This is a genomic window from Kribbella sp. NPDC104740, from assembly GCF_055583505.1.
The window spans coordinates 693456-804336 of record NZ_JBVJNV010000002.1; the positions used below are offsets into that span (position 1 = coordinate 693456).

Here is a 110881-nt window from a genome sequence, read left to right on the forward strand (position 1 = left end):
GGGGTAGGATATACGCCGACCCGCGACGTCCTGTTTTTAGCTCACACCCCCCAACCCCACCGGCCCAGGGCGCTCTGGGGGGGGGGGGGGGGGAACCCCCCCCCCCCCCCCCCCCCCCCCTCGCCGTCTGCAGCCGTCCAGAGCAACCGGCTGAATCCAGGAACGACCTGTCAGATGTCCAGGTCCCACGGAAAACCGTAGTCCCCCTGACCGGACACCGTCGCGTCACGATCGAGAACACGCCAAGCCTCGACAGGCCCGGAGGAGTCAGGGAAGACCTCGAGGGCCATTCCGGCGGACCACCGCACGATCAATGCCCCGCCGCTCGAGATCTGCACCTCCGACACCAGCCCGTCGAGACGTCCGAGGATGTCGTTCACGATCACCGCGGCCGAGTCGAAGATCGTCCGGAACTCGTCGAACGCCGCTGTCCCGGCCCCGCGTTGAGGGAACTTCATGTCAGCCGACCCAAGCAGGATCTTCTCGTCGTGGAGAAGCCTGAACGGGCACTGGGCGTGAATCGCCAACCGCTGCCCCTGCGAGCCGGTCAGTTCGACGATCCCCATGGTCAGGGCCCGGCCGACTGAACCGACGTTCGCCCCGATCAGCATCGCCCGGATCTCGTCGCGCTTTCTCTCAGCATCCACCACAGAGCCCTTACCTACGCGATGACGTGCAGGAGCACCTTACGTTGACGGGCCGCCTTCTATCGTGGTGCGGGTGGAGGAGCTCGATCGGATCACCGCGGAGATCGCGAGGCATCGCGCGGAGTTGCACAGGTTGACGTTGGCCTGGGTGGATGAGCAGATCGATCGGGAGGAGCACGATCGGCGTGCTGCTGGGCCGAAGGCCGCGCTCGGGCGGCTGCACGCAGAGCGCGTCGAGCTCCACGCGACAGCGCCGGAGACCGAGGTGGAGCTTGATGCGCTCATCGCTGATGTACGCGTGTGCCGGCAGGAGGCGATCGAGCGTCGGGAGCGGCTTCGGGAGTCGGAGCAGTCTGTGGCTGACGAGATCGATGGGTACACGCTGCGGCTGGAGGAGCTGACCAGGCGTGGGACGTTCGAGGATCCGTTGGTGGTGTGGGCGGATTGCCGGTACTGCCGGCATCGGATCAGGCGGCCGGCTGAGGATGACGGGCCTTGGGTGCATTGTGATGTCTACGGCAGGCCGCTGCCGGTGAATGGTGCGAGGGGGTGCCGGGCTGCCTCCTTCGATCGGGATGGGGATTGGAACGACGCACTGCCTCGTACCAAGACCGCTGCACCGGCGAGAGGGACCGTCACCCAGGTCGTGCCCCGCGGGTAGGTCGCCTGGATCAGGGGAGGTCGGGAGCAGGTCGACAAGGAACAGTCTCGTCGGGGGTACGGCGAGGAGGCGGGATGAATCGCGGGCTGTTGAACTCGTTGAGCGGGGTCGAGCGCCGGCTGATGGACGAGACCGAGCCGGAAGCTCTCAAGGCGCTCGACGAGGACGAGCTGCTGGAGCTGCATCAGCGCGTACGACGGGCTCGGACGAAGTACGTGAAGAACTACCGGCGGGCAGCCGGAGCCGCGGTGGCGCCGGCGGGTGGGCGTGGGATGGCTTATCCGGCGAACCAGCGCGATCGGGACAAGGCGGAGTTGTTCGAGGGGGCGTTGGCGCGGGTGAGCCGGGAGGTCGCGGCGGCGGCGAGCCGGGCGTCGATGGAGTTGCGGAGTGAACGGCTGGCAGCCGCGCGGGGTGGACAGACAGCAGCTGGAAAGGCGACAGCTGGAGCAAAGCTGGAGAGCATGCCGCCGAAGACTGCGGCGAGAAAAACAGTGAAGACCACCGGTGGCCTGAAGAAGGACGCTTCCTCCCGCGCCGCCGGCGCCCGCCGGCAAGCCAGGAAAGACGCCCGCTGACGTCACCCGATTCAGGGGATCCCCAGCACCACCCGGCCATGCTTGCCTGCACTGGTGAAGAGGGGCAGACTCGCGCGCGCACTCGTCGTCGGTGCCGCCCTGGTGACCGTCGGCGGGGCGTACGCCGTACTGGCGCCGGACAACGCGTCCGGTGCCGACGGACCGCAGTCGGACCAGATCGAGCAGGGGCGCCGCCTCTTCGCCGTCAGCTGTGCGAGCTGTCACGGCCTCAACGCCGAGGGCGGGACCAACGGCGAGGGCCGCGACACCGGTCCGTCGCTGATCGGTGTCGGCGCGGCCGCGGTCGACTTCCAGGTCAGCACCGGCCGGATGCCCGCGGCCCAGCCCGGTGCCCAGATCCCCCGCAAGCCGCCGGTCTTCACCGTCGACGAGATCAACGCCTTGGCGGCGTACGTCGCCTCGCTCGCGCCCGGCCCGGCCGTCCCCGCGGAGGAGTCGTACGACATCAGCAAGGCGACGCAGGAGGAGGTGGTCCGCGGCGGCGAGCTGTTCCGCACCAACTGCACGGCCTGCCACAACTTCGCGGGCCGCGGTGGCGCGCTCCCGAACGGCCGGTACGCGCCGACGCTGATGACGTCGACGCCGCGCAACATCTACCAGGCGATGCTGACCGGCCCGCAGCAGATGCCGGTGTTCTCCGACCACGTCCTGCTCCCCGAGGACAAGCGCGCGATCATCGCGTACGTCGTGGCGCTGCAGGAGCGCGACGATCCGGGTGGGTTCGGTCTCGGCCGGCTCGGCCCGGTCTCCGAGGGTCTGTGGGGCTGGATCGTCGGGATCGGTTCGCTGGTCGCGGTCGCGGTCTGGATCGGCGCGAAGGTGCCGCGCGTGCACCGCGGCACGAAGGACGACTGACTCGAACGCTTGCCCAAGACCGACCCCCGCGAACCCCTGCCGCAATGGTCACGGACCCGTTAGTGTCGTATCCCGGAACGTGGAGGACGGCAACGACGACGGGCACGCCCACCCAGGGGGTGATGCGCGTGGCGGGTCCAGCACAACGGCAACCACGGCAACAGCAGCACCCCCAGCGAGCCGGGAACCTCCCGCGCCCGCCACTGACACTCGTCTCCCGGGAGCGTCTGCACGCGGCCCTCGATCTCGGGGTCCGCTCGGCGCTGACCGTCCTGGTCGCACCGGCCGGGACCGGGAAGACCGTCCTGCTGTCGGACTGGGTCACTCGCCGGCAGCGCGCCGGGGAGCCGGTCGTCTGGGTCTCGGGGCAGACACCGGAGACCCTCGCGAGCGCTCTGGACAGCGAGGTACCGGTCGTCATCGACGACGCACACCTGCTACCCGCCGCCGACGTCGCCGAGATCTCCAGCGTGCTGCAGCAGTCGCCGCACGCGGTCCGCCTGCTCCTGGCCACCCGCTACGACCTCGCGCTGCCCGTGGCCGAGCTGGAGATCCGCGGCATGGCGCTGACGCTGCGCTCCCGCGACCTGCGGTTCAACGACGCCGAAGCGACCGCGCTGGTCCGGGCGCACGCCGAGAGCGCGACCGCCGACGACATCATGGTGTTCCAGGAACGTACGGCGGGCTGGGCCGCCGCCCTGGTCCTCGCCGCCCGGACGCTGCAGGCCTCCGGCGACGCCGTCTGGCCGCTGGTCAACCAGCGCCCGGTGCTGGACCTCCTGCTCGGTGAAACCCTCAGCACACTCGACGAGCCGGTCCAGACGATGCTGCTGAGCACCTTCGGCGCGACGTCGCTGACCGAGCACCTGGCCACCGTACTCAGCGGCGACGCCGAGGCCGGTCCGATGCTCGCCGATCTGGCCGGCAACGGCCTCCTGGTCACGGCGTACGTCGACGGCCCCGGCAGCGACCCGCACTACCAGTACCACCCGCTACTGGTGGAGCTGCTCCGCCGGCGGATCGCATCCAGCGACGAGGACAAGGGGCTCGTCGTCGAGGCCCAGCACCGCTCAGCGGTCTACCACGAGAACCGCGGCGACCACGTCAACGCCCTGCGCAGCGCGGTCGGCACCGACGACGCGGCGCTGATCGGCCGGATCCTGCTCCGGCACGGCCCCGCGATCCTGTCCGCCGGCGAGTCCACGCTCGTCGAGACCGCCTTCGAAGCCCTGCCACCCCTGTACGTCGGCCAGCACCCACACCTGCTCGGCGTCCGCGGCCTGCTCCGCCGCGTCACCGGGTACGTCGACGGCGCGGTCCTCGACGCGGCCGCGGGCGACGCCCAGCTCAGCAAGATCGACCCGGCGGACCCGGACGACGACGCGCTCGCGGCGGACGTCGTCCTGCTCCGGCTGTGGGAGTCCCGCTACGGCTGGTACGACGTCGACGTGGCGATCGCCCGCGCGCGATCGCTGCTCACCAAGGCCGTCCTCGGCCCCGAGCGCCTGACCTGGCTGCTGATCGAGCTCGCCGCCGCCGAGACCTGGGCCAACAACCTCGACGGCGCGCTCAGTGATCTCGACGAGGCCCTCGTCAGCGCCCGGATGGCCGCCCACCAGCAGCTCATCGCCGGCGCCCTCGCCCACCGCGCGATCGTGCTGTACGCGCGCGGCCAGGTCCAGAACGCGGCCCGCTCGGCGCAGGGCGCCCTCGACGCCGGTGGCAGCCGTGGCCTTCCTGAGGAGTACGCCGCCCGCGCGCACGTCGTACTGGGGTTCGCCGCCCTGCACGAGCTCGATCCCGACGCCGCCTGGCAGCACCACCAGACGGAGACCAAGGTCGCGGAGTCCGACACCGTCGTCTGCGCGCTGCGATCGATGTTGCGGGCCTCACTGCTGATGGAGGCCGGCCGTCTCGACGAGGCACTCACCGAGCTGACCACCGACCCGGCGTCGGCCGGTCCCCTCCCGGCCTTCCTCTCCCGCGACCTCGCGCTGCTGCGCATCCAGCTGGCCGACCTCGTCGGTGACCTGCCCGTGGTCGAGACCCAGGCCGGCGTCCTCGAACGCAACGGCCATTCGGCCGAGGCCGAGCTGATCCGGGCGATGGTGTCGATCGTGCACGGCGACGTCCAGGCCACCTTGGCGCTGATCGACCGCGTGCTCGACCAGCCGGACCTCTATCTCCCGCTGGCGGCCGCGGCCGCGTCGTTCCGTACGGTGCTGCTGGCCAGGACCGGCGACGAATCAGCGGCCGACGCCGCGCTGGTAGACACCCTGAACCGCGTGACACCGCAGCACCTCCTCCATGCCGTCGTCTCGATCAGCCACGAGCCGACGTTCCTCGACCGCCTCCGCCGGCACGTGACCGGCCCGAACCCGCACCCGTTCGCAGCGGTCGCCCTGGAGAAGCTGGCCGGCGACCCCGCGGGCTGGGCCGACGTCGGCGGGACCACCCTGCTCGCTCGAACGAGGCCCGACGCCCACCGCCCGCTCCCCCGCCGGCTCGAGGCCGTCATCAACGGCGCCCGGATCCAGCTCACCGCGCGCGAGGCCGACGTGCTCGACGAGCTCGCCCTCGGCAGCTCGTACACCGAGATCGCCCAGGCCCTGTTCATCACCGAGAACACGGTCAAGACGCACCTGATGTCGCTGTACCGCAAGCTCGGCGTCGAGAAGCGGTCCGCGGCGCTGCGGGTCGGCCGGACCGCCGGGCTGCTCTAGCCCTCCCCCGTACCGGGTGACCGGTACGCCGCCGTCCGAGGTCACCTTGTTCGGAGGAGGCCCGCCGCCACCGGGGTTGATGGGATGAGGCGTTCTGCAGAGGAGGAACCCACCATGACCCATCTGGTAGTGCTCGGGCTGGACAGCCGTGAGGACGCCGAACGCGTGATTCAACTGACCGAGGACCTGGCCAAGCAGCAGTTGCTGCAGCGCGACGACGCCGCGATCGCCTACAAGGACGCCAAGGGCAAGGTCCGGATCGAGCAGACGATCGCCCTGACCGGCCCGGCCGCGGCCAGCGGCGCGTTGTGGGGCACGGTGATCGGGCTGATCTTCCTGAACCCGATCGCCGGCCTGGCGGTCGGCGCCGCCACCGGCGCGGTGGCCGGGAAGCTCACCGACGTCGGTATCAACGACGACCTCATCAAGCAGGTCGGCAGCCAGCTGCAGGAGGGCAAGGCCGCGGTGTTCCTGCTGGCCCGGTCGGCGACCGTCGACCGCGTCGTGGACGCGCTGAAGCCGTTCAGCCCGACGATCATCCAGACGAACCTGACCAAGGAGCGCGAGGAAGAGCTCATCCAGGCTCTGCAGAGCTGAGGTCCGGCCGGAGGAGGTTTCGTGAACACCACCAAGGACGACTTCGACCCGATCCCGTCGACCCGCTTCCAGGCCACCGTCGGGGTCGGGTCACTGGAGCAGGCGCAGACCGAGGCCGACGCGCTCGCCGTGCCGGTCGGTGCGGACGGCGAGCCGGCCGCGGAGCTCGGAGCCGACCGGGCCGCGCTGGCCTCGGCCGGTTTCACCGGCCGGCGCGGCGAGTCGCTCGTGCAGCCGCGCAGCGAAGGACCGGTCCGGGTCGCGATCGGGACCGGTGCCGGCGAGGTCGACCTCGCGCTGGTCCGGGACCTGGCGGCCGACTTCGCCCGGGCCGTGCCCTGGCACCGGCGGCTGGCGATCGAGGTGCCGCCGCAGCTGCGCGGCGTCTCGGTCGCCGACTTCGCGCAGGCCGTCACCGAAGGCGTCCTGCTCGCCCGCTGGCGCTACTTCCTCGGCAAGGACGCCGACAAACCGACGCTGGAGTCCCTGCTCGTGGTGGCCTCCGACGAGGACTCGGACGAGGCACGGCAAGGCGTCGAGCGCGGCCGGATCGTCGCGGCGGCGTGCAGCCTGGGTCGTGACCTGGCCAACTGTCCCGCCACGACGCTGTCCGCCGTACGGATGGCCGAGATCGCCGTCGAGGTCGGTACGGCGGCCGGCCTCGAGGTCGAGGTCTACGACAAGGACCAGCTGGTCGCGATGGGCTGCGGCGGTCTGCTCGGTGTCAACCGCGGCAGCGTGCAGCCGCCACGGATGGTCCGGCTGCGCTACACGCCCGACCGGCCGACCGGCCGGATCGCGCTGATCGGCAAGGGGATCATGTACGACTCCGGCGGCATCAGCCTGAAGCCGAGCGACGAGTCGCACGCCCAGATGAAGAACGACATGACCGGCGCGGCGACCGTGCTGGCGTCGATGACCGCCCTGCGCGACCTCGGCTGTACGGCGGCCGTCACGGGCTACCTGATGTGCACCGACAACATGCCGTCCGGGTCGGCGATGATGCTCGGCGACGTACTGCGGATGCGCAACGGTACGACGGTCGAGGTGCTCAACACCGACGCCGAGGGCCGCCTGGTGATGGCCGACGGCCTGGCCCTGGCGACCGAGGAACCGGTCGACGCGATCGTCGACATCGCGACCCTGACCGGCGCCTGCCTGCGTACGTTCGGGGTCGAGATCGCCGGCGTGATGGGCAACGACGCGACCGTCGTCGACCAGCTGCGTCAAGCCGGCGAGGTCGTGGACGAACCGGTCTGGGAGCTCCCGCTGCACCGGTCGTACCGCAAGCAGCTCGACTCCCCGATCGCCGACATGACCAACATGGGCGGCGTGAACGCGGGCTCGATCACCGCCGCGCTGTTCCTCGAGGAGTTCGTCGACGGCAAGCCCTGGGCGCACCTCGACATCGCCGGCACCGCGCAGCTGCCCGAGGCCCGGAGCTGGCGCAACAAGGGCGCCACCGGGTTCGGCACCCGGTTGCTGATCGAGTTCGCCCGTTCGTTCGCGACACCGTCATGAACGCCAAGACCGTCGGTGACAAGCCGGTCAAGGCCGGCGGGATGCAGCGCGTCCTGGACGGGATCGAGCGGGTCGGCAACAAGGTCCCGCACCCGGCGCTGATCTTCCTCGGCCTGATCGTGATCGTCATCGTGACGTCGCAGATCCTGTCCTGGGCGGGCACCAGCGTGACCACCGAGGTCGCCGAACCCGCGACCGTCCAGGTCGCGCCGGAGTACCCGCAGGGCACCAGCGTCGCGGGCAACGACGCTCCGCCGGCCCCGCCGGTCCCGGACTTCGAGGTCCGCGAGGAGACGATCACCGCCGAGAGCCTGCTCGACGGCGACGGCATCCGGTTCATGTTCACCACCGCCGTGCAGAACTTCAACGACTTCGGCGTGGTCGCGGTGATCCTGGTCGCGATGATCGGCGTCGGCGTGGCCGAGGAGGCCGGGCTGATCGCGGCGCTGATCCGCAAGATGGTGAAGGTGGCGCCGAAGGGCGCGATCACGTTCATCATCGTGCTGCTCGGCGGCATCTCCAGCGTCGCCTCGGACGCCGGCTACCTGGTCCTGATCCCGCTCGGCGCCGCCGCGTTCGTCTCCCTCGGCCGGCACCCGCTGGCCGGGATCGCGGCCGCGTACGCCGGCGTCAGCGCGGCCTTCTTCGTCAACGTGCTGATCACCCCGGCCGACGGCATCATCACCGAGGTCACCAACGAGACCGTCGCGCTGGTCGCGCCCGACGTGCACCTCAACGTCACCCACAACTTCTTCTTCAGCATCGCCTCGACGATCTTCTGCGCGATCGTGATGACGATCGTCACCGAGCGCGTGCTCGAACCACGGCTCGGCCGCTACGACCCCGCCGAGGCACCGCCGGACGCGCCCGCCGACCACGTGCCGACCGAGGAGGAGATGGCGCTGGAGTCGCGCGGGCTGCGGTTCTCGGTCTACTACCTGCTGGTCGCGGTGGCGATCGTGTCGGCGCTGACGTTCATCCCGGACGCGCCGCTGCGCAACCCCGAGACCGGCGAGATCTTCGGGTCGTCCCCGTTCATGAGCAGCCTGCTGTTCATCATCTCGATGCTGTTCCTGGCCGCGGGCCTCGGCTACGGCCGCGGCGCGAAATCGCTGACCGGCAGCACCAACGTGATCAACGCGATCGTGAAGACCTTCAACGGGCTCGGCGGCCTGATCTTCCTGATGCTGCTGATCGCCCAGTTCATCGCCTACTTCAACTACACCAACATCTCGACGCTGGCCGCGACCGGCCTGGCCGACCTGCTGGAGCGGGCCGACATCGGCGCGCTGCCGCTGCTGATCGGGTTCATCGTGCTGGTCGTCGTGATCGACCTGATCATGCCCGGCGTGATCCCGAAGTGGGCGATCCTGGCCCCGATCTTCGTGCCGCTGTTCTACCGGCTCGGGATCGCGCCGCAGACCGTCGTCGCGGCGTACCGGGTCGGGGACGGTCCGGTGAACGTGATCACCCCGCTGATGGTCTACCTGCCGTTCATCGTGCTGGTCTGCCAGAAGTACCGCAAGAAGGCCGGGCTCGGCACGGTGGTCTCGATGATGCTGCCGTACACGCTGGTGGTCCTGGTCGCCTGGGCGCTGTTCTACGTGGTCTGGTACCTGACCGGGATCCCGTGGGGGCCGTCCTCCCCGGTGCATCTCGGCTAGGCCCGCGCCATGGATGACGGCACGGTGAGCCTGATCATCCTCGGGCTCACCGTCGTGGCGTTCGTCGCGAACCGGCTGCCGGTCGAGGTGGTCGCGGTGCTCACCGCGCTCGCGCTCTGGATCACCGGCGTGCTCGACTTCACCACCGTGCTGGCCGGGTTCGGGGACCCGGTCGTCATCTTCATCGCGACCCTGTTCGTGGTCAGCGAGGGCGTCGACTCGACCGGCGTGACGGTCTGGGCGGGACAGCAGATCGTCAAACACGCCGGTACGACGCGCGGCCGGCTCCTGGTCGCCGTGACCGCGCTGTCGGCCGTGCTCTCGGCGCTGATCACGCTGAACGGCGCGGTGGCGGCGCTGCTGCCGCTGGTGGTGATGCTCGCCGTCCGGATCGGTCAGCCGCCGTCGCGGATGCTGATGCCGCTCACCTTCGCGGGCAGCGCCGGGTCGCTGCTGATGCTCACCGGTACGCCGGTCAACATCATCGTCTCCGACGCCGCGAACGACGCGGGCGCCGGCCCGTTCCCGTTCTTCTCCTTCGCCGTGGTCGGCGTCCCGCTGGTGGTGGGCACGATCGCGATCTCGGTGCTGCTCGGCCCGAAGCTGCTCCCGGCGGCCCGGCCGGCCAACCCCGCGGCCGACCTCGCCGTGCACGCGACCACGCTGCACGCCCACTACACGCTGCCCGAGCGCCTGCACCGGCTGCAGGTCCGCGACGTCTCGCCGCTGCTCGGCCGGGTGCCGCACGACGTCGACCTCACGTCGTACCCGGACGTGGTGATCGTCGGGATCCAGGACGGCCAGGGCCGGCCGCGCGCGGACGCGGCGATCGACGTCGGCGACGTGCTGGTGGTCACCGGTCCGGCCGACCAGGTCGCCGGGCTGACCACCGAGTCGTTGCTCGCAGCAACCTCCGTGCCGATGGACGGGCTGATCACCCGCGACGCCGGGGTCGTCGAGGTGGTGATCCCGCCCCGGTCGTCGATGGTCGGCGAGACGGTCTTCCCCGGGATGCACCGGGCGCACGACCTGGTCGTGATCGCCGTGCAGCGGATGGGCAAGGACCGCGGCCGCCGGTCCACCCAGCTGGCCGAGGGCGACGCGCTGCTCGTCTACGGTCCCTGGCCCGAGCTCGACGAGCTGACCCGGGACCGCGACGTCCTGCTCGTCGACGCCCCCGAGCTGGTCCGCCGCCAAGCGGTCCCCTGGGGCCCGAAGGCGTCGGTGGCCGTCACCGTGCTCGTCGCGATGGTCGTGCTGCTCGCGACCGGCGCCGTCCCGCCCGCGATGGCCGGGGTGCTCGCCGCGACCGCGATGGTGCTGACGAAGGTCGTCACGCCAGGCCAGGCCTACCGGGCGATCTCCTGGCAGATCGTCGTCCTGATCGGCGCGCTGATCCCGTTGTCGGGCGCGATCCGGTCCAGCGGCGGCGCCGACCGGATCGCCGACCTGATCGTCGACGCGGTCGGGCCGGGCCGTCCGTACCTGCTGCTGCTGGCCTTGTTCGTGCTCACCGCCGCGCTCGGCCAGATGGTCAGCAACACCGCGACCGTGCTGATCGTCGCGCCGATCGCGGTCGCGGCCGCGCAGGGCACCGGGACGTCGGTGCAGCCGGTGCTGATGCTGGTCGCCGTCGCGGGCGCGGCCTCGCTGCTGACCCCGATCTCGACCCCGGCGAACATGATGATCATGAGCCCGGCCGGCTACCGGTTCGGCGACTACTGGAAGCTCGGGCTGGTGGTGCTCGCCTGGTGGTTGCTGACGGCAATCGTCATCGTCCCGCTGGTCTGGCCGTTCTGATGCCGCCGGACCGCTTCGTGTCGACGGGCGGCCTGCCCGGGGTCGCGACCGTCGGCGAGCTGGTCGAGACGGCGTACCGGCTCTTCGGTACGACGGACGCCGGCGAGCTGTCGGCGGTCTACCCGGCGCTGACCCGCGCCGACCCGAACAGCTTCGGGATCTGCGTCGCGGCGATCGACGGCCGGCTGTACGAGGTGGGTGACTCCCGGCGGGCGTTCACGATCATGAGCGTCGCCAAGCCGTTCGTGTTCGCGCTGGTCTGCCAGGCCGTCGGTGTGGACGCCGTCCGAGCGCTGGTGGGCGTGAACGCGACCGGGCTCGCGTTCAACTCGGTCCAGGCGGTCGAGCGGTCGAACGCCGGGCGGACCAACCCGATGGTGAACCCCGGGGCGATCGCCACGACCAGCCTGACGCCGGGCGCGAGCCTGGACGATCGGTGGCGGTTGCTGCTCGACGGTCTCAACCGCTTCGCCGGGCGGCCGCTCGCGCTCGACGCCGAGGTGCTCGCGTCGGCGCTCGCCACCAACCACCGCAACCGCGCGCTGGCCGCGCTGCTGAAGAGCGTCGACGGGCTGGCTGGTGACACCGACGAGGCCGTCGAGCTGTACACCCGGCAGAGCTGCCTGAGCGTCACCGCGACCGACCTGGCGATGATGGGCGCGACGCTGGCCGACGGCGGCGTCTGCCCGATCACGCAGGAGCGGGTGGTCGACCCGGAGATCGCCCGGGTGACGCTGGCGGTGATGACGATCGCGGGTCTGTACGAGACGTCGGGCGACTGGCTGCTCGACGTCGGGATCCCGGGGAAGAGCGGGATCGGCGGCGGGATCGTGACGGTCTCGCCGGGCAAGGGCGCGCTGGCGACGTACGGGCCGCGGCTCGACGAGGCGGGCAACAGTGTGCAGGGGATCCTGACCGCGCGGTACTTGTCGCGACATCTCGGGCTGGACCTGCTGGCGTCGCAGCCGGTTGCTCCGGCTTAGGGAGCCCCGAGCGTCAGCATGGCGTTGGACGGCGCACCACCCCGTACGAAGGTCAGCTCGATCGTCTCCCCGACCTGACGGGTCAGCGTCGCGACGACGATCTGCTCGCTGCTCGTCGCGGGCTCGTTGTCGATCCGCGTGATGATGTCGCCCGCCTTCAGCCCTGCCTTCGCGGCCGGTCCCCCGGCGTCGACAGCGAGCACGAACAACCCGGTCGGAGCCCCCGACGCCTTCGCGACCGCGGGCGGGATCTCCTGCACCTGCAGCCCAGTCGTCGGGTGTCCCGGCCGACCGGTCTTGATCAGCGAGTCCGCGATCGGCTTCGCGAGGTCGACCGGGATCGCGAAGCCCAGCCCCACGCTGCCGCCACCGCCGACCCCGGCCTCGTTCGGCACGGTCGCGATCGCCGCGTTGACCCCGACCAGCTTGCCGGAGCAGTCGACCAGCGCGCCGCCGCTGTTGCCCGGGTTGATCGCCGCGTCGGTCTGGATCGCGCCGATCAGGTGGTGCGTGACCCCGTCGCCCGGCACCGGCACGTACCGGTCCAGCGCACTGACGATGCCCGACGTGACAGTGCTGGCCAGTCCGAGCGGAGCGCCCAGCGCGACCACCGGCTGGCCGATCTTCAGCGCGGCCGACGAGCCGAAGCCGATCAGCGGGTAGTCCTTGGCGGCGTCGGCTGCCTTCAGTACGGCGAGGTCGGTGCTCGGATCGCGCCCGACGATCACGGCGTCGGAGCTGCGGCCGTCGCTGTACTGGACACTCACCGCGCCGCCCGCGCCAGCGGCGACGGAGATGACGTGGTCGTTGGTGAGGACGTAGCCGCCTTCGGTGATGATCTGCCCCGACCCGGTCCCGGCCTGGGCACCGCGGCGGGCCGAGATCGTGACGATCGACGGGAGCACCTGGTCGGCGACCGGTACGGCGGCACACATCGCGGTGTCCGCATCGGCCGCCGCCGGAGTCGACGCGTTGCCGCTGTCGTCCCGTACGGCGACGAAGACCAGGGCGGTGATCACCGCGCCGACGACCGCAGCCGCAGCCGCGATCGGCACCAGCGGGTTCCAGGAGCGGCGTGCCGCCGGCGGTTCGGGCTGGACCATCTCGGCCTCCTCCGGTCCGGTCAGGAGCCTGCGCGCACGCTCCCGTCGCCATCCCGAGAATAGGTTCGGCGACTGCCCGGCAGCTCCCCTGATCCGGGTGAATCCGGCCGCGGTTCGGCGCGGTCGAAGGACAGGTAGACGACCGCGGCCGCCGCGATCGGCATCGCCAGCGCGAACAGCACCGACGAGGCGAGGTTGATCAGCCCCGGTGCCAGGTCGGTGCCCAGCAGCAGGACGATCCCGGCGATCGGTCCGGCCGCCAGTGCGAGCCCGACGACGATCGCGAGCGGACCGGCGGTGCGCCACCAGCGGCCCTTCACGAGCAGGCGGCTGCCTCTGAGCGCCGTCCGGCCGTTGCATCGTTCGGCGATCACGATCGGGATCGCGAACGCACGGCTCGCCGCGTAGTAGATCGCCAGCGGGATCGTCGCGACGAAGACCGTCAGCACGGTGATCACGACGAAGTACTGCACGGCCGCGCATGTCAACGGTCGCCAGTGCGCGGCCACGACCTGCAGCGCGCGCGACACCGTCATCGGCCGGCCGCGGTCGAGCTGGTCGAGGGTCGCCGTCACGGCCGCCAGCAGGACGACGTACGTCGCGACCGTGAGCAGCGTGATGACGAGCGCGGTCAGCGACGCCCAGAAGCCGGTCGCGTTCTCGGTGGGGGCACCGAGGTCGGTCGGGGCGTCACGTCGCGCGACCTGCAGCTCGGCGAGGACGAGCGTCAGCAGACTCAGTACGACGAACGCCGCGGCGAAGCCCGCGAACAGCCGCGGTCGTCGCCGGAACAGCTGCAAGGCCGCGACCACCGTCTGGCCCCACGCTCGATGCGTGCGGGCCGGGAGCGGATCGGCGTTGGTCCAGCGGGTGCGGCTGGCGGCGTACCAGATCAGTACGACGACCGCGGCGAGGATCAGGCCGAGCAACCAGGTGCGGTCGAGGGTCTCGCGCAGCAGGTTCGACCCGGTCGCGACGGCGGCGCAGAACGCGTTCGTGCTGTTCGGGCCGAGCAGTGTTCCGGCCGGGACCGTGCTGCTGTCGTCGCGCCAGCTCGCCTCGGCGTCCTGGATCGGCGCGGTCCACGAGGTCTTCATGTTCGGGCCGGTGGGTCCGTCGAAGAAGGATCGTTGCCGTTCGCCCCAGCGTCCTTCGAACGCCAGCCACGGGTACTGACGCAGGTAGTCGGCGCGCTCCATCGGGACGTAGGCGACGCGGGGGCGCAGCTCGGTGGCCGGGTTCGTCGTGTCGTCGCAGCCGAGCCCCTCGGAGCCGCGGCCGAGGTAGAGGCGGCGGCCGTACTTGTTCGCGTGCGAGCCGGCCGCGGGGTAGACGACCGGGTGGGTGGAGTCGACGAGCTCGAGCTTGTCGTCACCCCAGCGGGCGCGTTCGGCGCCGCCGTGCTGGCTGTAGCCGACGGCGGTCGGTTCGGTGCTGAGCGCGGCCTGCGGAGTGGCCGCGTCGAAGACCAGCCGGATCGACTCCCAGTCGCCTTCGTGGGTGTTGTTGTAGTCGTTGAACACGTAGAAGAACCAGTACTCCAGGGAGAGCTGGCCGGGGAACGCCGAGTCGGAGACGACGTGGGCGTAGACGGTCGACGGGTGGGCGGCGTTGATCCGGGCCGACCACTCGGCGTACGAGCATCCGGGGCGGAGCGGGTCGCCGGGGAAATCGAGGAAGTGGCCGGGGAAGCCGTGACCGAGGTCGGCAGCCTCGGGCTGCGGTTTGACCAGGTCGGGTGGTCGCCATGGTCCGCGGAGCGCGACCTGCTGGTCGCCGAGCACGGCCTCGACGTCGGTGGGCTGGAACTGCTCGCCGTCGGCACAGCGCGAGGAATCGCCTTGGAGCTTGACGACCGGCGCGTAGCGCTCGGCCAGCTGCTGTGCGGCGGCGTCGGCCGGAGGATCTGCGGCCTGGGCAGGTGTGGTCAGCAACAGTACGGCCGGCAAGCTGCACGCGATCGCTGCCAGTGCTCTCTTCCAAGCCGTCATGCCCACAGGATGTGCTCGCCCGCGCACTCCCCACACCATCCGCCTCCGGCCTGATCGGCGCCGGCCAGGTCACCCGATTCGGGTGATCCGCCCGCTCCCGGCGGCACCGCAGGATCTGGGTGTTCCGCGGATTCCGTTGGGAGGCCCGATGCCGGAGCAGGAGCCTGTGCTCGGCCCGATCGACCTGCTGGTCGTCGAGGTCCCCGCGTCCGGCCCCGGCCCCCGCGGGCTGGCCGCGCTGCTCCGCCTCGCCGAGGCCGACCACGTCCGCATCCTCGACCTCGAGATCGTGCACAAGGCCGCCGACGGCACCCTCGCGCTCGCCGTACCGGACACCGACGCGATGCCGGAGCTGACCCCGTTCGCCGGCTGCTCGTCCGGTCTGCTGGGCGCCGACGACCTGCGCGAGGCCGGCGACTTCGTCTCCCCCGGCCGCTCGGCGATCGTCGTGATCTACGAGAACGAGTGGGTCGTCGCGATGGAGAGCGCGCTGCGCGAGGAAGGCGCGCGTCTGGTCGCCGCCGGCCGGATCCCGGCCGCGGACATCGAGGCGGCGCTCGGTGAAGGCTGGGAGAAACCGTGAGCCTGTTCAGGAGCGCGGCCCGGACCGCCGTCATCGCCGGTACGGCGGCCCGCGTGCACAACCGCGTCGCCGCCCGTCAGCAGGGCAAGTGGGCGGCCTCGACCGTCGCCCCGCCGCCGACGGTCGCGAAGGACCGCTCCGGCGTCCTCGCGCAGCTCCGCGAGCTCGGCAGCCTGCGCGACGACGGCATCCTCAGCGACGCCGAGTTCGAGGCCGAGAAGGCGCGGATCCTCGACACCGCCTAGGCCGTCGACCGCCGCCACCACATCACCGTCAGCAGACCGACCACCACCGGAACGACCTGGACGGCGACCCGCCAGACCAGCAAACCGGCCACGAGATCGGTCGCGTCCAGCGCGGTGTGGTCCGCCACGAACGCGGCGTACGTCGCGTCGAGCACGCCGGCGCCCATCAGCGGCAGCCCGGTCAGCGGGTAAGCGACCATGAAGCTGCAGACCATGACGAGAACCGTCCGCCCGTCCAGTTGCACCCCGACGAACGCCAGGCACAGCACGAGCACGCCAGCCTCGACAGCGACCAGCAGCACCTGACTCAGTACGGCGAGCCACCCGCGCTCGCTCATCCGCCCGGCGCTGTGCGACTGGAACGAGACCAGCCGCTCCTCCCACACCTCGGGGCCCTGGCTGGACGGCCGCACCCGGCGAAACATCCGCCCGAGCAGGCGTCCGATCGTTGCCGCGGTCCGTTCGGCGCGCAACGCGTACAGCAGCCCGACGAGCAGCACCAGCGCGCCCGCGCCGAACAGCAGCCCCGACCAGGCGAACGGCGGGTAGAACTCCAGCGCCGCCCAGAAGATCACGAAGCCGAACGCGGGCGCGGCCAGCCGTACGACGTAGAAGAGCGTCGTCGCGAGGGTCAGCCCGGACGCGGCGTCCGTGGTGTCGATCCCCCACGACCGCAGCATCGCGAGCCGGATCACCACATCGCCCGGCGACGGCGCGATGGTCGCGACCGCCGCCGCGGCGACGTCGCTGACCATCGCGCGGACGTAGCCCAGACCGGCGATCAGCAGCGCGAGCGGTGCCGCGAGGACCGCCCGCCGACAGAGCATCGAGACCAGCAGCACACCGACCTGCCACAGGCTCAGGTGCGTGAGCGCGTAGCCGACCTCGCTCCAGTCGACGCCCCGGATCAGCCGCAGCAGCAGCCAGCCGACCACGACGACGAGCAGCACCCGGCCGACCCGCAGCACTGGCTTCGGGACCTTGGCCCGGTGCGCCGGTGTCGACGTCTCGGCCATCTGCCCAGCCTGTCGCTCCGGCGCCCGCTCACCCTCCCCCGATCCGGGCGACCGGTCCGGCGTCCGGAGGCGTCGCCCAGGAAGGGTGATGCCCCGCGGACCCGCGGGCCGCACAGTCGTTGCGAGGGGTCGTGAAAGGGGCGTCCCATGGGCCACTACGTCATCCGGGTGAAGGGCACCCTGTCGCGGGACCTGACCGCCGCGTTCCCGTCGCTCAGCGTGGACCGGGAGCCGGCGCAGACCGTGCTGCACGGGTACCTGGACGACCAGGCGGCGCTGGCCGGCATCCTCAACCACCTGGACATGCTGGGGATCAACATCCTCGAGGTGCTGCAGGTCCCGCCGACCCAGCCCCCGAACGGCTCCTGAGGTGTGGCCGGTCGCCGGAGCGGTCTTCCCGCAGGCGATGGCGATCGCGCTGAGCCCGGTGCCGCTGGTCTGCATCGTGCTGGTGCTGATGTCGGACCGGCCGGTCCGCGCGGGGCTCGCGTTCACCGCCGGCTGGTTCGGCGCGCTGACGGTCGCGACCGGGCTGGTCGCCTGGCTGACCGATGGGGTCGCGGACGACAACGCGGAGGCGACCCGGGACGGCGTCGACGTACTGCAGCTGGTGGTCGGGCTCGTGTTCGCCGTACTGGCGGTGCGGTACTGGCGTACGCGGCCCGCGCCTGACGCTCCCCCGCCGCGGCCGGCGATCGTCGACCGGATTCCGGCGTTGTCGGCGCCGGCTCTGGTGCTCGCCGGCGCGGGGGCGGCGCTCGCGAACCTGAAGAACGTGCCGCTGGTGCTGAGCGCGGGCAGCTCGCTGGGCTCGGCCGCGCTCGGCACGGGGTCGCTGATCGCCGCGGTCGTGGTGTTCGTCGTCGTCGCGTCGTCGACGATCCTCGTGCCGTTGGCTGCGGTCGCTGTCGCCGGAGCGCGCCGCTCGGCTCCGACGCTCAAGTTGCTGGAGAGCTGGCTGCTCGGCAACCTCACCACGATCACCGTCATCGTGCTCACCGTCCTCGCCACCACTCTGATCGGCCGCTCGCTGGATCTGTTCCGGTAGCCGGTACTCGGTGCTACTGTGTACTGGTACTCGGTGCCACCGAGTACCAGAGAGGACCGCGATGGACGACCTGACCGAGATGCTGAAGGGCACCCTCGAGGGCTGTGTGCTGGAGATCATCGGCACCGAGGAGACCTACGGCTACGCGATCACCCGGCAGCTGAACGAGCTCGGCTTCGCCGACGTCGTCGAGGGCACGGTGTACACGATCCTGCTCCGGCTGGAGCGCAACCGGCTGGTCCAGGTCACCAAACGGCCGTCCGCGCAGGGACCGCCGCGCAAGTTCTACGCGCTCAACGCGGCCGGCCGCGCCGAGCTCGCGACCTTCTGGGGAAAGTGGGACTACGTGACCGCACGGATCGAGAAACTGAGGGAGGGGACGCGATGACGACGTTCTGGGAGACCATCACCGGCAGCGACCTGACCCGGGACTGGAAGGCGTACGAGGTCCGTGCGGCCGCGCTGCCGAACGCGTACCGGGCCGCCTGGGAGGAGATCAAGGCGCACCTGTTCGGCTACTCCGACTTCACCGGGCGCAACCTGATGCCGATCTTCGACAGCGCGCTCGGCCTGCTCGAGGAGTCGGCCGCCGAGGGGCAGACCATCTACCAGGTCGTCGGCGACGACATCGTCGGCCTCAGCGCTGCCCTGGCCGGCGGGGCCGGCGCCCGCACCTACCGCGACCGCTGGCGCGACCAGCTGAACAAGAACGTCGCGAAGAAGCTCGCCAAGCTAGGAGACTGACGTGGGCATCCAGGACATCGTCGAGGGCAAGAAGCAGTGGCGCGCGCACGTCGCCCGGATCAAGGCGCTCCCGCCGGACTACCGGATCGTGTACCAGGAGATGCAGCGCTACATCTTCAAGGTCGGTCCGGTCGACCTGACCGACGGCACCCTCCTGAACGGCATCGCCGACTTCTTCGAGGAGGGCGCCGCCAGCGGCCGTGGCGTGATCGAACTGATCGGCCCCGACGTCGCCGCCTTCTGCGACGGCCTGCTGAAGGACCACCCGACGTACGCCGAGCAGTACCAGCAGTCCCTCCACGATCAGTGACCGTGGGCCAGCAGACTCTCGGCGGTCTCGGCGATGGTCTGCTCGATCGGGCGTGGTTTCCAGCCGAGCAGGCGTTCGGCCTTGGCGCTCGTGGCGTCGAAGTCCTGACCGAGTTGCGGCCGGAGGGCGCGCAGCTGCGGATTGAAGTGACTCATGACGCGGGCCAAGGGCAACGGGATCTCCCGGGTCGGCGCCTTCGCGGCACGCTCGCCGAGCCGCTCGCGCAGGATGCGGCCGACCTCGGCGGTGCGCAGGCTCGGACCGGCTGAAGCGAGCCAGCGTTCGCCGGCCGCCTTCGGGTCGGTCATCACGCGCAGGTGCAGCTCGGCGACGTCACGGACGTCGACCCAGCTGGTGCCGAACGGCGGGCAAACGGGCAACGCGCCGTCGAGCATCTGCCGGACCACCCGCAGCGAGGGCGGGTCGTCCGGCCCGAGCACCGGGCCGAGCACGGCGACCGGGTGCACGGCCGTCAGTTCGAGCCCGCGGCCTTCGGTGCGGACGAACTCCCAGGCCGCCCGCTCGGCGAGCGTCTTCGACTTCTGGTACGGCGCGATGTCGGCCTCGACGTTCGTCCAGTCCTCCTCGGTGAACGGCGTCGCCCGCTTCGGGTGCCCGTAGCCGACGGCGCCGAACGCACTGGTCAGCACGACCCGCTTCACCCCGGCCGCGCGCGCCGCCCGGAGCACTCGCAGCACGCCGTCCCGCGCGGCAGCGACCATCGACGCCTCGTCGACCGGGCCGTTCCGGAGCGTCGGCGACGCGACGTGCAGCACGTACTCGCACCCGTCGACCGCCGCCGGCCACCCGTCGTCGCTCTCCAGATCGGCCCGTACGACGCCCAGCCGCGCGTCGTCGAACTCCGTTGCCGCATGCAACCGCTCGCGGAGCGCGGCCTCGCGCTCGAGACTCCGGACGGTGGTGCGCACGTCGTACCCGCTCTGCAGCAGCGCGAGCACGCACCAGCTGCCGATGAACCCCGACCCTCCGGTGACCAGCACCGTCGCCGCGCTCACGCGAGCACCGTCCCGGGAACCCGCCGCCGGATCGAGCCGACCTTGATGTCGTGCATGACACTCCTCTAAGCTATATGGAGAACTCTCCAGATACGTTAGTGGAGAACTCTCCACTTAGCAAGACGAGGTCTCTTCATGGTTCGTTCCGACGCCCGCGAGAACCGGGCCCGCATCCTCGCGGCCGCCCGCGAGGCCTTCACCGAGGACGGTGCGCCGTCGATGAACCAGGTCGCGCAGCGCGCCGGCGTCGGCGCGGGCACGCTCTACCGCAACTTCCCGACCCGGGAGGCGCTGGTGCTGGCCGTCTACCAGGACGAGGTCGAACGCATCGTCGGCGCGGTCCCGGAGCTGCTCGCCGGCCGCCCGCCGCTGGAGGCGCTGCGGCAGTGGACGCTCGTCCTCGTCGAAGCGATGCGCCGCAAGCACGGCCTCGGCGACGCCCTCAGCCCGAGCGCGCACCAGACGATCACCGAGCAGACCTACGGCCCGGTCATCGCCGCGATCACCGAGCTGTTCGAGGCCGGGAAGAAGACCGGCACGATCCGCGAGGACGCCGAGCCGGGCGACTTCCTTCAGCTCACCGGCGCGCTGTGGCGCGCCGCGAACAGTCCCGTCGACCGGGCGCCGCACATGCTCGCGTTGATCCTCGACGGTCTACGGCCCCGGTAGCCGCGGGCCACTGCTGGAGATGTACGTCGCGGTCGGCGCGCCGGTGTGTGGTGAGGTCTCGACCGCGGCGTTGACGGCGTACACGCCGTGGATCAGCTCGGCGGTGAGGATCTCGGTCGGGGTGCCGGTCGCGGCGACCCGGCCGTCGGCGAGGACGACGAGGCGGTCGCAGAAGCGGGCGGCCAGGTTGAGGTCGTGCAGTGCGGTGACGACGGTCAGGTCGAGGCCGCGGAGCAGGGTGAGCATGTCCAGCTGGAAGCGGATGTCGAGGTGGTTGGTCGGCTCGTCCAGGACGATGACCTCCGGGTCCTGCGCGAGGGCGCGGGCCAGTTGCACCCGTTGACGCTCGCCGCCGGACAGGGTCTGCCAGGAGCGGTCGCGGAAGCGCTGCAGTCCGGTGACGGTCAGCGCGGTGTCGATCGCGGCCTGGTCGGCTCTGCTGATGGGCGCGAAGGTTCCGCGGTACGGCGTACGCCCCAACGCGACGGTCTCGTCGACGGTGATGTCCGAGTGCACCTCCGGCGACTGCTCGACGATCGCCAGCCGCCGGGCGACCGTACGGCGGCCGAGAGCACGGAGCGGTTGCCCGCCGAGCAGCACACTCCCCCGGTCCGGCCCGCGGAGCCCGGCGAGGATCCGGAGCAGCGAGGTCTTCCCGGCGCCGTTCGGGCCGAGGACGCCGAGGATCTCGCCGGTTCGCGCCTCGACGTCGACGCCGTCGAGGACGCGGTGGCCGCCGGTGGACCACTCGATGCCGCGGGCAATGATCATCGACGGGCCGCCTTCCGGAGGACGAGGGCGAAGACCGGAGCACCGATCAGCGCCGTGATCACGCCGACCGGGACCTCACGCGGCGAGAACGCGGTCCGCGCGAAGGTGTCGACCCAGATCAGGAAGATCGCGCCGCCGAGGCCGGTCAGCGGGAGCAGCAGGCGATGGGTGCCGCCGGCCAGCAGTCGCACGACGTGCGGGACCAGCAGCCCGATGAACCCGATCGCTCCGGACGCCGCGACGGCGGCCGCGGTGATCACCGCGGTGAGGACCATCAGCGCGACCCGCACCTTGGCGACGTCGATCCCCAGCGACGCCGCGGTGTCCCAGCCGAAGACGAACGCGTCCAGCGCCGGGGCGAAGAACAGGCAGCAGAGCACGCCGACCAGGATCACCACAGCGGCGACCGTCAGGGACGGCCAGCGGGCGCCGCCGAGCGAGCCGAGGAGCCAGTACGTGAACGCCCGCGTCGCGTCCGCGTCGCCGTCGAGCATCAGGATCAGCGATGTCGCCGCGGAGAAGAACTGCGACACCAGGACACCGGTCAGCACCACGCGCGCCGGGTTCGACACCCCGCCGATCAGCGCCAGGACGATCCCGAACGCGACCAGCGCGCCCGCGAACGCGCCCGTCGACAGCGTGACCGCACCGGAGCCGAGGCCGAGGATCATCACCGACACCGCACCGGTCGACGCCCCCGACGAGACGCCGAGCAGGTACGGCTCGGCGAGCGGGTTGCGGGTGATCGACTGCAGTACAGCGCCGCAGACGGAGAGCCCGAGACCGATCACCCCCGCGAGCAGCACGCGCGGCAGCCGGGACTCCCAGATCAACGCGTCGATCAGCGGTGACACCGGCGCCGCACCACGCAGGCCCAGGTGCCGGAGGATGATGCCGACGACGTCGGCGGCGCCGATGTTCGCCGTACCCACGAACGACGCGGCGATGATCGAGACAACGAGGACGACACCGAACGATCCGACGAGTACCACCGGGCGGACGACTCTCATCGGCGCGCGAACACCACCACGTCGTCGTAGTACCGCCAGATCGTCCCCGTCTCGGCGAAGCCGGCCGTCCGCAGTGCCTGCAGGTGCAGCTCGAGCGGCGCGTGCGGCGTCGGCGGACGGTCCGCGAACCGCCGCTCCCGCTCGGCCAGCCGCGCACCGAGCTCAGGTACGCCGACGGCGTCGGCCCACCACTCGTCCCACGTCTGCGCACCGGCCGCCCGCGCCAGCCGCTGCGTCCGCTCGTCGTCCGCCGCAGCCGCCTCGGTCAGGAACGGCTGCGCGACCGCGTCGTACCGGAGGTGATCGGCGTTCATGAACACCCCACCCGCCGGCAGGATCTCCCCCACGACGCCGTACAAGCCAACCAACTCGGCGGGTTCGAGCCAGTGCAGAGCCGTCGACGACACGACGACATCCACGCCGCCAGCAGGCAACCCCGCCTCCCACCCGGCCGCCGCAAGATCAGCGTCGACCGCGGTGAACCGCTCCCCCAGCGAAGCCTCCGCCAACGTCAGCAGCACCGGGTCGTAGTCCACCCCGATCACCCGCGCCTGAGGAAACCGCTCCAGCACCCGCCCACCCAGACTCCCCGGACCGCACGCGAGATCGAGCACGGTCAGCTGATCACCACCCAACCGAGCGATCACGTCGAGCATCACCGCGAACCGCTCCTCGCGATACGTGATGTACGCCGCCTGCTGCGCGTCCCACCGCCGGACCAGCTCCGCGATCATCGCTTCAGCTCCACGAGCCCCTGCGCGACCGCCGAGATCGCCTCGACGCTGTGGATCGACGGATCCATCGCCTGCCCGGGCACCACGATGAACCGGTCGTTGCGCACGGCATCCAACTTCGAGGTCAGCGGATCGCGCTTCAGGAACGCGATCTTCTCCTTCGCCGTGTCCCCCGGGTACCCGCGGGTCAGATCGGCCAGCACGATCACGTCCGGGTTCCGCGCCGCGATCTCGTCCCAGCTCACCTCGGGCCACTTCGTCGAGGCGTCGTCGAACAGGTTCGACGCCCCGAGCATCTCGGTCACCGTCTGCGGCAACCCACCCGGCCCAGCCACGGACGGCGTCGCCGAGGACGCGGCCGTCGAGTAGAACCACACCAGCCGAGGCTTCCCCTGGACCTGCTTGGCCAGCTCCAGCCCCTTGTCGATCACGGCCTGCTGCTCGGCCACCAACCGGTCGCCGGCCGCCGGCACGTCGAAGATCCGCGCGATCGTCCGGATCTCGTCGAACAGCATCGAGAACTTCGCGCCCCCGGCCACCGACGCGTGGTACGTGCAGTCGAACTCGGTCAGGTACGTCGGCACCCCGAGCTTCTGCAGCTCACCGCGCTCCCCCGCGTTCTGCGCGGTCAGGAACGACGCGAACGACGAGTACACGAAGTCCGGCTGCGCAGCCAGCAGCGTCTCGTGCTTCAGCAACCCCTTGCTGAGCAGCGGAACCGCCCGGTACGCCGCCTCCAGATCGGCCGGCACCGGATCGGTCTCGTACGCCGTACCGACCAGCCGCTGACCCAGCCCGAGCCGCAGCAGGATCTCGGTCGCCGACTGGTTCAGCGACACCGCACGCTGAGGCGCGTGCGAGATGGTCGTCTTCGTCCCGCAGTTGTCGTACGTGATCGGGTAAGCCGCCGAGGCGGCCTGCGGAGCGGCGCCGTCCGCGGCAGCCGACCCGCACCCGGCCACCCCGAGTAGCATCGCGATCACTACGGTAATGGTTTTCGTTTTCACTAGCGCACTGTAACAGCACTCAGCTTCGACGGATGCCGCGCCAGCGGCGTCACCCGGATCGTCATGAACGCAAACAGCGGCAGGCTGGTCAAAAGCTCGTGCAGCTCGTCGTTCGACCCGACGTCGAAGATGCTGAAGTTCGCGTACTCACCCGCGATCCGCCACAGCTCGGGCCAGGCACCGGACGCCTGGATCTCCAGCGCCCGCGCCTTCTCGCGCGCCACCAGGTCCGCCCGCACCTCCGGATCCAGGCCGTGCGGGATCGCCACATCCATCCGTACGTGAAAGAGCACGGTCACTCCCCCCGCACCAGATCCGTACGCCGTAACGCGGCCACCGCGTCGAGATCCAGCGAGACCCCGAGCCCCGGCCCCTCCGGCAGCTGCAGCTCCCCGTCGACGTACCGCAACGGCGTCTGCAGGATCTCCTCGGCGAAGAGCAGCGGCCCGAAGAGCTCACTCCCCCACGTCACCCCCGGCGCAGCACACGCCAGGTGCAGCGACGCCGCCGTACCGATCCCGGTCTCGATCGAAGTCCCACCATGACAAGGAATGTCGGCAGCCTTGGCGATCGCCACGATGTCCCGCGACCGCCGCAGCCCACCCACCTTCGTCGTCTTCATCGACCACACATCGGCAGCCCGCAACCGAACCAGCCGAACAGCATCGACCGGCGTCCGCAAGCTCTCGTCAGCCATCACCGGAACCGGCAGCAGCGCGTTGATCTCCGCGAGCGCCTCCACCTGCTCACCCGGTACCGGCTGCTCGACCAGCTCGACCCCAGCCGCCACCAGCCGCGGCAGATAGGTCCGCGACGTCATCAGATCCCAGCGGGCGTTGAGATCCACCCGTACGCCGGCCGACCCGGCCAGCTTCTCCGTGATCGCACAGATCCGGCGGGTGTCCTCCTCCGGCGGCAACGCGCCCATCTTCAGCTTGAACGACCGGTGCTCACCCGCGTGGAGCTTGGCCAGCGCCTCCTCGACGACGACCTCCTCCGGCTCCGCACCGAGCGCCCAGGTGACGTCGATGCTGGTCCGCGCGAGCCCACCGAGCAACGTGTGAACCGGTACGCCGAGGCACCGCGCCCACGCGTCGTGCAGCGCCACCTCGACGGCGGTCTTGGCGTACAGGTTCGCGTTCACTCGATCGGAGATGTCCCGCCAGATCCTCTCGATGTCGTCGACCCGGCGCCCGAGCAGCAGCGGTACGACGTACGTGTCGATGGTGACCTTCATGGACTCGACCGACTCACCGCCCCACCACGGCCCGCCCGGGACGACGCCCTCGCCGACCCCGACCACCCCGGAGCGGGTGTGGATCAGCGTGAGCAGCACGGGCTGGGCGTCCATGGTGACGCGGGCGAACTTGTGCGGCCGCCGCAGCGGCACGTCGAGGATGATCGTCTCGACCCGCTCGATGGTCAGGTCGTCGTGGCTGACGGGCACGGTGCTGCCTTTCGTGTCGGGCCTGCCCAGGGGACCGGGGTCACCGGTCCCCCGGCCGGCTCAGGAGGGTTCGAGCTCGAAGTCGTACGTCGAGCGCCGGGTGCCGCTGCCGTCGTCGCGCGGGTCGATGATCAGCTCGGGCTTGGTCGCCTCGGCGACGTCGGAGTCGAGCCACTCGCCACCGGCGAAGTACAGCTGCGTCGTGATCGGCCGGTACCCCTCGGCCCGCACGATCACGTGCAGGTGCGCGGGCCGCCACGGGTGCCAGCCGGCCGCCGCGATCAGCTTGCCGGTCGGCCCGTCGGTCGGGATCTGGTACGGCGCCGGCTGCACGGTCGAGATCGCGAACCGGCCCTCGGCGTCGGTGCTGACCACGCCGCGCAGGTTGCCCTCGGGCAGGTGCGGCGCGAAACCCGAGTAGTAGCCGTCGGCATCGGCGTGCCAGATGTCGACGAGCGCGCCGCCCAGCGGCGTACCGTCGAGGGCGCGGACCTGGCCGTCGAGCACCAGCGGGGCGCCGCGCTCGTCGTCTCGTCGCGGCAGCTCACAGGTCGAGCCCAGCGCCACCTGGTCGGGCAGGTAGTACGGGCCCTCGATGCTGCCCTTGGTGCCGTGCTGCGTGCTGGAGGCGACGTCCTCGACGACGTGCTCGACGAAGACGTCCATGAACAGCGGCCACTCGCCGGTCTCGCCGACCTCCATCAGCCACGCCTTCGCGGCCTGGAACTCGGGGTAGGTGACCTGGTGCTCACGGACGGCGTCGTGGACGCCGCGGAGGACGGCCGTGACGATCGCGCTGACCCGCTCGGGACTGGTCTCGGCGACCGTACGGCGCTCGGCCGCGGCCCTGAAGTTCTCGCTCGCGCTGGCCCCGGAGCCGGCGGCGGTCGGTGATTCCTGCACGGTGCTCATCAGGGGACTCCTTCAGCGGTTGAGGATGCGGTTCACGTCGGTGGGGTTGATCAGGTCCGGGACCGTCCAGCCGTCGAGGTCGTACTCCGACAGCATCGTCTCGGCGAACCCCTTCATCGCGTCGGTCTCGCCCTGGGCCTCGGCGGCGAACAGGATCTCGGCCTTCACGTTCTCGTGGTTGCCGGAGTAGTTGCGCTCGTACAGCTCGTGCCGGCCGCCGAACTCGGATCCGACCGAGTCCCACAGCGCCTTCATCACCTTGACCCGGTCGACCGCGTCGTACCCGTTGGAACCGCGCACGTACTTGTCCAGGTACGGCCGGATCTCGGGGGTCTTGAAGTCGACCGCGTTCGAGTTCAGGTAGATCAGGCCGGACGCGACGTCCTGCATGATGATCTCCTTCACCCGCGGGTAGGCCTGGATCATCAGCTGCCGGTAGACCAGCCCGTAGTCGAGCTTCGGCAGCACGGTCCCGTTCGGGCCCGGGTCGGGGTTGAGTGCCATCGCGTCGGCCAGTGCGCGGAACGTGTTGCGGTAGCCGATCACCTCACCGACCCGGGTCTGGACGCCGCGGAAGTCCTTGCTCCCGGTCGCTTCCAGGGCCTTGAGCAACAACCCGGCGATGAAGTCGAGCTTGACCGACAGTCGGATGCAGCCGTGGAAGGTGAACCGCGGGATGAACCCGGACTGCGGGAAGAAGCCGTTGATCTTGTCCGGGTCGCCGTAGGCGAAGACGTTCTCCCACGGCACCAGCACCTTGTCGAAGACGAAGATGGTGTCGTTCTCGTCCATCCGGCTGGACAGCGGGTAGTCGAACGGGCTGCCCATCACGTCGGCCTGCAGGGTGTACGACGGCCGGCAGATCAGCTTGATGCCGGGGGCGTCCATCGGCACCGTGCAGACGATCGCGTACTCCTTCTTCTTGATCGGCAGCCCGTAGTGCGCGATGAAGTTGTAGTTGGTGATCGCCGACCCGGTCGCGACCACCTTCGCGCCGGACACGATCAGCCCGGCGTCGGTCTCCTTCTCCACCCGCATGAAGACCTCGCCGGCCTCGTCGGGCGGCAGGTTACGGTCCACCGGCGGGTTGATGATCGCGTGGTTCCAGTACAGGACCCGCTCCTGGCTCTCCTTGTACCAGCGCTTCGCGTTCTCCTCGAACGGCTGGTAGAACTCACTGTTGCCACCGAGCGTGCCGAGGAAGCTGGCCTTGTAGTCGGGACTGCGGCCCATCCAGCCCCAGGTCTGGCGGGCCCAGTGCTCGATCGCGTTCCGGTCCGCGACCAGGTCGGCCGAGCTGTGCGGCGCCCGGAAGAACGGGTGCGTGAACCCGCCGTTCCCGGTGTCGGTCGGCACCGTCATCACGCCCCGGGTCGCCTCGTCGTGCAGCGAGTCGTACAGCCGGGCGGTCATCCGGACCGGGTTGCGGAAGGCCGGGTGCTCGGTGACGTCGCGGACCCGCTCGCCGTAGATCCAGACCTCGCGGTCGTCGCGGATGGACTCGATGTACTCCGCACCGGTCATCGGGCGGACGTCGTTCGGTCCCTCCTCGACGGTACTGAGCTTGCGGTCCTGGGTGACGGTCATGGTGCAGTCCCTTCGGTACGAGGTAGGTGATCAGACCCGGGTGACGTCGCAGAGGGCGGTGAACTGGGCGGTGGCGTCGAACCAGCCGTGCCCGGGGTTGTCGATGGAGCCGTCCCACGCGAGCGCGGTCGGGAGCGGCCCGAGGTGGCGGAACTGGCCGCCGTGGAAGAGCAGCGGGTCGCGGCCGGGAATCTCCACGGACTCGACCTCACCGATCACGATCAGGTGGTCGCCGCCGTCGTACGTGCGCCAGGGCCGGCACGAGATCGTCGTCGCGGTCCCTTCCAGCACCGGGGCGGTGCAGCCCGACGCCCAGGCCGGCGGGCGGTCGGCGGGCCGGCCCGCGAAGTGCCAGGCCACGTCGAGCTGGTCGGCGGCGAGCACGTTGATCGCGAAGCCGCGGCCGGCCAGGAACTGGCAGGCCCTGGAGCTGCGGCCGAGGGTGACCTGGGCCAGCGGCGGGTCGAGGGAGACGGCGGTGAAGGCGTTGACGGTGGCGCCGTGCGGCTCGCCGTCCTCGTTGGTGCAGGTGACCACGGTGACGCCCGTGGCGAACTGGCCGAATGCGTCCCGGAGCTTGCGTGCCTCCATGTCGCTCACCTCCCGATGTACGCTGTGCGTACTCGTTGCACGCTCTGCGTTCGTCATCGACAGTGCTCGACGGCGAGGGCCCGCGTCAACGCGTGGAGTCGTCCCCATCAATACCGAATTGGGCAGGACTGAGAGGCCGGGCGTATGAATCCGTCACCCGAGGCGGGCCAGGACCGCGATTTCGTCCAGAGCATCGAGCGCGGCTTCGCCGTCCTGCTGGCCTTCGACGCCGACCTGCCGAACCCGACGCTGGCCGAGATCGCCACCCGGACCGGCTACTCGCGTCCCGCCGTACGGCGGATCCTGCTGACACTGCAACGCCTCGGGTACGTCGTCGGCGCCGGGCCGCGCTGGTCGCTGACGCCCAAGGTGCTCACGATCGGCCAGCACTACGCGGCGACGCACGGCATCGTCGAGGTCGCCCAGCCGCATCTGTTGCGGCTGGCCGAGACGACCCAGGAGTCCGCGTCGCTGGCGCAGCTCGACGGAACCGACGTCGTGTACGTCGCCCGAGTGCAGGTGCGGCGGATCCTCAGCATCGCGGTCGACGTGGGCAGCCGGGTGCCGGCGTACGCGACGTCGATGGGCCGGGTGCTGACCGCTTGGGCTCCGCCCGCTGTCGTCGAGGCCGTGATCGAGGCCGGGTTGCCGCGGCGGGCCGAGCGGACGATCACCGATCCGGTGCGGTTCCGGGACGCGCTGCACGACGTACGGCGGTTGGGTTACGCGGTGGCCGAGTCGGAGCTGGAGGACGGGCTGCTGTCGGCTGCTGTGCCGGTGGTCGATCAGGGTGGTGAGGTGATGGCGGCGCTGGCGTACTCGTCCACGCTCGGGCGCACGACGCCGGAGCGACTGGTCGCCGAGGTGGTGCCGTTGATGCTCGACGCTGCGAAGGCGATCGGGCGCGACCTGGCTGCGGTGCGGACTACTCGAACGCTCGCGCCGAGTGAGCGCGACGGGTTCTTCTAGCCGCCAACGAGCTCGGCGAGAAGCCGGTCGCTGGTCAGCTCGGCGAGAGGCTAGTCGCTGGTGAGCTCGGCGAGGATCGCCAGCGCTCTGGCGAGCACGGGCGCGTCGTCCCCCACACGCGTGGCCGCCGCCAGCTCGACCTGACCACCCCCGGCCAGCGGCCGGTACGTCGCCCCCGCGACGGTCAGCGACGCCACCGACTCCGGCACCAATGCAACCCCCAGCCCAGCGGCGACGAACGTGACCAGCGTCGACGTCTCGCCCACCTCCTGCCGCACCCGCGGCTCGAACCCCGCCTCCCGGCACAGCGCGAGCACCCGCCCGCTCATCACAGACCGCCCCTGCCCCGGATAGGCGATGAAGTTCTCGTCCCGCAGATCGACGACCCGCAAGCGCTTCCGACCAGCCAGCCGATGCCCGTCCGGCAGCGCGACGATCAGCTTCTCCCGCCGCAACGCGTGCAGCTCCAGCCCGGGCTCGTCGACCGGCGGCCGCAGTACGCCGAGATCGATCTCCCCCGCCAGCAGCGCCGCCGCCTGATCGGGCGCGAGCATCTCGCCGCGGAAGCTGAAGTCCACCCCCGGCAGCTCCTCGCGCAGCGTCCGCGCGAGGCTCGGCAGCAGGCTGTACGTCGCCGACCCGACGCAGCCCACCATCAACCGCCCTTCGAGCCCGGCCCCGATCCGCTGCGCCTCGATGGTCGCCGCGTCGACGGCGCCCAGGATCTCCCGGGCCCGCTGCAGGAACGCCGCGCCCGCCTCGGTGAGGTCGACCCGGCGGGTGGTGCGCCGCAGCAGCTCGACGCCGAGCTCCGCCTCGAGCTGGCGGATCTGCTGCGACAGCGGCGGCTGGGCGATGTGCAGGCGCGCCGCGGCCCGGCCGAAGTGCCGCAGCTCGCCGACCGCCACGAAGTACCGCAGATGACGCAGCTCCATCCGGCCATCCTCGCAGAATTGATAGCCGTGACGTCTTGATCGACGCGAAACCGATACTTCTAACTCTCGCCGCAGCCGCCTAGCGTGGACGGCATGACCCAGGTACACCACGTCGTGACCGGCGCCGCCGACGCCCCGGTCGTCGTCCTGTCCAACTCCCTGGGCTCGACGACGGCGATGTGGGACGCGAACCTCGCCGGTCTCGAGCAGCACTTCCGCGTCGTCCGCTACGACACCCGCGGCCATGGCGCGTCCCCGGTCCCGCCCGGCCCGTACGGGATCGACGACCTCGTCGACGACGTGCTGACGCTGCTCGACGACCTCGCCGTCGCCCGCGCCCACTTCGTCGGCCTCTCGCTCGGCGGGATGACCGGCCTCCGCCTCGCCGCCCGCGAGCCCGACCGCGTCGACCGCTTGGCCGTCCTGTGCACCAGCGCCCACCTCGGCCCGGCCTCCGGCTGGTACGACCGCGCCAAGACCGTCCGCACCGAAGGCACAGCGGCCGTCGCGAAAGCGGTCGTCTCCCGCTGGTTCACCCCCGCCCTCCTCCGCATCGAGCGCGCCCGCAGCGAGGCCATGGTGAGCTCAACCTCACCCGAGGGCTACGCCGCCTGCTGCGAAGCCATCGCGACCATGGACCTCCGGCCCGACCTCCCCACGATCATCACACCGACGCTCGCGATCGCCGGCGCCGACGACCCCGCGACCCCACCTCCTCACCTGGCCGCGATCGCCGATTCGGTCCGGGACGGCCGGCTGCTCGTCGTACCGAAGGCGGCTCATCTGGCGAACGCCGAGCAGCCCGCGATCATCACCCCGGCGATCGTCGAGCACCTGACCGTCACAAAACCGGGTCGTCATTCGGTCCTACCGGTATGAGATGGCTACAGCTGGCCGCCTGCCGCGGCGAGGACCCCGCACTGTTCTTCCCGATCGGCTCGACCGCGCCCGCGCAGATCCAGATCGAGTCCGCCAAGGCGGTCTGCGCCCGCTGCGAGGTGACCGCCGACTGTCTCGACTGGGCGCTGCGCACCGGCCAGGACGCGGGCGTCTGGGGCGGTCTGTCCGAGGACGAACGCCGGGCGCTCCGCCGCCGGTTCACGCGCTCGATCCCGCGCCGAACTCGCTCCGAAAACACCACCGGTCCTGCGCAGGAACGCTTGACGTAACAAGCATCATTGGCTCATGCCCATCCACGAAGGCTTTCGGAACCAGCGGATCGTCGTGGTGCCCAGGCCGCTGGTGGGCGAGGCGTTGGGGCGGCCCGTCACACGACGGCTCGTCGTCACGGTCGCCGGGTACTTTCCGTTGGCCCGCGGGCACCGGATGCAGCGGCCGCGCGGGATCGACGAGACCGTCGTGATCGTCTGTACGGCGGGCACCGGCTGGGCGCAGGTCGGCGACACCATGCACCGGATCGGGTCGCAGTCGGCGCTGGTCGTTCCGCGCGGTGCGCCGCACACGTACGGATCGGACGAGGCGAACCCGTGGTCGATCTGGTGGTGCCATCTGTCCGGCACCGACGTCGCTGAGCTCGTCGAGACGCTGGAAGTCACCGTGGAGCGGCCGATCGTGCCGATCCGCCGGATGGAGCGCGCGGTGGCGCTGCTCGACGAGATCGTGTCGAGCCTCGAGCGCGACCAGTCGCCGCCGCGCTTGATCGGTACGGCGGGCGCGGCGTGGAAGCTGCTCACCCAGATCAACGTCGACCGGGTGATGCCGGCCGACGGCGACCCGCTGGAGCGCGCGATGAGCTACCTCGCGGACCGCCTCGACAGCACCGTGCGCGTCCCGGAGCTGGCCAAGCTCGTCGGCGTCTCGCCGTCGCACCTGAGCTCGCTGTTCCGCAAGGTCACCGGCGGCGGCGTACTGGCTCATCACCAGAGCCTGCGGATGGCTCGCGCGCGGCAGCTGCTCGACGGGTCGCCGGCGACCGTGGCCAGCATCGCCGACGAGCTGGGCTACACCGACCCGCTGTACTTCTCCCGGCAGTTCAGCCGGTTCCACGGGATGAGTCCGACGCAGTTCCGGCGCCGGAACATCCCGTGACCGGTCAGCCCTTCAGGCCGCTGTTCGCGATCCCGGAGAAGAACTGCCGCTGCAGCGCGATGAACACCGCGACCAGCGGGATCGTGCAGACCAGCGCACCCGCCATCAGCGCCGGGTAGTCGGTCCCGAACTGGCCCTGCAGGCTGGCCAGCCCGACCGGCAGCGGCCGCGCGTCACCCGCGGGCGCGACGATCAGCGGCCAGAGCAGGTCGTTCCACGAGTACAGCGACGTCAGTACGGCGAGCGCCGCGAGCATCGAGCGCGCCATCGGCAGCATCACGCTCCAGAACGTCCGGAACGTCCCGGCCCCGTCGAGCCGCGCCGCCTCCTCGTACTCCTTCGGCATCGTCAGGAAGGCCTGCCGCATCAGGAAGGTCCCGAACGCCGAGAAGATCCCCGGGATCGCCAGCGCGGGCACGGTGTTGAGCAGCCCGAGCCCCTTCATGATGTCGAACTGGCCGAGCAGGAACAGCTGGCTCGGCACCATCAGCATCAGCACGAAGAGCGCGAACAGCACGTTGCGGCCGGGGAACCGCAGCCGCGCGAACGCGTAACCGGCCAGCGCGGCCACGAAGACCTGACCGGCGACGCGCAGGACCAGCGAGATCACCGAGACGCTGAGCTGCGCCCAGAACGGCGTCACGCCGAAGAAGTCGCGGTAGCCCCGGTCCGACGGGTCGGCCGGGAACAGCGTCGGCGGCAGCGACGCCACCTCGTTGCTGGTCTTGAACGAGGTGAGGATCTCCCACGCGAACGGGACCACCATCACCGCGACCGCGATCACCAGGATCACGTGGATGCGCCACTCCTTGCGCCGTACACCGGTGTCAGTCATAAACGACCCACTTCTTCTGGAACCTGAACTGCACCGCGGTGACGATCATGATGATCACCAGCAGCACGATCGCGATCGCCGCGGCGTACCCCTGCTTGAACTGCACGAACGCCGCCTCGTAGAACAGGTAGACGATCGTCTTCGAACCGCTCAGCGCGGTGTTGTTCACGCTGCCGAGCATGATGAACACCAGGTCGAACATCTGCAGCGCCGAGATCGTGGTCAGGATCGTCACGAAGAACACGCTCGGGCTGAGCAGCGGCAGTGTGATCGCGAAGAACTGCCGGACCCGGCCGGCGCCGTCGAGCGCCGACGCCTCGTACAGCTCGACCGGGATGTTCTGCAGCCCGGCGCCGAGGATGATCAGGTTCACCCCGAGGCCCATCCAGATCCCGACCACGGCGAACGCGTAGACGGCGAACCGGTCGTCGGCCACCCAGTACTGGCCGGGGATCCCGACCAGCGACAGCAGGTAGTTCAGCAGCCCGAAGTCGCCGTTCAGGATGAACCGCCAGACCATGCCGACCGCGACCGGCAGCGTGACCACCGGCAGGAAGAACAGCACCCGGTAGACCGCCCGGCCGCGGGAGACCTGCTCGATCAGCGCCGCGAAGACGATCGCCAGCGGGATGCCGAGCAGCACGATCACGGTGTACTTCGCGGAGTTGCCGAGCGCGCTCCAGAAGTCGGCGTCGGAGAGCAGGTTCTGGTAGTTGTCGACGCCGTTGAACTTCGCCGGACCGAAGACCGGCACCTTGCTGAAGCTCTTGACGAAGGTCGACAGGAACGGCCAGAGGTACAGGGCGGCCAGGCCGATGAACGCCGGAGCGATCATGGCGTAGGCCGCCCAGTCGGTGCGCTTCCTCATCCGTTCTCGGCCAGGACCTTGTCGATGGCGTCGGCGTACTGGGCGGTGGCGTCGGCGACCGAGGTCTTCCCGTCCCAGGCGTCGGTCAGGTACTTCGCCTGCAGCCCCTGCCACTCCGCCGCGTTGCCCTGGACCGGCAGCGGCACCGAGTACGCCTTGGCGTCGATGAACACCTGCAGGTTCTTGAACTCCGGCATCGCGCTCATCCACGCCTTCTCGGTGCCCTGGTACGCCGGGAGCACGGCGCCCGACTTCGCCTGGATGTTGGCCGCCTCCTCGCCGCTGGCGAAGAGCAGGAACTTCTTCGTCGCCTCCGGGTGCTTGGTCCCGGCGAACCCGACGTTCTCGATCCCGCTGGTCACAGTCGCCTGCTTGACACCGGTCGGCAGCGGGACGACGTCGACGTTGGGCCGGAACGCCTTGTTGTCGTACAGCTTCAGCGCCCAGTAGGCCCCGGAGACGTACATCGCGACCTTGCCCTGCTCGAACATCGTCTCGGCCTCGGTGTCGGACAGCTGCTTCAGCGTCGGCGACGACTTGTCGGCCTGCAGGTCGGTCCAGAACTTGATCCCGGCCTGCGCCTCAGGGCTGTCGATCGCGGCCGACTTGCCGTCGTCGGCGATCACCTTGCCACCGGCCTGGAAGATCGAGTTGTAGTAACCGCCCTGGTAGTCCAGCGGCGCGGCCACACCCCAGGTCCCGGCGGCCGGGTCGGTCAGCTTCTTCGCGGTGGCTCGGAAGTCGTCCCAGGTCCAGCCGGCCTTCGGCAGCGGGACGCCGGCCTTCGCGAACAGCGCCTTGTTCACCCAGACCGCGTTCGTGTCGACGTCCTTCGGCAGCCCGTACAGCTTCCCGTCGCCCTGGTCGTACAGGTCCAGGACCGCCTTCGGGTACTTGCCCAGATCAACGTTCTGGTCCTTGACCGCGTCGGAGATGTCGAGCAGCTGCCCGCCGGCGGCGTACGGCCGGATCTGCTGGGCGAGCATCCAGAACGCGTCCGGCGCGGTGCCACCGGCGGCGCCGGTCTGCAGCGTCGACCAGAACTCCGGGTACGGCCGCGTCTCGATCTTCACCGTGATGTCCGGGTTCTGCTTGGTGAAGGCGTCGGCGATCTCCTGCATGGCCGGCGTCTGCGTCCCGGCCCAGATGCCGTACGTGATCGTCACCGGCTTCCCCGCCTCGGCCGACGCCCCGCCGTCGTCGGAACACCCTGCCAGCAGCGCCGCGACGAGCACGAGCGCGGGGGCTGCGAACCACTTCCTGTTCATCTGTTTCCTTTCGTCACCATGAGGCGGGCCGAGGCCCAGTCCACGTGGGCGGGAGCGTCGCCGACGGCGACCTCTTCCGTGGACAGGGTCAGCACCCGTACGCCGGAGACATCGAGGTCGATGTCCACAGCGGTGTTTCCTGCTTCCAGCACGACGCTGGTGAGTTCACGTCCGTCCCCGCGCACCACGGCCCGGGCCCGGGTCTGCGGCGTCTCGTCGTCGATCCCGACCCGCGCGGTGAACCGGCCGTCGTGGCCCCCGAAGTACAGGTCGAGCGTCGACGGCGTCGAGACTCCGAGACCGTCCGCGAAGTGTGCCCCGGCGATCGTCATCGGGGACCCGTCGTTCGGGTTGCCGCCGCCGTTGCTCTGGTCGCGCTCGACCGGGCCGCTCTCGTTCGTGAAGGCCAGCATCGGCAGTGCCGAGACCTGGTACACACCCGCGGTGAGCGGTACGACGGCGCGCGCGTGCGCGACGACGGGAGGCATCGAGGCGGTCTCGACGGTGATGACGCCCTGGGAGCCGGGGGTCAGGTTCTGGGGAGCTTGGATTCGCCACTGGCCGTCGCCGAGCTTGTCGGCACTCCAGCCAGGGGCCGTACGGACGTCAGCGCCGGCGGTGATCACCGCGCTCTTCTTCTCGTCGAGCACCACCAGAGCAGGCTCGACGGTCGGTGCGTCGGTCGTGGGTCGGGGGCTCGATCGGAACAAGTCGCCCTCGGCAACGATCGCCACGAAGCCGCCGTGCTCGGCGAGCGCAACCTCGAGCTCATTGCCCTTGACCGTCCGTTCGGCCAGCGCGTTGTTGCTGTCCTCGACGATCCAGGCCACCGGATCGTTCAGCCCCAGCCGGCTCAGGTCGACCATCACGGTCCGTTCGGATCCCGCGGCGACGCACCCGACGAACCACCGGTCACCGTTGCGTCGAGCAACCACCGCCTCGGTGTCCGGCGTACCGGACAGCAGCACCGTCTCGTCCCACACCGGCGCCAGCTCGGCCAGGAACCGGGCCGCGAGCGGCCGCTTGGCGTACGCCGCGACGTCGTCGGCGAAGTGCGTGATCCCGCACTCGAACACCACGCTGAGCGCGAGCTCGTGCCCGTCGCTGGTGACCCGGTCCGCGGCCGAGAACGCGACCGGCGTGTAGTCCATCGCGCCGACGACATTCCGGGTGAACGGCTGGATCACGTTGTGCTCGGCGGTCAGCGGGGTGTCGTTGTAGAACACGTAGTACTCCGAGCCGCGGATCGCCTCGTACCCGATCACCTGCGGCCAGGTCCGCGCCCACCCGCGCGGGATCACCGAGCCGTGGAAGTTCACCATCAGCCCGAGCCGCGCGGTCTCCTGCAGCACCGAGTCGTACCAGCGGTAGCGGTCCCGGGACTCCGACTCCATGAAGTCGACCTTGATCCCGGCGACACCCCAGGACCGCCACAGCGCCAGCTTGCCGAGCTTCTCCGGCCCGTCGAGGTCGTGCCAGACCGTCCACAGGTGCACCTGGATCCCGCGCCGGCTCGCGTACGCGACGATCTCGGGGACCCAGGTCTCCTCCCAGCCGCAGTCGATCAGCAGGTGCTCCCAGGACAGCTCGGCTGCCGCGTCGACGAACCGCTTCTGCTGCTCGAGCTGGGCGCCGGAGTAGAAGTCCGACCACCACGACCAGGCGGCGCGGCCGGGCCGGATCCACTCCGCGTCAGCCAGCTCCGGGCGAACGGCGGGAGCCAGCTCGTCGACGAACAGCGACTCGACGACGTCCGCGAGCGAGCCGATGATGAAGACCCGCCAGGGCGTGACGTCGCCGCGGGCGATCTCGACCGCCGGGTCGGCGATCGCGAAGCCGAGCGTCGTACCGGTCATCGCTGCGTGCGCTCCGGCGTACCGGCCGTCGATGCCGGACTCGGTGACGAGCAGGTAGTCGTCCTGCGCCTGGGTCAGGAAGGGGAAGCCGTAGGCGCCCGGCGCGAGGTCGGCGAGGTCGACGCCGACCCGTGGGGTCTCGTACCAGGTCTGGTAGTCGAGCACCCAGGCTCGCTCGAAGCTGCTCAGGTCGATCTTCGTGCCGTCGGAGGTGAGGGTCGCGGTGCCCTGCAGATCCGGTACGGCGTACCGGACGGCGACGCCGTCGCGGCCGATCCGGACCCGGAGCGTCCAGTCGCGCCCGGTCGCCGCATGGTGGAGGTCGACCCGTAGCTCGCGGTGGTCGACCGTGTGCGCGCCGCGGGCCTTGCCGGAGTGGGCGAACCACTCTTCGCGCACGGGGGTCTCCGCCGACCGGACGACGGCCGAGCCGGCGCCGAGGTCGACGCCGTCGATCCCGATCCCGAGGGCCACCTCCGCCAGCGCTCGACCGCGGCTCGTGATCGTCAGGTGCATGGAGGATTCGCCGACGGTCAACGACGCTCCGAGCGCGTCGTGGGTGAGCGTCGAGGTCCAGGCGGTGGAGATGGTCACGGTGGCAACCCTAGTGACGGCGCGGGCTGCCGACCATGGTTCTTCGGTGCTCGCACATGGACGATCCGATGATGTTGCGAAGGGCCACGATCCCCGCCGGAGCGGGAATCGTGGCCCTGGGCTGGAGGATCAGCGGACGACGCTGACCTTGTCGATCCCGACCGCCGCCGACGAGGCGGACTTCACCCGGATCACGTTCGGCCCCGTCGTCAGCGCCAGGCCGAGCGTCTTGGTCGCCACCGCCGTCGCCGAACCGGTCGCCGGCAGCGTCACGGTGGTCGCCGTATTGCCGTTCACCTGGACCTGCACGGTCTGCGCGGTCGCGCTCGCGTAGTCCAGCCGGACGGTGTGGTTGCCCGCCGACGACGCCGTCACCAGGTTGACGTCGAGCGTGCCGCTGCCGCTCAGCGACTTCACGAACGTGCCACCCGAGCATCCAGCGCACGCGGCTGTCGCGGCGCCGCCGGCCAGGGTGTTCCCGGCCGCCTCCGCCTCGGTCGCCCGTTCGATGGTCAGCGCGTCGATGTCCGGCGCGAACGCGCTCGGGTTGTCGAACTTGATCGTGTTCGACCCCGCGACCAGCGGGACGTCGACCGACCACTTGTTGACGAACTCCCAGCCGCCCGAGTCCGGCAGGTTCGCCGTGGTCAGCACCGTGCCGTTGACGGTGATCCGCACCGAGCGCGGGTCGGCCGAGGTGTAGGTGAACGTCATCCGGTGCGTGCCCGCCGTCGACGCGGTGACGCCGTTGAACTGGACCGAACCGCCGGACCCGACGTTGCCGACCTTCGAGCCCGTCGAACAGCCCTTGCAGGCGTCGACCGAGGCCGCTCCGGCGCGGGTGTTCGCCGCCGACTCCGCCTCGTACCGGGTGTCGGCACTGCCGATCTGCGCGAGCGGCGTCTGCGAGATGTGCACCGACACTCCCCCGGTCGCGATCATCGGCAGCGACAGCGTCGTCGCGCTGGTCACCGACTGCGTGCTGACCTGGACCCGGCCGGACGCGTTGTCGGAGAAGATCGTCGCCGTGTAGGTCCCCGCCCCGAGGAACGACAGCGGCACCGACGCCGTACGGGCCGGTGAGGTCATCCCGGCGACGAACCAGTCGGCGCCGGAGCGCCTCGCGAGCGTGACGTGGTCACCCGGGAAGCCCTCGACGACCTTCGTCTCGTCCCACTTGGTCGGGATCGCCCGCATCAGGTGGCGCCCCGGCCACTGCCCGTACGCCGCGGCCGAGTCGGCGTAGTTGATCATGCCGGTGTTGTAGACGATCGCCTGCGCGAGCGTGTGGCCCTGCGTGAGCACCGAGGTGTTCTGCGAGATCATCGCGGGCGTGTAGTCCATCGGGCCGATCGGACCGCGGGTGAACGGGTAGGTCACGTCCGCGGCGGCGGTCGTCGGCGGCGGGTACTTGTAGTGCTCGGTCCCGGCCACGGCCTCGGACGTCAGCACCCACGGCCAGGTCCGGTTCTCGCCGCCCGGCTTGGTGCTGCCGTGCAGGTCGAGCATCATCTGGTTCGCGCCGGCGGCGTCGCCGATCGACTGGTACCAGCGCTGCACGGCCTGCGAGTCGTTCAGGAAGAAGTCGACCTTGAGCCCGGCGACGCCGTACGCCTTGTGGTCGACGACGAGCTGGTTCGCCTGCGCGGGCGTCTGCCCGGCGTCGGCGGTGACCCAGGCGAACACCTTCACGCCCTTCTGGGCGGCGTACGCCGAGATGGCGGGCAGGTCGACCGCCGGGGTGTAGCAGCAGTCGACGGTGACGTACTCGAAACCCATCTCCGCGGCGAAGTCGACCATCTGCTTCTGCTTGCTGAGGTCGGAGGCGCTGTCCTCGTCGGTGTACCACGACCAGGCCGCGCGGCCCGGCTTCACCCAGGACGGCGTACTCGCGACCGGCGGGTTCAGGTGCTGGACGAGGTCGGAGTTGTAGAGCACATCGAGGTTCGAGGCGATGATCGCCACCCGCCACGGCGTCTGGAACGGGTAGGTGCTGGACATCGGGAAGCCCTGGTCCGGCGTACGGGAGAGCTTCAGCAGCCCGGTGCCGAGGCCGTCGCCCTCGAGCATGCCCGGGGCGTAGCTGGCGTTGGAGTTGTAGACGTTGGCTTCGCTGATCAGCGTGTAGTACGCGTTGTTGTTGATCGACGCGAGCGCGGGCATGGTCAGGTCGACGCCGGAGTTGAGCTGGGCGGCGTTGCGGTAGATGTAGTCCTGCTCGTAGTTGGCGTTCCACGGCGCGGCCCAGCCACCGGTTGTCACCGGCAACCGGAAGCCGGTCGACTCACCGGTGATCGACACGTTGCCGCTGCCCGGAAGCACGTAGCGGAACGCGATCCCGTCGTTGTACGCGCGGACGACGAGCTGCATCGTCGCGCCGCTCTTGGTGTAGGTCAGCGTCAGCTGGCGGCCGTCGTTCAGGTAGCTGGGCTTGGTCCCGGCGGGCAGCGAGTAGGTCTCGGTGACGACCGAGCGCGCCTCCCCGGCGTACGTGAGACCGGAGGTGAAGTCGACGCCGCTGGTCGAGATCCCGAGCGGCGAGTCCCCGAAGATCGTCGTCGACCCGGTCACGACGCTGTAGGTCAGCCCGCCACCCGGCTGGTCGGTCACGGTGATGTTGGTCAGCCCGTCGGGCGAGGTCAGGGTGTGCGTGACGAGTGCGTTCGCCGGGGTCGCAGGAAGCAACGGTAGACCGACCGCAAGCGCCGCGACCAGCACCACCGCCGGCTTCGCGAGACGCCTGAGTCTCTGGGAGATCTGCATGGTTTTCCCTTGGTCGTTGGCCAATGTGCCTGTCGACCGGTGGGCCCACCGGCAGTCCGAGAGTACGGACGCCCGACCGCGCCGAGAATGCGCCAATCGCACCCCGACATGGACGATCCGCCGCACTTCACCGACCTGTCACACGCCGTGACCGCCCGCCGGCTGCGCTGACCAGCAGATCGCGGCTGTCCACAGAACGAAGGTGGGTCGTGCGCGGAGTGGATTGTGGGGCGGGTGGTGGAGGCCGGACGATGAACGGACGTGACCGGATCGGCGACGGGTGGGACTGTGGTGTCTTCGGTTCCGCCGATCGCTCGTCTGGTGGGGCTGCTGCACGAGCTGAGTGGGCAGGAGCGGGTGGCGACGGCTGCGGTGCAGGCTGTGCCCCGGATCGTGGGGCGGGATGCGGTCAGTTTGATGGTCGTACGGCGGCGCCGGCTGACGCCGCTGGCGGCTGCTGATCCGCGGGCTACTGCTGCCGACACGCTGCAGGTTCAGTACGGCGAGGGGCCGGCGCATGATGCGCTGCTCAGTTCTGCGCCGGTGGTCTGCCAGGATCTCGCGCGCGCGACGGACTGGCCGGTGTGGGCGGCTCGCGCTGGGCAGGTGGGGTGGCGGAGTTGGGTCAGTGTTCGGCTTGCTGGTCGTGGTGGGTCGAATCTCGGTGTGTTGAGCGTTGCGGATGCGCGCGCTGGGGCGGTCGACGCTGAGTTGCTCGAGGTGCTGGAACCGTTGGCGGTGCACTTGTCCGTCGCGCTCGATGTTGCGCGGATCGCTGACACGCTGACCGCGGCGGCGACCACGCGGGGGCGGATCGGTCAGGCGATCGGGGTGCTGATGGAGCGGTACGCCGTCGACGCCGACCAGGCGTTCGCCGTCCTCAACCGGTACTCGCAGGACTCCAACCGGAAACTCCACGACGTCGCCGACGAGTTGATGCGCACCCGGCGGCTCCCACAAGCACCGACGCGGATCCGCGGCGGCTAGCTCCGCAGCGTCGCGCTGGGTGGTACGCCGTACGCCGCCTGGTACTCCGCCGCGAACCGCCCGGGATGGTAGAACCCCCACCGCGCCGCGACCCCCGACACCGACTTCCCCTCACCACCCGCGCACAGCTCCTTGTGCGCCTCCGCCAGCCGAACCGTCCGCAAGTACCCCATCGGCGTAGTCCCCAGGTGCCGGCGGAACGCCAGCTGGATCGCCCGCACCGACACATGCGCCGCGGCGGCGATGTCCGCCGGGCCGATCGCGTCGTCCGGGTGCGACTCGATGAACGCGACCGCCCGGCGTACGGTCTGCGGGTGGCTGTCGCGCCGGTCGCCGGGCTGCTCGTCGCCGGCGGTCGTCCCGAAGGCCGACAGGACGGTTGCCGCAAGCAACATCGACGCCGTCGAGTCGACCAGCGGCTGGCCGGACGCGGTCGCCACCTGGTCGCGCAGGAAGTCGATCGTGCCGCTCAGCCGCGCCGCCGCCGCGGCGTCGACCGCGCGGTGCCCGAGGATCCGGACCGGCCGGTCGCGACCGGCGACCTTCGACAGCAGCCCCGGGTCGAACATCGTGATCGTGTAGTGCGAGTTGCGGATCGTCCCGCTGTAGGGCCGGTCGTACGGCGCGAAGGACACCACGTCGCCGGGCCCGAAGTCGTCGACCCACCCGTCGGTGGTCTGGTCGGTGATCCGCCCGGTCTGCACGGTGCACAGGCACACCTTGCCGAGCGGGTCCGCGTCGTACCGCATGTCGAACCCGATCTCGAGCCGGTCCAGGCTGATCCCGCCGACCATCCCGCGCGCCACCCGCGCGTGGAACCGCGTCGAGCTGCTCCCGATCTGCATCTTCGTGTACGCCTTGACCAGGAAGTCCTCGGTCGCGTCGACCTGATCACTGTGAAACTCGGCAACCGCCATCCCGACAGCGTACGACGCCCACCCGCGCCGTCACCCGAACCGCGATTCCCCGGCCCGTCCCCGCCGGCTCCCCCGGTACGCGAGCTCGCGCACCCACCGCAACCACCCCGGCGCGGGCCGCGCATGCTCCGGATGGTTCAGGATCGGATCGAAGGTCAGCAACCCACTCGCCGGCTCCAGCAGCTCCAGCTCCCCGATCGACCTCCACTCCGTCCCCCGATCAGCCAGCGAAACACTGAACCTCCCCGGCGATCGGTTGCGCAAGGCATCCACCGACGCATGCCCGACGCGCGGTCCCTGAGGCGTCAGCATCAACCAGCGGCGGTCACCGTCGACCTCGTACGGCGCCAGCGTCCCGTACCGCGCCACCGCCCAGTCCGGCGCGGGCACCGGCAGCCAGCGCGTGAACTTCCCCGTCCCGGTACTGGAGAACAGGAAGTCCCACACCGCCCCCGTCGGCCGGATCCGGAGCGCGATTCCCAGGACATCCGCCCGACCACCCGGCGTACCAGCCCCCTTCGACAGCTGCACGTCTGCCGGAAAGACTCCGGTCGGCAGCAACGGGTTGGCCACCGCCACGACGAGCCGACCGTCGAATCCAATGCGTCGCGGGTGCACAGCAGGTGCCCGCCGCACCCGGGCCATCGCGGCGAAGACCGCCGGGATCACGACCGCAACCGATGGCTGATCGGGCCGTGCCGCAACAGCTCAGCGGCCTCGCGCCGCACCGAGCGCTCACGTAGTACGGCGCCGTCGCCGACCGCCGCGTGACTCATCCCGTCGACCAGCTCCCGCAGCACACTCACCGCGTCGGCCTTCGGCGACCACCCGAGCTCGTCCGCAGCGCGCGAGCTGTCCAACGCCGGCGCCGCGCACGCGAGATCGAGCCAGCCCGGCGCGAGCGGCTGAAGCCGCGCCTGCCAGCTCAGTGCGAGCGCGCCGCGGGCCAGCCCGGGCGGTGTGTCGACCCACCGAGCGCCCAGCACCTCGGCGATCATCGCGGCGGTGATCGGTGTCGGCGCGGCCAGGTTGAACGCGCCCTCGGCGCGCCGGTCCAGCGCGCGCACGATCCCGTCGGCGAGATCGTCGGCATGCACCATCGGGATCGTCAGCCCGGCCGGCATCGGCAGGACGGGCAGCGCAGCGATCGCCTTGGCCGGCAGCAGCACCGGTACGCCGTACCGCAGCAGCGCGCTGCCCGCCGACCGCTGCCCGACGATCCCCGGCCGCACCCGCGCCACCGGCGGGCCGTCGTACCCGTCGAGGAACCGTTCGGCCGCGGCCTTGTGCCGGCTGTACGACGACGACGGCACCCCGTCGACCGGCCACGTCTCGTCGACCGCCCGGTCGTCGCGCTTCGGCGATTAGGCCGCGACCGACGACACGTGAACAACGTGCGGAACGTCCGCCACGGCGCAGGCCTGGAGGACGCGCTGCGTCCCGCCGACCCCGACGGATTCGAGGTACCCGACCTTGTGCGACGGCTGGAACGCCCACGCCAGATGAACCACCGCGTCCGCCCCGGCGAACACCTGGGACAGCCTCTCGCGAGAGTCAGGCTTCGACAGATCGACCGAAACCCATCGCACCCCGTCGACACCGTGCTCCGGCACCCGGCGAGCGAGCCCGACCACGTCGTGCGCACCACCGCGCAGGCGCCGCAGCAGCGCGCTGCCGACATTCCCAGTCGCACCGGTGACCGCGACGTGCATCGGCTCTCCTGACCTTGCTCGCTAGTACCCCGGCAGGAACAGGCAGAACACGTGCCCGACCGGGTCCGCCATCACGCGGACTCCGTCGCGCTGCGGCTGCCAGCTCATCGCCGTCGCGCCGGCCTCGACCGCCTTCTGCTCGGCGGCTTGCAGATCATCGACCTGGAAATCGAGGTGGAGCTGCATCTGCTGCTGACCCGGCTCGCTCGGCCAGGCAGGAGCGCTGTGCTTGGTCTCGCGCTGGAACGAGATCTTGCTGCTGCCCTCGGGGCCGCGCAGCGACACCCAGTCGTCGCCGCTGTCGACGACCTCCCACCCGAGCAATCGCCGGTAGAACTCCGCCAGCGCCCGCGGATCAGGAGCGTCCAGCACCACACCACTCAACGGAACCACGAGTCCTCCTCCGATCAGCTCCTCGTCCAGCGGTGCCCACCGGAGCGCACGGGAAACTCACCCCGGGGAGACGTTCTTCTGGAGCCAGTGCGTGAGCGGGCTGAGCCGGGTGAAGGCGGTGAGGACGTGATCGGCGGCCTCGGCGGTGTGGAGCCACGGCTCGCAGCCCAGCGGGCGGCTGGTGATGAGGGATTTGTGGCGAAGGAGGTTCGCTCGGGGGTGGTCTGCTGGATATCCCCGCAGCGGGCGCTTGAGTTGGTCGCCGGTGACGGCGAACCCGTCGCCTTCCAGCGAGCGCAGGATGCTGACGAGCCGGCGGCCCGGGCCCGGGGCTGCGACGGCGCTGCGGAAGCGGTCGATCTGAGGCGCTGGGGCGTACCACCAGGAGAGCGCGACTGTCAGGCCGTCCAGGTCGAAGCGGACGCCGAGCTCGACGTTCCGGGCCATCCGGACGATGGCGTGCTGCCGTTGCCAGGCCCGGAGCAGGACCTCGCCGTAGCCCCACACCGAGAAGTCCTCGTACGCCGGATCGGCGTCGGCCACCACATTCAGCAGCCCGATCATCGGCTCGCGAACAAGTTCCTCCCGGTCGCGCCTGCAAGAGCGGCGGGTCTCGGCCGACGGCTCCCCTTCGAGCTGGAGCAGCACGTCGAACGCCGCCGCCGGCCAGCCGTGGAAGTCGCTCACCCGGTCAGGCTAGCGAGGGCCACCGACAGTAGACCTCACGATCGCCCGCGCTGCCCGGTCGTAGGGGGCGACATCGAGAGAAGTGAGGGCAGCAGGCGTGACTCAGTCGATCACCGGTGGGGCGGCCGCGACGCTCGCGGAGATGCTGGACGAGCGGCGGCATCTGCTCGAGGTCGGGATGCGGATCCTCGACTCGCCGGTGATGGCCGAGAAGGTGATCCGGGAGACCTACCGGCGCTGGTACGCCGTGGACGACGACGTCCGCGCCGCCATCGCCGCACCCCGGGACTGGCTGACCAGAGTCACCGCGGAGATCTGCCGCGAGCTGCTCCCGACCGTCGCACAGCAGCGACCGGTCACCTCGGACACCGCCATGCCGCCGGTGCAGACCGATCAGCCGAGGCGCCTCATGCTCGATCAGCACACCGCCCTCGTACGCTGTTTCGCCGCTGCCTGCGAGCGCGGTGACGCGACCCAGCTCGCGGCCCTGCTCGCCGACGACGCCGAGGTCGTGATCGACGGCGGCGGGCGGCTCCGCGCAGCGATCCGCCCGATCCGCGGCGCCCGCGAGGCCGCCGAGCACATCGCCACGCTGCTGGCCGGGCAGCTCTGCAACGTCGAGCGCGTCAACGACCGCGCCGGTCTGGTACTGCGCCGGGCAGGTCGGGCCGTCGGAGTCGTCAGCCTCAACCTCGCGGCAGCCGAGGTCACGGCGGCGAACCTCGCCGCGGCCGAGGTGACCACGGTCTGGATCGTCCTGAACCCGGACAAACTCCGCAACTGGCAGTCCCTGCACCCTGGCCCGCGTTCTACCTGACGGGATACCTTTTCTGTCATGAGGAACAAGCCTGATTTCATCAAGGACAAGCCGGCGTACTCGATCGACTCGGTCGACCACGCGCTGCGGCTCGTGCACCTGCTGCAGCAGGAGGAGCCACTGCGGGTCACCGACGCGGCCGACCACCTCGGCGTCTCGCGGTCGACCGCGCACCGGCTGCTCGCGATGCTCGTCTACCACGGCTTCGCCGAGCAGGGCGAGGACCGGCGCTACTTCCCCGGCGCGGCCCTCCAGCCTTCCCAGAACTCACACGCCCCGGTCGCGCGGCTGAGAGCCGCCGCCGCACCGCACCTGCAGAACCTCACCGACCGGATCGGCGAGTCCAGCAACCTGATGATCCTGGTCGGCGCGGAGGCCAGGTTCCTGTTCACCGTGGAGGGCGAGCAGGTCCTCCGAGTCGGCGACCGCGCCGGACGGGCGCTGCCCGCTCACCTGGTGTCCGGCGGCAAGGTGCTGCTGGCCGGCCTCACCAAGCAGGAACTGGTCGACCTGTACGCGCGTTCGGCGACTCCCGTCGACCTGACCTCCCTGCAGCGCGAGCTGACCCTCATCCGCAAGCGCGGCTTCGCGATCAACAACCAGCTCACCGAGGTCGGCGTCACCGCGATCGGCGTCGGCGTCCGAGACGAACAAGGGCAGCAGTGCGCGGCGATCTCGGTTGCACTGCCCACCGCCCGCTTCGACCGCGACCAGCTGCCGAAGTGGGTCGGTGCCCTGTCGGCCTGCGGCGCGCTGATCGAGCGCGACCTGACCGACTAGCCCTCCAGCAGGCCGGTTGTTCTTCCTAGCGGAATCCCATACCGCAATGCAGAACAGGCTCCTACATTCAGGACACCGGTCCCAGCCGCGCAGGAGGCGCCCGAGAGCGCCCCCGCCGCAACGGAGGAACAGCATGAGCACACCAGCAGCCGCAGCGAGGAAACCGCTGATCGGCGCCCAGGTCGGCCTGTTCGTCGACATGTTCGACGTCTACCTGCCGATCGTCGTCCTGGCCCCGGCCGCGGTCTACTTCGCGCCGGACGACATCTCACCGACCGCGAGCCGCATCCTGACCGCGGTGGTCTTCGCCGCCACCCTGCTCGGCCGGCCGCTCGGCGCGCTGGTCTTCGGGCGGATGAGCGACCGGCGCGGCCGCAAACGCACGACGATGACGTCGCTGGTCGGGTTCGGCCTGACCACGCTGACGATCGCGGCGCTGCCCGGCTACCAGCAGGCCGGCATGATCGCGATCGTCGCCCTGATCCTGCTCCGTTTCACCGACGGCATCTTCCTCGGCGGCCAGTACACAGCGGCCGCGCCGCTCGCGCTGGAACACACGCCACCGCGCAAACGCGGCCTGTACGGCGCGATCATCATGACCGGCTTCCCCGCGGCGTACTGCTGCATCGCGCTGATCACCCTGGTCCTGCTCGAGCTCGTGCCCGCCGGCGGCCTCGGTTCGCCGTACGTCACCTGGGGCTGGCGGATCCCGTTCGTGATCGGCGGTCTGCTCGCCCTCGGCTGGGCCGTCTGGTACCGCCGCAACGTCGAGGAGTCGCCCGCCTGGACGAAGGAGCCGGCGACCGAGAGCCCGATCCGCGACCTCTTCCGCGGCGCGAACCTGCGCGGCTTCCTGCAGATCTTCACGCTGATGTCGGGCGTCTGGCTGGCCTTCAACATGGTCGGCGCGGTGATGCCGGGCGTGCTGCGCGGCCGGCTCCCCGACACCACGGTGACCCTGATCCTCGTGCTGGCGTACGCGACCCTGGTGATCACGTACCTGCTCGCCGGATCGCTGTCGCAGCTGATCGGCCGCCGCGCGTACTTCCTGCTCCAGGGCGCCGCGACCACCGTGATCGCCCCGGTGCTGTTCTGGATGATTGCCCGAGGCAAGGTTTCCGGCACGGTCCCGATCGCCCTCACCGCGATCGCCCTGGTCGTCGTCGTGGTCTCCACGTACGCCGTCGTCACGACGTACATCATCGAGCGTTTCCACACCGGCATCCGCTCCAGCGGGTACGGCCTCGGCTACTCGCTGGCCGTGATCGTGCCCGCGTTCTACGCCTTCTACCAGGAGGGTCTGGCGACCTTCATGCCGTACGAGCTGACGCCGCTGGTGTTCCTGTTCCTCGGCGGCGTCCTGATCGCCGTCGGCGCGTACGTCGGCCCCGAGACCCGTGACGTCGACCTCGCGGCACCGGCCGCCGCCAACGACGCCGAGCTGCTGTCCGGCTCACTGGTCGGCCTCCCGTACTCCGGGCCCTCGGCAACCACCCTGCCCCTCGAAGGAGAGCACCATGCCAATCGTCACTGACGACATGCGGATGATCGTCGACGCCGCGAAGCTGTCGTTCGTCGCCACCGTCTGCCCGGACGGTACGCCGAACCTGTCGCCGAAGGGCTCGGTCCGGGTCTACGACGACGACCACCTGGTCTTCATGGACATCGCGTCGCCGAACACCCTCAGCAACCTCGAGGCCAACCCCGCGATCGAGGTCAACGCGATCGACGTCTTCCGCCGCCGCGGCTACCGCTTCAAGGGCACCGCGACGATCGTGCCGCCCGGTCACCCGGCGTACGAGTGGCTGAACGCGTGGCTGCTGGAGGTGAACGGCCCCGGCTACCCCGCCCACCAGGCCGTGCTGATCCAGGTCGAGCGCGCGCTGCCGATCCTCTCCCCCGCCTACACCTTCGGCGGCGCCGAGGAGGCCGAGCTGACCGCGGCCTGGACGAAGCGGTACGCCCAGTGATGCTCGCGGCGTACATCACCGAGCACGGTTCCCCCGACACGATCCAGGTGGGCCGGCTCCCGCGGCCGGTCCCCGGCCCGACCGACGTCCTGGTCAGGACCGAGGTCGTCGCGGTCAACCACGTCGACACCTTCGTCCGCTCCGGCGCCTACCGGACCAGTACGCCGTTCCCGTTCGTGATCGGCCGCGACCTCGTCGGCACGGTCGTCGAGTCCGGCGTCGGCGAGTTCGCGCCCGGCGACCGGGTCTGGTGCAACAGCCTCGGGTACGACGGCCGCCAGGGCTCGTTCGCCGAGTACGCCGTCGTCCCGCGCGAGCGGCTGTACCCGCTGCCCGACGGCGTGTCGGCGGTCGAGGCGGTGCCCGCGCTGCACACGGCCGGTACGGCGTACCTCGGGCTCCACCGCACCGGCGCCGTCCGCCCCGGCGAGACGATCCTCGTCGCCGGGGCGGGCGGCGGGGTCGGCAGCGCCGCGGTGCAACTCGCCGCGGCCGGCGGCGTACGGGTGGTGGCGACCTGTGCTCGCGACGACTTCGAGTGGTGCCGTTCCTGCGGCGCCGAGCAGGTCTTCGACTACCACGATCCGGAGCTGCCGTCCCAGCTCGCAGCAGCCGCGCCCGGCGGCTACGACCTGTGGTGGGACAACGCCGGCCGGCACGACCTGGACCTCGCCGTACCGCTGCTCGCTCAGGGTGGTCGCATCATCGCGCTCGCCGGGATGGCCGCGCGGCCGACGGTCCCGATGGGCGCGCTCTACACCCGCGACGCGAGCATCCGGGGTTTCGCGATCAGCAACGCGTCGGTGGCGGACCTGGCCGATGCCGCGCGGGTGATCAACCGGTCGCTGGCTGCCAAACGGCTGGTCTCGCGGATCCACGCGATCCTGCCGCTGACCGCGGCCGCCGACGCCCACCGGCAGATGGCGGCGGGCGTTCGCGGCCGGATTCTGCTGACGCCCTGACCGCCCTCGGTGTTGGACATCCCCGGCGTCCGGCGCCACGATGAGGGCGGAAGGCAACAACGTCCGAGGAGTCGAAGTGACCGGCGCGGAACTCACCGATGCGGTGACGGTGTTCGAAGCCGCACGGTCCCGCCTGTTCGGCATCGCCTACCGGCTGCTCGGCAGCATCGCCGACGCGGAGGACGTCGTCCAGGACACCTGGATCCGCTGGCAGCGCACCGATCGTACGGTCGTCAACAACCCCGAGGCGTTCCTCGTCACCACCGCGAGCCGGCTCGCGCTGACCGCCGCGACGTCGGCGCGTGCGCGCCGTGAGCTGTACGTCGGCCCGTGGCTGCCCGAGCCGATCCCCAGCGGGGAGGACACCGAGCACACGATCGAGCGCGGTGAGGCGCTGGAGCTGGCCCTGCTCCTGCTGCTCGAGCGCCTGACGCCGCCGCAGCGCGCGGTGTACGTGCTGAAGGAAGCGTTCGACTACCCGTACCGGCAGATCGCGGAGTTCCTCGACATCACCGAGGAGTACGCCCGCCAGCTGGGCCGCCGCGCCCGTGGGCACGTCGCCCGCGAGCGCGGCGTTCGCGTCGCGCCGGGTGAGCGCGACCGGCTGCTCCAGGCGTTCCTCGCCGCGGCACAGCGCGGCGACGTCGAACAGCTGCAGACGATGCTGGCGGAGAAGGCGATCGCGTACTCCGACGGTGGCGGTGTGGTGACGGCGGCGCAGAAGCCGGTCACCGGGCGCGAGCGCGTGGCGACGTACATCGTCCGGACGGTCGCGATCTACGGCCAGGGCGCGGACGTCCGGCTCGTCGAGGCGAACGGCCAGTACGTCGTACTGGTGTCGAAGGGCAGCGAACCGATCGCCGCCTGCTGGGTGGACGCCTCCGCCGACGGCATCGACCGGGTCTGCATGCTGATGAACCCGGCCAAGCTCGCCACCCTGGCCGCCGCTGTGTGAAGCCCGGCACACCGGTGTCACGGATCCGTTCCCCGCGCAGTCTGAAGGGGGAAGGAGGACGCGATGACACCCACGCAGGACGCCGAGGTGCTCGACGAGCGACGGCACCTGGTCTCGCTGGCGTTCCGGATGCTCGGCACCGTCAGCGAGGCCGAGGACGCGGTCCAGGAGACCTACATCCGCTGGTACCGGCTGAGCCAGGACGAGCGGGACGCGATCGAGAACCCCCAGGCCTGGCTGACCCGCGCGGCGAGCCGGATCTGTCTCAACGTGCTCGCCTCCGCGCGGCACCGGCGTGAGCAGTACGTCGGTCCGTGGCTTCCGGAGCCGGTCCCGGCGTACTCGTTCTCCGCGCCGACGCTGTCCTCGGACACGCCACTCGAACAGGTGACCCTCGACGAATCGGTCAGTACGGCGCTGCTGGTCGTGCTCGAGTCGATGACGCCGGCCGAACGCGTCGCGTTCGTGCTGCACGACGTCTTCGCGGTTCCGTTCGACGAGATCGCCGAGATCGTCGGGCGCTCACCGGCCGCGTGCCGTCAGCTCGCGACATCGGCGCGGCGCCGGGTGCACCGAGACCGGACCAGACACGCGTCGCGCGCCGAGCACGACGAGGTGGTCAGAGCGTTCGCCGCGGCGGCGCAGGCCGGTGACCTGGCCGGCCTGATCAGCGTGCTCGACCGGCGCGTGGTGCTGCACTCCGACGGCGGCGGTGTCGTCACCGCGGCCCGGCACCCGGTCGTCGGGACCGACAAGGTGGCCAGACTCCTTTTCGGTGCCCTGCGCAAGTATTCCGACGCGGCCGTCCAGCTGCGGCAGATGCCGGACGGACTCGGATTCGCCTTCTGGAACAAGGACCGCGTCGTCGGAGTGGTCACCGTGGACGTCGCCGCCGGCCTGGTGACCGGCGTCCGGATGATGATGAACCCGGGCAAACTCACGCTCTGGAACCGGACCTCACAAACCGCCCCGGCACCCGGTCTTGCCTGTTGACGGCGCGGCTGAGCGCGCCGCGATCGGAGAGGCAGACCGTGACGACGACCCACACCGCGAGCATCGCGGACAGCGACCTGGACTACCGGCGGATCGGGATCAGCCGGGACGAGATCGCCGCCTGGGAGGACGGCGCCCGCACCGACGGCCGGAGCGGGACGTACGAGTGGTGGTACTTCGACGCCCACCTCGACAACGGTGCGAAGCTGGTCGTCATCTTCATGACCAAGGACCTGTCGGCGCCGAACAAGCCACTGACCCCGATGATCCGGCTGAACCTCGACCTGCCCGACGGCCGCAGCCGCAGCTTCATCCGGACCTTCGCGGCCGAGTCCTACTCGGCCGCGACCGAGCACGCCGACGTACGGATCGCCGGCAACCGCTTCACCGGTGACCTGACCCGCTACGAGATCGACGCGGAGATCGACGACGTCAAGGTCCAGGTCACGCTGGACGCGCAGATCCGGCCGTGGCGGCCGCACACCGGCTACATCGTGTTCGGTGCGGAACGCAACGAGGAGCTGTCCTGGTTGCCGGCGGTCCCGCAGGGCGCTGTCCGGTGCACCTACGAGGTGGACGGCGTCCGCACCGAGACCAGCGGCGTCGGCTACCACGACCACAACTGGGGCAACATCGGGATGACGTCGATCATCAACGACTGGTACTGGGCCCGCGGGCAGGCCGGCCCGTACTCCGTGATCGCGTCGTACATCACCGCGCACAAGAAGTACGGCTTCGACCCGGTCCCGATCTTCATGCTGGCCCGCGACGGCGAGATCATCGCCGACGACGCGAAGTTCGTCACCTTCGAGGCGTCCGACGTCTACACCGACGCCACCACCGGCAAGCCGGTCGCGAACGTCACGCGGTACAGCTACGACGACGGCGACGACCGGTACGTCGTCATCTGCACGCGCCGGCGCGACCTGGTCGCGAACACCTTCGTCGAGCAGATGGAGGGCTGGCGCAAACTCGCGGCCAAGCTGGTCGGCTTCGACGGCGCGTACCTGCGCTTCACCGGTGACATCACCGTCGAGCGCTGGTCCGGCACGGAGCTCGTCGAGTCGTTCAGCGACGAGGCGATCTGGGAGCTGATGTACTTCGGCCACGCGCGCACCGACGGGTAGTCAGCGCCCGTACAACCAGTCGATGTGGCGGTAGTCGTCGGTCGCGCGGTCGAGGAGCAGGGCGTTGCGGGTGGCGCGGAGCAGACCGTCGCCGTGCCACAGCTCGCCCCACTGCCGGGCGGTCCGCTGCACCCGCGCGGTGCGGACCGCCCGGATCTCGGCGTACTCGCGCAGGGCCGCGTCCCAGTCGTTGCCGCTGGCATGCTTCTGGAGCTGCTCGGTCAGGCAGGCCGCGTCCTCGATCGCCTGGCAGGCGCCTTGCGCGAGGTACTGGAGCATCGGGTGGGCGGCGTCGCCGGTCAGCGCGAGGCGGCCGGTGACCCAGTTGGTGATCGGCTCGCGGTCGTACATCCGCCACCAGCGGTCGCGCCAGAGGTTCGGCAGGGCGGCGCGGACGGGGTCGCAGGTGGCGGCGAAGGCGGTGTCGAGCTCGTCGGGGGTTCCCCAGTCGTCCTCGCCGTTGAGTGCTTTGGGCGACTGGAAGACTGCGACCTGGTTGAGCATCTCGCCGCCGCGCAGCGGGTACTGGACGAGGTGGCAGCCCGGGCCGACGTACACGGTGACGTCGTCGAGGGCGAGCGTCTCGGTGTCGGTGAGCTCGGTGAGTGGGACGGCGCCGCGGTAGGCGACGTACGCCGAACTGACGGGCTCGTCGGCGCTGAGCTTGCGGCGCAGCCGGGAGTTGAGGCCGTCGGCCGCTACGACGATTCGTCCGGTGTCGCGGCGGTGCTCGCCGATCGCGGTGGCTGTCTTCTCGTCGACGTCAACGACCGGTGCGTCGGTGACGAGGTCGACGCCGGCGGCACGACAGGCTCGGACGAGGATCGCGTGCAGGTCGCTGCGGTGGATGACGACGTACGGCGCGCCGTAGCGGGCCGCGGCGTCGAGGAGGTCGAGCTGCGTCAGTTGGCGGGCGTCGAGGGCGTCGCGGAGGATCAGGCGTTGCGGGAGGGCGCCGTGGGCGATCACTTCGTCGAGAAGGTCCCAGTCGCGGAGTACGCGGGTGGCGTTGGGGGCGAGCTGGAGGCCGGCGCCGACCTCGCCGAACTGGGGGCGCGTTCGAGGACGCGGACGGAGTAGTTCGCGCGAGCGAGCGCGAGGGCTGTTCCGAGGCCGCCGATCCCACCGCCGACCACGACCACGTCCGGGTGCTGCTGCAGTTGGGTCATCGTGGGCTCCTTACAGCCAGCTCGGCAGGGTGGGGAGGTCGTCCGCGTGGTGACGCCCGGCGAGCCAGGCGGCCGTTGCCGGGAGGTCGAGGTGGGCCGGGACGGCGGCGAGCGCCCGCCAGGTGGTGATGTCGTCGACCAGCGCGGTGAGGAACTCCTCGGGCAGGTCGGCAAAGGTGGTTCCCGCGTCGAGGTCAACGGCATGGACACAGGTCTCGCGGGCGCGCATCCAGAGGGTTTCGGACGCGGGGACAACGCGGCCCTGCGCGGTGACAACCTGTGCCTCCCACGCAGCCTTGGGAAGCGCATCAACCGCCACTTCCAACTCAGCCGCCGTCGACGCAACCCACTGCCGCAAGTCGGACCGCGCCGCACCGGTCTCAATCGCCTCGGCACGTGCAGCGGCCGACGCGTACATGGGCGTCGGCACGCCCGTCCGCGCCCAGGTCAGCAGCCGCCCGATCGCCTCCGCGTTGGAGGCCACGTGAGCGAGCAGCTGACGCCGAGTCCACCCCGGCAACGCACAGGGCAGGTCGAGGTCTGCGTCGGTCAACGCTTTGAGATCACCCAACAGCAGCTCTGTACCGGTGGTCATCCAGCTCTTCATGAGACGGCCGTGTTCCGCTGAGCGCCCAGACCCTCGATCTCGGTCTCCAGCACCGAGCCGTCCTTCAAGTAGCGCCCCTGCGCGTGCCCGACTCCCCCAGGCGTCCCCGTCGCGATCACATCCCCCGGCCGCAGCGTCAGGATCGTCGACACGTACGCCACCAGCGCCACCGGGTCGAACACCAGGTCAGCGGTGTTCGCCGACTGCACCAACTCCCCGTCGACGGTGCATCGCAGGTCCAGCGCAGGACGAGCACCGCCGGGCAACTCGTCCGGCGTGACCAGGTACGGCCCGATCGGCGTACTGGCCTCGAACGTCTTTCCCTGCAACCACTCCACGGTCCGGTACTGCCAGTCCCGCATCGTGACATCGTTCAGCACCGCGAACCCCGCGATCGCCGCCTCGGCCTCCGCCAGACTCCCCCGCCGCAGCGGCGCACCGACCACGACCGCCAGCTCCGCCTCCCAGTCCACCGCCTCCGACGCCGGATCGAGCACGATCTCGTCAGCCGGCCCGACCAGCGCCTCCGCGAACTTCGCGAACAGCGTCGGGTGCTCCGGCAGCTCCCGACCCATCTCCAGGATGTGCGTCCGGTAGTTCAGCCCGACGCAGAAGATCTTCCCCGGCCGTGGCACCACCGGCGCGAGATCGGTCAGCTCATGACGCGGGCCATCGGCAACCATCGCCCGCTCCCGCCAGCCGGGATCGGCCAGCAGCGCACCGACATCGGGAGCGTCGATCTCGACCGCGATCCCGCCGTCGACGCGCGCCGCGCGCGTCCCGGCCGGCGTACGCACAGTGGTCAGCTTCACGAGGACACCTCGACCCGATCCGCGTGCAAACGCTCGAAGATCGGGCTGTCGGCGAACCGGAACAGATCGAGCCCGGTCTCGGCCGTGATCGTCAGCGGCTGCCACGACGGCACCGCGACCAGGTCACCGCGCCCGACCCGCCAGTTCCGCTCGCCGACCTCGACCGTCCCGCTGCCCTCGAACACCTGCCACACCGCTGACCCGACCTCGCGACGGGTCGCCGTACGGGCGCCGGCTCGCAGGCGGTGCATCTCGGCGCGGATCGTCGGCATCACGTCGCCACCAGTGGTCGGGTTGGTGAACCGGACCGCCGCGTGCCCGGGCTCGACCACCCCGGGATGCCCGTCGGCTTCGAGCTCGAGCTGCTCGCGCAGCGCGGCGTCGGTGTGCTCCCACCGGTACGCCGCGATCGGCGAGCTGCTCTGCGGACCGGCGTACGAGAGCGGACGGAGGCCGGGGTGCGCCCACAGCCGCTCGGCGCGCGACCGCTCCGGGGTCGAGCGGTCGTCGACCGCGTCCGGGCCGAACTCGAAGAACGTCGAGCCGGTGTAGTGCGCGAACGGGATGTCGAGCCCGTCGATCCACGCCATCGGGGCGTCGGACTGGTTGTGGTGGCCGTGGAAGTGCCAGCCCGGGGTGAGCAGGAAGTCGCCGCGGCGCATCGCGACCGGGTCGCCGTCCACCACGGTCCAGACGCCGTCACCCTCGACGACGAAACGGAACGCGTGCTGGGTGTGCCGGTGCACCGGCGCGTCCTCGCGCGGGTTCAGGTACTGGATGGCGGCCCACAACGTCGGCGTCACGTACGGCGCACCGCCGAGCCCGGGGTTGGCCAGCGCGATCGCGCGCCGCTCTCCGCCGCGGCCGACCGGGACCAGCTCGCCGGACCGCTGGGCCAGGTCGAGCAGCCTGGCCCAGCGCCACAGGTGCGCCTGCGCCTGCGGTCGCGGACTGGTCGGCATCAGGTCGCCGATCTCGGTCCACAACGGAACCAGCAGCTCCTTCTCGAAGCCGCGGTAGAGATCGTGGAGCTCGGGGCTGGGTTCCGGTTGGTCTGTCATACCGATGACAGTAGGACCGTTCTGTTGTGCGGTCCCGAGAGTTCTGTACTGAAGAACGCGAGCGTCAGGCCGAACGCAGCACGGCCAGTGCGCGGCTCCACTCGGCGACCTCGTCGAGCACGCCGGTGAGCTGGTCCGCGCGGTGCTCGGCCGGCTGGAAGTCGGCGTAGTCCTGGAAGTCGGTCAGCGTGGACAGCGCCAGGTGGTTGCGCACGTCCGCGAGCTTCAGCGCACCGGCGACCAGGCGCAGGGTCTCGGCCGCCCGCGTGCCGCCGTCCAGGCCGTACGAGACGATGCCGAGCGCCTTGTCGTGCCACTCGGCGTACAGGAAGTCGAGCGCGTTCTTGAGCGAGGCGGGCAGCGAATGGTTGTACTCGGGCGTGACGATCACGAAGCCGTCGTACCCGCTGATCAGCTCGGCCCAGGCCTGCGTGTGCGGGCGGGTGTACTGACCCGATGCCGCAGGCAACGGCTCGTCGAGCTGCGGCAGCGCCTGCTCGCGCAGGTCGATCAGCTCGTAGCCGGCGTCGCCGCGCTTGCTCGCGAGCTGGTGCACCCACTCGCCGACCTGTCCGCCGACACGGCCCGGGCGGGTGCTTCCGATGATGATCGCGATCCTGATCACAGCAGTCTCCTGTCGATGGGTTGTCCACTGAAGACTGCGCGGGGACGACCGTTCGTGACTGCTGTGCGCCGACTCACACCAGCTCGGCGACGCCCGTCAGCTTCTCCGGGTTCGAGACCAGCATCAGCCGCTCGATACCGATCGCGGTCGCGTCGATGGCCGCGAGCAGCACCGGTACGCCGTGCTGCGAAATCAGCAGCGCGGGCCGGCCGTTGACCTCGACCACCGCGTCGGTGGTCCCGGGGCTGAACTTCTCGACGATCCCCGAGATGAACCGGGCGATGTCGGTCCGGCCGTGGATCGGCACCCGGGCCGCCGTGACGATCCCGCCACCGTCGGAGTACGAGACGGCACTCGCGGCCAGCATCTTCTCCAGCTGCGCCAGGTCACCGGTCCGGGCGGCGGCCAGGAACGCGTCGAGCAGCCGGCGGTGCTCGGCCGCGTCGACCGGCAGGTGCCGCTGCTTCTCCAGGTGCGCCCGGGCGCGCTTGTTCAGCTGCCGCGCGTTCGGCTCCGACGTCTCCAGCACCTCGGCGATCAGGCGGAACGGGTAGTCGAACGCCTCCCGCAGGATGTACGCCGCCCGCTCGCGCGGTCCGAGCCGCTCGAGCAGCATCAGGACGGCCAGGTCGACCGCCTCGGAGCGCTCGGCGCCGAGCAGCGGGTCGGCCGCCGTACTGAGTGGTTCGGGAAGCCACGGGCCGACGTACACCTCACGCCGGGCGCGTGCCGAGGTCGCGGCGGTGATCGCCAGCCGGATCGTCGTCTTGGCCAGGAAACCCGGCGCGTTGCGGATGCTGTCCGGATCGGTGCGGTTGAACCGCAGCCAGGCGTCCTGCACGACGTCCTCGGCGTCCGCGACGCTGCCCAGCATCCGGTAGGCGATACCGAACAGGCGTGGCCGGACCTGGTCGAACCTGACGTCTACCTCGCTCATGCTGCCTCTCGCGGTCTGGTCGCTGTCCTGTCGTACCTAGACCACGCAGCCGTCCCCGTTCGTGACAGCTGCGAAGGATCTCACACTGCGTCACGAACGGCCCCCGCTCGGCAGTCCTTTCTGTGTCCGAACCATCTGCCCAGAGCGAGGGTTTTCATGACCGCTGTCCAAGGTCCCGCAGCGACCAAGCTGCTGTGGGTCGTCACCACCGCGTTCCTGCTCGTCGTCGGCCTGGCCGAGCTGATGCCGGCCACCGTCTACTACGCGCTGTCCACCGTCATCCAGCTGGTGTTCGTCGCGGTGCACGCGATCCCCCGCTACGGCCGACGGGGCATCGTCACCTTCTTCGTGGCGTCGATCGTGATCAGCAACCTGCTCGAGAACCTCAGCATCAAGACCGGCTTCCCGTTCGGCTGGTACCACTACACCGACGGCCTCGGCCCGAAACTGTTCCTGGTCCCGATCATCATCGGCCCGGTCTACGCCGCGACCGGCTACCTGGCCTGGACGATCGGCACGATCCTGCTCGGCGACGTACGACGCGGTTCCAGCTGGCTCACCACGATCGGTACTCCGGTCGTCGCCTCGTTCGCGATGGTCCTCTGGGACCTCGCCATCGACCCCACCCAGTCCACCATCAACGAGAACTGGATCTGGCACCACAGCGGCGGCTACTTCGGCGTACCGCTGGTGAACTTCCTCGGCTGGTCCCTGTGCGTCTACCTGTTCTTCCAGGTCTTCGCCTTCTACCTCCGCCGCCGCAGCCCGCAGACCCTGTCGGCCCCTTCGCCGAGCAAGGGGTACCTGGTCGCCGCGGTCCTCGGGTACGGCGTACTGGCCTGGCGTTTCGTCAACGTCTACCTCGTCGCCGAGCACAAAACCGTCACCGACCAACTCGGCCAGACCTGGCGCACCGCCGACATTTACGAGACGTCGGTGATCACGATGATCTACGGCATGGGCTTCCTGACGATCCTCGCGCTGCTCCGCGTCGCGCAGCAACGCTCACACCGGGCCGCAGAGGTGCACAGGTAAGAACAGGCGCCGGCTCGACGCTCATCACTGGCGTTGCTTGCGACACTGTTCACCGTGCTCGCTGCACGCAATCCCGAAGGGGAGGTCCGATGACCACCGAGAACCTGATCGACAACCTCGACCAAGGCCGCTTCGAGCTGCACCGCGACGGCGTCCTGGTCGGCTGGCTCTACTACACGCACCTGCACCCGAACCGGTACGCCCTGCAGCACACCGAGGTCGACCCGAGCCACCAGCACCAGGGCGTCGCGGGCGCGATGGTGCGGCGGGTGCTCGACGAGGTGCGCGGGCGGGAGGGCACGATCACGGCGATCTGCCCGTTCGTGGCCGACTTCCTCACCCGGACGACCGAGTACGCCGACCTGGTCGACCCGCAGCATCCTGGTTACCCGGATCGGGCCACCGCCGAAGCCGCCCGGCGAAGCTAGGACCGGCGGCGCTCGGCCACCTTGTGCTGGTGCGGGCGCAGGACGGTGATCCCGCGCGCCTGCAGGGCCGCGACGGTGTAGCCGCTCGCGTGCCATCCGCGCACCGGCCCGCCGGTCAGTTGCTCGAGCTCGCTGTGGGTCTGCGGCAGCCAGCGCGGCCGCCCGTACGGTACGTCGAAGCGGACGCGCTGGATCTGCCCTTCGATCTGCACCCACTCGTACGCGTCACAGGCCGCTCCACCGAGCACGTACTCGGCCACCACGGCCGCGACCTCGCCGATGGAGTTGGTGATCGACTGCGAGCGGTTGTCGCTCAGCTCGCCGATCACCACCACCGGCGTCGCGCCGGTCGGCCGGAAGATCCGGACGTGGAACCTGCTCTCGTTGGCCATCCCCGGCATCCGCCACTGGAGAACGACCTCGGTGTCCAGCGTCGGCCCGTCCGCCTGGCCGGCGCCGGACGCGATGGTGAGCTTCGCGACCTGCTGGGACAACTCGTCGAGCAGGACGGCCGCCTCGCCGAGCAGAGCTGCGCCGGCCTCAGCCGCCCCTCGCCCGGGGTGGTCGCCGGGCCCGGGGCCGACCAGCACCCCGCCCTCGAGGTTCGCGAGCACCGGCTCGGTCGCGTACGCAACAACGCGGGCCAGCGACGCGCTCACCCGCGAGGCCTCCTGCAGCGCTGCCGCCGCGTCCGCCGGCCAGCCGCTGTCGATCCCACCCGACGAGAACGCGCTCACACTCGTCAGCTGATCCAGCCGCGCCGCCGCATGCCTCAGCTCCTCCCCGGCATCCGGCAGGCCGTCACGCGCCACCGGCGCACCCCCGACCCGGGCCGAAGCATCCGCCCGTACGACGTACGCCAGCTCCTCACCAACCAGCTCCCGCAACCGCAGCCCCAACCCCGGCCGCTCATGCCCCGGGTCCTGCACCACCAACTCAGCAGCGACCGCTCCCGCACTCCCCTGATCCAGGCTGTCCACCCTGCACCGGAAGGCGTCGAACACCTCCCGCAGGTAGTCGCTCACGCGCCGAGCTCCGACCCACGGATCCGGTACACCTGCATCGTCAGGCCGTAGTACTTGTCGGTCTCCCCCACCCACTCCATCCCCAGCCGCCGCGCGGTCGCACACGCGCGCAGGTTCTGCGGCCGCGCGACGGCGAAGATCTCGTCGATCGACCCGTTCTCGAACGCCCACCGCATCAACGCCCGGCTCGCCTCGGTCGCATACCCGTGCCCCCACGCCGCCGGCTTGAGATGCCAGCCGATCTCGAAGTCCTCCTCGTACGGCGGCAGCAGGCTCAGCACCAGCCCGCCGACGACCTCACCGCTCGCCCGATCCACCACCGCCCACCGCCCGGCCGGCGTGACGAGGCGCTTGCCCTCCTCGATCCACGCCCGCAGCACCAGCCGCATCGTCGCCTTGTTCGGCACCTGACCCATCGCGGGCGCCAGCCAGCGCGCCACCTCGAGCGCGCCGAAGATCGCCAGCGCGTCCTCCGCGTCGGCCTCGGTCCACTCCCGGATCTCCAGCCGCTCGCTGCCGGTGATCACCGCCATCTGCACGTTCCACCCTTCCAAGAGGTCGATCTAGTCCAGATTCTCATCTTGAATCCTGCGCTACAGTATCGCCCTTGATGGACGATATAGTCCATTACGGACAGTGCGAGACGAAAGAGGACAGCAATGGCCGAGCAGGCTCCCCGGCCCGACGGGACGGGTTTCCACCTCACCGGCGGAGAGCTGACGACAGCCGGTGCCGCGGAGCAGACGCCGGCCCTCGACCAGCCGGTCGACTTCAGCGTGACCGCCGCGCCGTTCGGCGGCGCCGAGCCCCACGTCGTACTGGCGAGCTGGAGCACGGCTGTCGACCTGGACGGCGTACGGGCGGACGACGGGCGCATCGTGCTGCCGCTACGGACGCAGCCGCTGATGCTCAACTCACTCCCCCGAACCGTGCGCGTGCGACTGCGGACGGCGGCCGGGCTGCACGACACCGAAGGCATCTGGCAGGCCACGCTGCACTTCCGGAACGCCGCCGGAGCAGCCCTCACCTGGCGGGCCGGCCTCCCGGCAGAAGCCTTCGGGGACGGCTGGGAAGCACCACTCGCCGACCTCCTGACCTTCCAGAACGCGCCCGCCCCCGAAGGCGTTCACGGCGTGACCGTCGTCCACCACGCCGACGCCGAGTACTACGAGCTCCACGTCGACGGGCAGCGCGCCGGGATCCTCGTCTACCACGCGATCGGCGAGCGTCTGTCGATCACCCACACGGTCATCGACCCGGCCTACCGCGGGCAGGGACTCTCCTGGGTGCTGGTCCGGCACGCGCTCGACGACCTGCGCGAGCGGCCCGTCACCGTGTCGAACTTCTGCGCGGTCGTGGACCGGTTCGTCGAGAAGAACCCCGGGTACGGCGAGCTGTTCGCCGTACGGCGGCCGGTCTGATCGCCGGCGCTGTGGACACCCGGACGCGGATCGTCGACGCCGCCGCGACGCTGTTCTACGTCAACGGAGTCGGCTCGACGACGCTCGACGCCGTACGGACCGCGAGCGGCGCGAGCGCGGCGCAGCTGGACGAGCACTTCCCGGACAAGACGGCGCTGATCCATGCGGTGATCGACGTGCAGTCGCGCGCCGTGCTGGCGCGGGAGGAGGGGCGCCTCGGGGAGGTGCGGACGCTTGCCGGGCTGCGGCGCTGGCGGGATGCGCTGATCGAGTCGAACACGCGGCAGGACGGGTCGTACGGGTGTGCGCTCGGGGCGATGTCGAGCGAGTTGTCGGACAAGGACGAGCGATCCCGTACGGCGCTCGCGCAGGCGTTCGGGGACTGGCAGCAGCTGCTGGTCGACACGTTGGTGCGGCTGCGGGATCTCGGGATCCTCGCGGCGGAGGTCGATCCGCTCAAGCTCGGGACGGGACTGCTGGCGGCGTTGCAAGGCGGCTATGTGCTCGCGCAGAACGCCCGGAGCTCACGCCCGATGGCGGACGCGCTGGACATGGCCCTCGACCGCATCGGCTCGTTCAGCGAGCGGCCGACAGCGCCGGGCGGGGTGGCGCGAGCCTAGGAGACTACTTCGCGTGGGCTCTGACCGAGTCCATCGCCAGCTCGAGCGCGACCTGCATCGGGCCCGGGTCGCGCGCAGCTTGGGCGAGCACATAGCCGCCCTGGATCGCCGCCATCATCCCCGTGGCGAGCGTCCCCGGATCAGCGTCCTCGGCGAGCGTCCCGTTGGCCTGCATCCGCTTCAGCACACCCGCGAGCAGCGAGATCCACGTCGTCAGGTGTGCGTCGAGATCGATCCGCGCCGCCTCGTCCTGGTCCGACAGCTCGGTCGACAGCGACCCCAGCTCGCACCCCATCGCCCCGCGCCGCGCGGTCACCCGCTGCAGGATCGCCCGGCACCAGCGGTCGAGCCCGCTGAACGAGTCGATCCGCCCCAGCGCCTGCTCCTCGCGCTCGATGATCCGGCTCCCGCGCAGCGCGATCACCGCCTGGAGCAGCGCGCTCTTGTCGGGGAAGTGCCGGTAGAACTGCGACTTGCTCGTCCCGCTGGCCGCGGTCACGTCGTCGAGGGTGGTCGCGGTCGCACCCCGCAGCGCCATCAGCTCGTCGGCCGAGGCCACGATCCGGGCACGCGTCGCCGCTCCCCGCGCGGTCAGCCGGCGTTCGAGATCGTTCGTTGTCTCGGGCACGCAAAGAGCTTATCGGGACCGCGCCGCGATTTCCGCCGCCTGGTGCCCACCCCCAACCCAAGCGATCGGGACCGTCGGGCACGATTTCACCGGGTACGTCGCGTTCGACACCACCCGCGTCGTCATCGAGTAGTCCGTCAATTCCCTCGGAGGCCCAGTGCTGCATGACGAGATCATCGCCCACCCGTCGAACGCGTGGGCCCTCGAGCGCGGGTACGAGCCGATCTACACCGCGTCGCCGCGGTCGCGGATCGTCGTCATCGGCCAGGCACCGGGCCGGCTCGCGCAGGAGAGCCGGATCCCGTGGAACGACGCCAGCGGGGTGAAGCTGCGGCAGTGGATGGGGGTCACCGACGCGCAGTTCTACGACCCGGACACGATCGCGCTGCTGCCGATGGACTTCTACTACCCCGGCAAGGCCGCCCACGGCGATCTGCCGCCGCGGCCCGACTTCGCTCCGCTGTGGCACCCGCGGCTGCTGGAGCTGATGCCGGAGCTGCGGCTGACGATCCTGATCGGGAGCTACGCGCAGAAGTACTACCTGGGGGCGACGGCGAAGAAGAACCTGACCGAGACCGTGCGCGCCCACCGGGAGTACGCGCCGGAGCGGATCCCGCTGGTGCACCCGTCGCCGCTGAACTTCCGCTGGCAGGCGAAGAACCCGTGGTTCGAGACCGACGTGCTTCCAGCGCTGCGAACGCTGGTCGCCGCCGCGCTCTGACGCGCCGGCGCAGGTCGCGCCGTACGGCGGCCTGACGGCTCAGGCCGAGTCGTTCCGTAGCGCGGCCAGCAGGCCCTCCGCGTTCTCGGCGCACGCGCGGCAGCCCGCCAGATGCACCGCAACCCCGGGGTATTGCGACGCGGCCTCCCCCGCGGGCAGTTCGGCGTACAGGTGCAGCACGGCCGACGTCGCGTCGCAGCCGGCATCGCGCGGGTCGGTGGCCAGGAAACGCTCGAGCGCCTCCCGCGGCTCGGTCATGGCTTCCCCCTGTCTGCTGTTGACTGTTGGTGGTCGTCCGACTGCGGATCTTACGTACGCCGCGGCCCTGCGCAGAATGTGCTCGTCGGGGCCCTGGTTCGCGCGTATGGTCGGTGGCGGATCAGCTCCAGCTCAGGGGGAACGACGATGAGCCAGCCGGCACCGCAGACCGAGTACCCGGACGAGATCGACGCCGCCGTCCTGAAGATCGCGGGGGTGGTGGTGCTCGGCGCCATCATGTCGATCCTCGACATCACGGTGGTCAACGTCGCGCTGCCGACGTTCCAGGACGAGTTCGGTACGGCGGACGGCCCGATCGCGTACTCGCACGTCGCCTGGACGGTGACGGCGTACACGCTCGCGCTGGCCACGGTGATCCCGCTGACCGGCTGGGCCGCCGACCGGTTCGGCACCAAGCGGCTCTACATGACCGCGATCCTGCTGTTCACCGCCGGGTCCGCGCTCTGCGCGACCGCGACCAGTATCGACATGCTGATCGGGTTCCGGGTCCTGCAGGGGCTCGGCGGCGGCATGCTGATGCCGCTCGGGATGACGATCATGACCCAGGCCGCCGGGCCGCGCCGGATGGGCCGGTTGATGGCGATCCTCGGCGTCCCGATGCTGCTCGGGCCGATCCTGGGCCCGATTCTCGGCGGCTGGCTGATCCAGGTGGCGAGCTGGCACTGGATCTTCCTGATCAACCTGCCGCTCGGCATCGCGGCGTTGATCTACGCCTGGTTCGCGCTGCCGAAGGACCAGCCGCACCGGTCGGAGTCGCTGGACGTGCTCGGCCTGGCGCTGATGTCGCCCGGGCTCGCGCTGTTCCTGTTCGGTGTCTCCTCCCTGCCTGCCGAAGGCGGCGACTTCGGGGCGCCGCGGGTGTGGGTGTCGGTGCTGGCCGGCGTCCTGCTGATGGGGGCGTTCGTCTGGCACTCGTTCCGGCCCGAGCATCCGCTGCTCGACCTGCGGCTGTTCCACGACCGCAACCTGACGGTCTCGATCATCACGATGTTCCTGTTCGCGGCCGCGTTCTTCGGCGGGCTGCTGCTGGTCCCGACGTACTTCCAGCAGATCCGCGGCGAGTCCACGCTGCACGCCGGGCTGCTGGTCGCGCCGCAGGGCCTCGGCGCGATGGTGACGATGCCGATCGCCGGGCGGCTGGTGGACAAGATCCCGGTCGGCCGGATCGTGCCGGTCGGGATCGGGCTGATCGTGGTCGGGATGTTCGGGCTGACCCAGATCACCGCGACCACGCCGTACCCGTGGATCATCGCGATGCTGGTCGTGATGGGCTTCGGGATGGGCGGCACGATGATGCCGCTGTTCACCACCGCGCTGCGCACGCTCTCGGGCTCCCAGGTCGCGCGCGGGTCGACACTGCTCAACATCACCCAGCAGATCGCCTCGTCGTGCGGCGTCGCGACGATGTCGGTCATCCTGACCAACCGGCTCAACGACTCCCCGATCATCCCCGGGACGCAACAGGTCCCCGGCGCCGGCGAGGGCCTGCGCGAGACCCAGGCCGCGATCCTGTCCAACACCCGCCCGGAGAACGTCGCTCCGCTGCACCTCGATCCGGCAGCGATCGCCCGCGGGCTGGTCGACGCCGCCACGTCGTTCTCCCACACCTACTGGGTCGCCTGGACGCTGGTCGCCCTCACCCTCGTCCCGGCCCTGATGCTCCCCCGCAAGCACCAGGCGCTGTCGAAGTCGGTGGTCGACTGATGTTCACGCTCGCCCAGATCGACGAGATCCACGACTCCCTCGGCAAGGCCCACTCGCTCCCGGCGTACCTGAAAGCCCTGAACGCGATCGGCGTCCAGACCTCCGACTCCTACCTCACCGACGGCCACACCGACCACCACGGCGCGGACGGGCACACCGTCAGCACGCCACCGGCGCACGAGACCTACGAGGTCGCGCCGACCGCCGACCCCGGCCGCGTCGCGGAGGCCCTGCAGATCTCCGACTACTTCGAGATGTCCAAGGCGCTGGCCGCGTGCGGTGTCGAGAAGTGGACCTTCGACACGACCGCCCTGACGCTCACGTACTACGACAAGGCCGGCAACCAGCTCCTACAGGAAGCGCTCGGCTAGCCGGCGAGCAGCTCGGCCAGGCGGAGCGGCGTACGGTCCTCGAACATCGGGCCGACGAGTTGGACGCCCACCGGCAAGCCCGCCGGCGAAAGCCCCGCTGGTACGGCGGTTGCCGGAAGCCCCGGCATGGTGGCGAGGCCGGCCCAGACGAGTTGGTCGAAGTACGGGTAGTCCGCTCCGTCGATGGTGAGGCGACGGCCGAGGATGTTCGGGTCGTGGTCGTGCGGGAACGCGGGGGTCGGCGTGATCGGGCTGACCACGACGTCGTACTCCGTGAACAGCTGACGCCAGAGCTGACGGTGGTGTTCGCGGCGCGCGGTGACCGCCAGCCAGTCGCGGTGGGTGAGAACCATGCCGCGCAGCCGTGTCGCGTCGAGGGTCTGATCGTCGGGGCTGAGCGCGGCCGCGCGGGTGCGCAGGTCGTCGTACGCCTCGACCGGGAAGGCCGCGGCCGAGCCCGAGAAGAGCAGCGTCATGTAGAGCTGCGCGGCCTCGGTCAGGTCGGGGAGCAGCGGGCTCTCCCGTACGACACGAGCGCCGCCGGCCGTCAACGCGTCGGCGACCCGCTGCACGCCCGCCCGTACGGCGGACCCGGTCGGGATGAGCGGGTGGTCCTCGATCACCAGGACGCGGTAGTCGGACAGCCGCTCGTGGCGCGCGGCCGGCAGCCGTACGTCGTACGCGACGCCGCCGGTCAACGGATCCGGACCAGCCATCACGTCGAGCAGCAACGAGAGATCGCGCGCACTCCGCGCCATCGGCCCGACGACCGCGAGGTCGAGGTCGACCGGCAGCGCCGGCGACGGCGGCGCGACCATCCCGCGGGTCGCCGCGAGACCGACGGTCGGCTTGTGCGCGTAGATCCCGCAGAAGTGCGCGGGCGTCCGCAGCGAACCGGCGAGGTCCGACCCGATCGACAGCGCGCCGAACCCGCAGGCCAGCGCGGCCGCCGAGCCGCCGGACGAGCCGCCCGACGTACGGCTGTGGTCCCACGGGTTGTTCGTCGTCCCGTAGAGCCCGTTGAAACTCTGAATGTCCTGCAGCCCGACCGGCACGTTGGTCTTCCCGAGCACCACCGCGCCCGCCGCCTTCAACCGCGCAACCTGTACGGCGTCCTCAGCAGGCACGTAGTCGGCGTACTCCGCCCGGCCCCAGGTCGTCGGCAGCCCCCCGACGTCGTACGACTCCTTCACCGTCACCGGAAGCCCGAGCAGCGGCGCGACCGACCCACGGGCCCGCGCCTCGTCGGCACGCAGCGCGGCGGCCCGCGCCCGCTCGAAGTCCGGCACACAGATCGCGTTGACCGCGGCGTCGTCCTGCTCGATCCGGGCGATCGCCTCGTCGGTCAGCTCCACCGAGCTCACCTCGCCCGCGCCCAGCGCGGCCAGCAGCTCTTCAGCGGTCGGGAACTTCTTCTCCGTGAACATGGAAAAGACCGTAAAGGCCCTTCACCGGAGCCATAAAACCCGATTTCCCGCAACAGCCTCAGCCGTTGGTCTGGCCCGTCTTCCAGATGTCGATCGAGTGCCCGATGTGGCGCCGGGCAACGGCTTCGGCGGCGGCGCCGTCACCGGACTCGATGTGGTCGATCAGCTCGTGGTGCTCGCGCGCCGACTCGCTGAGGACACCCGCGTCGGCCAGAGTCAACAGCCCGTACATCCGCGTCCGCCGCCGCAGCGACGTCGCGAGCTCCTCCAGGAACGGGTTCCCGGCGTGCTCGAGGATCAGCGCGTGCAGGTCGCGATCGGTCACCAGGTAGGTCTGCAGGTCCTCCTGCTCGGCCGCCAGAACGTTGCGGTCGGCAATGGTTCGCAGCTCGGCGATCGCGGCCGCCGGGACGTGCCCGGCGACCCGCGCGACCGTCGGCGGCTCGATCAGCAGCCGGACCTCGGTCAGGTTCATCAGCTCCTCGTCGGTCACCGTGGTGACCCGGAAGCCCTTGTTCTTCATCGTCTCGACCAGACCCTCCCGGGCCAGGTCCATCATCGCCTCGCGGACCGGGGTGGCGCTGACGCCCAGCTGCGCACCGAGCGCGGGCGCGGACACCACGGTGCCCTCCTTCAGCTCGCCGGTGATGATCGCGGTGCGCAGCTTCTCGACGACCGTCTCACGCAGGTTGAGGCTGCGCCCGAGCGGCGCGAGCGTGGATCGGGGCTGGGACTGCATCATGCGCCCAGTATCCCCGCCGCGCCGCCCCGCGAGGTCATCCGGCCTCCGGCCGGTCGCCCAACGGTCCGCCCCGCTCGGCGAGCCGTTCCACCAGGTACGGGAACACCTTGCCCGACCCGATCCCGTCGTGCTCGAACTCGTTGGTCACCCACGCGTGCAGGTTCCCGACCGCCGCGGCGGTGTCCAGCTGCAGCCCCGAGTCGACGTACATGTCGTCGAAGTAGACGGCCGCCGCGACCGGCACCTCGTTGGCCGCGAGCCGGTCGAGGTCGTAGAGCGGCGACCACTCCGTACGCCGGGCCAGCAGCTCCACCGCGCCCCGGAACGGCACCAGCCCGCGGATCTCCTCGAACATCCAGGGAAACATCATCTCGCCGGTCATCAGCAACGGCCGCGCGTCCTCCGCGAACTCGGGGTGCTTCGTGCGCTCGGCCTCCGCGGCCCACGCGATCGGGCCGTTCGTCCCGTGCCCGTAGATCGACTCCTGCAAGGCCGCGAACAGCGGGTCGTCGGCGTACGACGACCGCGCCCACACCTGCGCGAGGAACGTGTCCGACAGCTCGTCACCGACGAACGCCTCGTCGATCAGGTAGTGCATCCGCTCGAAGCCGGGCTTCATCCCGTAGTCGATGCCGAGCGTCTGGAACCGCCGTACGGTCAGTCGATCACCGTCCGGCAGCCGTACGTCGTCGGCCGTGAGCTTGTCGGCGATCCGCGCCATGGTGTCCACGTGGTGCGGGTAGCGCGCGTAGAACTCCCGGTTCTTCGCCGCGGTCCGCGGATACGTGCGCCGGTAGACCTCCGCAGCGTCCGGATGCACCGACGCGAGCCCGCCCGTCACGTAACAAGCCGCGAGTGCCTGAGGCGACTGCGACAGGTAGGTCAACGTCAGGAACCCACCGAAGCTCTGCCCCAGCGTGCTCCACCGCCGCCCACCGAACGACTCCTTCCGCAGGTGCTCGGCGTCGCGCACGATCGAGTCGGCGCGGAAGCAGGCCAGGTACGCCGCCCGCGCCTCGTCGTCCGGCAACGCGTCCATCGTCGAGCCCTGGATCCGGCTCGACCGCCCGGTCCCACGCTGGTCGAGCAGGATCACCCGATGCGTGCGCAGCGCCTCAGCCACCCAGCCGTCGCGCGTGACCGGCCGCGGGCTCTTGCCGCCCGGACCGCCCTGCAGGTAGACGAGCAGCGGCAGGTCCTCCCCCGCGCGCACCGGATCGACGAGCTCACGGGCGAACACCGCGATGCTGCCGGGCAGCGTTCCGCTCCAGTCGAGCGGGACGCTGACCACGTGCTCGGTGACCCGCATCCCCGGAATCGTGTACTGCGCTCCGATCATGACCCCTCACCCCTTCTGGTCTGTCCCACGTCAGCGTCCCGCAGCGTAAGCCTGGGCGCCGCGCGCGTTCGCGGCACCGCGCAGCCAGCCGTCCTCGCGCGCCACCGCGCTCGTCCGGCCGATGCCCCAGCCGTCCTGCACCTCGATCAGGTGGCCGCGCCGGCGCAGCTCGTCGAGCACGGCGCCGTCGTACCGGTCCTCGATCAGCAGGTGACCGGGGTGCGTGTCGCGCGGGTAGAACGAGTTCGGCATGTGGATCGAGTGGAAGTCGGGGAAGTCCAGCGCCTGCTGGAGATTCATCCCGCCGTGCACCACGTTGAGGAAGAAGTGCAGCGGCCACTGGTCCTGGAAGTCGCCGCCCGGCGTACCGAAGGCGAGCCAGGGCTTGCCGTCGCGCAACGCGAACGACGGCGACAGCGTGGTCCGTGGCCGGGCGCCCGGACGCAGCGAGTTCGGCAGGCCGTCCTGCGCCCAGAACATCTGCCCGCGCGTGCTCAGGCAGAAGCCGAGCCCCGGAATCGTCGGCGAGGCCTGGAACCAGCCACCGCTCGGCGTCGCGGAGATCATCATCCCGTTCTTGTCGGCCACATCCAGATGACAGGTGTCTCCTCTGGTCTCACCGGTCGATGCGACGGTCGGCTCACCCGCACCCGCGACGAAGCCCTCGGGAGCATCCGGGTAGCGCGGCATCAGCGGGACGCGCCCACCCGGACTGCCGGGAACGAGTTCGAGCGAAGCGGTGTCGCCGATCAGCGCGCGCCGCGCGTCGTTGTAGGAGTCGGAGAGCAGCTCGGTCAGCGGTACGTCGGTGAACCGCGGGTCGCCGTACCAGGCCTCGCGGTCGGCGAACGCGAGCTTCGACGACTCAACGATCGTGTGCACCCAGTCGGCCGACCCGGGTTTCATCGACTCCAGGTCGAACCCCTTCAGCAGCGCCAGCTGCTGAAGGAACACCGGTCCCTGGCCCCACGGTCCCGTCTTGCAGACCGTGTACGAGCCGTAGTCGTACGTCGTGGGCTCCTCGACCGTCGCCTCCCAGCCGGCCAGGTCGTCGGCCCGGAGGTAGCCGCCGTTCGCCCGGCCGGACGTGTCCATCACCTCCGCCGTCGAGCAGTACGCATCGATGGCCTCGGCAACGAATCCCCGGTACCAGGAGTCCAGCGCGCCCTGGATCTGCGCCTCGCGCGACGATCCGGCGGCCTTCGACTCGTCGACGATCCGCCGGTACGTCGCCGCCAGCTCGGGCCGGTGGAAGATGCTTCCCGCGGCCGCGACCGTACCGTCGGGCAGCCAGGTCTGCGCGGACGTCGGCCAGTGCTCCTCGAACATCTCCTTGACGGTCTCGATCGCAGCCGAAACTCCCGGCAGTACGGGATGTCCGTGCTCGGCGTAGTGGATCGCGGGCTCGAGAACGTCCTCGACCGACCACGTTCCCCAGCGCCGGAGCAGCTCCATCCAGGCACCGAACGAACCCGGTACGACGACCGGGAGCAGCCCGGTGCCCGGCATCAGGTCGAGCCCGAGGCCGGCGAGCGCGTCGGTGCTGATCCCAGCCGGCGCGACGCCCTGGCCGCAGACGACCGACACGTCGGCGTCACCGCCGCCGTGCACGAGGATCGGGACGTCACCACCGGGGCCGTTGAGGTGCGGCTCCACCACCTGGAGAACGAACCCCGAGGCGACGGCCGCGTCGGCCGCGTTGCCGCCTCGTTCGAGCACGCTCATCCCGGTGGCCGTCGCGAGCCAGTGCGTACTGGCCACCATCCCGACGTTGCCCACCAGTTCGGGACGCGTCTGCACCATGCGTTGTTCCTTTCTCGATCAGGCTGAGTGTCGAGCTGCGGTCGTCAGATCCGGTCCGCCGTCGGGCGTGACCAGGTGGCACGCCACTTCGTGCGTCGCCGACGTCACCCCGGCCAGCGCCGGTACGTCGACCCGGCAGCGGTCGACGGCGACCGGGCAGCGCTGGTGGAACGAGCAGCCCGGGACGACCACCGACTGACTCGGCAGGTCACCCCCGAGCACGATGCGATCCCGGGTCCTGACGTTCGCCGGGTCCGCCGCGGGTGCGGCGGCGAGCAAGGCTTGCGTGTACGGGTGCTGCGGGTTGCGGAACAGCTCCTCGCGGCCGGCCGTCTCGACGATCCGCCCGAGGTACATCACCGCGATCCGGTCGCTGATGAACTCGACCACCGAGAGATCGTGGGTGATGAAAAGGCAGGAGAACCCCAGGTCCTTCTGCAGATCCAGCAGCAGGTTGAGGATCGAGGCCTGCACCGAGACATCGAGCGCCGACACCGGCTCGTCGGCCACGACGAACTTCGGGTTGAGCACCAGCGCCCTCGCGAGCGCGACGCGCTGACGCTGGCCGCCGGACAGCTCGTGCGGGTAGCGGCTGCGCATCTCCTCGCGCAGTCCCGCCTTCTCGAGCATCTCCCCGACCATGCGCCGCCGCTCGGCACCGCGGGCGACGCCGTGCTGCCGCAGCGGCTCGGCGACGATGTCGCCGATCGTCATCCGTGGGTTGAGCGACGAGTACGGGTCCTGGAAGACCATGTGGATGTCGCGGCGGCGCGGGCGCATCTGCCCCCGGCTCAGCTCGGAGATGTCCTCGCCGAGCAGCTTGATCGTGCCCGAGGTGGGCTTGATCAGCCGCGCGATCGCCTTCCCGACCGTCGATTTACCACTCCCGGACTCGCCCACCAGGCCGAGCACCTCACCCGGCCGGACCGTGAGGCTGACGTCCTCGACCGCGCGGACGAGCTGACCACGCCGGCCGATCTGGCCCTTGCCCCGGTAGTGCTTGACGAGGTTCTCGACCTCGAGGACCGGTGCGTCACTCATCGGCGACCTTCCCTTCGGTACGGCGTTCTCCCGGGTGGTAGCAGGCGACCGCGTGCAGCGGCAGCACGTCGGCGAAGCTCGGCCGCGCCGTACCGCACTCGGCGGTCGCTCGCGAGCAGCGCGCCGCGAACTGGCACTCGTCCGGGTCCGAGGTCGGTGGCGGCACCAGCCCCGGGATCTCGGTCAGCCGGCGGCGGCCGTCCCGCTCGACCGCGCGCCCGGGCAGCGCGCCGAGCAGCCCGTGCGTGTACGGGTGCTGCGGCTCCGCGAACAGGCTCGCGGTCGGAGCCTGCTCGACCCGCCGGCCGGAGTACATCACCAGAACCCGGTCGGCGACCTCGGCCACGACCCCGAGGTCGTGCGTGATCAGGACGACGGCCGTGCCGAGCGTGTCGCGCAGGCGGCGGATCACGTCCAGGATCGCGGCCTGGATGGTCACGTCGAGCGCGGTCGTCGGCTCGTCGGCGATCAGCACCTTCGGGTTGCAGGCCACGGCGATCGCGATCATCACCCGCTGCCGCATGCCGCCGGACAGCTCGTGCGGGTAGGCCTTCGTCCGGTTCCGCGCGTCCGGGATGCCGACGAGCTCCAGCAGCTCGACCACCCGTTCGCGGACCTCGCGCGCGGGCAGGTTCTCGTGCACCTTGATCACCTCGGCGACCTGCCGGCCCACCGTGTACGCCGGGTTCAGCGAGGTCATCGGCTCCTGGAAGACGACCGAGATCTCCTTGCCGCGCACCTTCTGCATCTCGCGCTCGGACAAGGTCGCGAGGTCGACGCCGTCCAGGCTGATCTTGCCGCCGATCCGGGTCCCCGGCTCGAGCAGCCGCGGAACGGCCATCGCGGTGACCGACTTGCCGCAGCCGGACTCGCCGACCAGCGCGACGATCTCGCCGGGCTCAAGGTCGAAGGAGACGTCCTTGACCGCGATCACCGTGCCGCCCTCGGTGTCGAACTCGACCCGCAGGCCGGCCACTTCGAGCAGACTCATCGTTTGCCCCTCGGGTCCAGGACGTCGCGCAGACCGTCACCGAGCAGGTTGAAGCCGAGCGTCGCGAGGGCGATCGCGATCCCCGGTACGACGGCCAGCAGCGGGTCCTGGGTGAGGAACTGCTGCGCGCCGGTGAGCATCGTGCCGAACGACGGTGTCGGCGCCTGGACGCCGAGGCCCAGGAAGCTCAGCGCCGCCTCGCCGATGATCGCGCCCGGGATCGCCACGGTGGCGTTCACGATCAGCACGTTCACCAGGTTGGGCAGGATGTAGCGGCCCATGATCGCGACGTCGGTCGCGCCGTCGGCGACGGCCGCGTCGACGAACTCCTGCCTGCGCAGCACCATCGTCTCGCCGCGCACGATCCGGACCACCGACGGCACGTGCGAGACCGCCAGCGCGATGATCACGTTGCGCAGCGACGGCCCGAGGATCGCCGCCATCCCGACCGCGAAGATCAGGAACGGGAACGCCATCACCGTGTCGTTGAGGCGCATCAGCACCGAGTCGGTCCAGCCGCGGTAGTAGCCCGCGACCAGGCCGAGCGGGATGCCGACCAGCATCGAGAGCGCGGTCGCGAAGACGCCGGCCAGCAAGGAGACCTGCGCGCCGCTCGCGAGGCGCGCCACGACGTCGCGCCCGAGGTCGTCGGTCCCGAGCCAGTGCGCCGCCGACGGGCCCGCGAACGTCTCGTTCAGGTTCTGCTGCGAGTAGTCCTGGGCCAGCAGCGGTCCGACCAGCGCCAGCAGCACGAACAGTACGACGAGCGCGAGCCCACAGACGGCCATCTTCTTGGCCAGGAACCGGCGGATCAGGCGGCGGCCGCGCAGCGCGCGTGGTGCCGGCTCGGCCGCGACCACAGGGGGCGCGACCCCGACGCTGATCCGGTCCTTGATGCTCATTCGGTCTCTCCCGTCACGCGGAGGCGGGGGTTCAGGTAGGCGTAGGCCACGTCGACCAGCAGGTTGACCACGACGTACCCGACGACGGTGATCAGGACGGCGCTCTGGACCGCGGGGTAGTCGCGGTTCGTGACCGCGTTGACGACCAGGTTGCCGAAGCCCGGGATCACGAAGATCTGCTCGGTGATCACCGCGCCGCTGATCAGGCCCGCGAGCTGGAGACCCACGATCGTGGTCAGCGTGGTCAGCGAGTTGCGCAGCGCGTGCGTCACCTCGGTCCGGTGCCGCACGCCCTTCGACCGCGCCGTCCGGACGTAGTCGGCCGACAGCTGACCGAGCAGCGCCGAACGGGTCTGGCGCATGATCACCGCGGACAGGCCCGTCCCGAGCACGAGGACCGGCATCACCATCCGGCGCAGGTTCTCGGCCGGGTCCTCGGCGAACCCGACGAAGCCGGACGCGGGCAGCCAGTGCAGGGTGACCGCGAAGATCAGGATCGCCAGCAGCCCGAGCCAGAAGTGCGGCACCGAGAGCCCGAACAACCCGAAGCCGTTGGCGACGTAGTCCCGGATCGAGCCCGGCTTCACGGCCGAGACGACGCCCGCGCTGATCCCGATCAGCAGGCCGACCAGCATCGCCAGGACCGCGAGCTCGATCGTCACCGGCAGCCGCTCGGCGACCAGCGAGGCGACCGGCACGCGGTACTGCGTCGAGGTCCCGAAGTTGCCCTGGGCAAGCTGTCCGAGCCAGGTCAGGTACTGCACCGGCAGCGACTTGTCGAAACCGTACTGCTGGTTGATCTGGGCGATCATCTCCGGCGTCGAGCTCTCCCCGGCCATCACCGTGGCCGGGTCACCGGGGAGCGCCCGGACGCCGAGGAAGACCGCGATGCTGCCGAGCACCAGCGTGACGACCGCCGCGCCGGTGCGGCGGAGCAGGAAGCTTCCCATGCCGTCAGCCAACGCTCGCGGTCTTGAGGTACGGGATGCCGTTGGTGCGGTAGTCGATCCCGGTGACGTTCTTCGCGGTGCCGAGGAACCAGGTGTCGTGGTACAGGTAGATGTTCGAGCGGATGTCCGCGACCTTCTTCAGCGCCTCGGCGTACAGGGTCTTGCGCTGGGCGTTGTCGTTGGTGCTGCCGGCCTTCTGGATCAGCGAGTCGACCTGGGGGTCGGCCAGCTCCGAGAAGTTGTTCGAGCCACCGGTGGTCAGCAGGTCGTTGGTGTTGCCGTCCGGGTCGACGCGGCCCGACCAGCCGACGATGAACGCGTCCGCCTTGCCCGCACGGGCGATCTGCAGCGCCGAGACCAGGTCCAGCTGCTTGATGTTGACCTTGAACCCGACCGCGCCGGCCATCGACTGCACGACCTGGGCCTCACGCAACGCCACCGCGCTCGACGAGGCCATCAGCTCGACCGGGACCGGCGTCGGGACACCCGAGGCCGCGACCAGCTTCTTCGCGCCTTCGACGTCGAACGGCGTGCACTCGACCTTCGTGTAGAACTCGCTCTGCACCGGCAGCGGGTTGCAGTCGGTGACCTTCGAGCCGCCCCACACCGACTTGTTCAGCGCCTCGCGGTCGATGCTCATCTCGAACGCCTTGCGCAGGTCCGCGGACTTCGACAGCGGCGTACCGATCGAGGGCGAGACGTTGATCGAGATGCCCTGGTACGCGATCGTCTTCGAGGTCAGCGCCTCCAGGCCCGCGCTCTTCAGCTTCTCCGCGTCGCTGGGCACGATGTGCTCGGCGGCGTTGATGTCACCGGACTGCAGGTTCGCGGTCGCCACCGACGAGTCGGTGATGAACTTGTACGTCACCCCGGCCAGCTTGACCTTGTCGGCGTCGTAGTAGTTGGGGTCCTTGACCAGCGCGATCTCGTTGCCCGCGACCATCGACTTGAACTTGAAAGGCCCCACGCAGGAAGGGTTCTTGCCGAAGTCGTCGCCTTCCTTCTGCAGCGCGGTCGGCGACATGATCAGCCCCGCGCGGTCGGACAGCTGGGCCGCGAGCGGCGCCGACGGGCGCTTCAGCTTGAGCTGGACCGAGGTCGGGTCGACGGCCTTGACCGAGGCGACGGCGGAGAGCTCCTGGACGCGGGCCGAGCCCTTCTTGGTCAGGTTGCGCTCGAGCGTGGTCACGACGGCGGCCGCGTCGAACGGCGTACCGTCGGAGAACTTCACGCCCTGCTTGAGCTTGATGTCCATCGTCAGGCCGTCGGCGGAGATCTTGGGCGTCTCGGCGGCCAACTGCGGGATCACCTTGAGGTTCGAGTCGACCGTGAACAGCCCCTCGCACATGCTGGAGAAGACCAGCCGGGCCGCGAAGGTGTTCGCGATCGTCGCGTCGAGGGAGTCCGGCGCGGTCGGGGTCGACATCACCAGCGTTCCGCCGGCGCCGCTGTCCCCCGCGGCAGCGGACCCCGTACTGGCCCCCGGCGTCGAACAGCCCGCGACGACGAGCGCCCCAGCCGCCGCGGCGGCTCCCAGAGCCTTGGAACGGATGCGCATGAAAGCTCCTCACCCAGGCCGGAACGGGGCTCCACAGCCTGCGGTATACGATATGTAAAATTACACATATCACATGCCACATGCCGATGGACATGGCGAAAGCTCGGTGACTTTGCGCTGCCGGGCCGGCGAAAATGGCAGGCGCGCGGGCGCGCCTGGCTGTCAGGATGGCGCGCATGGTTGATCGCGCACTGAGCTTCGGAACCGTGGCCGAGACGTACGAGAAGTTCCGCCCCGGCTACCCCGCCGAGCTGCTCGAGCTCGTCACGTCGTACGCCGGTCAGCCGCTGCGCACCGCGCTCGAGATCGGTGCGGGGACAGGGAAAGCGACCCGGCTCTTCGCCCAGGCCGGTATCGCGGTGACGGCCACCGAGCCCGACGCGGCGATGCTCGCGGAGCTGCGCAAGCACTTGCCGGCGACCGTCACTCCGGTGCAGGCCGCCTTCGAGGACCTGCCGCTCGACACGTCGTACGACCTGGTCTACTCGGCCGCCGCGCTGCACTGGACGAACCCCGTCGGGCGCTGGGAGCGGATGTCCGCGCTCGTGCGGCCGGGCGGGGTCTTCACGTCGTTCGGCGTACCGATCCAGCTCGCCGACCCCGAACTGCAGGAGGCGGCCCACGCCGCCCGGATGCCGCATCTCGACGAGGACGGCGTCCCCTCCCCCGACGGCACGCCGGCCGACCGCCCGATGCAGTGGCCGGGTACGGAGCTCGAGCAGTCCGAGTGGTTCACCGACGTCCGGCAGGTCGTGGTCGACCGGCGCCTGACGATGAGCGCCGAGGACTTCGTCGGGCACCTGTCGACGGTCTCGGCGTACGTGATGCTCACGGCCGACGCGCGCGACGAGGTCTTCCGGCGGACGCTCGACGTCCTGCCGGAAACCGTCGAGGTGAACGCCGAGGTCACCGCGCACCTCGCCCGCCGCCGCTGACATCGCGGGGCAACACACCCCGGCGGTGGCGGGTGAGCCGGTGTCGAGCCAGTAGCCTTCGGTAACCTCGTGCCTACAGACCGTTGGGCTCGCAGCCGGTCGACCTTGAACGGATCTCATGAACCCCGTGCCCTCACGCACGGCTGCCGCGGCATGCCCTGACGAGACCGAGGCCGCGATCCGGCGTGCGCAGGCCGGCGACGCCGAGGCGTTCGGCGAGCTGTACGACGCCTACTCCCCCGCGGTCTACCGCTACATCCGCTCGAAGGTCACCGCGATCCCGGTCGCCGAGGACCTCACCAGCGAGACGTTCGTCCGGGCGTTGCGGCGACTCGACTCCTACACCGCGCCCGGCGGCAACTTCATCGCCTGGCTGATGACGATCGCCCGCAACCTCATCCACGACCACCACCGTTCCGGCTGGCACCGGCTCGCGGACGTGACCGACGAGATCGCGGCCGGCCCCGACCTCGCCGCCGGACCCGAGCAGACGACGTTGGCGACACTCGACGCCGAACAGCTTCGCGAAGCCGTGGCCCGGCTGCCCGAGGACCACCGCGAGTGCATCGCGCTGCGGTACTTCACCGGGCTGTCGATCGCCGAGACCGCGCAGGCGATGAACCGCACCGAGGGCGCGATCAAGCAGCTCCAGTGGCGAGCGACCCGGCGGCTGCGCTCCGCCCTCAGCTGAGCGTGCGGCACGATGTGCTCATGCAGGTGTTCTCAGGGCCGGTCGACGACGCGGCGATGGAGCTGGCCGTGGCCACCGCGCTCGTACGGCGTGCGTCGAGCGGCGACATCGTCGATGCGATCCGGATCTACCGGCCGGCCTCGCCGGTGCTGGTGTTCGGGCGTCGCGACACCCGGCACGCCGGGTTCGCGGCCGCCGTACAGGCTGGGCGGGAGGCCGGCTTCGAGCCGCTGATCCGGGCCGTCGGTGGGCGGCCGGTGGCGTACACGTCCGAGGCGGTGGTGGTCGATCACGTGCGGCACGACGTACGGGCGACCGAGGACCACCAGCGCCGCTTCGCCGACTTCGGCACCCAGTACGCCGGCGCGCTGCGCGACCTCGGCGTCGACGCGCGGGTGGGCGAGATCCCCGGCGAGTACTGCCCGGGCGCGCAGAGCATCAACGCGCGCGGAGCGGTGAAGCTGGTGGGGACCGCGCAGCGCGTCGTACAGCGGGCTTGGCTTTTCAGCACGCTCACCTTGATCGGTGACGACGAGCGGGTGCGCTCGCTGCTGACTCAGGTGTATGCGCACCTCGAGCTACCGCTCGATCCGGCGACGGTCGGTTCGGTCAGCACCGAGCGCCCGGGCCTGACAGCCGCTGCGGTCGAGGAGCATTTCCGGGCGGTCTTCGCGCCCGGCGTGGCATCGTCCGTGCTCGACCAGCCCACGCGCGACCTGGCCGCGACGTTCGCGTCCGACCACCGGGGCTGACCGCGCTCACTCCAGCAGCCGCTCGATCGTCCGGCGCCCCATGCTGCTCATGGTCGGGTTGCTGTCGAGGTAGTACCAGACCAGCCCGATCGCCTGCTCGAACGCCCAGGCCCGGCCGCGCTCCCACTCCAGGTCGTCACACCCCAGGGCCCGCCGAAGCACGTCCCGCGGCCCCGCGTCCAGCAGATGCCACGCACCCACCAGATCCAACGCAGGATCAGCCGGCCCGAACCCACCCGTGTCCAGCACCCCGCTGAGCCGACCATCCGCGACCAGCACGTTGCCCGGGATCAGATCCCCGTGACTCATCACATCGGCGCTGGTCCGCGGCAACTCCCGAAACGCGCTCCACAGCGCGCGCAAGCGCCGTACGTCGAGCAGCCCCTCGCTCTCCACCAGACACTTCGCCACCCACTCGTCGTGAGCTGCGATCTCCCCACCCCGGTTGTCCCCGCCGAACACCCGCCCCCGCGTGTCAGCCCCGCGCAGATCCCCGATGAATCCCGCCAGATCCTCGGCGAATCCCACCGACCCGCTCACGTCGACCTCCGACGCAATTGCCCCAGGCAACCACGTCTGCACCGCCCAGGGCATCGGATACCCGCCCCCGGGCTTCCCCAACGCCACCGGCTCCGGCACCGCGAACCGAGAAACCCCAGCCAGCTCCGCACTGGCCTCCGCTTCCCGCTCCAGCACCGCCAGCACCGCGCCCGCATCCTTCAACCGCAACGGAAACCGCGCCGACAGCCGGTCCCCGATCCGGAAGATCGCGTTCACCGTCCCACTCGACGGCAACAACCTAACCGGTTCACCGCTCCACTTCGGGAACTGCTCCCGCACCAACCCGGCCACCACCTCGGCGGTCACGTCCACCTGATCGTCATGCATCGTCATCTCCGCCAGTATCACTTCCACCGACTTCGGGTGCGACCGAAATCCTCCTCAGGTCTTGCCGGGCCGGAGGCGTCCCTCTACTCTCGGTGACAACCGTTAGGAAAGTTTCCTAATAGTTGAATGTTTGCCAGGACCAGGTGGGTACGCCCACCCCCTGTTCCGGCCGCTTCCGCCCCCAGCTTCTGTTCGCATGCCCTGACGGCATGGGTCCAGGTTCCGGGAAAGCGGTTGCCGACCGGCCCCTGAGAGCTAGCCCGGACGACGGACGGAGAGTCGGCAGTGAGAAGAGTCAGAGCGATGAGCATGATCGGGATCGCGGCCGCGGTGCTGGCCTCGGTGTTGGTGCCGAGCCCGGCGCAGGCGGCGGAAACCCTGTTGTCCCAGGGCAAACCGGCGACCGCTTCCTCGAGCGAGGGATCCGGTTTCGAGGCCGCCAAGGCGGTCGACGGGAACGCGTCGAGCCGCTGGGCCTCGGTCGAGGGGCACGACCCGGAGTGGATCCAGGTCGACCTCGGCAGCGCCCAGCCGATCTCCCGGGTCAAGCTGACCTGGGAGGCGGCGTACGCGAAGTCGTACCAGGTGAAGATCTCGACCAACGGCACCAGCTGGACCGACGCGTTCACCACCACCAGCGGCAACGGCGCGACCGACGACCTGGCCGTGTCCGGCACCGCCCGGTACGTGCGGGTCAACGGCACGGCGCGCGGTACGGCGTACGGGTACTCGCTGTTCGAGTTCCAGGTGTACGGCGGTGACGGCGGCCCGCCGCCGGGTGGCGGCGAGGGCGCGGTGCCGTTCGGCAGCCACACCATCCCGTACGCCGCCGGCATGCTCAAGCCGTCGGGCACCCAGGCGGCCAACGACGCGAAGGTGGTCGACTACTACCAGCGCTGGAAGGCCGCCTTCGTCCGCCAGAACTGCGGCAACGGCTGGTACCAGGTCATCTCCCCCGACGCCGACCACCCGTACGTCGCCGAGGCGCAGGGCTACGGCATGGTGATCGCCGCGACGATGGCCGGCGCCGACCCGGACGCGAAGAAGATCTTCGACGGCCTGGTGAAGTGGAAGCTCGACCACCCGTCCTCGGGCAACCCCGATCTGCTCGCCGCCGAGCAGGACACCGGCTGCCGCAGCGTCAACGGTGGTGACGCCGCGACCGACGGCGACATGGACGTCGCGTACGGGCTGCTGCTGGCCGACCGCCAATGGGGCAGCACCGGCACCTACAACTACAAGCAGCTCGCGATCAAGCACATCAACGCGATCAAGGCCTCCGAGATCAACCCGTCGACCAATCTGCTGAAGCTCGGCGACTGGACCAGCAACGGCGACCAGTACTACTACATCTCGCGGACGTCGGACTGGATGGTCGACCACTTCCGCGCCTTCAAGGCCGCCACCGGCGACAGCGCCTGGGACAGCATCCGCAACGCCCACCAGACGCTCATCACCAACCTGCAGAACGGTTTCGCCTCCGGCACCGGGCTGCTGCCCGACTTCGTCGTCAACACCAACTCCTCGCCCAAGCCCGCCCCGGGCCAGGTTTTGGAGGACCCGAACGACGGCCAGTTCTGGTGGAACGCCTGCCGTACGCCGTGGCGCGTCGGCGCCGACGCGGTCACCGGCGGCGACACCAAGTCGCTCACCGCGGCCCGCAAGCTGAACACCTGGATCAAGTCCAAGACCGGCGGCAACCCGAACCAGATCGCGATCGGGTACAAGCTCAACGGCACCCAGATCGACAGCGGCAGCGAGCCGGCCTTCTTCGCGCCGTTCGCGGTCACCGCGATGACCGACGCCGGCAGCCAGGCCTGGCTCGACGCCCTGTGGAACAAGATGCTGACGACACCGATCGGCACCGACAGCTACTACTCGGCGAGCATCCAGCTCCAGGTGATGATCACCGTCACCCACAACCACTGGGTGCCCTAGATCGGCACGCGGCGCCTCCGCCCCTGCCGGGGGCGCCGCGGGTCTGCACGTCCTCCCCGCCCCTACCAGGAGGTTCCCTGCATGTCTTCCGTCCCGTCCCGGACCCGACATCGACTCACGGCGGCCGCGCTCGCCGTACTGACGATCGGTGCCCTGACCACGACAACCACTCCCGAGCCCGCGGCCGCGGAGCCGGCGGCAACCATCCCCGACCTGACCAGCGCCAACCGGCGCGCCCCGATCGCCGGCCTCCCTGACTGGAGCAAGGCCGGGTACCGCGGCGGCGCGGCACTTCCCGGCCCGTCCGACCTCAACCCCGACGCCAACTGCCAGATCACCGCCGCCGAGCTGGCTTCCCAGTACGGCGTACGGACTGACGGCAGCGACGCCACCGCCGGAATCCAAGCGGCGATCGACGCGATCCGCACGCAGTGCACGCCGTCGGCGAGCTACACCAAGCTCTCCCAGATCACCTTGCCGGAGGGACGGATCACGGTCTCCCGGCAGCTCGGTCTCGACGCCAGCTACCTGCTGATCAAGGGTGCCGGCGAGGGCCGGACCGTGCTGGTGTTCCGCCCCGACACCAACACCCGGTACGACAAGCTGACGCCCGACGGCAGCGACTGGGACGAGGACGGCATGACGCACGGCGCCGGGAAGGGCGGCTGGACCTGGCCGGGCCGTGGCCTGCTCCGGGTGCAGACCCGCGAGGTCTCCCCCAAGTACGCCGCCGACTACGCCTCGGCCCCGGCGAACCGCAAGGACATCTTCGAAGGGAGCATCAACCAGCACTGGGCCAGCGGCATCCCGCTGCGCGAGGGGTCCGCGATCGGTACGACGCAGCTCAAGCTCGCCACCTCGGCGAACATGGCGCTGTTCAAGGCCGGCAACTACGTGTGGGTCGGCGCCGCGAACTCGGTGAAGTTCTACCAGCAGCAGACCGCCACCGACACCTCGAAGTACCAGAACCTGCACATGCGGCAGCAGATCTTCCAGATCACCGCGGTCGACACCACCGGACGCAACGTGACGATCGACAAGCCGCTGGAGTACGACCTGCCGGTGAACTCGACGTCGGACGGTTCGGCGGCGATCGGCGGCACCGTCTACCCGAGCCGGGTGACGCCGCTCAAGCCGGTGCTCGGCGTCGGGATCGAGGACCTGACCATCACCCAGGAAATGACCGGGATGCCGAAGCTTGCCGGCGGCACCTACAACCTGGACCGGGCCGATGCCGTGCACAACTACGGCAACATGGCGCCGGAGTACCAGATGCACGGGATCGTGCTGAAGTGGGCGGTGAACAGCTGGGTCCGCCGGGTGGGCACCGAGATGACCGGGTCGCACCCGATCGTCACCGAGAGCGCGAAGAACATCCAGGTCCAGGAGTCGCACCTGGACGGCTCCTGGAACAAGGGCAAGGGCGGCAACGGCTACCTGCGCGGCTCCCGCGTCTGGGACTCGCTGTACGCGTACAACACGACCCGCAACCTGCGGCACTTCACCTTCCAGTGGTCGGCCTCGAACAACGTTGCCATCGGCAACGATTTCGACTCCGACCTGAACGTGCACGGCGGCTGGGAACGCCGCAACCTGTTCGAGAACAACACCGTCCGGGTCCCGTTCGAGCACTCGTCGAAGAACTGTGACAGCAACTGCGGCGACGAGGGTGGCGACGTACCGGACGACTCGACCTGGTGGCCGATCTGGTGGGCCGCCGGGCCGAAGGCGCTGAAGTGGTCCGGGTCGAGCGGGCCGCAGAACGTGGTCTACAACAACGCACTCAGCAAGCAGACCAGCGCTGGGGGCGCGTACCAGCCCTATTACCCGGACCGGCAGCGGATCTACCAGTTCGGGAGCAGCTCGGCTGATGCTTCCAAGTTCCAGCACCTGGCGGTCGGCGGTACGACGATCCCGGACTGGGCGAGTCGGGAGACGGTGGACTACACGGGGGCGAACCAGGGTGTGAACGCCAGCCGCACCGATGCCTCCGGGTCGCTGTTCCTGCGGAGCGTCGGCGGCAGCGGCGACTCTGTGGCGCCGAGCGTTCCGGGCGGGCTGCGCAGTACCGGCACGACTTCGTCCAGTGTGTCGCTGGCCTGGAACGCTGCGACGGACAACGTCGGCGTCGCCGGGTACGACGTACTCCGGAACGGTGTGGTCGTCGGCAGCCCCTCGGGAACCAGCTACACCGACAGCGGGTTGGCACCGTCGACCGGTTACAGCTACACCGTGCGGGCTCGTGATGCCGCGGGCAACCAATCCGGGCCGTCTGCCGTGGTGAGCGTGACCACATCGGGCGGCTCCTCCTCGGAGACGCTGCTCTCCCGCGGCAAGCCGACCACCGCGTCGTCGACCGAAGGCTCCGGCTTCGAGTCATCGCTCGCGGTCGACGGTGACACCGGGACGCGGTGGGCCTCGCGGGAAGGGAGCGACGCGGAGTGGTTGCAGGTCGACCTCGGCGCCTCGGCGAACCTGACGCGGGTCAAGCTGAACTGGGAGGCCGCGTTCGGGAAGGCCTACCAGGTTCAGGTCTCGGCGAACGGGTCGAGCTGGTCGACCGTCACTTCCACGACGACCGGGGACGGCGGGATCGACGAGATCCCGGTGACCGGGTCGGCGCGGTACGTACGGATCAACGCGACGGCGCGCGGTACGGCGTACGGGTACTCGCTGTTCGAGTTCGAGGTCTACGGTACGGCGGGTGGCGGCGGTGGCGGCTCCGCGGTGGATGTGTCGACGGCCGCCGAGCTGCAGGCCGCGCTGGCGAACGCCCAGCCTGGGCAGACGATCCGGCTCGCCGCCGGGCAGTACCGCGGCGCGTTCTTGACGCAGCGGGCCGGGACCGCTGCGGCGCCGATCACGCTGACCGGGCCGGCGTCCGCCGTACTGGTCAACGACGGGCCGTCGGGTGACGCGCCGTCCTGCCCGGCGCCGACCGCCGGGTGGGACTCGGGGTACGGGCTGTGGCTGTTCGGTGCGCCGTACTGGAAGCTCAGCGGGTTCACCGTGCAGGAGTCGAAGAAGGGGATCGTGCTGGACGACTCCCACCACGTGACCATCGACGGCGTCTCCGTTCACCACACCGACGAGGAGGCCGTGCACTTCCGTCGCTCGTCGGCCGACGGCGTGATCCGGAACTCGAAGATCACCGACGCCGGCCTGGTCCAGAAGGGGTACGGCGAGGGCGTCTACATCGGCTCGGCCGGGTCGAACTGGAGCTGCCACGGCAACACCGGCGGTGTCGACAAGTCCGACCGGGTGCAGGTGCTCGACAACCAGCTCGGGCCGAACATCGCCGCCGAGGCGATCGACGTGAAAGAGGGCACGACCGGCGGGGTGATCCGCGGGAACACCTTCAACGGCCGCGGGGTGTCGGGTGAGAACTCGGCCGACTCGTGGGTCGACGTCAAGGGCTTCGACTACGTGATCGAGAACAACACCGGCACCTTCTCCTCCCCCGGCACCTTCGCCAACGGGTACGAGACCCACAACCCGTCGACCACGCCGAGCTTCCCGAACGGCTGCGGCAACGTGTGGCGCAACAACACCTCGGACCTGGGCGGCGCCGGCAAGTACGCGATCAACGTCAGCTCCCAGTCCAAGTGCTCGGCGGACCCGAACGTCGTACACGCCTCCAACACCGTCCGCAACGCGGTGACCGGCCTGACCAACATCCCGGTCACGCCGTAGCTGGTGCCGGGCGCCCGTTTCCGGGCGCCCGGCACGCTGCGTACAGCCGACCGCCGCGAACTTCCCTAGGCTGACCCCATGTCCGAGCAGCACTACCCAGACCTGGACGCCGACGAGAGAACCACCCTCACCCAGTTCCTCGACCAGTACCGCCACCGTGTCCTCACCCGGATCACCGCCCTCACCGACGAGCAAGCCCGAACCCGGAGCATCCCGACCACAGATCTGTACCCCGGCAGCGTGGTGAAACACCTGGCCCACATGGAAGACCACTGGTTCATCGCCCGCATCGGCGGCGGCGTACTCCCGGAACCGTGGGCGTCGGCCCCCACCGACAACTGGGCCTTCACCTCGGCCGCCGACAACACCGTCGCCGAGCTCGCCGCCCTGTACGAGCTCGCCTGCAACCGAAGCCGCGCGGTCGCCGCCCGCCTCCCGAGCCTCGACACCCGCGCGCCGCGCCCGTCCTTCGGCAAAGGCCCGGTGACGCTGCGCTGGGTCATGGTCCACCTGCTCGAAGAAACCGCCTGTCACCTGGGCCACCTCGATCTGTTAGCCGACGCAGCGCGCTCACGGTAGGTTTTCGGTATGCGACGTGCCTTGATGGTGGATCTGTTTAGCACCCTGATTCCCGGTGGGCATCGGGAGCGTGCCGCGGTGCACAACGAGATGGCGGGGGTGCTCGGGGTGGAGCCCGACGACTTCGCGGCCGCGTTCGAAGCAACGGTCCACGAGCGGTTCACCGGGGCGTACGGCGATCTGCCGTCGACGCTGCGCGAGCTGGCGCACCGCTGTGGTGGCCGACCGAGTGACGATCAGTTGCGTCGGGCAACGGAGATGCGGCGTACGCTCGCCGGGGAACTCGTCGCCGCCGCGCCGACATCGACGCTGGACGCGCTCGCCACGCTGCGGGCGGCGGGCTGGCGGACGGGGCTGGTCAGCAACATCACCTCCGAGACACAGACGCAGTGGTCGCAGAGCGCCCTGTCGCAGCACTTCGAGGTGACGGCGTTCTCGGCCGAGGTCGGAGCGGCGAAGCCGGAGCCGGCGATCTACCTGGCAGCCTGCGAAGGTCTCGGCGTCGAACCGACCGAGTGCGTGTACGTCGCTGACGGGTGCGACAACGAGTTGGCCGGTGCCACCGCCCTCGGCATGCGGGCCATCCGGACGACCGAGCACGCCGACAGCGATCCGGGCTGGGCCGGGCCGACCATCGCTTCGTTCGCTGCCCTCCCTGCTCTGCTCGGCACCCCGGGGTAAACGCCGCTCGAACTGCCTGGGACCCCGCGGGTTTGTTAGGTTCGGACGATGGCGACCTACTCGCCGGCTGAGGCAGCCGCGGAATCCGGGTTCAGCATCGACACGCTGCGCTACTACGAGCGTGAAGGCATCCTGCCGCGCATCGAGCGCAACGCGGGCGGGCGGCGGGTGTACAGCGACGGTGATCTGTGGATGCTCGGGTTCCTGCGCTGCCTGCGGGACACCGGGATGTCGATCGAGCAGCTCCGCCGGTACGGCGAACTGAGCCGCGACGAGGCGACGATGCCGGAGCGGGTCGAGCTGCTGGAGGAGCACGCGGCGTCGATCCGGGCGCGGATCGACGAGCTCGGCGCGACGCTCGAGCGGGTCGAGGAGAAGGCGGAGTGGTACCGCGGGGAGCTGCGGCGGATCGACGACGCGTCATGATCAGCTCCAGCACGACAACCTCAGCCTCGCCGCTGATCCGCTTCAGCGCCGCGACCTAAGCGCCGTCCAGCGTCGCCAGCTCGTCCTCGGTGAGAACGGTGGACGCGCCCTCCACCGCCTGTTCGAGCTGCTCGACGCTGCTGACGCCAACGATCGGGGTCAGCGCCGGGCGCCCGGACGCCAGCCAAGCGAGCACCACCTGCCCCGGCCGCAGCCCGCGCGCAGCTGCGACCCGACGCAGCGCCGCCAGCCGTCGATCAGTGCCGGGATGTTGGTACTCGACCTCGAGCGGCCGATCGTCCCGGTCGTACCGTCCCCGCAGCGTCGCCGTGTAGACCCACCCCTCGAACGACGGGTTGCGCCGCAGAAAATCGAGCCCGTCCGGCGACAACATCCCGAGCGCGATCGGCTGCCCCTCGACCGCCATCCCGCCCGCAGGCTGCAGGTAGGAGTAGCGCTCCTGATACCCAACAGGCTGCGGAAGACCACCGCGCTCGGCAGCAGCCCGGATCCGCTCGACCAACCACGACGGATGGTTCGACACACCCCACCGAGCAGCCAGCCCGTCCCGAACCAGCCCACCGAACGTCGCGACCAGCTCCTCCACCGGAACCGACGGGTCCTCGACGTGTGCCCAGTACAGATCCACGCCGTCCACCCCCAGCCGCTCCAAGGTCCCCGCCATCGCCCCACGCACCACGTCCTCGCGCAGCCCTTCGAGATGCTCGGGAAATCCCCCGACCCGCGTCGGCTGCGCGCCCACCTTCGTACTGAGGCGCACCGGCACGCCCGGGTTGGCCGCCAGCCACCGCCCCAGCACCGCCTCGCTCTGACCACCGAAACCTGTCTCGGACGTCCAGAAGCTGTAGTTGTCGGAGGTGTCGATCGAGGCCCCGCCGAGTTCGGCGTACCGGTCGAGGATCGCGAACGCGGTCCGCTCGTCGACCGTCGTGCCGAAGTACATCGCGCCGAGGGCCACCACTGGTGTGTTCATCACCCCACCCTGATTCCTGGAGCGCGCTCCAGGTCAACCCTCCGGGTGACCGCCGTACACACGCAGCTTGTACTCCGTCGTCGCGAGCGCGAGCTGGTACGCCCGGACCTGGCGCTCGATGCGCTCCCGCTGTTCGAGCATGATCGCCCGCCGCTCGGGAATCGTGCTGTCGCCTTGATCGACCAGTACGACGTACCGCTTGAGGTCGTGCATCGTCATCCCCGACAACCGCATGCGGGTGAGGAACACGAGACCGAACCGCCTCGGCGCCGAGGGGCAGGCGCAGCGGGGCGTCGGGGTGGTCGAGCGTGCTGCGGATCGCCGCCGCGGCTCGCGTCGGGTCGCCCTCCTGGACGCCGTCGGCCTCGGCCAGGTTCGCCCGTACGGCGCTGATCACGCCGTCGTACCCGGCCCGGGGCTCGGCGGTGATGAGCACGTCCGGTGCGTTGAACTCGGTGCGGAAGCGGCTCGGCTCGACGATCAGCACGCGGATCCCGAACGGCGCGACCTCCCCCGCGAGCGCCTCGGACCAGCCTTCCAGAGCGAACTTGCCCGCCGAGTAGCTGCCGACGGCCGGGAACGACATCCGCCCGCCCTGACTGCTCATCTGCACGATCGCGCCGGATCCCTGCTCGCGCAGGTGAGGCAGCACCGCGCGTACGTACGCGGCGGGCCCGAAGAGGTGCTGGTCGAGCATGTCGCGCAGCGCCGCGTCCGTGATCTCCTCGGCGGCGCCGACCTGTCCGGCGCCGGCGTTGTTGACGAGTACGTCGACCCGCCCGAACTCGCGCACCGCACGCTCGACAACGGCTTCTGCACCAGCGGTGTCGCGTACGTCGTGCTCGACCGCGAGCGTCCGGTCGCCGTACGCCGCAGTGAGCGCCGCGAAGCGTTCGGCTCGTCGCGCCGTACCGACGACGCACTCGCCGGCCGCGAGCGCGGCCTCGGCCAGGGCGAGGCCGAGGCCCGAGCTGGCGCCGGTGATGATCCAGGTCTTCGTCATGGCTTCGACGCTAGGGGTTCGAGTGCGCTCGAACGCAAGCCTGCGACGCCGGCTTCCTCTGTGTGCTCAGGTCGCCAGCCGGGCGTACCGGCCGTTGCTCTCGACAAGCGTCTCGTGCGTCCCGGACTCGATCACCCGGCCGTGGTCGATCACGACGAGCTGGTCGGCGTCGCGAACCGTGGACAACCGGTGCGCGATGGTGATCGTGGTCCGCCCCTCGGCGAGCCGGTCGAAGGCCTGCTGGACCGCCCGCTCGGTCTCGGTGTCGAGCGCGCTGGTGGCCTCGTCGAGGACCAGGACGCGCGGGTTGCGCAGCAGGGTCCGGGCGATCGCGATCCGCTGCTTCTCGCCGCCGGAGAAGCGGTGCCCGCGGGAGCCGACCATGGTGTCGTAGCCGTCCGGGAGTCCGACGATCAGGTCGTGGACCTGGGCGGCGCGGGCCGCGTCCTCGATCTCGGCGTCGGTGGCGTCGGGCCTGGCGTAGCGGAGGTTCTCGCGCACGGTGGTGTGCAGCAGGTAGGTCTCCTGGCTGACGACGCCGACCACACCGGCCAGGTCGGCCAGCCGCAGGTCGCGCAGGTCGATGCCGTCGATCGTGACGCGTCCGCTGGTCGGGTCGTAGAGCCGCGAGACCAGGGAGGCGAGGGTGCTCTTGCCGGAGCCGGTCTCGCCGACCAGCGCCAGCGTCGTACCGGCTGGGACGTCGAGACTGACGCCTGCGACCGCGGCCGTTTCGCTGCCGGGGTAGGCGAAGGTGACGTCCTCGAACCGGACGTGGCCGGTGATCCGGGCCGGGTCGATCTCGACCGGGTCGGCCGGGTCGTCGACGTCGACCGGGAGGTCGAGGTACTCGAAGATGCGCGCGAACAGGGCCAGCGAGCTGGTCAGCGAGATGCCGACGTTGAGCAGGCCCATCAGCGGCCGGAACAGCCCGGCCTGCAGGGTGGTGAAGGCGATCAGCGTTCCGATCGACAGCGTTCCGGCCGTCATCGGCAGGCCCGCGCTCAGGTAGATGATCGCCGGGATCGCCGCGAAGATGACGCTCATCGAGGCCATCCGCCACCGGCCGGCCAGCTCCGAGCGGAGCTCCAGGTCGATCAGGCGGGCCGACGAGGCGGTGAAGCGCTCTACCAGGGTCGCGGCGGTGCCCAGGTTCTTGCTGAGCTGGATGCCGCTGATCGACAGGCCTTCCTCGACGGTGACGTTGAGATCGGCCAGCTCGTGCTGCCGCTGGGCGGTGATCGTACGGCGCATCCGGGCGACCTTGCGGGTCAGGTAGATCGCCGGCGGCATCACGACGAGCGAGATCAGCGAGAGCTGCCAGGACAGCGCGAGCATCGCCACGGCGGTCGCGATCGCGGTGGTCAGGTTGGAGGCGATGGACGTCGCGGTCGACGTGACGACCGGCTCCATTCCGCCGATGTCGTTGGTGATCCGCGACTGGACCTCGCCGGTGCGGGTCCGGGTGAAGAACCCGATCGACTGGCGCTGCAGGTGCGCGAAGACGTCGGTGCGCAGCCGGTGCATGACCTGCTGGCCGACCGTCGTACTGATCCAGGTCTGGACGACGCCGAGCGCCGACGTCACGGCGGCGACGGCGACCATGCCGACGACCAGCCAGACCAGGAGCTTCAGGTCCTGCTGCGGGAGCGCGGTGTCGATGACCGCGCGGAGCAGGAACGGTGACGCCATCGCCACCACGGACGACGCGACGATGATCGCCGTGACGACGGCGAGGGACAGTTTGTGGGCGGTGAAGAGCCGTCCGATCCGGGCCAGCGAGACCTCACGGGCCTGGGCCTTCTCGGCGGCTGTGGCCGACTTGGGGCCGCCACGGCGGCCGCGCTGCTGAGTGTCGTGATCCAAGGGAAGTCCGATCTGTCAGTGGAGATGCTGAGGTTACCTCACTATGAGGTTACAACACGATCGGTTGGTAGGCTATTCCCATGGCCGACGACGACGAGGAGACCCTCCCCGAGACCTTCTGGGGAGTCGCTCATCAGCTCCGCCACCTGCGCAAGAAGACCCTGGCCCCCTGGGACATCGCCCCGTCCCAGGCCCGCGCCCTCAGCGTCCTGCTCCGCGAAGGCCCACTCCGCCTCAGCGAGCTCTCCGACCACCTCCGGATCGCGGCCCGCTCTACCACCGAGGTCGTCGACGCCCTCCAAACCCGAGGCCTGGCCGACCGCCACCCCGACCCCCAGGACCGCCGCGCGACCCTCGTCACCCCCACCCCCGAGGGCACCCGCATCGGCGAGGCCATCCGAGCCTCCCGCGACGCCGAAGCCGAGGCCTACTTCAGCATCCTCACCGAGGACGAACGCGCGGAGCTGACCGGTATCCTCCGCAAGCTCCGGAGCGCGGAGCACTAGTCCGCCGAGCGCCGGCCTGGGGCGCACTGGCCGAGCTCGCGCATCGCGGTGTGCGTCGCGGTGTGCGTTGCCTGTCCACGCGACAGCGCGCTCGCCCGGCGTACCGGACGAGCGCGCCGTTGCGTCTTCGGAATCTTCTACGAACGAACGCTGATGATCGTCTTGCCCTTCACCCGTTCGGTCGGGTTGAACGCCGCGACCGCGTCGTCGAGGGCCGCCACGTTGCCGATCAGCGTACGGAGACGGCCTTCCCGCACCCGCTGGGCGAGCTCGGTCAGCTGAGGCCGGTCGGCCTCGACGACGAAGTCGATGGCGAGGCCGTCGGCGGGGCGGGACTCGGCTGGGCCGGCGATGGTGACGAGCGTTCCGCCGGCGCGGACCAGGGCCGCGGAGCGTTTCTGGGTTTCGCCGCCGAAGATGTCGAAAACCAGGTCGACCTCGCCGATCTCCTCCAGCACGTCGTTCTCGAGGTCGACGAACTCGTGGGCGCCGAGGTCGAGGGCGGGCTTGCGGTCGGCGGCTCGGCCGGTGCCGATGACGTGGGCGCCGGCTTCGCGGGCGAGCTGGGTGACCATCGAGCCGACTCCGCCGGCCGCGCCGTGGACCAGCACGCTCTGGCCCACCTGGAGGCGGCCGTGGACGAAGAGGCCCTGCCAGGCGGTCAGGCCTGAGATCGGCAGCGCGGCACCGACCGTGAAGTCGATGTCGCCCGGGAGCGGCGCGAGGTTGCGGGCCTCCACGGCGACGTACTCCGCGAGGGTGCCGTCGCGGGTCCAGTCGGCGAGGCCGAACACGCGCTGGCCGACCGACAGGCCCCTGGTGCCGTAGCCGAGCGCGGTGACCACGCCGGCCAGTTCGTGGCCGGGGATCGACGGCGTCCGGTCACGACCGAGGCGGTCGGTCCAGGTCGAGCCCCAGTCCAGCTCCCCCGGCGTGAAGCCCGACGCGTGAACCTCGACCAGTACGTCGTTGCCCGCCGCTTCCGGCAGCGGGCGCTCGGCCAGCTTCATCCCAGCCGTTCCCGCGGCCTGATCCGCCACCACGATCGCCCTCATCAGGCACCTCTCTCCATCCAGTTCGGTTGCTCGACGCTAACCCCTGAGTGGCCCCGGACCTGGGTCCACTTGAGACCTGTGAACGGGGACCACTCACGCTCAGCGGAGAACGCGAACCAGCGCGTCGAGGGCGGCCGACCAGGCGCTCGGGGACGGCGCGGCGAATCCGACGGCCACGCCGTCACGCGCCGAGGTCGACCCGGGGTGCCGGAAGAAGTCGAGCGGCTCGACCATCAGCTGTTCGCGGGTGGCGCGACGCGCGAGCTCGGCGCCGGTCCGGCCGGGTTGCTCGACGACGACGTGCAGTCCCGCGGCCAGCCCGGTCACCTGCGCCGACGGCGCGTGCCGGCCGATCACGTCCACCAACTGCCGCAGCCGACGCCGGTACTCCGAACGCATCGCGCGAACGTGCCGGTCGTACGCCCCGGACTCGACGAAGTCGGTCATCGCCAACTGGTTGACGAACCCGGCGGTCTCCTCCGCCCAGCCCTTCTGCGCGACGACCGGCTCGACCAGCTGATCCGGTACGACGAGCCAGCCGAGGCGCAGCCCCGGCGCGAGCGACTTGCTCGCCGTACCCAGGTAGATCACCCGGTCGTGGTCGAGCCCCTGCAGCGCGCCCACCGGCGACCGGTCGTAGCGGAACTCGCCGTCGTAGTCGTCCTCGATGATCAGCGCACCCCGCCGCCGCGCCCAGTCCACGACCGCGGCCCGCCGGTCGGACTGCAGCGCCACCCCCAACGGGAACTGGTGCGACGGCGTGAGCAGAACCGCACCCGGGGTCGGCTCGTCGTCGAGCGCGGACAGCTGCGCGCCGTCGGCGTCGACCGGGAGCGGGACGGTGATGAGCCCGGCCTTCTCCAACGTCTCGCGCTGCGTCTGCAGCCCGAACTCCTCGACCGCCACCGTTCGCACACCCGCATCCACCAGCACCGCGGCCACCAGCCGCAGTCCCTCCGCGGCCCCGCTGCACACCACCACGTTGTCGGCCCGCGCCCGCAGCCCGCGCGCCCGCGCCAGGTACCGCGCGATCGCGTCCCGCAGCTCGCCGCGGCCATGCGGATCGGCGTACCCGAAGGCCTCGAACGGTGCCGTGGTCACCGTCCGTTTCACCGCCCGAACCCACTCCTCGCGCGGAAACGCCGACAGGTTCGGCCAGCCCGGCCGCAGATCGTGCACCAGGGGTTGCCGCGCAGCCGGCGGTCGCGGCATCCGCCGTACGGCGGGTTGCTCAGCCGACCGCCGCGCCACCTCCGTCCCGGACCCGTGCCGCCCGGTCAGCCACCCCTCGTTGATCAGCTCCGAGTAAGCCCGTACGACGGTGTTGCGCCCCAGCCCGAGATCGTCAGCCAGCACCCGACTCGACGGCAGCCGCGTCCCCGGCGCCAGCCGCCCCGACCGAATCGCCTCCCGGAACGCGTCCATCAGCCCCGCCCGCACGTTCGGCCCGATCTGCCCGACGTGCAGGTCCAACCCCGCCGCCCGAACCGACTGCTCGCTCATGCCCAACGACGATACGGAACCGGCCGGACGAACAGCCACTGGCGATCACCTTGTCGACGCTGACGGCGAACGTGTCCACGGGTGCGATGACCAGCAGGAGCGCGGCCGCCGCCGCACCGAAGACCGAGTAGCTCAACGGCGCTTCCCAGCCGAGGAACAGGCCCATCGACAGCCCGAACACCAGCAGCAATCCCGTCGCGGCCAGCGCCGACCAGCGCACGAGGACACCGGTCAGCAGCGTCAGCCCCAGCACCGACTCGGCAACGGTCGCGCCCACCGCCGCCGCGCCGTGCAGCCCGTCCGGTACGTACGGCGAGAGCGTGTGCGTGTAGGCGGTGTACGCGGCGAAGTCACCCCAGCCGACCGCTCCGGTGCCGATCGGACCCCACCAGCCGAACCGATCGGCGACCGCCGAGAGGAACCCGGCAGCCAGCGCGAGGCGCGTGAACACCGTCGCGGCCGACCACACCCACTCCCGCTGGACGACAGTCTTCAAGGACAGCGCTTTGGATGCTTGCGGCAACGACACGCTGCGAGGCTAGTCCGCGGCGGCCCGTGACGCTGGGTCCACTTGACGCCGCGAATCGGGGACCAGTCGCTTCGGCAGGCCGGCCACCACCAGGTGGTAGGACTCCGCCACGAGTTCCCGCACCAGCTTCGCGTCGACCGTGCCACCGGCTTCCAGCGTGATCCAGTGCTTCTTGTCCATGTGGTAGCCGGGCGTGATGTCGGCGTACTGCGCCCGCAGGGCCGCCGCTTGGTCCGGCTCGGCCTTCAGCACCACGACAGGCCGGCCGGGCAGGTCGGTCATCATCAGGAAGATCTTGCCGCCGACCTTGTAGAGGTCCCAGTCGGGGTCCGACCGGTGCTCCAGCTCGGCGCCGGGCAGGTCGTCCGTGCAGACGGCCGCGATCTTGCGCAACTCCAGCGCATCCATGCCGATCCACTCCTTCGGTCGTTTCTGACACCCGTTGGTGGTCGGTGCGGCGTGGACCTTACCGCGGTAAGAACCGGCGCACCCACGCCACTAACCTCCCGTCCCCTCGACCGAAGGTAGAAACGATGCGAAGCCTGTACGAGCAGTTCATGGAGCTGCACACCCGCGACGGCGGGTTCGTGATGCCGAACGCCTGGGACGGTCTGTCGGCGCTGATGCTCGCCGACGCCGGCTTCGAGGCGATCGCGACGTCGTCAGCAGCGCTCGCGGCGACGCTCGGCCGGCCCGACGGCCGCCACCAGGTCACCCGCGAGGAGCACCTCGACCACGCGCGGCTGCTCGCCCGCGTCACCGGGCTGCCGGTCAACGGCGACTTCGAGGACGGGTACGGCGCGACGCCCGGCGACGTCGCGGCGACGGTCGAGGCCGCCGTCGACGCCGGCCTCGCGGGCATCGGTATCGAGGACACCTCCGGCGACCCGGACCGCCCGATCCGCGAGTTCGACGACGCCGTCGCACGCGTACGCCGTGCGGTCGACGCCGCCGGGAAACGCATCGTCGTCACCGGCCGGACCGACAACTTCATCCAGGGCCGCCCTGACCTCGACGACACCATCCGGCGCCTGACCGCGTTCGCCGAGGCCGGCGCGGACGTGCTCTACGCGCCGTACCCGCCCGACCTCGCCGCCGTCGAGGCGATCGTCACCGCGGTCGCGCCGACGCCGGTGAACCTCCTCGTCTCCCCCGCCGACCAGGTGCTGACCGTCGCCGAGCTGCAGAAGGCCGGTGTCAAGCGGATCAGCCTCGGCCCGTGGCTCTACGGGCACGCGATGGGCGCGCTCGACCAGGCCACGCGGGACCTCGTCAAGGGCGACCTCGCCTCCGCGGCGACCGGCCTCGACTTCGGCCGGATCGCCGCACTGATTGCCCGCAGCAAGAACTCCTCCAGCCAGTAGAAAGCGAACACCATGGATCTCGACCGACTGATGAGCAAGCACCTGACCCGGTACTTCGACCCCACCCGGACGATCCCCGAGGAGACCCTCGAGCAGCTGCTGAAGTTCCTGCGCTCGACGCCGACCTCGACCAACGTCCAGCCGAACCACTTCTACGTGATCGGCACCCCTGAGGGTAAGCAGCAGCTCGCCGACAACCTCGGCGAGCGCTTCCAGGACAACGCCGAGAAGATCCTGAACTCCTCGCACAGCATCATCCTCACCACCCGCGCGGACCTGCCGGAGAGCCACATCGACGCCGTCTTCAGCAAGGAGCGGGCCGACGGCCGCTTCCCCGACCCCGCGAAGCAGGATCGGTGGGAGTCGATGACCCGCGACTTCCTCGATCTGCGCAACTATCACTACAAGGACATGAACCACTGGATGGAGAAGCAGACCTACATGGCGGTCGGGATGACGATGATGGCGGCGGCCGAGCTCGGCGTCGAGGCGATGCCGCTCGAGGGCTTCGACCCGGCGTCGGTCGACAAGGCGTTCAAGATCCGGGAGACCGGGCACGCCACCACCGTGCTGATGGCGCTCGGCTACCCCGACCCGGCCAAGCAGTACAGCAACCCGATCTCGCGCTTCGACACCGAGCAGCTCTTCACGTTCGTCTGAGCAACCGACAAAGGAGACACCTGATGAAAGCGATCGTGGTGGACGACCAGGCCGCTGGCCCGGCCGGGATGCGGCTGATCGAGCGGCCCGACCCGACCGCGGCGATCAACGACGTGATCGTCGAGATCCACGCCTCGGGCTGGATCTCGACCGAGCTGGAGTGGCCCTCGACCTGGGTCGACCGCACCGGGCGGGACCGTACGCCGTCCGTCCCCGGCCACGAACTGGCCGGCGTGGTCACGTCCCTCGGCTACGGGACCACTGGCCTGTCCGTCGGTCAGCGGGTCTTCGGCCTCGCCGACTGGCACCGCGACGGCACGCTGGCCGAGTACGTCGCGATCGAGGCCCGCAACCTCGCACCGCTGCCCGACGAGGTCGACTTCACGGTCGGCGCGAGCCTGCCGATCTCGGCCCTGACCGCCTGGCAGGGCCTGTTCCAGCACGGCCGCCTCCGGCCCGGCCAGCGCGTCCTCGCCCACGGCGCGGCCGGCGCCGTCGGCACGATGGTCACCCAGCTCGCCCGCGCCGCCGGCGCCCACGTCATCGGCACCGGCCGCACCGCCGACCGCGAGAAGGCGATCGAGTACGGCGCGCACGAGTTCGTCGACCTCGGGCACGACGTACTGGAGGACGCCGGCCAGGTCGACCTGGTCTTCGACGTGATCGGCGGCGACATCCAGAAGCGCTCGGTCGCGCTGATCAAGCCCGGCGGCACGCTGGTCTCCGTCGTCGGCTCGCTCGAAGCCGTCCCGACCGACGGCCGCGCCGTCGACTTCGTCGTCGAGGCCGACCGCGCCGAACTCGAGGAGATCGCCCGCCTGGTCCGCGACGGGCGCCTCCGCCCGAACATCGGCACCACGACGACGCTCACCGAGGCCGTCACCACCTTCACCTCCACCGAACGAGCGAAGGGCAAAACCGTCGTCCAGGTCCGCCCGTAGCTCTCTGCGCGCCGGTTCATCCCAGGTCGATCGCCAAGCAGTTCGCGACCTCCAGTGGAGCGGCCTCCGGCAGCAGCACCGTCAGTACGCCGTACGACTGCTCGAACCGCACCGGCCCGTGCCCGAGCAGCCGTACGCCGGTGACGGTCTCGTGGCCGACCAGGCTGCGGATCACCGCGCGCCCGTCGGACGGCCAGGCCAGCTGGAAGGCGTACAGGGTGTCGCCGCGGCGGGTGAAGCGGAAGTCGGCGCTGGTCCAGCTGACCCGGTCCTCGGTGAAGCCGCGGACGACGACGCTCGACGGTCCCTCGCCGGAGACGCGGAACGGGCGCGTCCCGTAGATCCCCTCGCCGCAGACCCGCGTCCAGGCGCCGACGTCGTCGAGGAGCTGGGTGCACTCGCTGTCGATCGTGCCGTCCGGTCGCTGCGGGACGTTCAGCAGCAGGTTGCCGTTCTTGGCCACGATGTCGACGAGCATCTCGACCACGTGACCGGCGGTCTTGTACGTGTCGCGGACGTTGTAGAACCAGTCCCCCACCGACGTGTCGGTCTGCCACGGCGCCGGGTGGATCGCCTGGGTCTGGCTGCGCTCGATGTCCATCACGCCGACTGCACTCACCTCGGGCCGGCGGTCCTTCTGCTGGTAGACGGCGCGGTTGGCGCCGTGCACCCGTGCGCTGGTGCTGTACAGGTCCGCGACGGCCTGCAGACCCGGCCGGTAGTCGGCCTCACCGAAGGGCAGCGGCCCGTCGGTGTACAGCAGGTCCGGCTGGAACTTGTCGATCATCTCGGTCACCGCGGCCAGCCAGTAGCGGTACCACTCCGGATCCGCGACGTACCAGGGGTCCGGTACGTCGACGTCCGGCACCAGGTGCCGGCTGTTGTCCAGGTACAGATCCTTGTACGCCGGGTCGCTGCCGTCGTACGGCACCCCGGCGTACGCACCCAGCCGGTCGGCACCCTTGTTGACCGCCGTCCAGCCGAGCGTGGCGCCGAGGTGCTCGGTGAGTCCGAACGGCAGCCCGCGCTCGTCGGCGGCGGCCTTCCAGAGCGCGACGATGTCCTTGCCGGGACCGACCCGCGCCGAGTTCCAGCGGTTGACGGCCGAGTCGTAGTTGAAGAAGTGGTCGTGGTGCACGGCCTGCGCCACGAAGTACCGGGCACCCGCCGCCACGAACCGGTCCATCAGCTCCGCCGGGTCGAACCGCTCCGCGCGCCACAACTGCACGAGGTCCTTGTAACCGAACTCCGACGGGTGCCCGTAGGTCCGCAGGTGGTACCGGTACTGGTCGGTGCCTTCGCGGTACATGTTGCGCGCGTACCAGTCGCCGTACCGGGGCACGGACTGCGCGCCCCAGTGCGACCAGATGCCGAACTTCGCGTCCCGGAACCAGTCGGGACACTCGAAACCGGACAGGGACTCGAAGCTGGCATCGAACGGCACGGACTACTCCTTCTGCGGGTGGGTGGAACTACTTGGCCGGGACCTTGTCGAACGCGGTCTGCTGGATCTCCAGGTAGCGCTTCAGCCCCAGGCCCTGCAGACCCTTCACGTAGCTGTCCCAGTCGCTGTCGATGTTCTTCGAGCCGGTGATGAACTGCAGGGCGTTCTGCTGCACGTAGTTCTCGATGTTGGTCTGCAGCGTCGCCACCTCACCGGCCAGCGACGGGTCGATCCACACCTTCCAGAACGGGTAGATCTGCGCCTTGTCCTCCTTGCCGGCGTACAGCTTGGTGGCCTCGAACAGGCGCCGCTCGTAGCCGGCCTGCGAGTACAGGTCGGTGCCGATCACCTCGGAGTTCCGGAAGACCTCGGTGTTGTTGTACTGCGCGATCGCGCCCCAGCCGGAGTTCAGCGGCTTGGACCCGACCTTGAGCGGGATCTGCCGGAAGGTCGGCTTCAGCGTCTTGTCGAGCGCGACGTCGCCGGCCTTGGCCTTCACCCAGGCCTTGCCCTCGGAGCCGAACTGCCCGTTGATCTGGCCCTCGTCGGTGAAGATGAAGTCGAGCATCTTGATCGCCTGGATCTGCTCCTCCGGGGTCGCCTTGCTGGTCAGCACGAAGGTGGCGCCGGGGACGCTCGGGAAGTTGTAGCCGGTGAAGTTCGCGCCGCTCGGGCCGGTCAGCGGCGGGACGGCGTCGTACTGCTTGTCGCGGCCGTCGGGCGAGCCGGTGGTGACGAAGATGCCCGGGTGCAGCACGGTCGCCGAACCGAGGATCACCGTGCCGGCGTGGTCGCCCTGGGCCTGCAGCGCGTCCGGGTTCTGGGTGAAGGCGCCGCGGTCGATCAGGCCGTCCTTGTAGAGCCCGTTCAGGTAGCGCAGACCCTCACGCCAGCCGTCCTTGTCGGCCTGCAGGTCGACCTTGCCGCCGTTGAGCACCAGGGTCGAGTTGTTGTTGCCGCTGGTCCCCTGCGGGTCGTAGATGAAGGCGTTCATGAAGTACGGGATCAGCACGTCCTTGACGTCGGCGCTGAGCGGGATCTCGTCGGCCTTGCCGTTGCCGTTCGGGTCCTGCGTCTTGAACGCCTCCAGGACCTTGCGCATGTCCTCGGTGGTCTTCGGCTGCTCCAGCCCGAGCTTCTTCAGCCAGGCCGAGTTCATCCACAGCTTGTCCTGGTAGGAGCAGTGGAAGCAGTCCACCCACTGCGGCATCCCGTAGATCTTGCCGTCCGGCGCGGTGGCCATCTCCTTGTAGCCCGGCGACTGCTCCAGCGCCTTCTTGATGTTCGGCGCGTACTGGTCGATCAGCTGGTTCAGCGGGACGACGACGCCCTGGTTGGACAGCTTCAGCAGGTCGGCCTGGGTGAACTGGTCGACCCACGGGATCAGCATGTACAGGTCGGGGTAGTCACCGCTGGCCAGCGAGATCTGCCGCTTCTCGCGCGCCGGGCCGCCGTCGAACGTGGTGGTCTGCCACTTGATGCTGATCCCGAACTTCGACTTGAGCAGCGCGGTGAAGTCGTTGGTGGCCAGGTTCACGTCGGCACTCTGCGGAGCGAAGACGTCCAGGGTGACCGGCGGGTTGCCGGTGATCGTGGGCAGCGGCTTGCCCTGCGCGTCGTCGGTCCCGCTGCCACCGGAGCAGGCCGCCAGGGCCAGCGCCAGCAGACTCAGGCCGGCCACAGCGGTCTGCCGCTTCTTCGTGAACGGTGCGAACATAAGGTCCTCACAGGGTCGAGGTGTTGCCGAGGATCAGCCCTTCACGGCGCCGATCAGGATTCCCTTGGTGAAGTAGCGGGCCACGAACGGGTAGATCAGCAGCACCGGCACGCTCGCCACCACGATCAGCGAGTACTTGAGCAGGTCGGCCAGTTCCTGGCGTTGCAGGGCCAGCGACGCGTCCACCGCGCCGCCGCCGGAGGTGTTCAGGATCAGGATGTTGCGCAGCACCAGCTGCAGCGGGTACAGATCCGGGTTCTTCAGGTAGATCAGCGCGTCGAAGTACGAGTTCCACTGCAGGATCGCGTACATCAGCGCGACCACCGCGATCATCGGCTTGGCCAGCGGGATCACCACCGACCACAGGAAGCGCAGGTCGCCACAGCCGTCCAGCTGCGCGGCTTCCACCAGCTCCTCGGGGATCGCGGTCCGGAAGTAGGTGCGCGCGACGATCACCTGCCAGACCCCGATCGCCTGCGGGACGATCAGCGCCCACCGGGTGTCCAGCAGCCCGGCCGACTGCACCACCAGGTACGTCGGGACGAGGCCGCCGGTGAACAGCATCGTGAACAGGACCAGGCTCATCACCACGTTGCGGCCGACCAGCGTGCGCCGCGACATCGGGTAGGCGATCGCGATCGTCAGCGTGACGCTGACGATCGTGCCGACCACCGTGTAGAACAACGAGTTCACGTACCCCTGGACGACCTGCGGGTTCTGGAACACCGCGTGGTAGCCGCGCAGCGAGAAGTCCACCGGCCAGAAGTGCACCCGGCCCGCGGACACCGCCTGCGGGCTGCTGAACGAGCTGGCCACGATGTAGAGCAGCGGCAGCAGCACGATCGCGAGGAACACGATCAGCAGCAGGTACACGCAGAACATGAAGAGCCGGTCGCTGCGCGGCTCCCGGATCCGGCGGGCCCTGGCGGCCCGGCGCTCGGTGCGCGTCGCGGTGCTCATGACCACAGTCCGTTCCCGGTGATCCGCTTGGCGACCGCGTTCACGATCAGCAGCAGGACCAGGTTGATCACCGAGTTGAACAACCCGACCGCCGTCGCCAGGCTGAAGTCCGCGTTCAGCAGACCGGTCTTGTACACGTAGGTGGCGATGATCTCGGACTGGCTCAGGTTCAGCGGGTTCTGGAACAGGAACGCCTTCTCGAACCCGATCGCCATGATGTTGCCGACGGCAAGCACCAGGATGATCACCGCGGTCGGCATGATGCCGGGCAGGTCCACGTGCAGGATCCGGCGCAGCCGGCCGGCGCCGTCGACCCGGGCCGCCTCGTGCAGCGCCGGGTCGATCCCGGCCAGCGCCGCGAGGTAGATCACCGCGGAGTACCCGGTGGTCTGCCAGACGTCGGACCAGACGTAGATGTGCCGGAAGTAGTCGGGGTTGCCGAGGAAGTCGATCGCCGGGACACCGAAGAAGCCCAGTCCCTCGTTCACCAGCCCGATCCGCGGCGACAGCACCAGGATGGTCATCGAGACCACGACCACGGTGGAGATGAAGTACGGCGCGTAGGTGACCAGCTGCACGGTCTTCTTGAACAACCCCGTCCGCAGCTCGTTCAGCGCCAGGGCCAGCACGATCGCCAGCGGGAAGCTGGCCGCGACGGTGTAGACCGACAGCACGAAGGTGTTCTTCACCAGGGTCCAGAACACCGGGTTGTGGAAGAACGTGTCGAAGTTCTGCCAGCCGACCCACGGGCTGGCCCAGATGCCCTTGATCACGTTGTAGTTCTTGAACGCCAGCACCGAGTTCGACATCGGGATGTACTTGAAGACGACGAACCAGAGGATCGGCACGACCATCAGCAGGTACAGAGTCCAGTGCCGCCCGAGGCTCCGCCGGAAGCCCTTCAGCCCCGGGCGTTCGCGCCGCCGGCGTCGCTTCGGCGGGTTCGGGAGCTCGCCGGCCGGTGGCCGCACGGTGGCCAGCGTCGCCATCAGGCCTCCCCGCCCGCGGCACTCACCCGTACGCCGGTGCCGGCGCTGAGCCGCACCCGGAGGCGCTCGTCGCCGTACCTGACGACGCGCTCATGGTCGCGATCCGCGGTGAGCACGGCCTCGACGCCGTGCGGCGTCCAGGCGATGTCGACCGTCACCGCTCCGCGCGCTCTCAGCCCGGTCACCCGCCCACTCGGCCACTCCGCCGGCAGCGCGGGCAGCAGCTCGATCTCGCCGGTGTGGCTCTGCAGCAGCATCTCGGCGATGCCCGCGGTGGTTCCGAAGTTCCCGTCGATCTGGAACGGCGGGTGCGCGCAGAACAAGTTCGGGTACACGCCGGCGCCGCTGCCCGGCCGGCCGGTCGCGCTGTCGTCGGCCGGCCGGAGATAGGTCCGCACCAGCCGGTACGCCGCCACCCCGTCGCGCAGCCGGGCCCGCAGGCAGATCTTCCACGCCAGCGACCACCCGGTCGCCTCGTCGCCGCGCAGGTCGAGCGATCGCGCCGCCGCGGCGGCGAGCTCCGGCGTACCGTCCGGTGTGATCGCGTCGCCGGGATGCACACCGATCAGGTGCGACATGTGGCGGTGGTGCGGGTCCTCCTCGGCGAAGTCCGTCGCCCACTCCTGCAGCTGTCCGCGGCCGCCGATCGGTGGTTCGGGCAACCGCTTGCGGGCGGTCGACAACTCCACGACCAGCGGGTCGACGACGTCCAGCAGCTCCGCGGCCTGCTCGACCAGCAGGAACAGGTCGGCGATCAGCGTGAGGTCCATCGTCGACGACACGGTGACCGAGGCCGGCTGCCCGTCGGCCGCGAGGTAGTCGTTCTCGGGCGACGTCGACGGCGCCGTACCGAGACTGCCGTCCGGCAGCTCGACCAGCCAGTCGAAGCAGAACTCGGCCGCGCCGCGCAGCACCCGCCACGCGTCGCCGAGGAACTGCAGGTCGCCGGTGTACTCGTAGTGGTCCCACAGATGGCGAGCCAGCCACGCGCCGGCCATCGGCCAGTTCGACCAGCGGGGATCACCTTCGACCGGGAAGCTCCAGCACCACGCGTCGGCGTTGTGGTGCGCGGTCCAGCCGCCGCACCCGTAGCGCTCGCGGGCGGTCTCGCGGCCGGCCTGTGCCAGGTCACCGACGTACCGGAGCAACGGTTCGTGGCACTCCGACAGGTTGGTGGTCTCGGCGGGCCAGTAGTTCATCTCGGTGTTGATGTTCACCGTGAAGTTCGAGCTCCACGGCGGCCGGAGCACCTCGTTCCAAATGCCCTGCAGGTTGGTGGGGAGCCCGCCCGGCCGGGAGCTCGCGATCATCAGGTAGCGCCCGTAGTTGAAGACCAGCGCGGCCAGCGCGGGGTCGTCGCGGTCGGCCGCCTGCTCGATCCGCAGATCCGTCGGCAGGTCCGACCGCCCGGCGAGTTCCAGCGACGAACGGCGGAACAGCGCGCGATGGTCTCGCTGATGGTCGGCGAGCAGGTCGCCGTACTCGCGGTCCAACGCCGTGCCGACTCGCTCGTCGGCGGCGGACCAGCACTCGTGTCCCGTCCTCGACGGCGTCGCGAACGGACCGTCGTACCCGGTCGCGGTGGACAGCACGACCACGACCTCGGTCGCCCGCTCGACCGCGAGCTCGGTCTCGCTCGCGCGGACCTCGCCGTCGGTCCTGACCCGGAGCGCGATCGCGCCCTCCATCCCGCGGTCGGCGCCGTCGGAGTACCGGACAGGTTCCGGTACGTCGCGATGCGGCGGCGCGACGTCGGCGGGGGCCTGGACGAACAGGCCGAGCCCGTCGCTCACGGCGTACGGGGTCGACCGCAGTTGCGACGTGAGCCGGCAGACCACGTCCAGCACCGGCTCCGACGCGGTCAGCCGCTGAACCAGTACGCCGTCCGGCGCACTGACGAACACCTCCTGACGGACCTGCACTCCCCCGAACTCGTACTGCGTCGTCGCGATCGCGCCGTCCAGGTCCAGCTCGCGCCGGTAGTTCTCGGCTCCTGGCGTCCGGCCGTCGATCTGCGTGGTGAGCAGGAGATCGCCCAGCGGCAGGTAGGCCTGGCAGTAGCCGGAGTGGAAACCACCGGCCAGCGTGTGCGCCCGCCGTACGTCGCCTTCGGCCAGCGCATCGCGAACCGCCTGTACGGCGTCGGCGCCGGTGGCACCGAGCGGGCTCGACAGCAGGCGCGCGGTTTCGGGACCGCCCGACCACAGGGACTCGTCGTTCAGCCCAATCCGGTCGCTGCCGACCCCTCCGAAGCACATCGCGCCGATCCGCCCGTTGCCGAGCGGCAACGCCTCCAACCAGGTGCCGGCGGGCCGGTCGTAGACCAGCCGTCGCCAGCCGGAGGGATCGGGACTCTTCAGGTTGCCCATAGCGGAGGCCTTCCGAGAAGTTGGACATTAATCCCATGAATTCCGGGGATCGTAGCGCTCCCACCGCGGCTGGTCCATACTTGATCGACATCCAGGCGGGACAAAGATGCCATCAATTCGCAACCGTGAGGGGACCCCATGCCACGCATCAGTTCGGTGGAGGTGATCGACGTGCGCTTCCCGACGTCGCAGACCCGGGACGGTTCGGACGCGATGAACAAGGACGGCGACTACTCGGCGGCGTACGTCGTCCTGCACACCGACGACCCCGCGCTGACCGGGTACGGCTTCACCTTCACGATCGGGCGCGGCAACGACCTGTGCGCCACGGCGGCGGCGCAGCGCGGTGAGCCGCTGGTCGGCCGGGACGTCGACGTGCTGTGCTCGGACCTGGGCGCGATCTACCGGGAACTGCAGTCGGACACCCAGCTGCGCTGGCTCGGCCCGGACAAGGGGGTCGTCCACCTCGCGCTGGCCGCGGTGATGAACGCGGTCTGGGACCTGGCCGCGCGGCGGGCCGGCGTACCGCTGTGGCGGTTGCTGGCCGAGATGTCACCCGAAGAACTCGTCGCGGCCGCCGATCTGCGGTACCTCAGCGACGTGCTGACCTCGGAGCAGGCTGTCGAACTGCTGACTGCCGCGGAGCCGGGACGCAAGGAACGCATCCGGCAGATCGAGGCGTCGGGCTACCCGTGCTACACCACGTCGGCCGGGTGGCTCGGCTACTCCGACGCCAAGCTGCGCCGGCTGTGCGAGGAAGCCGTTGCCAGCGGCTACAAACACGTCAAGCTCAAGGTGGGCGCCGATCTCGCCGACGACGTACGGCGCTGCGGGATCGCCCGGGAGGTGCTCGGTCCGGACGCGCACCTGATGATCGACGCGAACCAGGTCTGGGACGTCCCGGAGGCGATCGAGTGGGTCACCGCGCTGGCCCACTTCGAGCCGCTGTGGATCGAGGAACCGACCAGCCCCGACGACGTGCTCGGCCACGCCGCGATCCGGAAGGCGGTCGCGCCGATCGGCGTCGCCACCGGCGAGCACGGGATGAACCGGGTGCTGTTCAAGCAGATGTTCCAGGCCGGCGCCATCGACTACTGCCAGCTCGACGCCGCCCGGCTCGGCAGCGTGAACGAGGTCCTCGCGGTCTACCTGCTCGCGGCATCGTTCGGCGTACCGGTCTGTCCGCACGCCGGTGGGGTCGGGCTGTGCGAACTCGTGCAGCACCTCGCGGTCTTCGACTTCGTGGCCGTCTCCGGCAGCCTCGAGGGCCGGGTCACCGAGTACGTCGACCACCTGCACGAGCACTTCGTCGACCCCTGCGTGGTGCGCAGCGGTGCGTACGTGCTGCCCAGCGCCCCCGGTTACAGTGCCGAGATGCACAGGCAGTCACTCGAGACCTATCGGTTCCCGGACGGCGGCTACTGGTCGTCCCTCGCGGACCAGGATCCACGCCCATGACGCCGGCCAAGGTCGGTGAGCAGCCGCGCACCTCCGGCGTCTCGCAGAGCGAGGTGGTGGTGCAGGGCGTCCGGCAGATGATCATCGACGGCCGGCTGCGGCCCGGCGACCGGCTCCCGGTCGAGAAGGACCTCGCGGCCGCGCTCGGGGTGTCCCGGAACCCTTTGCGGGAAGGGGTCCGGGCGCTGTCGATGATGGGCGTGCTGGAGACCCGGCAGGGCGACGGGACCTACGTCACCACCCTCGACCCGTCGATGCTGCTGGCCCCGATGGGGTTCGTGGTCGACCTGCAGGACGGCAGCGGGACCCACCACCTGCACGCCGTACGGCGGATCCTGGAGACCGAGGCGGCGGCGTCGGCGGCCCGGCTGATCGGCCCGGACGAGCTGGCCGCGGCGGCCGAGCTGCTGGAGCACAACGCGAACGAGCTGACGCTGGCCGAGCCGAACCACGAGACGGTGATCGAGAACGACATCGCCTTCCACCGGATCATCGCGCAGGCCGGTGGCAACCCCGTCCTGGCCGCGCTGATCGACGCCCTCGGCGGGCGCACGATGCGCGACCGGCTGCGGCGATCGATCACGCAGCCCGGCGCGGACGACACCGCGCACCGCGAGCACCTGTCGATCCTGTCCGCGCTCACCACCCGCGACCCGGACCGCGCCCGCGCGCGGATGGCCACCCACCTGTTCACCGTCGAGGACAGCCTCCTCGGACCACCGACCACGGAGTGACATGACGACCCTGCACTGGACCACGCCCGAGCTGACCTTGACGTTCACCCTCGACGACGGCCCGGTGCGGGTGGCGGCCAGTGCCTCGGAACCGCACCAGGCGCTGGTCGAGGTCTCGGCCGTCGGGTACGGCAACGAGCTCAGCACCGCCCGGCACGTCGACACGGTGCTCGGCCAACGACTGCGGTACGTCGACCACGAGGATACCGGTACGACGTTGCGGATCGTGCAGGAGGACGCCGAGTCCGGTCTGCGGGTCGTGAGTGTGTTCGCGGCAGGTGCCGGTGTCCGGGCGTGGTCGGAGGTCTCGTGCAGCAGGGACCTCGAGCTCACCTTCGTGTCGTCGCTGGTGATCGGCCTGGAGTCGGCCGACGTCGAGCTGTACTCCGCGGCGACGAGCTGGATGGCGGAGAGCCGGTGGTCGGTTGATCGGCTCCGCGCGGGTGCGCTCGCCGGCATCGCCAGCGAAGGTCATCGTCATGTTGCTCGCAGCCGCCACGCGGTGACCAGCGTCGACTCGTGGTCCAGCGGCGAGCGGCTGCCGGTCGGCGTACTGGTCGATCGTGCCGCGTCGTCGGCGCTCGGCTGGCAGATCGAGCACAACGGGCCGTGGCACTACGAGATCGGCGAGAGCCGTGCGGGTGGCTACCTGCTGCTCAGCGGGCCGACGGATCAGGAGCACCAGTGGAGCGTCACGCTCACCGCCGACACCTCCTTCGTCAGCGTGCCCGTGTCGCTGGTCGCCGGGCAGGACCGGGACAGCACGTTCGCGGCGCTCACCCGGCAACGCCGCGCCATCCGTCGGCGGCGCCCGATCGACGACCCGATGCCGGTCATCTACAACGACTACATGAACACCCTGCTGGGTGATCCGACCACCGAGAAGCTGCTGCCGCTGATCGACGCGGTGGCGAGTGTCGGTGCGGACTACTTCTGCATCGACGCCGGCTGGTACGCCGAGGGCGACTGGTGGAACACCGTCGGCGCCTGGCAGCCGTCGACGACCCGCTTCCCGAAGGGCCTCGGCGAGGTGATCGAACGGATCCACTCGCACGGGATGACCCCCGGCCTCTGGCTCGAACCCGAGGTGATCGGCACCCGCTCCCCGATCGCCCGCGAGCTGCCCGACGACGCGTTCCTGACCCGGCACGGCAGGCGGGTCACGCAGTCCGGCCGCTACCTGCTCGATCTGCGCAGCCCCGCCGCCCGGCGGCACCTGGACGCCACGGTCGACCGGCTGATCAGCGACTTCGGTGTCGGCTTCTTCAAGTTCGACAACAACACGACCACCGGCCCGGGCACCGACAAGGGCGGCACCTCGCTCGGTCACGGCCTGCTGGAGCACAACCGCGCGCTGCTCGACTGGCTGGACGGCGTACAGGCTCGTCATCCCGGGCTGCTGATCGAGAACTGCGCCTCCGGCGCGATGCGGATGGACTACGCGATGCTGTCCCGGCTGCACCTGCAGTCGACGTCGGACCAGGAAAACCCGTTGCTCTACGCACCGATCACCGCGGCCGCCCCGGCCGCCGTACTCCCCGAACAGGCCGGCCACTGGGCCTACCCGATCAGCGGCAGCACCCCCGAGGAGTTCGTCCTCGCCCTCGTCAACGGCATCCCCGGCAGGCTCTACCTCTCCGGTCACCTGAACCGGATGACCCCCATCGAGCTCGACCTGATCCGCTCCGCGCTCGCCGCCCACCGCACCCTGCTCGCGGACCTGGACACCCTCGTCCCCAGCTGGCCGCTCGGCCTCCCCACCTGGGACGCCGAGTGGATCGCCCTCGCCCTCACCAGCCCGACCGTCGCGTACCTGACCCTCTGGCACCGCTCCCCCGGCCCGTCGACGGTGACGCTACCGATCGCCCACTCCGACGTCGCCGCCCACTTCCCCACCGACCCCGGCGACTGGACCTTCACCAGCTCCGGCGACTCCCTCACCGTCACCACCAGCACCCCGGAACCCTCGGCCCGAGTCTTCCGGCTGACGCCCTGACCTCAGCGAGGCGGCCGGAGGACCGCGAAGGGGTCGGTGACGGTCAGCTCGCGCGCGACGAATCTGTAGACGGTCGCAGGCCGGCCGCCGCTCTGGCCGGGTGAGGCCCGGCGTTCGGTCGGGTCGATGACGTGGCGCCGGGTCAGGACCCGGGTCAGGTTGGTGGCGCCGAGCTCGTAGCCCAGGGCGGCCCCGAACAGGTCGCGTAGTTCGGCGATCGTGAACTCCAAGGGGGCCAGCGCGAAGCCGATGTTGGTGTAGGACAGCTTGGCGCGCAGCCGGCCGACCGCGGCCTCGATGAAGTAGTGGTGGTCGAACGCGGTCCGCGGCAGGTCGTCGACCGGGTGCCAGACCGTGTCGGACGGAAGCACCGGCTGCACGTCGGACGGGACCAGGCCGAGGTAGGCCGTCGCCAGGACCCGGGCCCGCGGATCGCGGTCGATCGCGCTGTGGGTGGCCAGTTGTTCGAGGTGTGCGACGTCGCGGATGTCGACCTTGGTCGCCAGGTGCGCGGTGATCGCGTCCCGCAGCCGCTGGGTGGCCTCGACCCCACCGCCGGGCAGCGCCCAGCGGCCGGCGTACGGGTTCAGGGCGCGCTTCCACAGCAGGACGCACAACCGGCTGTCCCGGACCGACAGGACCACCGACAGCACCTCGTGCGGGTAGCTGGGGATGTTGACCGGATCACCTTTCTTGGCTGCGGGCACGCCGCCGATGGTAGCGTGCAGCTAGTTATCGCCTCT

Annotated in this window: 113 protein-coding genes and 1 pseudogene; 53 read left to right on the forward strand and 61 right to left on the reverse strand. The window is 70.2% G+C overall.

Going from position 1 to position 110881, the window contains the following annotated elements; genetic code table 11:
* Nucleotides 1–170 precede the first annotated feature (170 nt).
* A complete protein-coding gene (locus ACZ6Z4_RS12785) occupies nucleotides 171–611 on the reverse strand; it encodes a hypothetical protein (RefSeq protein ID WP_465562150.1) in 441 nt (146 codons plus the stop codon).
* 109 nt (nucleotides 612–720) lie between these two features.
* Here ACZ6Z4_RS12785 and ACZ6Z4_RS12790 point away from each other — a divergent pair, with 109 nt between their 5' ends.
* The 9 genes from ACZ6Z4_RS12790 (at nucleotide 721) to glsA (ending at nucleotide 12050) form a co-directional block, all read left to right on the forward strand.
* Nucleotides 721–1308, forward strand: a complete 588-nt coding sequence (locus tag ACZ6Z4_RS12790) for a hypothetical protein (RefSeq protein WP_465562152.1) — start codon at nucleotides 721–723, stop codon at nucleotides 1306–1308.
* Nucleotides 1309–1382: 74 nt separating this feature from the next.
* Nucleotides 1383–1886, forward strand: coding sequence for a hypothetical protein (locus tag ACZ6Z4_RS12795; protein WP_465562154.1), 504 nt, complete (start codon nucleotides 1383–1385; stop codon nucleotides 1884–1886).
* 54 nt (nucleotides 1887–1940) lie between these two features.
* Complete coding sequence (gene qcrC / locus ACZ6Z4_RS12800; RefSeq protein ID WP_465562156.1) at nucleotides 1941–2762, forward strand: cytochrome bc1 complex diheme cytochrome c subunit; 822 nt, start codon at nucleotides 1941–1943, stop codon at nucleotides 2760–2762.
* Nucleotides 2763–2890: 128 nt separating this feature from the next.
* Complete coding sequence (locus ACZ6Z4_RS12805; RefSeq protein WP_465562159.1) at nucleotides 2891–5485, forward strand: LuxR C-terminal-related transcriptional regulator; 2595 nt, start codon at nucleotides 2891–2893, stop codon at nucleotides 5483–5485.
* 114 nt (nucleotides 5486–5599) lie between these two features.
* Nucleotides 5600–6082 (forward strand): DUF1269 domain-containing protein, encoded by a 483-nt coding sequence (locus ACZ6Z4_RS12810; protein ID WP_363669436.1) that lies wholly within the window; start codon nucleotides 5600–5602, stop codon nucleotides 6080–6082.
* Between the two features lie 21 nt (nucleotides 6083–6103).
* Nucleotides 6104–7603, forward strand: a complete 1500-nt coding sequence (locus ACZ6Z4_RS12815; protein ID WP_465562162.1) for a leucyl aminopeptidase family protein — start codon at nucleotides 6104–6106, stop codon at nucleotides 7601–7603.
* Nucleotides 7600–9267: an AbgT family transporter gene (locus tag ACZ6Z4_RS12820; protein WP_465562164.1), complete on the forward strand. Its 1668-nt coding sequence runs from the start codon at nucleotides 7600–7602 to the stop codon at nucleotides 9265–9267. Before ACZ6Z4_RS12815 ends, ACZ6Z4_RS12820 begins: the two co-directional genes overlap by 4 nt.
* 9 nt (nucleotides 9268–9276) lie before the next feature.
* Nucleotides 9277–11067, forward strand: coding sequence for an SLC13 family permease (locus ACZ6Z4_RS12825; protein ID WP_465562166.1), 1791 nt, complete (start codon nucleotides 9277–9279; stop codon nucleotides 11065–11067).
* On the forward strand, nucleotides 11067–12050 hold the full coding sequence (glsA, locus tag ACZ6Z4_RS12830; RefSeq protein WP_465562168.1) for a glutaminase A: 984 nt from the start codon (nucleotides 11067–11069) through the stop codon (nucleotides 12048–12050). Before ACZ6Z4_RS12825 ends, glsA begins: the two co-directional genes overlap by 1 nt.
* Here glsA and ACZ6Z4_RS12835 read toward each other — a convergent pair.
* Both ACZ6Z4_RS12835 and ACZ6Z4_RS12840 read right to left on the reverse strand, forming a co-directional pair.
* Nucleotides 12047–13153: a S1C family serine protease gene (locus ACZ6Z4_RS12835; protein WP_465562170.1), complete on the reverse strand. Its 1107-nt coding sequence runs from the start codon at nucleotides 13151–13153 to the stop codon at nucleotides 12047–12049. The genes glsA and ACZ6Z4_RS12835 overlap by 4 nt on opposite strands.
* Before the next feature lie 20 nt (nucleotides 13154–13173).
* Nucleotides 13174–15144, reverse strand: coding sequence for a hypothetical protein (locus ACZ6Z4_RS12840; protein WP_465562172.1), 1971 nt, complete (start codon nucleotides 15142–15144; stop codon nucleotides 13174–13176).
* A 148-nt stretch (nucleotides 15145–15292) separates the two neighbouring features.
* On the opposite strand from ACZ6Z4_RS12840, the gene ACZ6Z4_RS12845 reads away from it, so the two are divergent.
* Nucleotides 15293–15727 carry a DUF6325 family protein gene (locus ACZ6Z4_RS12845; protein ID WP_465562174.1) on the forward strand — a complete coding sequence of 145 codons (435 nt, stop codon included), beginning with the start codon at nucleotides 15293–15295 and terminating at the stop codon, nucleotides 15725–15727.
* Nucleotides 15724–15972, forward strand: a complete 249-nt coding sequence (locus ACZ6Z4_RS12850; protein WP_363669420.1) for an SHOCT domain-containing protein — start codon at nucleotides 15724–15726, stop codon at nucleotides 15970–15972. Before ACZ6Z4_RS12845 ends, ACZ6Z4_RS12850 begins: the two co-directional genes overlap by 4 nt.
* Here ACZ6Z4_RS12850 and ACZ6Z4_RS12855 read toward each other — a convergent pair.
* Nucleotides 15969–16988 (reverse strand): lysylphosphatidylglycerol synthase domain-containing protein, encoded by a 1020-nt coding sequence (locus ACZ6Z4_RS12855; protein ID WP_465562178.1) that lies wholly within the window; start codon nucleotides 16986–16988, stop codon nucleotides 15969–15971. The genes ACZ6Z4_RS12850 and ACZ6Z4_RS12855 overlap by 4 nt on opposite strands.
* A 147-nt stretch (nucleotides 16989–17135) precedes the next feature.
* Between ACZ6Z4_RS12855 and ACZ6Z4_RS12860 the strand changes: the two genes are divergently transcribed.
* The 5 genes from ACZ6Z4_RS12860 to ACZ6Z4_RS12880 all read left to right on the forward strand — a co-directional run bounded on the left by ACZ6Z4_RS12860 (nucleotide 17136) and on the right by ACZ6Z4_RS12880 (nucleotide 19090).
* Complete coding sequence (locus tag ACZ6Z4_RS12860; RefSeq protein ID WP_363669416.1) at nucleotides 17136–17357, forward strand: hypothetical protein; 222 nt, start codon at nucleotides 17136–17138, stop codon at nucleotides 17355–17357.
* Between the two features lies 1 nt (nucleotide 17358).
* A complete protein-coding gene (locus ACZ6Z4_RS12865) occupies nucleotides 17359–18036 on the forward strand; it encodes a GAP family protein (protein ID WP_465562181.1) in 678 nt (225 codons plus the stop codon).
* 61 nt (nucleotides 18037–18097) lie between these two features.
* Entirely contained in the window at nucleotides 18098–18424 is a 327-nt protein-coding gene (locus ACZ6Z4_RS12870) for a PadR family transcriptional regulator (protein WP_465562183.1), read from the forward strand.
* The gene (locus ACZ6Z4_RS12875) at nucleotides 18421–18780 is read left to right on the forward strand and encodes a DUF1048 domain-containing protein (RefSeq protein WP_465562187.1); all 360 of its coding nucleotides are present in this window, start codon (nucleotides 18421–18423) and stop codon (nucleotides 18778–18780) included. Before ACZ6Z4_RS12870 ends, ACZ6Z4_RS12875 begins: the two co-directional genes overlap by 4 nt.
* Nucleotide 18781: 1 nt before the next feature.
* Nucleotides 18782–19090 carry a DUF1048 domain-containing protein gene (locus ACZ6Z4_RS12880; protein ID WP_465562191.1) on the forward strand — a complete coding sequence of 103 codons (309 nt, stop codon included), beginning with the start codon at nucleotides 18782–18784 and terminating at the stop codon, nucleotides 19088–19090.
* Here the strand turns inward: ACZ6Z4_RS12880 and ACZ6Z4_RS12885 are convergent.
* Nucleotides 19084–20106 (reverse strand): SDR family oxidoreductase, encoded by a 1023-nt coding sequence (locus ACZ6Z4_RS12885; RefSeq protein ID WP_465562193.1) that lies wholly within the window; start codon nucleotides 20104–20106, stop codon nucleotides 19084–19086. The two genes, ACZ6Z4_RS12880 and ACZ6Z4_RS12885, sit on opposite strands and share 7 nt — an antisense overlap.
* Nucleotides 20107–20241: 135 nt before the next feature.
* Between ACZ6Z4_RS12885 and ACZ6Z4_RS12890 the strand changes: the two genes are divergently transcribed.
* On the forward strand, nucleotides 20242–20775 hold the full coding sequence (locus ACZ6Z4_RS12890; RefSeq protein WP_465562195.1) for a TetR/AcrR family transcriptional regulator: 534 nt from the start codon (nucleotides 20242–20244) through the stop codon (nucleotides 20773–20775).
* Here ACZ6Z4_RS12890 and ACZ6Z4_RS12895 read toward each other — a convergent pair.
* Genes ACZ6Z4_RS12895 through ACZ6Z4_RS12935 form a run of 9 tightly spaced genes read right to left on the reverse strand, consistent with a single transcriptional unit; the run spans nucleotide 20761 to nucleotide 28834 of the window.
* Nucleotides 20761–21546, reverse strand: a complete 786-nt coding sequence (locus tag ACZ6Z4_RS12895) for an ABC transporter ATP-binding protein (protein ID WP_465562197.1) — start codon at nucleotides 21544–21546, stop codon at nucleotides 20761–20763. The two genes, ACZ6Z4_RS12890 and ACZ6Z4_RS12895, sit on opposite strands and share 15 nt — an antisense overlap.
* Nucleotides 21543–22556: a FecCD family ABC transporter permease gene (locus ACZ6Z4_RS12900; protein ID WP_465562199.1), complete on the reverse strand. Its 1014-nt coding sequence runs from the start codon at nucleotides 22554–22556 to the stop codon at nucleotides 21543–21545. The genes ACZ6Z4_RS12895 and ACZ6Z4_RS12900 overlap by 4 nt, the downstream gene beginning before the upstream one ends.
* Entirely contained in the window at nucleotides 22553–23290 is a 738-nt protein-coding gene (locus ACZ6Z4_RS12905; RefSeq protein ID WP_465562202.1) for a class I SAM-dependent methyltransferase, read from the reverse strand. The genes ACZ6Z4_RS12900 and ACZ6Z4_RS12905 overlap by 4 nt, the downstream gene beginning before the upstream one ends.
* The gene (locus tag ACZ6Z4_RS12910) at nucleotides 23287–24264 is read right to left on the reverse strand and encodes an ABC transporter substrate-binding protein (RefSeq protein WP_465563757.1); all 978 of its coding nucleotides are present in this window, start codon (nucleotides 24262–24264) and stop codon (nucleotides 23287–23289) included. The genes ACZ6Z4_RS12905 and ACZ6Z4_RS12910 overlap by 4 nt, the downstream gene beginning before the upstream one ends.
* 32 nt (nucleotides 24265–24296) lie before the next feature.
* Entirely contained in the window at nucleotides 24297–24590 is a 294-nt protein-coding gene (gene catC, locus ACZ6Z4_RS12915; RefSeq protein WP_465562204.1) for a muconolactone Delta-isomerase, read from the reverse strand.
* Between the two features lie 2 nt (nucleotides 24591–24592).
* Nucleotides 24593–25744, reverse strand: coding sequence for a muconate/chloromuconate family cycloisomerase (locus tag ACZ6Z4_RS12920; protein WP_465562206.1), 1152 nt, complete (start codon nucleotides 25742–25744; stop codon nucleotides 24593–24595).
* Between the two features lie 60 nt (nucleotides 25745–25804).
* On the reverse strand, nucleotides 25805–26656 hold the full coding sequence (gene catA / locus ACZ6Z4_RS12925) for a catechol 1,2-dioxygenase (RefSeq protein ID WP_465562208.1): 852 nt from the start codon (nucleotides 26654–26656) through the stop codon (nucleotides 25805–25807).
* Between the two features lie 12 nt (nucleotides 26657–26668).
* Entirely contained in the window at nucleotides 26669–28243 is a 1575-nt protein-coding gene (locus ACZ6Z4_RS12930; RefSeq protein WP_465562210.1) for a 4-hydroxyphenylacetate 3-hydroxylase family protein, read from the reverse strand.
* A 30-nt stretch (nucleotides 28244–28273) separates the two neighbouring features.
* The gene (locus tag ACZ6Z4_RS12935) at nucleotides 28274–28834 is read right to left on the reverse strand and encodes a flavin reductase family protein (protein WP_465562212.1); all 561 of its coding nucleotides are present in this window, start codon (nucleotides 28832–28834) and stop codon (nucleotides 28274–28276) included.
* 144 nt (nucleotides 28835–28978) lie between these two features.
* Between ACZ6Z4_RS12935 and ACZ6Z4_RS12940 the strand changes: the two genes are divergently transcribed.
* On the forward strand, nucleotides 28979–29803 hold the full coding sequence (locus ACZ6Z4_RS12940) for an IclR family transcriptional regulator domain-containing protein (RefSeq protein WP_465562214.1): 825 nt from the start codon (nucleotides 28979–28981) through the stop codon (nucleotides 29801–29803).
* A gap of 50 nt (nucleotides 29804–29853) precedes the next feature.
* On the opposite strand, the gene ACZ6Z4_RS12945 is transcribed toward ACZ6Z4_RS12940, so the two are convergent.
* On the reverse strand, nucleotides 29854–30738 hold the full coding sequence (locus tag ACZ6Z4_RS12945; RefSeq protein WP_465562216.1) for a LysR substrate-binding domain-containing protein: 885 nt from the start codon (nucleotides 30736–30738) through the stop codon (nucleotides 29854–29856).
* A gap of 93 nt (nucleotides 30739–30831) precedes the next feature.
* On the opposite strand from ACZ6Z4_RS12945, the gene pcaD reads away from it, so the two are divergent.
* Genes pcaD through ACZ6Z4_RS12960 form a run of 3 tightly spaced genes read left to right on the forward strand, consistent with a single transcriptional unit; the run spans nucleotide 30832 to nucleotide 32787 of the window.
* Nucleotides 30832–31617, forward strand: a complete 786-nt coding sequence (gene pcaD / locus ACZ6Z4_RS12950) for a 3-oxoadipate enol-lactonase (protein ID WP_465562218.1) — start codon at nucleotides 30832–30834, stop codon at nucleotides 31615–31617.
* Nucleotides 31614–31907 carry a WhiB family transcriptional regulator gene (locus tag ACZ6Z4_RS12955; RefSeq protein WP_465562220.1) on the forward strand — a complete coding sequence of 98 codons (294 nt, stop codon included), beginning with the start codon at nucleotides 31614–31616 and terminating at the stop codon, nucleotides 31905–31907. The genes pcaD and ACZ6Z4_RS12955 overlap by 4 nt, the downstream gene beginning before the upstream one ends.
* 16 nt (nucleotides 31908–31923) lie before the next feature.
* The gene (locus ACZ6Z4_RS12960) at nucleotides 31924–32787 is read left to right on the forward strand and encodes an AraC family transcriptional regulator (RefSeq protein WP_363669378.1); all 864 of its coding nucleotides are present in this window, start codon (nucleotides 31924–31926) and stop codon (nucleotides 32785–32787) included.
* A gap of 4 nt (nucleotides 32788–32791) precedes the next feature.
* Here ACZ6Z4_RS12960 and ACZ6Z4_RS12965 read toward each other — a convergent pair whose 3' ends face one another.
* The 5 genes from ACZ6Z4_RS12965 to ACZ6Z4_RS12985 all read right to left on the reverse strand — a co-directional run bounded on the left by ACZ6Z4_RS12965 (nucleotide 32792) and on the right by ACZ6Z4_RS12985 (nucleotide 40971).
* A complete protein-coding gene (locus ACZ6Z4_RS12965) occupies nucleotides 32792–33622 on the reverse strand; it encodes a carbohydrate ABC transporter permease (protein ID WP_363669376.1) in 831 nt (276 codons plus the stop codon).
* Nucleotides 33615–34490: a carbohydrate ABC transporter permease gene (locus tag ACZ6Z4_RS12970; protein WP_363669374.1), complete on the reverse strand. Its 876-nt coding sequence runs from the start codon at nucleotides 34488–34490 to the stop codon at nucleotides 33615–33617. Before ACZ6Z4_RS12970 ends, ACZ6Z4_RS12965 begins: the two co-directional genes overlap by 8 nt.
* The gene (locus ACZ6Z4_RS12975; protein WP_465562224.1) at nucleotides 34487–35758 is read right to left on the reverse strand and encodes an ABC transporter substrate-binding protein; all 1272 of its coding nucleotides are present in this window, start codon (nucleotides 35756–35758) and stop codon (nucleotides 34487–34489) included. The genes ACZ6Z4_RS12970 and ACZ6Z4_RS12975 overlap by 4 nt, the downstream gene beginning before the upstream one ends.
* Entirely contained in the window at nucleotides 35755–38208 is a 2454-nt protein-coding gene (locus ACZ6Z4_RS12980) for an NPCBM/NEW2 domain-containing protein (protein ID WP_465562227.1), read from the reverse strand. The genes ACZ6Z4_RS12975 and ACZ6Z4_RS12980 overlap by 4 nt, the downstream gene beginning before the upstream one ends.
* Before the next feature lie 129 nt (nucleotides 38209–38337).
* A complete protein-coding gene (locus ACZ6Z4_RS12985) occupies nucleotides 38338–40971 on the reverse strand; it encodes a glycoside hydrolase family 97 N-terminal domain-containing protein (RefSeq protein WP_465562229.1) in 2634 nt (877 codons plus the stop codon).
* Nucleotides 40972–41262: 291 nt separating this feature from the next.
* Here ACZ6Z4_RS12985 and ACZ6Z4_RS12990 point away from each other — a divergent pair, with 291 nt between their 5' ends.
* Nucleotides 41263–41958, forward strand: a complete 696-nt coding sequence (locus tag ACZ6Z4_RS12990) for a GAF and ANTAR domain-containing protein (protein WP_465562232.1) — start codon at nucleotides 41263–41265, stop codon at nucleotides 41956–41958.
* Here the strand turns inward: ACZ6Z4_RS12990 and ACZ6Z4_RS12995 are convergent.
* Genes ACZ6Z4_RS12995 through ACZ6Z4_RS13020 form a run of 6 tightly spaced genes read right to left on the reverse strand, consistent with a single transcriptional unit; the run spans nucleotide 41955 to nucleotide 45667 of the window.
* Complete coding sequence (locus ACZ6Z4_RS12995; protein ID WP_465562236.1) at nucleotides 41955–42875, reverse strand: helix-turn-helix transcriptional regulator; 921 nt, start codon at nucleotides 42873–42875, stop codon at nucleotides 41955–41957. The genes ACZ6Z4_RS12990 and ACZ6Z4_RS12995 overlap by 4 nt on opposite strands.
* Before the next feature lie 30 nt (nucleotides 42876–42905).
* On the reverse strand, nucleotides 42906–43544 hold the full coding sequence (locus tag ACZ6Z4_RS13000) for a hypothetical protein (RefSeq protein ID WP_465562239.1): 639 nt from the start codon (nucleotides 43542–43544) through the stop codon (nucleotides 42906–42908).
* Nucleotides 43541–44188, reverse strand: coding sequence for a Rossmann-fold NAD(P)-binding domain-containing protein (locus tag ACZ6Z4_RS13005; protein WP_465562241.1), 648 nt, complete (start codon nucleotides 44186–44188; stop codon nucleotides 43541–43543). The genes ACZ6Z4_RS13000 and ACZ6Z4_RS13005 overlap by 4 nt, the downstream gene beginning before the upstream one ends.
* A 51-nt stretch (nucleotides 44189–44239) precedes the next feature.
* A complete protein-coding gene (locus ACZ6Z4_RS13010) occupies nucleotides 44240–44587 on the reverse strand; it encodes an NAD-dependent epimerase/dehydratase family protein (RefSeq protein ID WP_465562244.1) in 348 nt (115 codons plus the stop codon).
* Between the two features lie 21 nt (nucleotides 44588–44608).
* Nucleotides 44609–44980: a VOC family protein gene (locus ACZ6Z4_RS13015; protein WP_465562246.1), complete on the reverse strand. Its 372-nt coding sequence runs from the start codon at nucleotides 44978–44980 to the stop codon at nucleotides 44609–44611.
* 57 nt (nucleotides 44981–45037) lie between these two features.
* Nucleotides 45038–45667 (reverse strand): DUF2461 family protein, encoded by a 630-nt coding sequence (locus ACZ6Z4_RS13020; RefSeq protein ID WP_465562248.1) that lies wholly within the window; start codon nucleotides 45665–45667, stop codon nucleotides 45038–45040.
* 97 nt (nucleotides 45668–45764) lie between these two features.
* Between ACZ6Z4_RS13020 and ACZ6Z4_RS13025 the strand changes: the two genes are divergently transcribed.
* From ACZ6Z4_RS13025 to ACZ6Z4_RS13060, 8 genes are all read left to right on the forward strand, one after another.
* Nucleotides 45765–46484: a sigma-70 family RNA polymerase sigma factor family protein gene (locus ACZ6Z4_RS13025; RefSeq protein ID WP_465562250.1), complete on the forward strand. Its 720-nt coding sequence runs from the start codon at nucleotides 45765–45767 to the stop codon at nucleotides 46482–46484.
* An 18-nt stretch (nucleotides 46485–46502) separates the two neighbouring features.
* Nucleotides 46503–47264: an IclR family transcriptional regulator gene (locus tag ACZ6Z4_RS13030; RefSeq protein WP_465562252.1), complete on the forward strand. Its 762-nt coding sequence runs from the start codon at nucleotides 46503–46505 to the stop codon at nucleotides 47262–47264.
* A gap of 133 nt (nucleotides 47265–47397) precedes the next feature.
* Nucleotides 47398–48798 carry an MFS transporter gene (locus tag ACZ6Z4_RS13035; RefSeq protein WP_465562254.1) on the forward strand — a complete coding sequence of 467 codons (1401 nt, stop codon included), beginning with the start codon at nucleotides 47398–47400 and terminating at the stop codon, nucleotides 48796–48798.
* Nucleotides 48782–49234 (forward strand): pyridoxamine 5'-phosphate oxidase family protein, encoded by a 453-nt coding sequence (locus ACZ6Z4_RS13040; protein WP_465562256.1) that lies wholly within the window; start codon nucleotides 48782–48784, stop codon nucleotides 49232–49234. The genes ACZ6Z4_RS13035 and ACZ6Z4_RS13040 overlap by 17 nt, the downstream gene beginning before the upstream one ends.
* On the forward strand, nucleotides 49234–50196 hold the full coding sequence (locus ACZ6Z4_RS13045) for an NADPH:quinone reductase (protein ID WP_465562258.1): 963 nt from the start codon (nucleotides 49234–49236) through the stop codon (nucleotides 50194–50196). Before ACZ6Z4_RS13040 ends, ACZ6Z4_RS13045 begins: the two co-directional genes overlap by 1 nt.
* Nucleotides 50197–50272: 76 nt before the next feature.
* A complete protein-coding gene (locus ACZ6Z4_RS13050) occupies nucleotides 50273–51151 on the forward strand; it encodes a sigma-70 family RNA polymerase sigma factor (RefSeq protein WP_465562260.1) in 879 nt (292 codons plus the stop codon).
* A gap of 63 nt (nucleotides 51152–51214) precedes the next feature.
* Nucleotides 51215–52144 carry an RNA polymerase sigma factor SigJ gene (gene sigJ / locus ACZ6Z4_RS13055; RefSeq protein WP_465562262.1) on the forward strand — a complete coding sequence of 310 codons (930 nt, stop codon included), beginning with the start codon at nucleotides 51215–51217 and terminating at the stop codon, nucleotides 52142–52144.
* Between the two features lie 38 nt (nucleotides 52145–52182).
* Nucleotides 52183–53271 (forward strand): hypothetical protein, encoded by a 1089-nt coding sequence (locus ACZ6Z4_RS13060; RefSeq protein ID WP_465562264.1) that lies wholly within the window; start codon nucleotides 52183–52185, stop codon nucleotides 53269–53271.
* On the opposite strand, the gene ACZ6Z4_RS13065 is transcribed toward ACZ6Z4_RS13060, so the two are convergent.
* The 7 genes from ACZ6Z4_RS13065 to ACZ6Z4_RS13095 form a co-directional block, all read right to left on the reverse strand.
* Nucleotides 53272–54240, reverse strand: a complete 969-nt coding sequence (locus tag ACZ6Z4_RS13065; RefSeq protein WP_465562266.1) for an FAD-dependent monooxygenase — start codon at nucleotides 54238–54240, stop codon at nucleotides 53272–53274.
* Nucleotides 54237–54440, reverse strand: a complete 204-nt coding sequence (locus tag ACZ6Z4_RS13070) for an FAD-dependent oxidoreductase (protein ID WP_465562268.1) — start codon at nucleotides 54438–54440, stop codon at nucleotides 54237–54239. The genes ACZ6Z4_RS13065 and ACZ6Z4_RS13070 overlap by 4 nt, the downstream gene beginning before the upstream one ends.
* Nucleotides 54441–54450: 10 nt before the next feature.
* A complete protein-coding gene (locus ACZ6Z4_RS13075; RefSeq protein ID WP_465562270.1) occupies nucleotides 54451–55047 on the reverse strand; it encodes a maleylpyruvate isomerase N-terminal domain-containing protein in 597 nt (198 codons plus the stop codon).
* A complete protein-coding gene (locus tag ACZ6Z4_RS13080) occupies nucleotides 55044–55859 on the reverse strand; it encodes a fumarylacetoacetate hydrolase family protein (protein ID WP_465562272.1) in 816 nt (271 codons plus the stop codon). Before ACZ6Z4_RS13080 ends, ACZ6Z4_RS13075 begins: the two co-directional genes overlap by 4 nt.
* Nucleotides 55856–56920: a cupin domain-containing protein gene (locus tag ACZ6Z4_RS13085; RefSeq protein WP_465562274.1), complete on the reverse strand. Its 1065-nt coding sequence runs from the start codon at nucleotides 56918–56920 to the stop codon at nucleotides 55856–55858. The genes ACZ6Z4_RS13080 and ACZ6Z4_RS13085 overlap by 4 nt, the downstream gene beginning before the upstream one ends.
* A 64-nt stretch (nucleotides 56921–56984) precedes the next feature.
* A complete protein-coding gene (locus ACZ6Z4_RS13090; RefSeq protein WP_465562276.1) occupies nucleotides 56985–57545 on the reverse strand; it encodes an NADPH-dependent FMN reductase in 561 nt (186 codons plus the stop codon).
* Between the two features lie 73 nt (nucleotides 57546–57618).
* Nucleotides 57619–58482, reverse strand: a complete 864-nt coding sequence (locus ACZ6Z4_RS13095; protein WP_465562278.1) for an RNA polymerase sigma-70 factor — start codon at nucleotides 58480–58482, stop codon at nucleotides 57619–57621.
* Between the two features lie 156 nt (nucleotides 58483–58638).
* On the opposite strand from ACZ6Z4_RS13095, the gene ACZ6Z4_RS13100 reads away from it, so the two are divergent.
* Both ACZ6Z4_RS13100 and ACZ6Z4_RS13105 read left to right on the forward strand, forming a co-directional pair.
* Nucleotides 58639–59517 (forward strand): carotenoid biosynthesis protein, encoded by an 879-nt coding sequence (locus ACZ6Z4_RS13100; RefSeq protein ID WP_465562280.1) that lies wholly within the window; start codon nucleotides 58639–58641, stop codon nucleotides 59515–59517.
* Between the two features lie 89 nt (nucleotides 59518–59606).
* A complete protein-coding gene (locus tag ACZ6Z4_RS13105) occupies nucleotides 59607–59945 on the forward strand; it encodes a GNAT family N-acetyltransferase (RefSeq protein ID WP_465562283.1) in 339 nt (112 codons plus the stop codon).
* On the opposite strand, the gene ACZ6Z4_RS13110 is transcribed toward ACZ6Z4_RS13105, so the two are convergent.
* A complete protein-coding gene (locus tag ACZ6Z4_RS13110) occupies nucleotides 59942–60970 on the reverse strand; it encodes a hypothetical protein (protein ID WP_465562285.1) in 1029 nt (342 codons plus the stop codon). The genes ACZ6Z4_RS13105 and ACZ6Z4_RS13110 overlap by 4 nt on opposite strands.
* Nucleotides 60967–61503, reverse strand: coding sequence for a GNAT family N-acetyltransferase (locus tag ACZ6Z4_RS13115; protein ID WP_465562287.1), 537 nt, complete (start codon nucleotides 61501–61503; stop codon nucleotides 60967–60969). The genes ACZ6Z4_RS13110 and ACZ6Z4_RS13115 overlap by 4 nt, the downstream gene beginning before the upstream one ends.
* A gap of 126 nt (nucleotides 61504–61629) precedes the next feature.
* On the opposite strand from ACZ6Z4_RS13115, the gene ACZ6Z4_RS13120 reads away from it, so the two are divergent.
* A complete protein-coding gene (locus ACZ6Z4_RS13120) occupies nucleotides 61630–62391 on the forward strand; it encodes a GNAT family N-acetyltransferase (protein WP_465562289.1) in 762 nt (253 codons plus the stop codon).
* 11 nt (nucleotides 62392–62402) lie between these two features.
* Nucleotides 62403–63011 carry a TetR/AcrR family transcriptional regulator gene (locus ACZ6Z4_RS13125; protein ID WP_465562291.1) on the forward strand — a complete coding sequence of 203 codons (609 nt, stop codon included), beginning with the start codon at nucleotides 62403–62405 and terminating at the stop codon, nucleotides 63009–63011.
* Nucleotides 63012–63015: 4 nt separating this feature from the next.
* Here the strand turns inward: ACZ6Z4_RS13125 and ACZ6Z4_RS13130 are convergent, their stop codons facing one another.
* A complete protein-coding gene (locus ACZ6Z4_RS13130; RefSeq protein WP_465562293.1) occupies nucleotides 63016–63639 on the reverse strand; it encodes a TetR/AcrR family transcriptional regulator in 624 nt (207 codons plus the stop codon).
* Nucleotides 63640–63796: 157 nt separating this feature from the next.
* On the opposite strand from ACZ6Z4_RS13130, the gene ACZ6Z4_RS13135 reads away from it, so the two are divergent.
* Nucleotides 63797–64360, forward strand: coding sequence for a uracil-DNA glycosylase family protein (locus ACZ6Z4_RS13135; protein ID WP_465562295.1), 564 nt, complete (start codon nucleotides 63797–63799; stop codon nucleotides 64358–64360).
* A gap of 39 nt (nucleotides 64361–64399) precedes the next feature.
* Here the strand turns inward: ACZ6Z4_RS13135 and ACZ6Z4_RS13140 are convergent, their stop codons facing one another.
* On the reverse strand, nucleotides 64400–64618 hold the full coding sequence (locus tag ACZ6Z4_RS13140) for a hypothetical protein (protein ID WP_465562297.1): 219 nt from the start codon (nucleotides 64616–64618) through the stop codon (nucleotides 64400–64402).
* Nucleotides 64619–64765: 147 nt separating this feature from the next.
* Here ACZ6Z4_RS13140 and ACZ6Z4_RS13145 point away from each other — a divergent pair, with 147 nt between their 5' ends.
* Both ACZ6Z4_RS13145 and ACZ6Z4_RS13150 read left to right on the forward strand, forming a co-directional pair.
* Nucleotides 64766–66343: a DHA2 family efflux MFS transporter permease subunit gene (locus ACZ6Z4_RS13145; protein ID WP_465562299.1), complete on the forward strand. Its 1578-nt coding sequence runs from the start codon at nucleotides 64766–64768 to the stop codon at nucleotides 66341–66343.
* A complete protein-coding gene (locus ACZ6Z4_RS13150) occupies nucleotides 66343–66714 on the forward strand; it encodes a DUF1398 family protein (protein WP_465562301.1) in 372 nt (123 codons plus the stop codon). Before ACZ6Z4_RS13145 ends, ACZ6Z4_RS13150 begins: the two co-directional genes overlap by 1 nt.
* Here ACZ6Z4_RS13150 and ACZ6Z4_RS13155 read toward each other — a convergent pair.
* Genes ACZ6Z4_RS13155 through ACZ6Z4_RS13195 form a run of 9 tightly spaced genes read right to left on the reverse strand, consistent with a single transcriptional unit; the run spans nucleotide 66711 to nucleotide 77467 of the window.
* A complete protein-coding gene (locus ACZ6Z4_RS13155; RefSeq protein WP_465562303.1) occupies nucleotides 66711–68141 on the reverse strand; it encodes an amidase in 1431 nt (476 codons plus the stop codon). The genes ACZ6Z4_RS13150 and ACZ6Z4_RS13155 overlap by 4 nt on opposite strands.
* A gap of 58 nt (nucleotides 68142–68199) precedes the next feature.
* Nucleotides 68200–68883, reverse strand: a complete 684-nt coding sequence (locus ACZ6Z4_RS13160; protein WP_465562306.1) for a GntR family transcriptional regulator — start codon at nucleotides 68881–68883, stop codon at nucleotides 68200–68202.
* 34 nt (nucleotides 68884–68917) lie between these two features.
* The gene (locus tag ACZ6Z4_RS13165; protein WP_465562309.1) at nucleotides 68918–70222 is read right to left on the reverse strand and encodes an alpha/beta fold hydrolase; all 1305 of its coding nucleotides are present in this window, start codon (nucleotides 70220–70222) and stop codon (nucleotides 68918–68920) included.
* A 30-nt stretch (nucleotides 70223–70252) separates the two neighbouring features.
* A complete protein-coding gene (locus tag ACZ6Z4_RS13170) occupies nucleotides 70253–72025 on the reverse strand; it encodes a gamma-glutamyltransferase family protein (RefSeq protein WP_465562311.1) in 1773 nt (590 codons plus the stop codon).
* An 18-nt stretch (nucleotides 72026–72043) separates the two neighbouring features.
* The gene (locus tag ACZ6Z4_RS13175; RefSeq protein WP_465562313.1) at nucleotides 72044–73066 is read right to left on the reverse strand and encodes an ABC transporter ATP-binding protein; all 1023 of its coding nucleotides are present in this window, start codon (nucleotides 73064–73066) and stop codon (nucleotides 72044–72046) included.
* Nucleotides 73059–74057, reverse strand: coding sequence for an ABC transporter ATP-binding protein (locus ACZ6Z4_RS13180; RefSeq protein WP_465562315.1), 999 nt, complete (start codon nucleotides 74055–74057; stop codon nucleotides 73059–73061). The genes ACZ6Z4_RS13175 and ACZ6Z4_RS13180 overlap by 8 nt, the downstream gene beginning before the upstream one ends.
* A complete protein-coding gene (locus tag ACZ6Z4_RS13185) occupies nucleotides 74054–74959 on the reverse strand; it encodes an ABC transporter permease (protein WP_465562316.1) in 906 nt (301 codons plus the stop codon). The genes ACZ6Z4_RS13180 and ACZ6Z4_RS13185 overlap by 4 nt, the downstream gene beginning before the upstream one ends.
* On the reverse strand, nucleotides 74956–75909 hold the full coding sequence (locus ACZ6Z4_RS13190) for an ABC transporter permease (RefSeq protein ID WP_465562318.1): 954 nt from the start codon (nucleotides 75907–75909) through the stop codon (nucleotides 74956–74958). Before ACZ6Z4_RS13190 ends, ACZ6Z4_RS13185 begins: the two co-directional genes overlap by 4 nt.
* 4 nt (nucleotides 75910–75913) lie before the next feature.
* Nucleotides 75914–77467: an ABC transporter substrate-binding protein gene (locus tag ACZ6Z4_RS13195; RefSeq protein ID WP_465562320.1), complete on the reverse strand. Its 1554-nt coding sequence runs from the start codon at nucleotides 77465–77467 to the stop codon at nucleotides 75914–75916.
* Between the two features lie 176 nt (nucleotides 77468–77643).
* Between ACZ6Z4_RS13195 and ACZ6Z4_RS13200 the strand changes: the two genes are divergently transcribed.
* The 3 genes from ACZ6Z4_RS13200 to ACZ6Z4_RS13210 all read left to right on the forward strand — a co-directional run bounded on the left by ACZ6Z4_RS13200 (nucleotide 77644) and on the right by ACZ6Z4_RS13210 (nucleotide 79845).
* Nucleotides 77644–78402, forward strand: a complete 759-nt coding sequence (locus ACZ6Z4_RS13200; protein ID WP_465562322.1) for a class I SAM-dependent methyltransferase — start codon at nucleotides 77644–77646, stop codon at nucleotides 78400–78402.
* 127 nt (nucleotides 78403–78529) lie between these two features.
* Nucleotides 78530–79093, forward strand: a complete 564-nt coding sequence (locus ACZ6Z4_RS13205) for a sigma-70 family RNA polymerase sigma factor (protein WP_465562324.1) — start codon at nucleotides 78530–78532, stop codon at nucleotides 79091–79093.
* A gap of 20 nt (nucleotides 79094–79113) precedes the next feature.
* The gene (locus ACZ6Z4_RS13210; RefSeq protein WP_465562328.1) at nucleotides 79114–79845 is read left to right on the forward strand and encodes a lipoyl protein ligase domain-containing protein; all 732 of its coding nucleotides are present in this window, start codon (nucleotides 79114–79116) and stop codon (nucleotides 79843–79845) included.
* Between the two features lie 6 nt (nucleotides 79846–79851).
* Here ACZ6Z4_RS13210 and ACZ6Z4_RS13215 read toward each other — a convergent pair whose 3' ends face one another.
* Nucleotides 79852–80739 (reverse strand): aminoglycoside phosphotransferase family protein, encoded by an 888-nt coding sequence (locus ACZ6Z4_RS13215; RefSeq protein WP_465562330.1) that lies wholly within the window; start codon nucleotides 80737–80739, stop codon nucleotides 79852–79854.
* A 297-nt stretch (nucleotides 80740–81036) separates the two neighbouring features.
* Between ACZ6Z4_RS13215 and ACZ6Z4_RS13220 the strand changes: the two genes are divergently transcribed.
* From ACZ6Z4_RS13220 to ACZ6Z4_RS13240, 5 genes are all read left to right on the forward strand, one after another.
* A complete protein-coding gene (locus ACZ6Z4_RS13220) occupies nucleotides 81037–82671 on the forward strand; it encodes a glycosyl hydrolase family 8 (protein ID WP_465562332.1) in 1635 nt (544 codons plus the stop codon).
* A gap of 81 nt (nucleotides 82672–82752) precedes the next feature.
* On the forward strand, nucleotides 82753–86364 hold the full coding sequence (locus tag ACZ6Z4_RS13225) for a discoidin domain-containing protein (protein ID WP_465562334.1): 3612 nt from the start codon (nucleotides 82753–82755) through the stop codon (nucleotides 86362–86364).
* Nucleotides 86365–86442: 78 nt separating this feature from the next.
* On the forward strand, nucleotides 86443–86943 hold the full coding sequence (locus ACZ6Z4_RS13230) for a mycothiol transferase (protein WP_465562337.1): 501 nt from the start codon (nucleotides 86443–86445) through the stop codon (nucleotides 86941–86943).
* A 9-nt stretch (nucleotides 86944–86952) separates the two neighbouring features.
* Nucleotides 86953–87624: an HAD family hydrolase gene (locus ACZ6Z4_RS13235; RefSeq protein ID WP_465562339.1), complete on the forward strand. Its 672-nt coding sequence runs from the start codon at nucleotides 86953–86955 to the stop codon at nucleotides 87622–87624.
* Between the two features lie 48 nt (nucleotides 87625–87672).
* Nucleotides 87673–88050: a MerR family transcriptional regulator gene (locus tag ACZ6Z4_RS13240; protein ID WP_465562341.1), complete on the forward strand. Its 378-nt coding sequence runs from the start codon at nucleotides 87673–87675 to the stop codon at nucleotides 88048–88050.
* Nucleotides 88051–88105: 55 nt separating this feature from the next.
* Here the strand turns inward: ACZ6Z4_RS13240 and ACZ6Z4_RS13245 are convergent, their stop codons facing one another.
* Nucleotides 88106–89044, reverse strand: coding sequence for an aldo/keto reductase (locus ACZ6Z4_RS13245; RefSeq protein ID WP_465562343.1), 939 nt, complete (start codon nucleotides 89042–89044; stop codon nucleotides 88106–88108).
* A 33-nt stretch (nucleotides 89045–89077) separates the two neighbouring features.
* Nucleotides 89078–89293, reverse strand: coding sequence for a MerR family transcriptional regulator (locus tag ACZ6Z4_RS13250; protein ID WP_465562345.1), 216 nt, complete (start codon nucleotides 89291–89293; stop codon nucleotides 89078–89080).
* 59 nt (nucleotides 89294–89352) lie between these two features.
* Between ACZ6Z4_RS13250 and ACZ6Z4_RS13255 the strand changes: the two genes are divergently transcribed.
* A complete protein-coding gene (locus tag ACZ6Z4_RS13255; RefSeq protein WP_465562347.1) occupies nucleotides 89353–89607 on the forward strand; it encodes a hypothetical protein in 255 nt (84 codons plus the stop codon).
* Here the strand turns inward: ACZ6Z4_RS13255 and ACZ6Z4_RS13260 are convergent.
* A pseudogene (locus ACZ6Z4_RS13260) lies at nucleotides 89547–90047 on the reverse strand (SDR family NAD(P)-dependent oxidoreductase); the annotation flags it as partial. The gene ACZ6Z4_RS13255 and the pseudogene ACZ6Z4_RS13260 sit on opposite strands and share 61 nt — an antisense overlap.
* A 66-nt stretch (nucleotides 90048–90113) precedes the next feature.
* Nucleotides 90114–91913, reverse strand: a complete 1800-nt coding sequence (locus ACZ6Z4_RS13265; RefSeq protein ID WP_465562349.1) for an ABC transporter ATP-binding protein — start codon at nucleotides 91911–91913, stop codon at nucleotides 90114–90116.
* An 80-nt stretch (nucleotides 91914–91993) separates the two neighbouring features.
* On the opposite strand from ACZ6Z4_RS13265, the gene ACZ6Z4_RS13270 reads away from it, so the two are divergent.
* On the forward strand, nucleotides 91994–92419 hold the full coding sequence (locus tag ACZ6Z4_RS13270; RefSeq protein WP_465562351.1) for a MarR family winged helix-turn-helix transcriptional regulator: 426 nt from the start codon (nucleotides 91994–91996) through the stop codon (nucleotides 92417–92419).
* Nucleotides 92420–92556: 137 nt separating this feature from the next.
* Here the strand turns inward: ACZ6Z4_RS13270 and ACZ6Z4_RS13275 are convergent, their stop codons facing one another.
* From ACZ6Z4_RS13275 to ACZ6Z4_RS13290, 4 genes are all read right to left on the reverse strand, one after another.
* Nucleotides 92557–93474: an NADP-dependent oxidoreductase gene (locus ACZ6Z4_RS13275; protein WP_465562353.1), complete on the reverse strand. Its 918-nt coding sequence runs from the start codon at nucleotides 93472–93474 to the stop codon at nucleotides 92557–92559.
* Nucleotides 93475–93573: 99 nt separating this feature from the next.
* On the reverse strand, nucleotides 93574–94899 hold the full coding sequence (gene pdxR, locus ACZ6Z4_RS13280) for a MocR-like pyridoxine biosynthesis transcription factor PdxR (protein WP_465563760.1): 1326 nt from the start codon (nucleotides 94897–94899) through the stop codon (nucleotides 93574–93576).
* Nucleotides 94820–95506 carry a hypothetical protein gene (locus ACZ6Z4_RS13285; RefSeq protein WP_465562355.1) on the reverse strand — a complete coding sequence of 229 codons (687 nt, stop codon included), beginning with the start codon at nucleotides 95504–95506 and terminating at the stop codon, nucleotides 94820–94822. Before ACZ6Z4_RS13285 ends, pdxR begins: the two co-directional genes overlap by 80 nt.
* A 9-nt stretch (nucleotides 95507–95515) precedes the next feature.
* Nucleotides 95516–95914, reverse strand: coding sequence for an MmcQ/YjbR family DNA-binding protein (locus ACZ6Z4_RS13290; protein WP_465562357.1), 399 nt, complete (start codon nucleotides 95912–95914; stop codon nucleotides 95516–95518).
* A gap of 125 nt (nucleotides 95915–96039) precedes the next feature.
* On the opposite strand from ACZ6Z4_RS13290, the gene ACZ6Z4_RS13295 reads away from it, so the two are divergent.
* The 3 genes from ACZ6Z4_RS13295 to ACZ6Z4_RS13305 are packed head-to-tail and all read left to right on the forward strand — an operon-like array spanning nucleotide 96040 to nucleotide 98471.
* Complete coding sequence (locus tag ACZ6Z4_RS13295) at nucleotides 96040–96870, forward strand: isocitrate lyase/PEP mutase family protein (protein WP_465562359.1); 831 nt, start codon at nucleotides 96040–96042, stop codon at nucleotides 96868–96870.
* Nucleotides 96871–96882: 12 nt separating this feature from the next.
* A complete protein-coding gene (locus tag ACZ6Z4_RS13300) occupies nucleotides 96883–97530 on the forward strand; it encodes a nitroreductase family protein (protein ID WP_363669252.1) in 648 nt (215 codons plus the stop codon).
* Nucleotides 97531–97553: 23 nt separating this feature from the next.
* A complete protein-coding gene (locus ACZ6Z4_RS13305) occupies nucleotides 97554–98471 on the forward strand; it encodes an NADP-dependent oxidoreductase (protein ID WP_465562361.1) in 918 nt (305 codons plus the stop codon).
* 16 nt (nucleotides 98472–98487) lie between these two features.
* On the opposite strand, the gene ACZ6Z4_RS13310 is transcribed toward ACZ6Z4_RS13305, so the two are convergent.
* From ACZ6Z4_RS13310 to ACZ6Z4_RS13330, 5 genes are read right to left on the reverse strand one after another with little or no spacing between them, the layout of a single operon-like run.
* Nucleotides 98488–99915 carry an alpha-L-fucosidase gene (locus tag ACZ6Z4_RS13310; RefSeq protein ID WP_465562364.1) on the reverse strand — a complete coding sequence of 476 codons (1428 nt, stop codon included), beginning with the start codon at nucleotides 99913–99915 and terminating at the stop codon, nucleotides 98488–98490.
* A gap of 28 nt (nucleotides 99916–99943) precedes the next feature.
* Nucleotides 99944–101632 (reverse strand): type 2 periplasmic-binding domain-containing protein, encoded by a 1689-nt coding sequence (locus ACZ6Z4_RS13315; RefSeq protein ID WP_465562366.1) that lies wholly within the window; start codon nucleotides 101630–101632, stop codon nucleotides 99944–99946.
* 33 nt (nucleotides 101633–101665) lie between these two features.
* Nucleotides 101666–102592: a carbohydrate ABC transporter permease gene (locus tag ACZ6Z4_RS13320; protein WP_363669244.1), complete on the reverse strand. Its 927-nt coding sequence runs from the start codon at nucleotides 102590–102592 to the stop codon at nucleotides 101666–101668.
* Nucleotides 102589–103581 carry an ABC transporter permease gene (locus ACZ6Z4_RS13325; protein WP_363669242.1) on the reverse strand — a complete coding sequence of 331 codons (993 nt, stop codon included), beginning with the start codon at nucleotides 103579–103581 and terminating at the stop codon, nucleotides 102589–102591. The genes ACZ6Z4_RS13320 and ACZ6Z4_RS13325 overlap by 4 nt, the downstream gene beginning before the upstream one ends.
* Nucleotides 103581–105950, reverse strand: a complete 2370-nt coding sequence (locus ACZ6Z4_RS13330) for a glycoside hydrolase family 95 protein (RefSeq protein WP_465562370.1) — start codon at nucleotides 105948–105950, stop codon at nucleotides 103581–103583. The genes ACZ6Z4_RS13325 and ACZ6Z4_RS13330 overlap by 1 nt, the downstream gene beginning before the upstream one ends.
* A 138-nt stretch (nucleotides 105951–106088) precedes the next feature.
* Between ACZ6Z4_RS13330 and ACZ6Z4_RS13335 the strand changes: the two genes are divergently transcribed.
* Genes ACZ6Z4_RS13335 through ACZ6Z4_RS13345 form a run of 3 tightly spaced genes read left to right on the forward strand, consistent with a single transcriptional unit; the run spans nucleotide 106089 to nucleotide 110138 of the window.
* Nucleotides 106089–107408: an L-fuconate dehydratase gene (locus ACZ6Z4_RS13335; protein WP_465562372.1), complete on the forward strand. Its 1320-nt coding sequence runs from the start codon at nucleotides 106089–106091 to the stop codon at nucleotides 107406–107408.
* Nucleotides 107405–108142: a FadR/GntR family transcriptional regulator gene (locus ACZ6Z4_RS13340; RefSeq protein ID WP_465562374.1), complete on the forward strand. Its 738-nt coding sequence runs from the start codon at nucleotides 107405–107407 to the stop codon at nucleotides 108140–108142. Before ACZ6Z4_RS13335 ends, ACZ6Z4_RS13340 begins: the two co-directional genes overlap by 4 nt.
* Nucleotide 108143: 1 nt before the next feature.
* On the forward strand, nucleotides 108144–110138 hold the full coding sequence (locus tag ACZ6Z4_RS13345; RefSeq protein WP_465562376.1) for a glycoside hydrolase family 36 protein: 1995 nt from the start codon (nucleotides 108144–108146) through the stop codon (nucleotides 110136–110138).
* Nucleotides 110139–110140: 2 nt separating this feature from the next.
* Here the strand turns inward: ACZ6Z4_RS13345 and ACZ6Z4_RS13350 are convergent, their stop codons facing one another.
* Nucleotides 110141–110845, reverse strand: a complete 705-nt coding sequence (locus ACZ6Z4_RS13350) for an NUDIX hydrolase (protein ID WP_465562378.1) — start codon at nucleotides 110843–110845, stop codon at nucleotides 110141–110143.
* Between the last annotated feature and the right edge of the window lie 36 nt (nucleotides 110846–110881).

Bases quoted from the DNA above. Each gene is read 5' to 3' on its own strand.
- ACZ6Z4_RS12785 (WP_465562150.1), bottom strand. From the start codon at position 611: ATGCTGATCGGGGCGAACGTCGGTTCAGTCGGCCGGGCCCTGACCATG.
- ACZ6Z4_RS12795 (WP_465562154.1), top strand. From the start codon at position 1,383: ATGAATCGCGGGCTGTTGAACTCGTTGAGCGGGGTCGAGCGCCGGCTG.
- ACZ6Z4_RS12810 (WP_363669436.1), top strand. From the start codon at position 5,600: ATGACCCATCTGGTAGTGCTCGGGCTGGACAGCCGTGAGGACGCCGAA.
- ACZ6Z4_RS12820 (WP_465562164.1), top strand. From the start codon at position 7,600: ATGAACGCCAAGACCGTCGGTGACAAGCCGGTCAAGGCCGGCGGGATG.
- ACZ6Z4_RS12825 (WP_465562166.1), top strand. From the start codon at position 9,277: ATGGATGACGGCACGGTGAGCCTGATCATCCTCGGGCTCACCGTCGTG.
- glsA (WP_465562168.1), top strand. From the start codon at position 11,067: ATGCCGCCGGACCGCTTCGTGTCGACGGGCGGCCTGCCCGGGGTCGCG.
- ACZ6Z4_RS12835 (WP_465562170.1), bottom strand. From the start codon at position 13,153: ATGGTCCAGCCCGAACCGCCGGCGGCACGCCGCTCCTGGAACCCGCTG.
- ACZ6Z4_RS12840 (WP_465562172.1), bottom strand. From the start codon at position 15,144: ATGACGGCTTGGAAGAGAGCACTGGCAGCGATCGCGTGCAGCTTGCCG.
- ACZ6Z4_RS12845 (WP_465562174.1), top strand. From the start codon at position 15,293: ATGCCGGAGCAGGAGCCTGTGCTCGGCCCGATCGACCTGCTGGTCGTC.
- ACZ6Z4_RS12855 (WP_465562178.1), bottom strand. From the start codon at position 16,988: ATGGCCGAGACGTCGACACCGGCGCACCGGGCCAAGGTCCCGAAGCCA.
- ACZ6Z4_RS12860 (WP_363669416.1), top strand. From the start codon at position 17,136: ATGGGCCACTACGTCATCCGGGTGAAGGGCACCCTGTCGCGGGACCTG.
- ACZ6Z4_RS12870 (WP_465562183.1), top strand. From the start codon at position 18,098: ATGGACGACCTGACCGAGATGCTGAAGGGCACCCTCGAGGGCTGTGTG.
- ACZ6Z4_RS12875 (WP_465562187.1), top strand. From the start codon at position 18,421: ATGACGACGTTCTGGGAGACCATCACCGGCAGCGACCTGACCCGGGAC.
- ACZ6Z4_RS12890 (WP_465562195.1), top strand. From the start codon at position 20,242: ATGGTTCGTTCCGACGCCCGCGAGAACCGGGCCCGCATCCTCGCGGCC.
- ACZ6Z4_RS12895 (WP_465562197.1), bottom strand. From the start codon at position 21,546: ATGATCATTGCCCGCGGCATCGAGTGGTCCACCGGCGGCCACCGCGTC.
- ACZ6Z4_RS12900 (WP_465562199.1), bottom strand. From the start codon at position 22,556: ATGAGAGTCGTCCGCCCGGTGGTACTCGTCGGATCGTTCGGTGTCGTC.
- ACZ6Z4_RS12905 (WP_465562202.1), bottom strand. From the start codon at position 23,290: ATGATCGCGGAGCTGGTCCGGCGGTGGGACGCGCAGCAGGCGGCGTAC.
- ACZ6Z4_RS12910 (WP_465563757.1), bottom strand. From the start codon at position 24,264: ATGCTACTCGGGGTGGCCGGGTGCGGGTCGGCTGCCGCGGACGGCGCC.
- catA (WP_465562208.1), bottom strand. From the start codon at position 26,656: ATGAGCACCGTGCAGGAATCACCGACCGCCGCCGGCTCCGGGGCCAGC.
- ACZ6Z4_RS12930 (WP_465562210.1), bottom strand. From the start codon at position 28,243: ATGACCGTCACCCAGGACCGCAAGCTCAGTACCGTCGAGGAGGGACCG.
- ACZ6Z4_RS12935 (WP_465562212.1), bottom strand. From the start codon at position 28,834: ATGGAGGCACGCAAGCTCCGGGACGCATTCGGCCAGTTCGCCACGGGC.
- ACZ6Z4_RS12940 (WP_465562214.1), top strand. From the start codon at position 28,979: ATGAATCCGTCACCCGAGGCGGGCCAGGACCGCGATTTCGTCCAGAGC.
- ACZ6Z4_RS12945 (WP_465562216.1), bottom strand. From the start codon at position 30,738: ATGGAGCTGCGTCATCTGCGGTACTTCGTGGCGGTCGGCGAGCTGCGG.
- pcaD (WP_465562218.1), top strand. From the start codon at position 30,832: ATGACCCAGGTACACCACGTCGTGACCGGCGCCGCCGACGCCCCGGTC.
- ACZ6Z4_RS12955 (WP_465562220.1), top strand. From the start codon at position 31,614: ATGAGATGGCTACAGCTGGCCGCCTGCCGCGGCGAGGACCCCGCACTG.
- ACZ6Z4_RS12960 (WP_363669378.1), top strand. From the start codon at position 31,924: ATGCCCATCCACGAAGGCTTTCGGAACCAGCGGATCGTCGTGGTGCCC.
- ACZ6Z4_RS12965 (WP_363669376.1), bottom strand. From the start codon at position 33,622: ATGACTGACACCGGTGTACGGCGCAAGGAGTGGCGCATCCACGTGATC.
- ACZ6Z4_RS12970 (WP_363669374.1), bottom strand. From the start codon at position 34,490: ATGAGGAAGCGCACCGACTGGGCGGCCTACGCCATGATCGCTCCGGCG.
- ACZ6Z4_RS12975 (WP_465562224.1), bottom strand. From the start codon at position 35,758: ATGAACAGGAAGTGGTTCGCAGCCCCCGCGCTCGTGCTCGTCGCGGCG.
- ACZ6Z4_RS12985 (WP_465562229.1), bottom strand. From the start codon at position 40,971: ATGCAGATCTCCCAGAGACTCAGGCGTCTCGCGAAGCCGGCGGTGGTG.
- ACZ6Z4_RS12995 (WP_465562236.1), bottom strand. From the start codon at position 42,875: ATGGCGGTTGCCGAGTTTCACAGTGATCAGGTCGACGCGACCGAGGAC.
- ACZ6Z4_RS13010 (WP_465562244.1), bottom strand. From the start codon at position 44,587: ATGCACGTCGCGGTCACCGGTGCGACTGGGAATGTCGGCAGCGCGCTG.
- ACZ6Z4_RS13030 (WP_465562252.1), top strand. From the start codon at position 46,503: ATGAGGAACAAGCCTGATTTCATCAAGGACAAGCCGGCGTACTCGATC.
- ACZ6Z4_RS13035 (WP_465562254.1), top strand. From the start codon at position 47,398: ATGAGCACACCAGCAGCCGCAGCGAGGAAACCGCTGATCGGCGCCCAG.
- ACZ6Z4_RS13040 (WP_465562256.1), top strand. From the start codon at position 48,782: ATGCCAATCGTCACTGACGACATGCGGATGATCGTCGACGCCGCGAAG.
- ACZ6Z4_RS13045 (WP_465562258.1), top strand. From the start codon at position 49,234: ATGCTCGCGGCGTACATCACCGAGCACGGTTCCCCCGACACGATCCAG.
- sigJ (WP_465562262.1), top strand. From the start codon at position 51,215: ATGACACCCACGCAGGACGCCGAGGTGCTCGACGAGCGACGGCACCTG.
- ACZ6Z4_RS13070 (WP_465562268.1), bottom strand. From the start codon at position 54,440: ATGACCCAACTGCAGCAGCACCCGGACGTGGTCGTGGTCGGCGGTGGG.
- ACZ6Z4_RS13075 (WP_465562270.1), bottom strand. From the start codon at position 55,047: ATGAAGAGCTGGATGACCACCGGTACAGAGCTGCTGTTGGGTGATCTC.
- ACZ6Z4_RS13085 (WP_465562274.1), bottom strand. From the start codon at position 56,920: ATGACAGACCAACCGGAACCCAGCCCCGAGCTCCACGATCTCTACCGC.
- ACZ6Z4_RS13095 (WP_465562278.1), bottom strand. From the start codon at position 58,482: ATGAGCGAGGTAGACGTCAGGTTCGACCAGGTCCGGCCACGCCTGTTC.
- ACZ6Z4_RS13100 (WP_465562280.1), top strand. From the start codon at position 58,639: ATGACCGCTGTCCAAGGTCCCGCAGCGACCAAGCTGCTGTGGGTCGTC.
- ACZ6Z4_RS13105 (WP_465562283.1), top strand. From the start codon at position 59,607: ATGACCACCGAGAACCTGATCGACAACCTCGACCAAGGCCGCTTCGAG.
- ACZ6Z4_RS13115 (WP_465562287.1), bottom strand. From the start codon at position 61,503: ATGGCGGTGATCACCGGCAGCGAGCGGCTGGAGATCCGGGAGTGGACC.
- ACZ6Z4_RS13120 (WP_465562289.1), top strand. From the start codon at position 61,630: ATGGCCGAGCAGGCTCCCCGGCCCGACGGGACGGGTTTCCACCTCACC.
- ACZ6Z4_RS13140 (WP_465562297.1), bottom strand. From the start codon at position 64,618: ATGACCGAGCCGCGGGAGGCGCTCGAGCGTTTCCTGGCCACCGACCCG.
- ACZ6Z4_RS13145 (WP_465562299.1), top strand. From the start codon at position 64,766: ATGAGCCAGCCGGCACCGCAGACCGAGTACCCGGACGAGATCGACGCC.
- ACZ6Z4_RS13150 (WP_465562301.1), top strand. From the start codon at position 66,343: ATGTTCACGCTCGCCCAGATCGACGAGATCCACGACTCCCTCGGCAAG.
- ACZ6Z4_RS13155 (WP_465562303.1), bottom strand. From the start codon at position 68,141: ATGTTCACGGAGAAGAAGTTCCCGACCGCTGAAGAGCTGCTGGCCGCG.
- ACZ6Z4_RS13160 (WP_465562306.1), bottom strand. From the start codon at position 68,883: ATGATGCAGTCCCAGCCCCGATCCACGCTCGCGCCGCTCGGGCGCAGC.
- ACZ6Z4_RS13165 (WP_465562309.1), bottom strand. From the start codon at position 70,222: ATGATCGGAGCGCAGTACACGATTCCGGGGATGCGGGTCACCGAGCAC.
- ACZ6Z4_RS13170 (WP_465562311.1), bottom strand. From the start codon at position 72,025: ATGGTGCAGACGCGTCCCGAACTGGTGGGCAACGTCGGGATGGTGGCC.
- ACZ6Z4_RS13175 (WP_465562313.1), bottom strand. From the start codon at position 73,066: ATGAGTGACGCACCGGTCCTCGAGGTCGAGAACCTCGTCAAGCACTAC.
- ACZ6Z4_RS13180 (WP_465562315.1), bottom strand. From the start codon at position 74,057: ATGAGTCTGCTCGAAGTGGCCGGCCTGCGGGTCGAGTTCGACACCGAG.
- ACZ6Z4_RS13185 (WP_465562316.1), bottom strand. From the start codon at position 74,959: ATGAGCATCAAGGACCGGATCAGCGTCGGGGTCGCGCCCCCTGTGGTC.
- ACZ6Z4_RS13190 (WP_465562318.1), bottom strand. From the start codon at position 75,909: ATGGGAAGCTTCCTGCTCCGCCGCACCGGCGCGGCGGTCGTCACGCTG.
- ACZ6Z4_RS13195 (WP_465562320.1), bottom strand. From the start codon at position 77,467: ATGCGCATCCGTTCCAAGGCTCTGGGAGCCGCCGCGGCGGCTGGGGCG.
- ACZ6Z4_RS13200 (WP_465562322.1), top strand. From the start codon at position 77,644: ATGGTTGATCGCGCACTGAGCTTCGGAACCGTGGCCGAGACGTACGAG.
- ACZ6Z4_RS13210 (WP_465562328.1), top strand. From the start codon at position 79,114: ATGCAGGTGTTCTCAGGGCCGGTCGACGACGCGGCGATGGAGCTGGCC.
- ACZ6Z4_RS13215 (WP_465562330.1), bottom strand. From the start codon at position 80,739: ATGACGATGCATGACGATCAGGTGGACGTGACCGCCGAGGTGGTGGCC.
- ACZ6Z4_RS13220 (WP_465562332.1), top strand. From the start codon at position 81,037: ATGAGCATGATCGGGATCGCGGCCGCGGTGCTGGCCTCGGTGTTGGTG.
- ACZ6Z4_RS13225 (WP_465562334.1), top strand. From the start codon at position 82,753: ATGTCTTCCGTCCCGTCCCGGACCCGACATCGACTCACGGCGGCCGCG.
- ACZ6Z4_RS13230 (WP_465562337.1), top strand. From the start codon at position 86,443: ATGTCCGAGCAGCACTACCCAGACCTGGACGCCGACGAGAGAACCACC.
- ACZ6Z4_RS13235 (WP_465562339.1), top strand. From the start codon at position 86,953: ATGCGACGTGCCTTGATGGTGGATCTGTTTAGCACCCTGATTCCCGGT.
- ACZ6Z4_RS13240 (WP_465562341.1), top strand. From the start codon at position 87,673: ATGGCGACCTACTCGCCGGCTGAGGCAGCCGCGGAATCCGGGTTCAGC.
- ACZ6Z4_RS13245 (WP_465562343.1), bottom strand. From the start codon at position 89,044: ATGAACACACCAGTGGTGGCCCTCGGCGCGATGTACTTCGGCACGACG.
- ACZ6Z4_RS13270 (WP_465562351.1), top strand. From the start codon at position 91,994: ATGGCCGACGACGACGAGGAGACCCTCCCCGAGACCTTCTGGGGAGTC.
- ACZ6Z4_RS13275 (WP_465562353.1), bottom strand. From the start codon at position 93,474: ATGAGGGCGATCGTGGTGGCGGATCAGGCCGCGGGAACGGCTGGGATG.
- pdxR (WP_465563760.1), bottom strand. From the start codon at position 94,899: ATGGACGCGTTCCGGGAGGCGATTCGGTCGGGGCGGCTGGCGCCGGGG.
- ACZ6Z4_RS13290 (WP_465562357.1), bottom strand. From the start codon at position 95,914: ATGGATGCGCTGGAGTTGCGCAAGATCGCGGCCGTCTGCACGGACGAC.
- ACZ6Z4_RS13295 (WP_465562359.1), top strand. From the start codon at position 96,040: ATGCGAAGCCTGTACGAGCAGTTCATGGAGCTGCACACCCGCGACGGC.
- ACZ6Z4_RS13300 (WP_363669252.1), top strand. From the start codon at position 96,883: ATGGATCTCGACCGACTGATGAGCAAGCACCTGACCCGGTACTTCGAC.
- ACZ6Z4_RS13305 (WP_465562361.1), top strand. From the start codon at position 97,554: ATGAAAGCGATCGTGGTGGACGACCAGGCCGCTGGCCCGGCCGGGATG.
- ACZ6Z4_RS13315 (WP_465562366.1), bottom strand. From the start codon at position 101,632: ATGTTCGCACCGTTCACGAAGAAGCGGCAGACCGCTGTGGCCGGCCTG.
- ACZ6Z4_RS13320 (WP_363669244.1), bottom strand. From the start codon at position 102,592: ATGAGCACCGCGACGCGCACCGAGCGCCGGGCCGCCAGGGCCCGCCGG.
- ACZ6Z4_RS13325 (WP_363669242.1), bottom strand. From the start codon at position 103,581: ATGGCGACGCTGGCCACCGTGCGGCCACCGGCCGGCGAGCTCCCGAAC.
- ACZ6Z4_RS13330 (WP_465562370.1), bottom strand. From the start codon at position 105,950: ATGGGCAACCTGAAGAGTCCCGATCCCTCCGGCTGGCGACGGCTGGTC.
- ACZ6Z4_RS13335 (WP_465562372.1), top strand. From the start codon at position 106,089: ATGCCACGCATCAGTTCGGTGGAGGTGATCGACGTGCGCTTCCCGACG.
- ACZ6Z4_RS13340 (WP_465562374.1), top strand. From the start codon at position 107,405: ATGACGCCGGCCAAGGTCGGTGAGCAGCCGCGCACCTCCGGCGTCTCG.
- ACZ6Z4_RS13345 (WP_465562376.1), top strand. From the start codon at position 108,144: ATGACGACCCTGCACTGGACCACGCCCGAGCTGACCTTGACGTTCACC.